The sequence below is a fragment of the Roseicella frigidaeris genome (assembly GCF_003258945.1).
Taxonomy (GTDB): domain Bacteria; phylum Pseudomonadota; class Alphaproteobacteria; order Acetobacterales; family Acetobacteraceae; genus Paracraurococcus; species Paracraurococcus frigidaeris.
This window is the reverse complement of record NZ_QLIX01000004.1, coordinates 110916-222221: the sequence shown is the minus strand read 5'-3', so window position 1 is coordinate 222221 and position 111306 is coordinate 110916. Positions and strand designations below refer to the sequence as shown.

The window sequence follows — 111306 nt, the reverse complement described above, 5'->3', positions numbered from 1 at the left end:
CCTTCGGCAGCGGCCGGTCAGTGGCGAGCGCGAGCGTCCAGGTCAGGGCCTCGACCTCGAGCCGCGGGATGGTGCGGCCGAAGAGTCCGGCATAAGCCGTGTCGAACAGCTCGTGCAGCTCCGCGGCGTCTCCGGCGGCGAAGGCGCGGTTCGGCAAGGGCACCGCGATCTCATGGCCCTGGCCGCGATAGCGCATGAAGGCAGTGCGCGTCTCGATCATCGTTTCGTCCGGCGCGCCCAGGCGGACCACGGCCAGGGCCTCGGCGCGCATGGCGGCGAAGAGGTCGTTCAGCAGCGCATGGTCCAGCGCCTCCAGCCGCATGTGCCGGGTGCGCACCACCTCATAGGCGATCGGCGCCCGCAGGAAGCCATGGGCACTGCCGACACCGGCGCCGACCGGCACCACCACCCGTCGCATGCCGAGCTTGCGCGCCAGCCGCGCCGCGTGCAGCGGCGCCGCGCCGCCGAATGCGATCAGCGTGCGCTCCGCGGTGTCCTTGCCATTCTCCACCGCATGGACCCGCGCGGCGCTCGCCATGGTTTCGTCAACGATCTCGGCGACGCCCGCCGCGGCGATCTGCGGATCGGGATTGATGCGCACGAGCGCCGCCGCGGCCCGGTCCGGGTAGAGCGGGATGCTGCCGCCGGCGAAGCGCGCCGGATCCAGCCGGCCGAGCGCGGTGTCGGCATCGGTCACCGTCGGCGCCTCGCCGCCGCGCCCGTAGCAGGCCGGCCCCGGCACGCTGCCAGCGGAATCCGGCCCGACCTGGATGCGGCCGAGCGCATCCAGCCGGGCGATCGAGCCGCCGCCGGCGCCGATCTCCACGAGCTCGATCACCGGGATGCGCACCGGCAGGCCGCTGCCCTGGATGAAGCGATAGGCGCGCGCCACCTCGAACTGCCGGCTGCGCTGCAGGACCAGGTCGTCCAGCAGTGTCAGCTTCGCCGTCGTGCCGCCCATGTCGAAAGCGACGGCGCGGGCGATGCCGTTCTCCGCCGCCACGCCGAGCGCCAGGATGGCGCCGCCCGCCGGGCCGCTCTCCACCAGCCGCACCGGGAAGCGCCGCGCGGTCTCGACGGTGGTGATGCCGCCCGAGGACATCATCAGCAGCAGCGGCGCGGCGAGGCCCGCCTCGCGCAATCCGGCGTCCAGCCGGCCGAGATACCGGCTCATCACCGGCAACACATAGGCATTGGCGATGGTGGTGCTGGCCCGCTCGTACTCGCGGATCTCGGGCGCCACCTCGCAGGAGAGGCTGATGGCGACGCCAGGCAGCTCCTCGGCGAGGATCGCGCCGGCGCGGCGCTCATGTGTCTCGTTGGTGAAGCTGTGCAGGAAGCAGACGGCAACCGCCTCGATCCCCTCAGCCCGCAGCCGCGCCGTCTGGGTGCGCAGCGCGGCCTCGTCCAGCGGCAGCAGCACCTCGCCATCGGCCGCGACCCGCTCCGGCACGCCGAGGCGCCAATGGCGCGGCACCAGCGGCTCTGGCCGCTCCATCTCCAGATCGTACTGCTCGAAGCGGTGCTCCCAGGCGATCTCGACGGAATCGCGGAAGCCCTCGGTGGTGATCAAAGCCGTCCGGGCGCCCTTGCGCTCGATCAGGGCGTTGGTCGCCAGCGTGGTGCCGTGTACCACCAGGCCGACCGCCTCGGGCGGACAGCCGGCCTGGGCGAGGATGGCCCGCATGCCCTCCAGCACGGCCCTGTCCGGTGCCTCGGGCGTGGTCAGCAGTTTGGCGGAGAGAGTGCGGTCCGGCAGGTCCAGCACCAGGTCGGTGAAGGTGCCGCCGATATCGACGGCGAGGCGCGCCTTGCTCAATCGCTGTCCATCCGGATGTTGCCGGCCCGCACGACGCGGGCCCAGGTTTCGGAATCCTGCCTGAGGAAGGCGAGATAGTCGGCGCGCGGCAGAGGCGCCGGATGCAGCCCGGCCTCCTCGAAGCGCTGCGCCGTGGCGGGCTCGGCCAGCACCTTGCGCACCGCGGCCGCAAGTCGCTCGATCACCGGCTCCGGCGTGCCCGGTGGGGCGGCAAGCCCATACCAGTTCTCTGCCGCATAGCCGGGCACGGCCTCCGCCGCAGCCGGTGTATCGGGGAGCAGCGGCCAGCGTCCGGGCGAGGTCACGGCAAGAGCAAGCGCCTGGCCCGAGCGGATCAGGCCGAGCGTCGCCGGGTCGCCGAAATAGGCATCCACCACGCCCGCCGCGAGGTCGTTGAGCGCCGGGCCGGTCCCGCGATAGGGGATATGGACCATCGACAGCCCCGACATCTGCCGAAACAGCTCGCCGGCGAGGTGCTGGCTGGTGCCGATGCCGCCCGAGGCCCAGCGCAGCTCGTGCCCTCGCGCCCAAGCCATGAAGCCCGGCAGGTCGGGGGCCGGGAAGCCGGTGCGGAGCGCGATGATGAAGGGCATACGCACGAGGCGCGTCACATGCGCGAGCCCGAAGGGATCATAGGGCAGGCGCCGCAGATGCGGCCCGGCGGTGATGGTGCCAGCGCCGGTGAGCGAGAGGGTGAGGCCATCGGCCGGGCTGTTCGCCATGGCCTCGACCCCGATCACCCCACCCGCGCCGCCACGGTTCTCGACCACCACGCCCTGGCCGAGCTCACGCGCCAGCGGATCGGCCAGCAACCGTGCGGTGAGGTCCACCCCGCCGCCTGGTGGAAAGGGCACGATCAGCCGGATGGGACGGCTGGGCGTGGCCGGTTGCGCCTGGCCGAGAGCAGGCGCGAGCAGTATCCCGGCGGATAGCGAACGTCGTGTCAGGCGCATGGGCGAAGGCTAGCCCGGGCCCGCCCTGGGTGGAAATCCACCGAAACGTCGCTACTGCGGCCGGCGGCGCCGTGCAGGTTTGCGTATAGGATAAGGCTTATCCAAATCGGCTGTTGCCTGCAGCAGTGCGCCTGACCCTTCAGGATCTACCTGTCGAGCGTCAGCTCGGCCACGGCCCGCTTCAGCCGGGCACAATGATCTGTTCCGCTGCCAAACGCTTCACCGGCATTCTGACCTCCCTCAGGAGGCCAACCCGGATCCAGTTAGGGGAGCAGATCACTATCGGCACCTGCGGTTTCCGCACCCGCCACGAGCGGCACCTCCACGTCGCAGATCAGGCCGGAGGCCTCCCACACCAGCGAGACCCGGCCGCCCAGTTGGCCTTGCAGGGTCCCTTCCAGGACCCGCGAGCCAAAGCCCCGGCGACCTGGGGCGCCGACGACCGGCGGGCCGCCAGTCTCGACCCAGCGCAGCCTCAGCAACGGGACGCCGTCCGATCTCGATGCGAGATACCAGGACACGGCGAGGCGACCGGCCGCGGCCGACAGCGCCCCATACTTCAGCGCGTTGGTGGCCATCTCATGGATCGCCATGGCCATGGGCTGTGCCGCACCTGGCGGGAGCGCCACGCGCGGCCCGCTCAACTCGGCCCGGTGCTCGCCCAGGAAGGGCGCGAGCTCGCCCGCGAGCAGAGTGCGCAGATCGGTGCCATGCCAGCGATCCTCGGCCAGCAGCGTATGCGCCCGCGCGAGCGCCGCGATCCGCCCCGCCACGGCGCGTTTGAACGCCGCCGGCTCCCGGGCATCGGTCAACTGCACCAGGCCCTGGACCACGGCCAGGACGTTCTTGGCGCGATGGTCGACCTCGCGTGCCAGCAGCGCCTGACGCTCTTCGGCAGCCTTGCGCTGTCGCATGTCGCGGAAGATCGCGGCGACGCCGATGACCCGCCCATCACTTGCGAGCATCCGTGAGGCAGTCACTGTGACGGGGATCCTTTCGCCGGACTTCGTCACCCGCACGGTCTCGTGCTCATGCACGCGCTCCCCGCGCATGGTGCGGTGGAAGACCCCGGTCGGCTCCCCATCAGGCTGGTCCGGCGGCACCAACAATCCGGCCGGTGCGCCGAGTGCCTCGGCCTCCGCATAGCCGAACAGCGCCTCAGCTCCCTTGTTCCAGCTCAGGATTCGCGTGTCGTCGGCGGCGAAGGCGATGATGGCGTCCGTCGTCGAGGCGACGATCGCGGCGAGGCGCGCGTTGGTCTCGTCAGCCCGTCTGCGTTCCGTGACATCCGAGCCCTCGCAGAGGATGCCCGCCACGGTGCCATCACCGTCGCGGATGGGCTGGTAGATGAAGTCGATGAAGCGCTCCTCGGCGGGCACACCGGCGCTGTGCTCGACCAGCACGCGCTGCCCTCGCCCGACATAGGCCTGGCCCGTTTGGTACACTCGGTCGAGCAGCTCGAAGTAGCCCTGACCCTCGATCTCCGGCAGCGCCTCGCGCACCGGCAGGCCGGTGGGATCGCGCCCGCCGATCAGGGCACGGTAGGCCGCGTTCACCAGGTCGAAGACGTGGTCGGGTCCACGGAGAACGCACAGGAAACCAGGCGCCTGGTCGAAGAGCGAGAGGAGGCGCCGCGCCTCGGCCGCCTTCTCCCGTTCCGACCGCATCTGCGCGGTCGTCTCGGTGCAGATCACGAGCACGCCGCCGATGCCGCCTGGCGTGGCCTCGTCGTGGATCGGGCCGTAGGAATAGGTCCAATAGACCTCCTGCAATCCACCATGGCGGATGATCGGAAGGTACTGGTTCTCGTGCCACGTGGCCTCGCCCCCGGCCATCACGCTCTCGATCTGCGGGCCGATGACAGACCAGATCTCGGTCCAGGCGGTGCGGCCCGGCATGCCGAGGATCGCCGGATGCTTCTCGGGCCCGAGCGAGGCGCTGTAGGCGTCGTTGTAGAGACAGAGATGCTCCCCGCCCCAGAAGATGAAGACCGGGTGGCGCGTGGTCAGGGCCGTGCGGACCGTCGTCTTCAAGCCCGCAGACCAGCCCTCCGGTGGGCCGAGCGAGGTCCTCGACCAGTCATGCGCGCGGATCCGGGCACCCATCTCGCCCCCGCCCAGTAGAAAGGCGGGCACGACATCAGCGTCCATTGGCACATTCCCAAGATGACTTCCGATCGATTCCCACTGCCCTTGCCGGCAAGGGTCCCTCCCGCCGTCGTGCGTCCTCCTCCGGCAGGCCGGAGCCGGTGCGGACCGCCCGGCTCGTGCGCCGGTAGCGCCCAGACGCCACACATCCATCGATGATGGCCTCGCGTTCGGGGGTGGCCGAGAGGCGCTTGGCGAGGCTGGCAAGGTGGTCGGCGACCGTCGCGAGTGCGGCGGGCAAGGCCTGGCGGCCGGCGAGGGCGCACCAGTCGAGGAAGGCCTGCCAACCGACCTGGTGGGCGCGCAGCGTCGCCGGAGAGAGCGAGGGCCGGGCACGGGCCTCGGCAGGCTGCGCTACCTGCGCCGGTGAAGGCAGGGCGGGCAGGACGGCGGGGGCATTGGGCACGGTGCGATTCCAGCAGCTTGCCGGCGGGCGGGCAAGGAATAAGGCATGCCCGGCATGCCATGCGGGAAGTGAGGACCGCGTGTTGGATAGCAGGCGCCGGGCACCACCGCCCAGGTGAGGCACAGACCACAATTGAAGGCCATGGGCCGAAGGAGGCGGCTTCGGCCAACGCCGGATATCTACAGCGTGTCGCCCCTGGCAAAGTCCGCGGTCGCCTCGGCCAATTCGGCCATGCAGCCAGTGATGCGATGCAGCCCGTCGCGGCGGAACACCACCCAATACGGCAGCGGCGGCAGCGCAGGCTCCGTCGTCACCTCCTGCAACCGGCCGGCCACCACCTGGGCGGCAAAGCGGGCTCGCGGCAGCAGCGCGGTGCCAAGACCGGCAATCGTCAGGCTGCACAGCGCGGAGAGGCTGTTGCTGGACAGCACGACGTCCGGCGTCGCCCCCTGTTCTGCCAACCAGGCATTGGCTGCCGCCTGCAGGCCGGAGCCCTCGCTTTGTGCCAGCACCACATGGCTGGAGAGGGCCGCGGCGGGGATGGGGCCGGCCTCCGCCGCGGCAACCGGGCGGCGCATCCAGGCCATCTCCACCGCCCCCAGCGGGCGGCTGTCCAACAGCGCTTCCACCGGCCGCTGGCCGGGCAAGATCGCAAGGTCCAGTGCCGCCTCCCGCAGGCCGCGCAGGAAGGTGCCGGCCAACCCGACCTCGGGCCGCAGCCGCAGCCGCGGAAAGGCCTCCCGCACCGCCGAGACCCAGTTCGGCAGGAAGGTCAGTGCCACCAACTCGGTCACACCGATCCGCACCGTGCCGGCGAACAGTGTCGGGTCCAGCACCGCATTGGTCATCCGCGCCCGCAGATCCAGCATCGCCCGGCTCTCCGGCAGCAGCATCTCGCCGGCCAGGGTCAAGGTCACCTGCTTGCGGCTGCGGTCGAACAGCACCACGCCCAGCGCCGCCTCCATCTCCGCGATGCGCTTGGAGATGGCCGGCTGCGTGGTGCCCAGGCGGCGGGCGGCGCCATGGAAGGAGCCGCTCTCGACGACAGCCTGGAAGGCTTCGATTTGGCGAAGGGAGAGCATGAGCGGGGCCTCTGGCTTAGGGCCCTTTTGATATCTTTAGGTTATCAATAATCATAACGATTAATCGCTTTCGCTATTTCGGTGCCCTCCGCATGCTTCGGCCCCGCTGTCTGCAAGGTCGCGCATGTCCAACCTGTCCAACGCCATTCCCGGCTTCCGCCGCCCTCCTTTGGCCCCACTGGCCGATGCGGCGCTGATCGAGGCCTTCCGCGGCCGCGCGGTCGCCAACATCAGCGACAACATGGAGCGGCTTTCCGCCGCGGTGGGCCTGCGGCCGCTGCATCAGGGCGGCATCATGGCCGGCACGGCGCTGACCGTGCGCACCCGCCCCGGCGACAACCTGGCCATCCACCAGGCGCTGGAGCTGATGCAGCCGGGCTATGTGCTGGTGGTGGATGGCGGCGGCGATGTCTCCCGCGCACTGGTTGGCGAGATCATGAAGGCAATCGCGCAGAGCCGCGGCTGCGTCGGCTTCGTCATCGACGGCGTCATCCGCGATGCGGACGCCTTCGCGCGCGACAGCTTTCCCTGCTTCGCCCGCGGCGCCATCCATGCCGGCCCATACAAGTCTGGCCCGGGCGAGATCAACGTGCCGGTCTCCATCGGCGGCATGGTGGTGAATCCGGGCGACATCCTCGTGGGCGATGCCGACGGCGTTGTCGCTTTCCCGGCCGCCGCGGGGGCCGCCCTGCTGGCGGCAACGCTGAAGCAGGAGGAGAAGGAAGCCGCGATCCTGCGCAGCATCGCCGAGGGCACCTATGCCGGCGCCTACGCCAAGGGTGGCGCGTGAGCCCCGCCGCGATGCCGGGGCGGCGCTCCCTGCTGGGTGGCATGGGGCTTGCGCTGGCCTTGCCAGGCGCGGTGCGGGCCGAGCCCGATTGGCCCGCAGCCCGGCCCATCGAGATCATCGTCCCTTACCCGCCGGGCGGCGGCATCGACGTGATGGCCCGCCTGCTGGCCCGTGCCCTGCCGGATCACCTGCCGGGGGCGCGTTTTGTCGTCACCAACCGGATCGGTGCCGGCGGGCAGACGGGCAGCGAGGCAATCTTTGCCGCCAGGCCAGACGGCTACACGCTGGGTGCGATAGCCAGTCTCGCCTTCAGCTCCATTCCGCTGGAGCGCAAGGTGCGTTGGGACATCGAGGCCTTCACCTACCTGGCCAATGTGGTGAACGACCCCGGCGCCCTCTGGGTGCGGGCCGACTCGCCGCTGCGCACGCTCGATGACCTGAAGCGTAGTGCCGCACGAGGTGCCGAGGCGGTCTCCATTGGCAGTGCCGCGGGCGTGGGTTCGGACGACCACCAGCTGATCCTGGCTTTCGAGGAAGCGGCTCAGGTCCGCGTGCTGCACTCGCCCTATAACGGCACGGCGCTGGCCATCCGCGACCTGTTGAGCAGCCAGCTGGATGTCGCGGCCTACAACCTCAGTGAGGGCCTCGCCCTCTTGCGCGAAGGGCGTACGCGCTGTCTTGGCCAGGCGGCGGTGACCCGGTGGTCGGCCATGGCGGAGGTGCCGACCTTCCGCGAGCAAGGCTTCGACGTGGTCGCCGGGTCCGCCCGCGGCTTCGTCGCCCCGCCCGGCCTGCCGGGGGAGATATACGCGAAGCTGGTGGAGGCCTTCGCGGCCATCCTGGCCAGCCCCGGCTTCGTCGCCGAGGCCGAGCGCCTGAACCTGCCGCTGCAGCCCGAAACCGGGGATGCCTTCCGCAGCATGGTGCGGCACGAGGCGAAGGCGTCCGCGCGCTGTTTCAGCGCCGCCCATGGAGCCAGTGACGCCTGGCCCGCAGCACCCCCTGACCCACCATAAGAATCCAGAGGAAACGATGATCACCATGATGCAGCGACGCCGCCTGCTTGCCGCGGCCGCGGGCCTCGCGGCCCTGGCCCGCCCGGGGCTGCTTTCCGCCGCGATCAACTACCCGGCCAGACCCGTTCGCATCATCTCGCCCTTCCCGCCGGGGGGCGCGGTGGATGCGGTTTCCCGCAAGCTGGCGCAGCGGCTGACGCAGCAGCTGGGCGGGCAGGTCTTCGTCGAGAACAAGACCGGCGCGACCGGCACCATCGGCATCGGCGAGGCGGCGCGCGCTCCGGCGGACGGCTACACGCTGTTCGGCATGGACAGCACCTATGCGATGCTGCCCAGCGTCTTCAAGCGGCTGAGCTGGGACCACGCTCGCGCCTTCACGCCGATCACCGACGGCGCCTGGATGCCGGTGGTGCTGGTGGTGCGCGCCGACGCGCCCTTCGCCAGCTTCCAGGCCCTGGTCGAGGCCGCGCGCAAGGAGCCGGAGAAGATCAGCTATGGCAGCGGCGGCATCGGCAGCGTGCTGCATCTCTACGCCGAGGCGCTGCAGCAGGCGACCAACACCAAGCTGTTCCACGTGCCCTACCGTGGCGCCGGCGAGGTGATGACGGCCCTGCTCAGCGGCCAGGTGCAGCTGGCAGTGGCGCCCACCGCGGCGACCGTGGAGCACGTGCGCAGCGGCACGATGCGGGCGTTGGCGCTGGGCGGGCCGGGCCGCTCCTCGGCCATGCCGCAGGTGCCGACCTTCGCCGAGCTCGGTCTGCCGCAATTCTCGCCGGTCTACCGGACCGGGCTGGGCACCCCGGCCGGCACGCCGGAGGAGATTGTCCGCCTGATCCAGTCCGAGGTGGCGAAGTCCATGGTGACCGACGACATGAAGGAATTCCTTGCCGCCCAGGTCGCGGAGCCGGGTGGCTCCACGCCAGAGGAATTCGCCCGCGTGCTGCGGGAGGAAACCGCGCTGTGGTCTACCGTGGCTGAGCGCGCCGGCATCGAGAAGCAGTGACGCCAGGAGCTTCCGTCCACCGCCCACGCGCCGCGAGACGCGCGGGCAGACCGGACCGAGGCCCTCGGGCGCCGGCCCGGCATCCAGGAAAGCGTCCGGCGCCGTGCCTGGTGTTGCCGCGGAGGGACAAATCCCGATCAGGTAGCCTCGCCTGACCGGGTGAAGATGCTCTGAAAACAGGAGCCTAGAGCAGATCCTGTCCGGATGAACTCATCCGGACAGGTGAAGATGCTCGTAAAAACAAATACCTAGAGCATTGCAGGTGAACGGAAGTTCGCAGGACATGCTCTAGGGCGCTTCCCGGGGCTTACTGGCCGCCGACGGTGACGACCTGCTGGGAGGCGGCGGAACCGCGGGCGAGCGCCGCATTGCGGTTGCTGCCGCCGGAGACCCGGTCGAGCGAGCCACGGCCGATGGCCGAGCCGCCCATGGTCAGCACCTGCTGATCGGCCTGGCTGAAGCGGCCGGCGGCGAGGTTGGAGTTGAAGCCGCCGGAGACCTGGCTCTGCGCGCCGCGGCCGAGGGCCTGCCCGCCGAGCGTGGTGGCCGACTGGGTGGCCAGGCTGCCGAAGCCACGGGCGGCGTTGGTGTTCAGCCCGCCGAAGGTGCTCGCCTGCGCGCCGCGGCCGAAGGCGGTGCCGCCGACCGTCGTGGTGTCCTGCAAGGCGGTGCTGTTGCGGCCGCTGGCGAGGTTGCGGTTGAGCCCGCCGAGCGTCTTGACCCGGCCGCCATTGCGCGCCATGCCGCCGATCGTCGTCGCCGCCTGGCCCGCGAAGCTGTTCTTGGCCGCGGCGGTGTTCACGTTGCCGCCGCCACGGGTGATCGAGATACCGCCGGTCTCGAGGCCCTCGGCCGCGGCGGGATGGGGCAGGTTGGCCGCGCCGGCGAGCAGAAGGGCAGCAACCGGGAGGATCATGGCACGCATCGGGGTGGTCCTTCTCGCTGATTGCCCGAGACCTGTGCGGCCCGGCCTGTCGTCCATCAACGAGAGCAACCCTAGGGACCAACGGCCTCGCCGGCTGTGAACCACGCCACAACGATCGAGATTTCCAGCGCCTGCGGGCAGTCAGGGTGGACAAGGGGAAGAGCGACAAGCTGCTTACTGGGGAGACCGGGAGCATGCCGAGGCTTGTCGTCGGCATGCGGTAGCGCGGCGTCGGCGGCTCTGGCAAAAAGCCGCCCAATCGGCGTCCATGGGACTCGGCGTTTCCGGAGGCAATCGGCCCTGGGCTCGCCCCTGGCTGCGCTCGAGAACGAAGGAAACTCCATGACCTGCGCCTCGCGCCGCCTGCTGCTCGGCGGCCTCGCTGCCTCCCTCACCGCCCCAGCCCTGGCCCAGCCGGCCCGGCCCGTCACCATCGTCGTGCCCTTCGCCCCCGGCGGCAGCACCGATGTCCTCGCCCGCCTCATGGCGGAGCGGATGACGGAGCTCCTCGGCCAGAACGTCCTGGTGGAGAACCGCGCCGGCGGCAACACCATCGTCGGGGCCGACTATGTGGCCCATGCCCAGCCGGACGGCGCCACCCTGCTGATAGCCGCCGGCACGACGCTGACCATCAATCCGGTGGTGGTGAAGAACCTGCCCTATCAGGTCGAGGATTTCGCCCCGATCAGCCTGGCCACCACCTATCCCTCCGGGATCCTGGCGCAGAACCGCGGCCCGGCCGACATCCCGGCCTTCGTCGCCGCGGCCAAGGCGAAGCCGGGGCGGATCACCTACGGCACGAACGGCCCGACCACGCTCACCAACGTCGCCATGCTGCTGGTCTGCGACCGCCTCGGCATCCAGATGCAGGATGTCACCTATCGTGGCGACTCTGCCGCGCTGAACGACTTCCTCGCCGGCAACCTCGATACCCTGGTGGTCGCCGGCAGCACCGCGGTGCCGGTGTTCCGCAACGGCCAGGGCCGGCTGTTGGCCTGGACGAGCAAGCAGCGCATGCCGACCACCCCCGAGGTGCCGACCATCGCGGAGTTCGCGCCCGGGACCGAGGCGCTGAGTTGGTTCGGCCTGCTCGCCCCGGCCCGGACCCCGGCCGAACTGGTGCAGAAGCTGAATGCCGCGGCCGTAGGATCCCTGCGTGACCCGCGCATCCAGGAGCGGCTGACCCGCGATGCGCAGTTCATCGTGGGGAGCACGCCGGCCGAGTTCGCCCAGTTCCTGCGCGACCAGGATCGCCAGTGGCGGCCGATCCTCAGCAAGCTCGACGTGCAAAACCAGTAGAGCCGCACCCCCTGGCGAGCGGCTCGCCACCGCTCCCGCAGCAGGGCCTCCTAATCGCGTGCCGGCAGCGGCCCCTGCCGGCCCCACCACCGTGATGACGTGATGGCCATCGAGGCCATGTTGACCGCGTCGGTTGGTGCGGCGATCGTTTCCTCCGACAGCAGCTCGCGGTGCCGCCGGATCACCCGCTCGATGGCGCGCCAGGGGCCGTGGCGCCTCGCTGCGCGACTGTGCTGCCTTCAGGCGGTCGAGCCCATGGCGTCAATGCCGAAATGCCGGACCGGTTGCCTGTGGCGATGTCGTTCAGCGGCCCCCGCGCCTGGGACGGGTGTTGTGCCCGGTGCCCAGGTCAGCGAGAACCTCCGGCGGGAGGGCTTCAGCCCAGCCCCTGCTGTGGCAGGATCAGGAATTTCTCGCCCGTGGCGCGCCGGCAATAGGCCCGCATGGTCTCCGGCTGCAGCGTCTCGGCCAGGGAGATTTCCGCGGTGTAGTGGCTGGCGAAGGTGGTCTTCAGGTCGGCGGCCACGCGAGCGCGCAGCCGAGCTTCCGTCGCCGCACCCAGCTTCTTCAGCGTCGGCATCAGCAGCCAGCCGCCCAACCCCCAGGCAAAGCCGATCGGTCCGCGCTCGAAGGTGGTAGGCCCGGTGTTCAGGCGGCCGTAGAGGTAGACTTGCTTGTGCCTGTCCGAGCCGTAATGGTTGTAGCCGCTGGCGGACTGCCGTGCCGCGGCCTCCATGGCAGCCAGGATCTGCCCAGCCAGCGGCCCACCGCCGACCGCGTCGAAGCCCAGGGTGGCACCGGTCTCCGCCAGGGCTGCGGTCAGCACCGCAGTGAAGTCCGGGGCGCTGCTGTCGACCACGTGGCGGGCCCCTTGGCCCCGCAGCAGCGCCTCTTGCTGCGGGTTGCGCACGATGTTCACCAGGCCAATTCCGTCCGCCCGGCAGATGCGATTCAGCATCTGGCCAAGATTGGAGGCCGCGGCGGTGTGCACCAGGGCGGTATGGCCCTCCTGGCGCATGGTCTCGACGAAGCCCAGCGCCGTCATGGGATTGACGTACCACGAGGCACCGTCGCGCGGTGTTGTCCCCTCGGGCAGCACCAGGCATTCAGTCATCTTTGCGCGGCGGTACTGCGCCCACATCGCCCCACCGAACACCGCGACCTGTTTGCCGAGCAGGTCAACGGCATCGGTGCCGGCACGCACCACAGTGCCTGCCCCTTCATTGCCTACGGGCAGCGAGGCATCCAGTCGCGCGGCGATGGCCGGCAGCGCTGCCGCCGATACCGGCGCGCGCACCACCGGCCGCGCTGCGGTCCCGCTGAACTCGGCCGCATCGAGCGCGGCCGGACCGAGCAGAACGCCGATGTCCGAGGGGTTGATCGGTGTCGCCTCGACCCGGACGATGATCTCGTCGGGTGCCGGCTCGGGCACCGTCGCCTCCCGCAGGGACAGCTCGAGCATGCCGTCCCCGCTGATGCGCGAGCGCAGTTCCAGCCCGTTCAGCCCGTCACCTTCGACCATGTCGTCTACCCCGTGATATTCGGTCGGGATCGCTGGGCGCGATCCCGTTCGCCGGACAACCCCGCCCCTCGATATGCCCTGCATGGCATTCTTCAGGCTGGGGGTCGGTTATCACATCCGATACTTCGATCCGCCGCCTCAATAGGTCCCGGTCTTCACCGGCTGCGGCGCGGGCGCCACCGCCGCCTCGCCCGTCAGCATGGCCCGCATCCCGGTCCCGTTGGTGCGCCACCAATTGTACAGGATCCGCACGTCCCAGCCGATGCAGAAGTGCTTCACTCCCATCTCGAGATACGGCTTCGCGTCCGAGATGTCCGCGAGCTCCACACGCGGGTGCTTGCCCAGCTTCAGCGCCGTCTCGATCGTCTTGCGCTCCGCCTTCACCACATCCGGATGCGACCGCTGCCCTGTCAGTCCCAGGCTCATCGAGTAGTCGGACGAACCGAACTGCACCATGTCTATGCCCGGGATCGACAGGATCGCCTCAAGGTCCTCGACGCATTCGCGCTTCTCGACCATGATGGCAATCACCACTTCATTCAGCGCATCGACATAGGCCGGCGAGCCGCCCTCCAGCACGGTACCGACATCGCGCCGCATACCGACACCGAGCCGACCACCGGTGCCAGGGGTTTCGGCGCGCACCGCGGCGACGCACAACTCGGCGTCGGCTACCGTCCGGATATCGGCGAAGAGCACGCTCTGGAAACCTGATCCAATCGCCCGCATCGCCTGATGCGCATACTGCTTCTGCTCAACCTTGATCATGCCAGCGAGGTTTTTCAGCTCGAACGCACGGCCGAGATTGTCGAGGTCGTGCATGGTGAACGGCGCATACTCGGCGGTGAACTCGACATAGTCGTAGTTCTCGGCGTCGCCAATCAGCTCCACGAGCGTGGGCCAGCTGGACAGGATGTGCGTGCCGATCGTCGGCTCTCCGGCGTTCAGCTTCTGGCGCAGATGGTTCGGGCGCATGGTGTCGTTTCCTCCAGCAAATCGACGCTGGCCACGAGTGTCGCCCGATCAGCGTAGGCGTACAACCTGAGCGGCACCATTGCGGCCGACGTTGAGGGTGCCGCGGTTCATGCTGCTGGCGCCGGACGTGATGAGACGGCCCTGTTGGTGGTCGTTCAAGGCGAAAACATCGCAGGGGGACTGTCGGAATTTCCGTGTGTGGGGCCGTACGATGCTGCTGAAGCAGCCATCGCATGCCACGACGCAAACAGCCTGCGATCCGGGGCGCGCCCTTCAGGCGGCCGTGGGCGCCGCCTCGGGCGTCGCGTTGCGCACCGTGCCGCCCCATTCCTGCACCACCTCGCCGCCGGGCTGGCTGAAGGCATTGCCGCCCGGCGCCTGCACCAGCACGTCCGGGCGCAGCAGGCGGACCAGATCGAGCGGCGTCTCGCCGCCGAAGCGGGCGATCAGGTCGACCCCCGGCAGCTCGGCCAGCACCTCCGCCGCCGGATCGGCATCGCCGAGCGCGACCACCAGCCGGTCGCACCAGCTGCGCGCCCGGGCCACCAGCTCGGCCGCGCCTTCCGCCCCACGGCAGACGAGGAAGCCGACGCGGCAGCCGGCGCGGCGCCAGCGCTCCACCCGCTCCGCCGCCTCCGAGCGCGTCACCAGCTTGCGCGAGGCCAGGCGGCCGGGGGTCAGGACCTCGAGGAGCTCGTCCTCCCGCACCACGGCGATGCCGGTCTTGCCGAGCACGATGCCGGCCGCCAGCGCGCCGAGCCGGGCGATGACCGGCAGCGGCAGCCCTGCGGCGAGGCCGGCCGCGGCCACCGCCACCACCGCATCGCCGGCGCCGGAGGCATCGACCACCTCCGCCACGTCGCTCGGCATGTGCTGCACGGTCTCGCCCTCGGCGGCACCCTCGATCAGCGTCACGCCCTGCTCGCCGCGCAGCACCATGACCGCGCCGAAGCCATGGGCCCGGCGGAGGGCGGCGGCGGCGATGGCGATCTCCGCCTCCGTGCCGGTCGGCAGGCCAGTGGCCTCGGCCAGTTCCTCGGTATCGGGCAGGACGAGGTCGGCCCCGGCATAGCGGGCCGGGTCGCCGCCCTTGGGATTGACCAGCACCCGCCGCCCGGCGGCGCGCGCCGCGGCGATCAGGCGGGAGGGCGTGTCGCCGGTGAGCACGCCCTTGCGGTAGTCGGAGAGCACCATCACCGCGGTCGCGGCCACCGCGTCGCCGGCGATGCGCACCAGCCGGTCGGCCAGGCGCTGGTGGATCGGCGCGATCTGCTCGTGATCGGCGCGGAGGAGCTGCTGGCCGGTGGCGACGAAGCGGGTCTTGGTGGTGGTGGCGCGGCCGCCCTGGACCAGAAGCCAGGGCTCGACGCCCGGCTGGCCGCCGATCAGGCCGGTGAGGTCGCTGCCCGCCTGGTCGTCGCCCACGACGGAGACGAAGGCGACCGCGGCGCCGAGCGCGGTCAGGTTCCGGACCACGTTGCCGGCGCCGCCAGGCAGCGCCACCTCGCGCTCCACCGACAGAACCGGAATGGGTGCCTCGCGGCTCACCCGCTCGACCCGGCCATAGACGTAACGATCGAGCATGGCATCGCCGACCACGAGGGCCGTGCCGCGCTTCAGGTGGCGGACGGCATCGGACAGCACGGCGGGCAACGGACCAGGGGGGCCAGGGCGGGGGGCAGGCGCGGGTCCGTGCATCTCACTGCGGTAGCGCAGTCGCGGGTCAAGGTGCAAGGCACGGGACCTCGATTCGAAGACAGGAAGGCTGGCAGCAGAATGGTTGCGGAGACCTGACCCGTCGCGGGGATTATCCCCCATCCTCAGCCGACCAGGAAGCGCAGCCGCTGCCCCTCCAGCACCAGGCAGGTGAGCATGCCCCCGAAGCAGGCGCCGGTGTCGATGCCGATGCGATGCGAGCGGATCACCGGCGCCGGCGCCGGGGTGTGCCCATGCACGACGATCTGCGGCAGGTCGCCGTCGAAGGAGAGGAAGGGCTCGCGGATCCAGATCAGGTCGAAGGGGTCCTGCCGGTCGAGCGGCACCTCCGGCCGGATGCCGGCATGGACGAAGAGGTAGTCGCCCACCGCCCAGAGCCGCGGGCAGCGGTGCAGCAGCTCGAGATGCGCGAGCGGGATGGCGGCGCGGAATTCCGGGTCCTCGGCCGAGGTGCCGTAGCTGGCGAGCGTCGCCGCCCCGCCATTCTCCAGCCAGTAGGGCAGCGCGTCGGGCGGTGCCCACCGGTCGCAGGCCGCCAGCATCATGGCCTCGTGGTTGCCGAGCAGCGTCACCATCGCGGCGCCCGGCACCGGGGCGGGCGCGAGCAGCTGGTCCAGCACGCCGGCGCTGTCGGCGCCGCGGTCCACATAGTCCCCGAGATGGACGAGCACGACGGCCTCCGCCGGATCGTCGCGGGCATCGCGCGCGATCTCGGCATGCAGGGCCGCCAGGCGGTCGGCGCAGCCATGCACATCGCCGATCGCGTAAATGCGGAGCCCGGGCCGCAGGGCGCCAGGCGCTATCGCGTCCTTAACCATCCGGCGCGACCCTAGAGCAGATCCCGCCTGGGTGGAAACACCCTGGCAAGTGAAGATGTTCGTAAAAACAAGAGGCTAGGGCATTCCGCCGGCGCGCCCGGGCTCGCGGCGGGGGCGCTGGCCGGGTACCGCGCCCCCGCGCAAGGACTGCGCATGACCGTGATCGTCGCCGGCAACGGCCTCGCCCCGCCCGGCCTCCCGCTTTTCGCCCTGCCGGTGCCGCACCCGGCGCCGGGCTGGGGTCTCCTGGCCGCTGCCCTGGCCGTGCTGCCGGCGGCGCGGGGGCGGGCGGCGCTGCTGCTGCCCGACCATCCGCGCCTCGGTGCCGACCCGGCCCGCCGCCGCATGGCCGGCGCGGTGCTGCAGGAGGCCGCCGCGGCGGGCGGCGGCACGCCGTTGCGCGCGCAGGGCGGCACGCTGCTGCTCGGCACCTCGGAGGCAAGCGCGCGCCGGGCAGCGGCCGCGCTCGGCACGCTGCTCGGCCAGGCCACGCCATTGCCGGTCTGGCTGCTGCCGCGGGATGCCGATGCGGTGCTCGGCTGGGCGGCGGCGCAGGCGCCGGCGCGCGACGACCGGCCGGCCTCCGGCCCGCCGCCGCCGGGGCTGCTGCATGCCGCGCTGGATGGCCTGTCCGCCGATGCGGTGCTGCGGGCGGAGGTGCTGCGCGACGCCGCCGGCGCGCGCCGCGGCCAACGCCTGCGCCTCTCCCGCCGCGCCGTCGCCGCGGCGCTCGGCCCGCTGGCCGCGGATCCCGACCTGCTGGCCCAGGCGATGGAGCGGATGGCGGCTCGGCTGCGCCCCGGCCTGGCCGCCTGGGCGCGCGACCTGCCCGGGCTGCGGCTGGTGCCGCTGGCGCGCGATGCGCTGCCGGCGCCGGCGCTGCGGCCCGGCGCCATCGGGGTGCTGCCGCTCGCCGCCGCGGCGGGGCCGGATTTCCCCGGCTTCCGCGCCCGCCTGGCCGAACGCGGCTGGGCGGTGGCCCTGGCCGGGCTGGAGGCGGCGACGCTCGCCCTGGCCGATCCGGCGGCGCTGCCGGCGACGCTGCTGTTGCTGCGCTGGTCGCCGGCCCTGGCGGCCTTGCCCCCGGCCCCCGGCCCGGATCGGCTGGTGCTCGAGACCGGCGGCGATCCCGCGGCGGCGGCCTTCGCGCGGGAGCGGGGCCTGCTCCTGGTCGGCGCCGCATGACGCGGCCGGGGATCGGGTCATGGCACGACCCGGCGCGGCCGCCGCCGGAGGCGCGGAGCGCGGCGGATGCGCTGGCGCTGGCGCAGCTGGTGCGGGAGGCGGTTGCCGCCGAGGTGCCGCGGCAGGCGCTGCATCTGCGCCTCTCCCGCCTCGCCCCGACGCTCCGGCGAGAGCATCACCGCCGCCTGCTGCGGGAGGCGCTGGAGCCGGCCCTGCGGCCGCTGCGCAGTCGGCTCTTCGAGCTGCCCAATGGCGACCTCGTCGCCGTCGCGCCGCCGGGGGGGCGGCATCTGCGCGAGGCCGAGGCGGTGCTGGCCGTCGTGCTCGGCGAGGACATGCTGGCCGAGAGCGGGCTGCATGCGCTGCTCGACCTGCCGCGCGACGCCGCGGCGCTGCTCGCGGCGGTCGAGGCGGCGCTCGGCCCGCCGCCGGCACCGCGGCCGGAGCTGCCGCCGGCGGGCGGCTTCACCCCCGATGACCTCGCCGCGCTCGAGGGGCTTCTGCGCGCCGCCTGCCTCGCTCGCTTCCTCCGCCCGCGGCCGGTCTGCCGCCTGGCCCGCGGCGCCGAGGCGCCCGATCTCGCCTGGAAGGAATGGCGGCTGGCCTGGCCGGAGCTGCGCGCGGCGCTGGCGCCGGAGGCCGACCCGGCGGCCGCCCCCTGGCTGGCCCGGCGCCTGCGGCGGCTGCTGGACCGGCGGCTCCTGGCCGAGCTGACGCGGCCGGGCGAGACGCCGGGACGGGGCCCGCTCGGCCTTTGCCTGGCGGCGGCGACGCTGGGGGCACCGGAATTCCTCCGCCTCGACGCCCGGCTCGATCCCGCCACCCGCGCCGGCACGGTGCTGGCGCTGCCGGCCGAGGATGCGCTGGCCGATGCCGAGGGTTTCGCCTTCGCCCGTGACTTCGCCCGGGTCCGCGGCTATCGCTTGGCGCTCGACCTGCCCGATCCGACCCTGGTGGCGGCACTGCGGCCGGCCCTGGCGCCGGAGGGGGGGGTGGAGCTGCTCCGCCTGCCCTGGTCGCCGGCCTTGCCGGGCCTGGCGCCGGCCCTGCCGCCGGGCCGCGTGGTGTTGACGGGGGCCGACCAGGCGGCGGCGATCGGCTGGGGCTGGGAGGCCGGGGTGACGCTGTTCGAGGGCCAGCTGCTGCAACCCCGGCGCTGAGGACATCTGGCCGAAAGCCCCCCTTGTCGATACTGAGAATCAATTGCAAATCACCCGGGCAGGGCGGCGGTACCGCCCGCTGATGACGAGCCGGGTTTGGTGATCGAAACGATGCAGGATGCCCCAGCGCTCCGCCACGGGTGGCGGCCATCCTGGGCGGTGGGCCGGATCGACTGGCGCCGGATGCGGTCCTGGCACTGGCCGGGCGTGCTGTCGCGCAGCCTCGCCGCGGTGCTCGGCGGCTATGCGGTGGCGGCGCTGGCGGCGACGGCGCTGGCGCTCTGGCTGCCGACGAGCCGCGCCGAGGCGGTGCTGACCGGCACCATGCTGAGCTTCGCCCTCTATGCCGGCGCCGTGCTCTGGGTCTTCGCCGCGGCGAGCGCCCTCCGCGCCTGGGTCGGGCTGCTGCTGCCGGCCGCGCTGCTCGGCGCCCTGGTCTGGCTGGGAGGTGGCGCGGGATGAAGCAGGGCTTCCGCCAGTGCATGGCGTGGCTGCACACCTGGTCCGGCCTGCTGGTCGGCTGGATCCTCTTCGCCGTCTTCCTCACCGGCACGGCGAGCTATTTCCGTGGCGAGATCTCGGACTGGATGCGGCCGGAGCTGCACGCCCCGGCCGCGGGGGGTGAGCCGGCCATCCTCGCCATCGAGACCCTCAAGCGTCTCGCCCCGGACTCGCCCACCTGGTTCGTCTTCCCGCCGGGCGAGCGCAACAGCGAGCTGCGCGTCGTCTGGCGCAACCCGCCCGGCAAGCCCACGCCGCCGGGCAGCCGCGGCTTCGGCAACATGGTGCTCGACCCCGCGACCGGCGAGCCGGTGACGGCGCGCGAGAGCTATGGCGGCGAGTTCTTCTACCGCTTCCATTTCCAGCTCCACATGCCGCCGCTCTGGGGCCGCTGGGTGGTCGGCTTCTGCGCCATGATGATGCTGGTGGCCATCATCAGCGGCGTCATCACGCATCGCCGCATCTTCGCCGACTTCTTCACCTTCCGCCCCGGCAAGGGGGCCGGCCGGTCCTGGCTGGACGCGCACAACGCCCTGGCGGTGCTGGCGCTGCCCTATCACCTGATGATCACCTATACCGGCCTGATCACCCTGATGCTGATGTACATGCCCTGGGGCGTACAGGCGGTCTACAAGGGCGACCGCGGCGGCTTCCAGGCGGAGGTGTTCGGCGTCGCGCCGCCGGTGCGGCGGGCCAACCAGCCGGCGCCGCTGGCCCCCGTCGGGCCGCTGCTCGAGGAGGCGATGCGGCGCTGGGGCGGCCCGCCGGGCCGCATCGAGGTGCAGCAGCCGGGCGACGCCAGCGCCATCATCCGCCTGACGCGGCGCGACAGCGAGCAGATCTCGTCCAACCCGCAGACCCTCACCTTCGACGGCGTGCGCGGCACGCTGCTCGGCGCGAGCGGCGAGCCGGGCGCGGCGGCGGCGACGCGCGGCGTCGCCTACGGCCTGCATCTCGGCCGCTTCGCCTCGCCGCTGGTGCGCGCGCTGTTCGTCCTCTCCGGCCTGGCGGGCACCGCCATGGTGGCGACCGGCCTCGTGCTCTGGGCCGCCAAGCAGCGCCACCGGCATGCCCGTGCCGGCCGCGCCGGCTTCGGCCTGCGGCTGGTGGAGGCGCTGAACCTCGGCACCATCGCCGGGCTGCCGACCGCCATGCTCGGCTATTTCTGGGCCAACCGCCTGCTGCCGCTGCACCTCGCCGACCGCGCCGACTGGGAGGTCTACTGCTTCTTCCTCCTCTGGGGGCTGGCGGCGCTGCAGGCCTTGTTCTGGCCGGGGCTGCGGAGCTGGGCGACGCAGTTCGCCGCCGCGGCGCTGCTCGGCCTGCTGCTGCCGGTGCTGAACCTGCTGACCACCCACCGGCATCTCGGCGTCAGCCTGCCGGCCGGCGACTGGGCGATGGCCGGGACCGACCTGCTCGTCGCCGCGTTCGGCCTGCTGCTCGGCCTGCTGTCCTGGCGGCTGTTCCGCCGCGCCGGTCGGGCGCCGGTGACGCGGCCGGTGCGCGGGGCGGGGCTGGCGCGGGCGGAGGGCGCCTGATGGCCGCGCTCGGCTTCGGCCTCGCCTATGCCGGCTTCCTCGGCCTGTGCCTCGCCATGGACCGCCACCATGCCGAGCTGCTGCGCGGCCGGCCCGCGGCCGGACGGCGGTGGCTGCTGCGCGGCGTCGGCTGGCTGCTGCTCGGCCTGTCGCTGCTGCCCTGCCTCGCCCTCTGGGGCGTCGGCATCGGCATCGTCGCCTGGCTCGGCCTGCTGACCGTCGCGGCCTACAGCCTCGTCCACCTCATCCCCTATGCGCCGCGGCTGGCGCTCTGGCTGGGGCCGCTGCTGCCGCTCGCCGGGCTCGCCCTCAGCCTCGCGCCCACCTGATAACCCCAAAGCCTCCGGGAGACGTTGCCACCATGCCGAAACGCCGCCTTGCTTCCGCCTTGCTTGCCGTGGCCCTCGCCGCCGCGCCCCTCCTCGCCCGGCCGGCCGCCGCGCACCAGCTCTGGCTGGAGCGCGAGGGCGACAGCGCGCGCCTCTATTTCGGCGAGCCGATCGAAAACCAGCGCGAGCGCAGCGGCGGGCTGCTCGACCGCATCCCGAACCCGAAGGTCTTCGCCGCGGATCCGGCCGCCGCGCTGCCGGTGCAGCGGCGGGAGGACCATTTCGCCATCAGCCTGCCGCGCGGCACCGGCGATGTGCGCATGATCGAGGATGGGCTGGCGCCCTTCGGACGGCCCGGCACCGAGAAGGTGAAGCCCGTCATGCTGGCCCGCGAGGGCCGCGCCGAGACGCGCCAGGTGCTGGACCTGGAGCTCGTGCCCGTGGCGGCCGGCGGCAACGCCTTCACCCTGATGCTGCACGGCAAGCCGCTGCCGCGCGCCGAGGTCACGCTGGTGGCGCCGCCGCGCTGGGAGCGGCGGCTGCATACCGATGCGGAGGGCCGCGTGACCTTCGAGACCCCCTGGGCGGGCCGCTACGTCGCCGAGGCGGTGCATGTCGACAACACCCCGGGCGGCAGCGGCGACGGCGCCTATGCCAAGGTCCGTTACGTCTCGACCCTGTCCTTCACCGTGGACAAGGGCATCCCCTGGACCGAGCGCTGATCCCGCGCCGCGGGGGGTGAGGCGGGGCCGCGGCCCCTCCCCAGCCCCCATCCGGCCCGGCGGGAGAGCGATGCGACGGCCGAATGCGGGTTGGCGCCGCCCGCCGCCGCCGGCATACCGGGCGCAATGACCAAGCCAGTCCTCGTCCCCCCGGGGCTCCCCACGGGCGCCGGCGGCGCGCCCGCGATCCTCGCCGAGCACCTGACCAAGCGCTACGCGCCCGCGGCGGCGCCCGCGGTGGAGGACCTCTCCTTCACCATGCCGCGCGGCGCCACCTGGGGCCTGCTCGGCGGCAACGGCGCGGGCAAGACCACCACCATCGCCATGCTGCTCGGCCTGCTGGTGCCGAGCGCCGGCCGCATCGCCTGCCTCGGCCACGACATGGCGCGGGACCGCTTCACGGCGCTGGCGCGGATGAACTTCTCCTCGCCCTACATCGCCTTGCCCTCGCGCCTCTCGGTGGCCGAGAACCTGCGGGTCTACGCGCATCTCTACGACGTGCCGCTGGCCGAGAAGCGCATCGCCGAGCTGGCGGCGCAGCTCCAGCTCACCGAGCTGCTCGACCGGCCGGCGGGGCAGCTCTCGGCCGGGCAGAAGACGCGCGTCGCGCTGGCCAAGGCGCTGGTCAACCGCCCCGAGCTGCTGCTGCTCGACGAGCCGACCGCGAGCCTCGACCCCGATACCGGCGACTGGGTGCGGAGCTGGCTGGAGCGCTACCGGGCCGAGACCGGCTGCTCCATCCTGCTCGCCAGCCACAACATGGGCGAGGTGGAGCGGCTCTGCGCGCATGTGCTGATGCTGAAGCAGGGGCGGGTGGTGGACCAGGGCAGCCCGGCGGCGCTGCTGGAGAAATACGGCCGCGACGACCTGGAGGATGTCTTCCTCGACATCGCCCGCGGCCGCAGCCGCGCGGAGGTGCCGGCATGAGGCCCAGGGCCGGGCAGGCCGGCATGCTCGACGGGTCGCGCGCCGCGCTGCGCCGCATCTGGGGCCTCGTCTACCGCCACCTCGCCCTCTATCGCCGCTCCTGGCCGCGGGTGCTGGAGCTGATGTACTGGCCGATCCTGCAGATGATCGTCTGGGGCTTCGTCACCGCCTATCTCGCCGGCGTGCAGAACGACGTCACCAGCGTCGCCGCCGGCGTGCTGCTCGGCGGCGTGCTGCTCTGGGAGGCGGCGCTGCGCAGCCAGATGGGCTTCTCCATCTCCTTCCTCGAGGAGATCTGGTCGCGCAACCTCGGCCATGTCTTCGTCAGCCCGCTCAGGCCGCGCGAGCTGGTGGCGGGGCTGATGGTGATGAGCGTGATCCGCGTGGTGGTCGGCGTCACCCCGGCGGTGCTGCTGGCCTGGCTGCTCTACGGCTTCGGCCTCTTCGCCATGGGCCCGGTGGTGGTGGTCTTCTTCGCCGCGCTGCTGATCATGGGCTGGGCCGTCGCGCTCGGCGTCACCTCGCTCATCCTCCGCTACGGCGCGGGGGCCGAGGCGCTGGCCTGGTCGGTGCTGTTCGGGCTGACGCCCTTCGCCGCGGTCTTCTACCCGGTCTCGATCCTGCCCGCCTGGCTGCAGCCGGTCGCGCTCGCCCTGCCGGCGGCGCATGTCTTCGAGGGGATGCGCGCGGCGCTGCTGCAGCACGAGATCGCCTGGGGCCATCTGCTGGCCGCCTTCGTGCTGGACGCGCTCTGGCTGGCGGCGATGGGCTGGGTGTTCATGCGGCAATTCCAGGGCGCGCGGGTGCGCGGCGCACTGCTCAACATCGGCGAGTAGCGTCGCCCTCGGCCTGATGGACGAGGTCCGCGGGGCTTCGGGATCAGGCCAGGAGGTGCTCCACCAGCCGCCGGGCATGCGAGGGCAGGGCCGCGCCGCGCCGCGTCACCAGCAGCAGCCGTCGCTCCGCCCAGGGATCGGCCAGCCGCAGCATGGCGATCGCGCCCGTTGCCGCGAAGCGCGCCGCCGTCACCGCCGGCACCACGGCGAGGCCGGCGCCCGCGGCGACCAGGCGGCAGGCGGTCTCCAGCCCGCGCACCCGGAGGCGCAGCCGCCGCCGCACCCCGCTGCGCGCCGCATGTCCCTCCAGGTGCTCGCCGAGGGCGGTATCGCCGGCCAGGCCGATCATGTCGTTGCCGAGCGCCTCGGCGAAGCCGACCTCGCCGCGCCCGGCCAGCGGGTGGCCGGGCGGCGCCGCCAACACCAGCCGGTCCTCCCGGAAGGGCCGCGCGTCGAGGCCGGCGAGATCGGCATGGCCGGCGGCGATGCCGATCTCCGCCAGCCCCTCCGCCACCGCCCGCGCCACCTCCGGGCTCGGCCGCTCGTCGAGATCGATGTCGATGTTCGGGTTGGCGGCGAGGAAGCGGGCCAGCGGCTCGGGCAGGTATTCGGCCGCCGCCGCGGTGTTGGCGAGCAGCCGCACATGCCCCTTCAGCCCGCGCGCGTAGTCGCCGAGCTCGCCGCGCATCCGCTCCACCTGCCCGGCGACCAGCCGCGCATGGTGCAGCAGCGCCTGCCCGGCCGGGGTCGGCACCACGCCGCGGCGGCCACGCTCGAGCAGCGGCAGGCCGGCCTGCGCCTCCATGCCGCGCACCCGGGCGCTGGCCGAGGCGAGGGCGAGGCCGGACCGCGCGGCGCCGGCCGTGATGCTGCCCGCCTCGGCGATGGCGAGGAACAGGCGGAGATCGGTGAGGTCGAAATGCACGGCGCAAGCCTCTGTTCCTGCCGAAGGCAGGCTATGCCACTCCCGCATTGTGGCGCGAGCCCGCCCGGCCGCAGCATCCCGGCCCATGACCGAACCGCTCCCCGCCCTGCTGCTCGTGACCGCCACCTTCCTCCTGGCCGGCCTGGTGAAAGGCGTCATCGGTCTGGGCCTGCCGACCGTTGCGATGGGTCTGCTCGGCCTCGTCATGCCGCCGGCCCAGGCCGCGGCGCTGCTGCTGGTGCCTTCGTTGGTGACGAATCTGTGGCAACTCTTCGCCGGGCCGCGCTTCGGCGCCCTGCTGCGCCGGCTGCGGCTGATGATGCTCGGCATCCTGGCCGGCACCCTGGCCGGGTCCGGGATGATCGCTGGCCCGGGGGATGGCGCGGCGAAGGCCGGGCTCGGGGCCGCCCTGATCCTCTACGGGGTGGTCGGGCTGCTGGCGCCGCGGCTGCGCCTGCCGCCCCGCATCGAGCCCTGGGCCGGGCCGCTGGCCGGTGCCGCGACCGGGCTGGTGACCGGCGCGACGGGCGTCTTCGTCATTCCCGCCGTGCCCTATCTCGGCGCCCTCGGGCTGGAGCGGGACGCGCTGGTGCAGGCGCTCGGCCTCTCCTTCACCGTCTCGACCCTGGCGCTGGCGCTCGGCCTCGCCTGGCATGGCGCGCTGCCGGCGCAGGTGGCCGGGGTCTCGCTGCTCGCCCTGTTGCCGGCGCTGGCCGGCATGGCGCTCGGCGGCTGGCTGCGGGCCCGGGTGCGGCCGGCCACCTTCCGCCTCTGCTTCTTCCTCGGCCTGCTGGGGCTAGGGGCGGAGCTGCTCTGGCGCGGCCTCGGCTGAGCTGGCCGTCCCGGTTGTGCGCCGGCCGGCGGCGGACCACCATTCCGGTGGCCCGGGAGACCACGACCATGCTGCACCCCGCCCCGCCCACCCTCTCGCCGCCGCGGTAGCGCCGCATGGACCTCGCCCTCGCGCATCTCACCGTGCTCGACCTGCCGCCGCCGGCGGTACTGCGGGTCGCGGCCGCGGCGGGCTGCGCCGCCGCCGGGCTGCGGCTGCTGCCGGTGGCGCCCGGGGCCGCCGGCTACCCGTTGCAGGACGACCCGGCGCTGCTGCGCGAAACCCTGGCGGCGATGGCCGAGACCGGTGTCGCGGTGGCCGATCTCGAGATCGTCATGCTGCGGCCGGAGACCGAGATCGCCGGCTTCCTGCCCTTCCTCGCGGCCGGGGCGCGGCTCGGCGCGCGACATGTGCTGGTCGCCGGCTACGACCCGGATCCGGCGCGCCTCGCCGCCAGCTTCGCCGGCTTCTGCGAGGCCTGCGCCGGTTTCGGCCTGACCGCCGATCTGGAGTTCATGCCCTGGACCGCGGTGCCCGACCTCGCCGCCGCCATCCGGGTGGTGCGCGAGGCGGCGCAGCCGAATGCCGGCGTGCTGGTCGATGCGCTGCATTTCGACCGCTCGGGCAGCCGGCTCGAGGACCTCGCCGCGGTGCCGCGCGGCTGGCTGCATTACTGGCAGCTCTGCGATGCGCCGGCCGAGCATCCGGGCACCACCGAGGGGCTGCTGCACACGGCGCGGGAGGAGCGCCTCGTCCCCGGCGAGGGCGGGCTGGCGCTGGCGCCGCTGATCCGTGCCCTGCCGTCGGAACTGCGGGTCAGCCTCGAGATCCCGACGCTGCGGCTCGCCCGCACCCTTGGGCCCGAGGCGCGGGTGCGGCGCGCCGTGGCGGCGGCCCGCCAGACGATCGCGGCGGCGCGGTCGGGCGGCGTGTCGGCCGCGTCCTGAACCGCTGGAGCAGTGTCCGTTCACCTGCGTTCCCGGCAATTGCTTCAGCCTTTTGTTTTCGGAGCATCTTCACCCGTTCGCGTGTTTGAACAGGATCCGCTCCGGGCAACGGCCCGCGGCCGGTGGCCTTGACCCCCGCGCCGGCCTGGCCCAACTGGGAGGCGCGGGGCCACGTCCCCGCTCCCTGTCCAGGGGTCCAGGTCCGGGACGGCCCGGCAGCTCGCTCGCGGGAGGCTGCCGTGGCTTGGCTTGTTCTTGTCGTTGCCGGTCTGTTCGAGGTCGTCTGGGCCTTCACCATGAAGCAATCGGGCGGCTTCACCCGCCTCTGGCCCTCCGTGGTCACGCTCCTCGCCATGGCGGTGAGCTTCGGCCTGCTCGCCTGGTCGATGAAGACGCTGCCCCTCGGCACCGCCTATGTCGTCTGGACCGGCATCGGCGCGGTCGGCGCGTTCCTGGCCGGCATCCTCTTCCTCGGTGAATCGGCCAGCGCCGCCCGGCTGCTGGCGGCCGCGCTGATCCTCGGCGGCCTGGTGCTGATGAAGCTGTCGAGCCCGGCCTGAGCCGCTGCGACGGGGAGCTTGGCGCGCCCCGGCGGCCGGGGGATCATCGCCGGAGGCCGGCCGGGGCCGTCGTGGAGGGGAGCGGATGGACGGACTCAGGGACAAGGTGGCGCTGATCACCGGCGCCAGCCGGGGGCTCGGCGAGGGGGTGGCGCGGGCGCTGGCGGCGCGCGGCGTGGCGGTGATGCTGGCGGCGCGGGACGGCGCCGCGGTGGCGACCGTGGCCGAGACGATCGTGGCGGCGGGCGGCCGCGCCGCCTCGGCCGCCTGCGACGTCTCCGACTATGCCGCGGTGGAGCGGCTGGTCGCGGCGACGCGCGAGCGCTTCGGCGGGGTGCAGATCCTGGTGAACAATGCCGGCGTCATCGAGCCGATCGCCGAGATCGCCAGCTCCGACCCCGCCGCCTGGGCGCGCAACATCGAGATCAACCTGATCGGCGCCTATCACGTGGTGCGGGCGGTGCTGCCGGGGATGCTGGCGGATGGCGGCGGGACGATCCTCGACGTCTCCTCGGGCGCCGCCTACCGGCCGCTCGAGGGCTGGAGCGCCTATTGCTCGGGCAAGGCGGGGCTCGCCATGCTCACCCGCGCCGTCGCGCTGGAGACGGCGGGGCGCGGCCTGCGCGTCTTCGGCTTCTCGCCCGGCACCATCGACACCGAGATGCAGGTGAAGATCCGCGCCTCCGGCATGAATGTCATCAGCCAGATTCCGCGCGCCGAGCTGTCGCCGGTCGCGCATGCGGTGCGCGGGCTGGTCTATCTCTGCACCGCCGCGGCGGATGACCTGCACGGCACCGATGTCTCGATGCGCGAGGAGGAGTTCCGCCGCCGCATCGGCCTCGGCTGAGGGGGGTGACCGGTGATGCCAGGCATCACCGGTTCCCTCCGACGCCGGGCGCTTCGCGCCACCGGGCGCGGCTCCCGTGCTCTTGCCAGCGGGCGCCCGGCGCGGGAAGCTTGGCGGAGCCCGAGGGGAAACGCATGCAGCGCGACACGCTGGAATCGGCGCCGGATGCGGCGGCCGACTGGCCCGACCAGATCTATGGCCTGCTGAAGCAGCACGGCATCCGCCAGGTGGCGCTGGTGCCGGATGCCGGCCATGCCCGGCTGATCCGCCGCTGCCTCGCCGACAACGACATGCAGGTGGTGACGCTGACCACCGAGGAGGAGGGCATCGCCATGCTCTTCGGCGCCTGGCTGGGCGGCGAGAAGGGCGTGCTGCTGATGCAGAGCTCGGGCGTCGGCAATTGCATCAACATGCTCTCGGTGCCGATCGCCCACCGCACGCCCTGCCCGATGATCGTGACCATGCGGGGCGAGTTCGGCGAGTTCAACCCGTTCCAGGTGCCGATGGGCAACGCGACCGGCGCGGTGCTGGAGGCGATGGGCACGCTGGTGAAGCGCGCCGACACGCCGGAGGATGTCGCGCCCACCGTGGATGCGACGCTCCGCCTCGCCTTCAACACCTTCCGCCCGACCGCCACGCTGATCGGCCAGCGTGTCATCGGCGCCAAGACCTTCGGCAAGTAGGGGGCAGCGCATGAGCCTCGATGCGATCGAGCTGGCAAAGAGCGGCCGGCTGGAGCGGCGGTCCGTGGTGCGGGCGCTGCTCGCCGAGCGCGGCGACATGCTGGCGATCGGCGGCCTCGGCGCGCCGGCCTGGGACATCACCGCCGCCGGCGACGGCCCGCTGAACCTGCCGCTTTGGGGCGGCATGGGCGGTGCCGCGATGATGGGCCTCGGCCTGGCGCTGGCGCAGCCCTCGCGCCGGGTGCTGGTCATCACCGGCGACGGCGAGATGCTGATGGGCATCGGCAGCCTCGCCACCATCGCCACCAAGCAGCCGCGCAACCTCTCGGTCGTCGTGCTCGACAACGAGCATTACGGCGAGACCGGCATGCAGGAGACGGCGACGCACCATGGCGTCGACCTCGCCGGCATGGCGCGGGCGGCCGGCATCACCGACAGCCGGCGGGTGGACAGGCCGGACGAGGTGCTGGCGCTGCGCGACGCCATCCGCGGCGGCGCCGGGCCGCTCTTCGCCCAGGTGAAGATCGACGACGCCTCCCTGCCGCTGGTGCTGCCGCCGCGCGAGGCGGCGATCCTGCAGGCGCGGATGCGCGAGGCGATCCTCGGCCCGGCGGCGCATCTGCAATGAACCGTCGGGCGCCCTGCCCCCCGCCCGGCGACACCGCCGACTGAACCGAGGACCCATCGCATGCCCCATGTCGTCTGCCTTCGCTCCGTCCATGAGGAGGCGCTGGCGATGCTCCGGAACGCCCCGGGCGTCACGCTCGAGGTGCTCGATCCGGTGAACGAGCAGACCATCGCCGCCTCCGTGCCCAAGGCCGATGCGGTGATCGTCCGTGCCACGCCGATCAACCGCGACTTCCTGAAACACGCGCCCAACCTGCGCATCGTCGCCCGGCACGGCGTCGGCTACGACGCGGTGGACGTGCCGGCGCTGACCGAGCGCGGCATCCCGCTGACCGTGACGCCGGACGCCAATGCCGTCTCGGTCGCCGAGCATGCGATGATGCTGATGCTGAACATCGCCCGCGGCACGGCGCAGTACGATGCCAAGGTGCGGGCGCTGACCTGGATCACCCCGCCGGTGCCGGCGACCTTCGACCTCGCCGGCCGCACCGTGCTGGTGATGGGCTTCGGCCGCATCGGCGGCCGCGTCGCCCGGCTCTGCGCCGCCTTCGGCATGAACGTCCTGGTGCGCGACCCCTATGTGGCGCAGAACACCATCAAGGGCGCCGGCTTCACCCCGGTGAAGGATCTCCAGGCCGGGCTCGCCGCGGCCGATGTCGTCACCATCCATCTGCCGAGCAATGCCGAGACGCGGGGGCTGGTGAATGGCGGGTTCATCGCCGCCATGAAGCCCGGCGCGGTGCTGATCAACACCGCCCGCGGCACGCTGGTCGAGGAGGCGCCGCTCGCCGCCGCGCTGGCCAGCGGGCATCTGGCAGCCGCCGGGCTCGACGTGTTCTGGGACGAGCCGGCGCGGGCGGAGAACCCGCTGCTGAAGCTGCCGAACGTGGTGCTGACGCCGCATTCCGCGGCGGCCACCGAGCAGTCCTTCCGTCGCATGGGCCTGTCCTGCGCCGAGAGCATCCTCGCCTGCTTCGAGAACCGGCTGGACGAGGATGTGGTGATCAACAAGGAGGTGCTGCGCGGCAACGCGTAGCGTCGGCACCCGAGGGAGACGCGCCATGGCGGAGAACCCGCTCCTCATCCTGGCCGAGCATGCCGCCGCCTGGCGGAGCCGGCCGCTGCCGGAGGCGGTGGCCCGCCATGCCCGCCGCACCCTCGTCGACTGGTTCGCGGCGCTGCTGCCCGGCCTCGGCAAGCCGCCGGCGACGCTGCTCGCCGCGGCGCTGGCCGGTGAGCGGGGGCCGGGGCGCTCCATCTGCTATGTCGACGGCGTGGCCTCGCCGCTGCGCCATGCCGCGCTGCTGAACGCGACGGCGAGCCACACCGTCGAGTTCGACGACATCTTCCGCGATGCCGGCTACCACCCCGGCTGCCCCACCATCGCCCCCGCGCTCGCCGCCGTGCAGCAGCAGGGCGGCACGATGGAGGACCTGCTGCGCGCCATCACCGCCGGCTACGAGGTCTCCTGCCGCATCGGCATGGCGGTGCAGCCGAGCCACTACAAGAACTGGCACACCACCGGCACGGTCGGCACCTTCGGCGCCGCCGTCGCCACCGCCGTCGCGCTCGGCTGCGATGCGGAGCGGATCGCCCATGCCATCGCCACCGCGGCCACCTTCGCCGGCGGGCTGCAGCAGGCCTTCCTGTCGGATTCCATGTCGAAGCCGCTGCATCCCGGCCATGCCGCCGATGCCGGGGCGCTGGCGGCGATCGGCGCCGCGGCGGGCGTCACCGGGGCGCTGGATGCGCTGCACGGGCCGAAGGGCTTCGCCGCCGCCACCAGCGAGGATACCGGCAAGTGGGACCGGGCGCTGGCCGATCTCGGCAGCCGCGTCTGCATCACCGAGATGACCTTCAAGAACCATGGCTGCTGCGGCCATATCTTCGCCGCGCTCGACGCCATGCGGGAGCTGCAGCGCGAGCATGGCTTCGGCGCCGCGGATGTCGCCGCCGTGCATGTCGGCGGCTACGGCCCGACCAAGAGCATCTGCGACCGGCCGGAGGCGGCGACCGAGCAGGAGGCGCGCTTCTCCGTCCAGTACACGATGGGGGCGCTGCTGGTCCTCGGCGGCGTGCGCATCGCCGCCTTCACGCCGGAGAACCTGGCGAACCCGGCCATCCGCGCCATCATGCCGAAGGTGACGGTGGAGCTCGATCCCGAGCTGGCCGATGCCTATCCGGCGAAGCGGGCGGCGAAGCTGCGCGTCACCCTGGCGGACGGGCGGGTGCTGGAGCGCTACCAGCCGACCCGCAAGGGCGATCCCGACGCGCCGCTCTCGGATGCCGAGCTATCGGAGAAGTTCCGCGAGCTCTGCGACCCGGTGATCGGCGCCGATGCGGCCGCGGCGCTGCTCGAGGCGCTCTGGCAGGGCATGGCGGCGCCCGGCGCCCTGCCCGGGCGGCTCCGCCAGGCGGCGGAATAGGGCGCCGGCCCTATTCCACCCCTGCCGCCGCGCTATTTCGGCGCGGTGGCGACGGCCTGGAAATTGGCCAGCGAATCCTCGGCGACGCGGAACCACTGGATCTGCTCGACCCGGAACGCGTCCCAATGCGCGTGGATCTTCCTGAAGCGCGCATTCTGCTCGCCGATCTCGGCATAAAGCTCCTGCGCCGCCTTGTAGAGCGCCGTCATCACCTCGCGCGGATAGGGTTTGAGGACGGTGCCGTTCGCCACCAGCCGGCGCAGCGCCGGCGGGTTCGCCACGTCGTACTTCGCCGCCGTGGCGTTGTAGGCCTCGGCGCAGGCGGTCTCCAGCATCGCCTTGTAGTGGTTCGGCAGGGCGTCCCAGGCCTTCAGGTTGACCATGAAGTCGGTGTTCGGCCCGGCCTCCTGGAAGCCGGGGAAGTAGTAGTATTTCGCCACCCGGCCGAAGCCGAGCTTCTCGTCGTCATAGGGGCCGATATATTCGGCGCCGTCGATGACGCCGCGCTCCAGCGCCGGGTAGATGTCGGTGGGGGCGATCTGCTGCGGCACCACGCCGAGCTTCTGCATCACGCTGCCGCCGAGGCCGGCGATGCGGAATTTCAGCCCCTTCATGTCGTCGAGGCCCTTCAGCTCCCGCTTCGACCAGCCGCCCATCTGGGCGCCGGTGCAGCCGGCCGGGATCTGCCAGATATTCGCCTCGGCGAAGACATCCTTCAGCTGCTCGCGGCCGCCGGCATAGTTCAGCCAGGCGAAATTGCCGCGGCTGTTCATGCCGAAGGGCAGGGTGGAGCCGAAGGCGAAGCTCGGATCCTTGCCGAAGTAGAAGAGCGAGGAGGAGAAGCCGCATTCCACCGAGCCCTGGCCGACGGCGTCCAGGATCTGCAGCGCCGGCACCACCTCCCCGGGGCCGGAGACGGTGATCTCGAAGGCGCCCTCCGACATGTCCCGCACCCGCCGGGCCACGATCTCGGCCGCGCCGTAGAGCGTGTCGAGCGTCCGGGGGAAGCTGTTCGGGCAGCGCCAGCGCAGCCGCGGCTGGGCGGCGGCGAGGCGGGGCGTGGCGAGGGCAACGCCGGCCGTGCCGGCGACGAGGTGGCGTCGGTTCATGAAGCGGATGTTTCTCCCTGTCGCGCCTGGCGGCGCTTTGCCGGAAGCCTGCCGGGAGATGACCGCCACGGCAATAGGCTCGCGATCGGAACGCTCAGGCCCCGCTCCGCTCGCTCGGGCCCCTGGACCATGGTCCGGCGTGTTGTTCGGCCGCGTGATGCACGCCTTCGGTGAGGCCACCTCAGTCGCGCAGCGCCGCCAGCGCGGCGAGCAGGGCCGCCAGCATCGCCCCGCTCGCCGGCACGGCCAGCGCCGCATCGCCCCAGCGGGTCTGCAACGCCCCGCCGAGCAGCGCGCCGCCGACCATCGCGCCCCAGCAGGCCGCCTGCTGCGCCCAGGCGCCGTGCCGGGCGCGGCCGAGCAGGGCCAGCACCAGCCCCTCCATGGCGCGGGAGAGGGCGCCGGTGACGAAGGTGACGCCGCCGACCCCGGGGAGCGCGGTGTTCAGCATCCCCATGGCCGGCACCATCCCCCAGGCGGCGGGCGGCAGCTCCCAGCCTCCCGCGGGGGGCGCCAGCAGCGCCGCGGCGAGCAGCAGGGTGACCGTGCCCAGCACCGCCACGCTGCGCCAGCGCCCGGCGGCGGTCCCGAGCAGGGCCCCGAGCAGCGCGCCGGCGGCGAAGAGCCCGACCACCGTGCCGAGGGCAGCGGCCCGGGCATGGTCGGCCTCGGCCGCGGCGATGCCGAGCATGGTGCTGGTGCCGCTGATGAAGCTGACGAAGAGCTGGTCGAAGCGCAGCCAGCCGATGGCATCGACGCAGCCGGCGAGCGCGACCAGCGGCACGGCCGCCCAGGGGTTGGCCGGCCGGGGGGTGGCGGCCGCGGCGGCAGGAGGGGGGAGGGGCGTGGGCTTTTCGTTCATCGGCAATCGCATTACATCGCCGTTCCTTCCGGGAGATCCGCCATGAACCGCCGCCTTCTCCTCGGCGCCGCGGCCGCCGCTGCACCGGCCGCCCTCGCCGCCCCCGCCCTGGCCCAGGCCAATCCGGAGGTGCGCTGGCGCCTCTCCTCGGCCTTCCCGCGCAACCTCGACGTGCTCTACGGCACCGGGGAGAGGGTCGCCCAGCGGGTGGCGCAGCTCACCGACAACCGCTTCCAGATCCGCTTCTTCGCGGCCGGTGAGATCGTCCCCGGGCTGCAGGTGCTGGATGCGGTGCAGGCCGGGACCATCGAGGCCGGCCACACGCCGGTCTACTACTACACTGGCAAGGACCCGGCCTTCGCCTTCTTCACTGCCCTGCCCTTCGGCCTGAACGCCCGGCAGAACATGGCCTGGCTGACCCAGGGCGGCGGCGGCGAGCTCGCGGCGGAGCTGTTCAAGGACTACAACATCGTCGGCTTCCCGGCCGGCGACACCGGCGCCCAGATGGGCGGCTGGTTCCGCAACGAGATCAAGTCGATCGACGACCTCAAGGGGCTGAAATTCCGGGTCGCCGGCCTTGCCGGCGAGATCTTCCGCCGCATGGGGGCGGTGCCGACGCAGATCGCCGCCGCCGACATCTACCCCTCGCTCGAGCGCGGCACCCTGGATGCGGTCGAGTTCGTCGGGCCGCACGATGACGAGAAGCTCGGCTTCGTGCGGGTGGCCAAGTACTACTACGCCCCGGGCTTCTGGGAGGCGGGGGCGCATCTGCACCTGCTGGTGAACCAGGCGGCCTTCGAGGCGCTGCCGCCGGCCTACAAGGCGGCGCTCGAGGTCTCCTGCGGCGAGGCGAATGCCGACATGCTGGCGCGCTACGACCACCTGAACCCGCAGGCGCTGCGGCGGCTGGTCTCGGCGGGGGCGCAGCTCCGCTTCTGGCCGCGCGACATCATGCAGGCCGCCTGGAAGGAGGCGCACGCCCTCTACGACGAGATGTCGGCGAAGAACGAGCGCTTCAAGAAGGTCTGGACCGCCTACCGGGCCTACCGGGACGAGGAGTACCAGTGGTTCCGGGTGGCCGAGAGCAGCTTCGACAATTTCGCCTTCCCCGAGGCGGCCCGGCGGGGCTGAGAACGCCCCGCAAAACCGCTCCACGGCTTTGCGGGGCCCCCATGGAGTCCCCCTCCCGCCCAGGAGGCGTCACGGCCTGCCGCGGCCAAGCTGCGGCAGGACAACGGGCAGCGACGGTTCCGAGAGGTGCTCCAGGGCGCTTCCCGTGCAGGCCGGTTCATGGGACCGGATCCTGCTGGTGGGGCGCTGCCGCTTCCGTGTTGGACGCGGGCCCCCAACCAGGGATATCTGGGCGCCTTCGCTCTCGGGATTAGCCGTCTTCATGCCCATTGCCGATTTTCTCTCCGCCCTCGCCATGGGGGTGCTGGAGGGGCTGACCGAATTCCTGCCCATTTCCTCGACCGGCCATCTGATCCTGCTCGGGCGCCTCATCGGCTTCGAGGGGCCGCCGGGCAAGGTCTTCGAGATCTCCATCCAGCTCGGCGCCATCTTCGCCGTGATCTGGGTGTTCCGGCAGACGCTGCTCGGCCTCGCCCGCGGCATGTGGCATCCGGGGCCGGAGCGGTTCTACGTCACCAACATCCTGCTTGCCTTCCTGCCGGCGGCGGTGATCGGGGCGACCCTGCACAAGACCATCACCGAGCGGCTGTTCAGCCCCTGGGTGGTCTGCACCACGCTGATCCTGGGCGGCATCGCCATCATCCTGATCGAGCGGCTGCGGCGGGTGCCCAGCATCCGCTCGGTGCCCGAGATCGGGCCGGTGCCGGCGCTGCTGATCGGCTTCGGCCAGGCGCTGGCCATGATCCCGGGCACCTCGCGCTCGGGCGCGACCATCATCACCGCCCTGCTGCTCGGGGTGGAGCGCAAGACGGCGGCCGAGTTCAGCTTCGTCCTCGCCATCCCGACCATGCTGGCGGCCACCGCCTACAGCCTGTTCAAGGTGCGGCACGAGATCGCTTTCACCGGGCTCGGGCAGATCGCGGTCGGCTTCGTCGCCGCCTTCCTGGTGGCGCTGGTGACGGTGCGCTGGGTGCTGGCGGTGATCGGCCGGATCGGCTTCACGCCCTTCGGCTGGTACCGCATCGCGCTGGGCCTCATCGGCTTCGCCGTGCTGCTGGCGGGCTGAGCCGGGCGCCGGTCCGCAGCCATGCAGGGGCCGCAGACGGCACGGGCCGGGCAGCCGCGGGGGTTACCCCGCGAGGCTGGCCGGGTCGCAATTGGCGCCGCAGACCAGCACCCCGACCCGCGCTCCGGCGGGCGGGCGCCAGGCGCCGCAGAGCAGCGCCGCCAGCGCCGTCGCCCCGCCCGGCTCGGCCGGGAGGCGTGCCGCATCCCACAGCCGGCGCTGCGCCGCGCGGATAGCCTCGTCCGGCACCAGCACGGTCCCGGCCACATGCTCCCGCGCCACGGCGAACATCAGCGCGCCCACCTGCTTCGCCCCGAGGCTGTCCGCGGCCAGGCCGCCGACCGGCGCCGGCACCGGCCGGCCGGCCCGCAGCGCGCTGGCGAGGGTGGGGCAGGCCTCCGGCTCGACGCCGATCACCTGCACGCCGCTGCCGGCATACCAGGCGGCCATGCCGCCGATCAGCCCGCCGCCGCCGACCGCGACCAGCAGATGCGTCAGGTCCGGCGCCTGCTCCTGGAACTCCAGCGCCACGGTGCCCTGGCCGGCCAGGACCTCCGGCTGGTCATAGGCATGCACGAGCAGGGCGCCGGTCTCGGCAGCGCGGGCCTCGCTCGCCAGCCGCGCCGCGTCATAGGCCTCGCCGCCCACCACCAGCCGGGCGCCATAGGCTTCGATCCGCGCCCGCTTGGCAGCGCCGGTGATGGCGGGGACGAAGATCTCCGCCGGCACGCCGAGCGCCCGCGCCGCATGGGCGACGGCGGCGCCGTGATTGCCGCCCGAGGCGGCGATCACCCCGGCCGGCGGCAGGGGGTTCGAGAGCATCCGGTTGAAGGCGCCGCGCGGTTTGAAGGAACCGCTTGCCTGCAACCCCTCCAATTTCAGTACAATATCGTTATCGATGCCGAGCTCCGTCCCGGCCAGCTGCAGCAGGGGGGTGCGCCGGACATGCGGAGCGATGCGGAGCGCGGCGGCGCGGATCGCCGCCTGATCAGGATGGGTCGACATGGCACGCCAGGGGTGGCATGCGCGATGCTGCGACGCAACCACGGGTGCCCTTGGAAGGCAACCGGCTTTCTGCCAAGGTCGGTCGCCTGTGTGGTGGCGACCAGGATGCTGCTTCATGCCAGTTCTGTCGCCCGCGGAGGGGACGCCGTGCTGTTGCTGGGTCCTCCGGGCTCCGGGAAGTCCGATCTCGTGCTGCGCCTGATCGATCGCGGCTGGCGGCTGGTGGCCGACGACCAGGTGGCGCTCGCGGCCGCGGCCGGGGAATTGCAGGCCGAGCCGCCGCCCGCGCTCCGCGGCATGCTGGAGGTGCGCGGCCTTGGCCTGTTCCGCGACCTGCCGGTCGCCGCGCCGGCGACGCTCCGCCTGGTGGCGCGGCTGGTGCCGCGGGCGGAGGTGCCGCGCCTGCCGGCGCCGGAGCGCTGGAGCGAGGCGGGCATCGCCCTGCCGCTGATCCGGCTGGACGCCTTCGCCGCCTCGGCCGCGGCGCGGCTCGCCCTGGCGCTCGATGCCGCGCTCGGCCGTGCCCGGCAGCAGGTGGGCGCCTTCGCATGACCGAGGCGCCCGCCGTGCGGCCGGTGGTGCTGGTCACCGGCCTCTCCGGGGCCGGCAAGGCCTCCATCCTCCGGGTGCTGGAGGATCTCGGTTTCGAGACGGTGGACAACCCGCCGCTCAAGGTCCTCGAGGAGCTGGTCGAGGACGGCGACGCGCCGATCGCCGCCGGCATCGACACCCGCACCCGCGGCTTCGTGCCGACCGGGGCGCTGGTCACCCTGGCCCGCCTGCGGCGCAAGCCTGGCATCGCGGTGACGCTGGTCTTCGCCACCGCCGAGGATGCGGTGCTGCTGCGCCGCTTCACCGAGACGCGGCGGCGCCACCCGCTGGCGCCGGGCGGCTCGCTCGGCAACCGGGTGATCGACGGCATCGCCCGGGAATCGGCGCTGCTGGCGCCGCTGCGCGACGCGGCCGACTTGGTGGTGGATACCTCGGACCTGCCGCTGCCGGGCCTGCGGCAGATGATCGAGCGCCGCTTCCGCCCGGAGGGCGCGACCGGCCTCGCCATCCAGGTGATGTCCTTCGCCTTCCCGCGCGGCCTGCCGCGGGAGGCCGACCTGGTCTTCGACATGCGCTTCCTGCGCAACCCGCACTACGTCCCGGCCCTGAAGCCGCAGACCGGGCGCGACCCGGCGGTGGCCGCCTATGTCGAGGAGGACCCGGACTTCCCCGCCTTCTGGGCGCGGCTGACCGGCTTCATCGACCCGCTGCTGCCGCGCTACGTGGCCGAGGGCAAGAAATACCTGACCATCGCAGTCGGGTGCACCGGCGGCCGGCACCGCTCGGTCCTTGTCGCGGAGCGCCTGGCTGACCATCTTCGCTCGGCTGGATGGCGTGCGGATGTAACGCACCGGGAGCTGGCCCAAAGGGAGTTGGCTCAGCGGGAGCTTGCGGGCATGGACCCGGGGGCGCTACCCGCTCATCGCAGTGCCCCGTCCCCCGCATCGCGCGAGGGGGCAGGCGGAGATGCCGTCCCCTCTCCACAGGCCGGGACGGGGGGTCGGGAGGCCCTGACACGCACCCCATGATTGGATTGGTTCTCGTCACCCATGGCCGGCTTGCCGATGAGCTTCGTCTCGCCATGGAACATGTCGTCGGCCCGCAGCGGGCGGTCGCGACCGTCTGCATCGGTCCGGACGACGACATGGAGCGGCGGCGGCAGGATATCCGCGAGAGCATCGCCGCCGTCGACCAGGGCGACGGCGTGGTGGTATTGACGGACATCATGGGTGGCACCCCCTGCAACCTTGCCGTCTCGCTCGCCGACCGCAAGCAGGTCGAGGTCATCGCAGGGGTGAACCTCCCGCTGCTGGTCAAGCTCGCCAAGATCCGCTCATCCGAACCCCTGGCCGAGGCGGTCGACCATGCCGCCGCGGCCGGCCGCAAATACATCGCAGCCGCCGGCGACCTCCCGAACGGGATCGCCCGGGTCAATGGCCGTGCGAACGGAGGAACCAAGCCGTGAGCCACACTGCCACACAGCCGTTCGACATCCACGCCGCCACCTGCGGCTGCGGCGAGGGCGAGATGGTGCTGCGACGGAGCCTCACGATCCGCAACAGCCGCGGCCTGCATGCCCGGGCGGCGGCCAAGCTGGTGACGCTGGCCGAGCGCTTCTCCGCCTGCCTGCACGTCTCCTGCGGCGGGCAACGGGTGCCGGCCTGCTCCATCATGGGGCTGATGATGCTCGGCGCCAGCCAGGGCACCACGATCGAGATCGAGGCCGAGGGCTGGGACGCCAAGGAGGCGCTCGAGGCGGTGGCCGGCCTGGTCGAGGCCGGTTTCCATGAAGAATGACGGCACCGAGCCAGCGGAGGGGCTGAGCGCCAAGGGCCCGGGAGGGCCCGCGGGCAGTGCCCCGGGCGGGTTGGAGCGCGCCGCGGAGACGCCGCGCCGGGCCGGCCGGACCATGCGCGAGCAGGTGGTGCGCGGCATCGCCATCGCCCCCGGCATCGCCATCGGCCCGGTCTACGACACCACCGAGATCCCGGCCGAGGCGCCGCGCCGCGGCATCGCCCCGGCCGAGGTGGAGGCGGAGCGGCAGCGCCTGGCCGATGCCGTCGCGCTCTCGCGCAAGCAGATCGGCAAGCTGAAGACCCGGCTCGGCATCCTGCCCGAGGAGGCGCAGGAGGAGCTGGCGCCGCTGCTCGACGCCTATGTCCTCATGCTCGGCAATTCCCGGCTGCTGCGCGGCGCCCGCAAGCGCATCGAGAGCGGGCTGGTCGCCGCCGAGACCGCGGTGGGGGACGAGGCGGAGGCGATCGCCGCCCTGATCATGGCGGCCAAGGACGACGACCGCGCCGGGCTGAAGCGCCGCGCCGACGAGGTGCGCGAGATCGCCCGCCGGCTCACCCGCAACCTGACCGCGACGCCCTTCCGCAGCCTCAAGGACGTGCCCGAGGGGGCGATCCTGGTGGCCGAGGAGCTGACGCCGGCGGATGCGGCGCTGCTCGACCCCGCCCGCATCGCCGGCGTCGCCACCGAGGAGGGGGGCGCCGACGGCCATACCGCCATCATGCTGCGCGCCCTCGGCATCCCCTCCGTCCTCGGCTGCGTCGGGCTGACCGGCAGCGTGACCCGCGGCGACCGGGCGGTGCTCGACGGCAGCGCCGGCACCATCGTGCTGCGGCCGGGCGAGAAGGCGCTGGAGAAGGGCAAGGAGGCGCTCGCCGCCTTCGCCAAGGAGCGGCAGAAGCTCGCCAAGCTGCGCCGCCTGCCGGCGGTGACGACGGATGGCGAGGCGGTGGAGCTGCAGGCCAACCTGGAGATCCCGGCCGAGCTGCCGCTGATCGCCCAGGCCGGCGCCCAGGGCATCGGGCTGCTGCGCACCGAATTCCTCTTCATGAACCGCGAGGACCTGCCGGACGAGGAGGCGCAGACCCTGGCCTATGCCCAGGTGCTGGAGGCGATGGGCGGCGACCCGGTCACCATCCGTGTGCTCGACTGGGGCGGCGAGAAGGACATGGAGGCGCTGAGCCAGGGCATCGCGCCGACCCATGCCGGGCCCAACCCGGCGCTCGGCCTGCGCGGCCTCCGGCTGCTGCTGAAGCGGCCGGAGCTGCTGGAGGCGCAATTCGCCGCCATCCTCCGCGTCGCCGACCGCGGCAGCACCCGCATCCTGCTGCCGCTGGTCACCAACCCCTCCGAGGTGAAGCAGGCGCGCGAGATCTACGAGCGCGTCGCCCGCCGGCTGCGCCGCAAGGGCGTGCACCTGCCGGAGAAGCTGCCCGAGCTCGGCTGCATGATCGAGACGCCGGGCGCCGCGCTGGCCGCCGATGCCATCGCGCTGGAGGCCGATTTCTTCGCCATCGGCACCAACGACCTCGCCATGTACACCCTGGCCGTCGACCGGGCCGAGGCCGAGGTCTCGCATCTCTACGATCCGCTGCACCCGGCGGTGCTGCGGCTGATGCAATTCGCCACCGAGGCGGCGCTGCGCCTGCGCATGCCGGTCTCGGTCTGCGGCGAGATGGCGGGCAACCCGCGCCTGGTGCCGCTGCTGCTCGGCCTCGGCATCCGGACGCTGTCGATGAATGCCAGCGCCATCCCGCGGGTGAAGCAGATGGTCCGGGCGCTCGATATCGGCGACTGCGCGCGCTTCGCCCGGCGGGTGATGGAGCAGTCGGACCCGCAGCGCATCCATGAGCTCGTCATGAATTTCGGCACCGGCGGGAAGGACTAACCCCGGCGGCTGCCGGGGGAGCGATTCGGGGGCTCAGCTCCGGCGCGTCTTGCGCCGGGGCGGCCGCGCCGCCTTGGTCGCCGCCCGCTTCATGGCCGCCGAGGCCTCGCGGCGGGCCGCCGTCGCCCAGCGATTGGCGGCGCTGAGCCAGAGGCTCATCAACGGGTTCTTCTTCGTCCACGGTCTCGGCATCGCGCGCATCCCCGATGATGCGCTGCAAAACGCCCTATCGGGGGCGCTGTTCCCGGCCGCGGCGCGGCTAGGGCGCCGGCGCCCCGGGGCCGTTTATACCAGGCGCAGGACGGGGCAACCGTCCTGCGCTCCTTATCAGACAAGCCGGAAATTCGCCTCGTGCAGCGCCGCCGCATGCAGCCCGGCGAAGGTCACCGCGCCGCCGGCGAGCGTCAGCACGGCGTTGCCGGTGCCGTCGTCATGCAGCGCCGCCATCACCTCGGCCAGGTTGTCGATGCCGTCGGGATCGGCGGTGACCTCGACCACCGCGCCGCGCGCCGCGCCGAAGCCGATGATGGTGGTGTCGGCATACTGCGTCGTGCCGACGACGAGGCCGGTCGAGAGGTCGTGCAATGTGGCCTGGGCCGCATCCAGATGCACGGCGTTGCCGCTGCCGCGCAGGGTGATGTCGCCGATGCCGGAGAAGGTGACGTCGGCACCGCCGCTGCCGGCGACGATGACGCTGCCCGCCATCGCCCCCGGCGCCACGATATGGTTGCCCACGCCGCCGAGATGGAGGTCGTAGAGGGTGCCGCCGTAGTCGCTCATCTGAAAGGCGATCTCGGCGCCGCCGCTGCCGCCGGAGACCGTGGCGTGCGAGGCGATGCCGTCCACGCGGTTGCCGGCGCCGGCGAGGCGGATCGTCACGTCCGAGCCGATGCCGTAGATGCTGCCCACATGCACCGTGTCGGCGCCGCTGCCGGCGGTGATGTCGTAGGTGCCGTAGCCGGTGGTGATCTCGTTGTGCAGCCCGCTGGTCCGCAGCGTGCCGGTGCCCCAGCCGAGGTCGTAGGTGCCCTCGCCGCTGCCGCCGATCAGGGTAATGTGGCCGTCGAGCGGATAGCGGCCGCCGGTCGCCTGGTTGCTGAAGCTGTTGCCGAGGCCGCTGAAATGCACGGTGGTGGCGACCGCGTAGCCGCCATTGCCGTAGAGGTCGAGGCCGCTGACCACCACGCTGGCGGCGCCGGCGCCGGCGACGATGTCGTTGGTCCCGAGGCCGACCGTGACCTGGTTGCCGCTGCCGCCGAGGCTGACATGGTTGGTGCCGTTGCCGAGCTCGAGCGTGGTGCCGCCGCTCCAGCTGGTGACGGTGAAGTCGGCATCGCCGCCATGGAGAATGTTGCCGGTGCCGTTCAGCTTGATGGTGGTGGCGAGGCCGAAGGCGCCGTCATAGAGGCTGCCGGCGAAGACCTCGGCCTCGCCATAGCGGCCGGCGCTGATCGTGTCGCTGCCGCCATTGCCGTAGAGGGTGTTGCCGGCGCCGGCGGCGATGATGAGATCATCGCCCGCGGTCCCCTGCAGGGTGGCATGGCCAGCCGCGGGTCCGATGATGGTGGTCATGCTGTGCCTCGATACGCTGAAAGCGAGACAATCATAGAGTATTTAAACCAGAAGTTATATTAACTTTGGAACAGAGGCGCCAGGGGAGCGTGGGGCATCGCCCCCCTGCGCGCGCCCTTCAGGCCGGGTCGGCGCCGCTCAGCACCCGGGCCGGGCTTGGCGCCGCCAGGATCGCGTCGGCGATCTTCTCGGCCGTCATCAGCACCGGGAAATTGGTGTTGGCGCAGGGCACCACCGGGAAGATGGAGGCATCCACCACCCGCAACCCCTCGATGCCGCGCACCCGCCCCTCGGTATCGACCACCGCCATCGGGTCGTCCTCCGCCCCCATGCGGCAGGAGCAGGAGGCGTGCCAGACGCCGATGGTGGCCTTGCGGATGAAGGCCTCCAGCGCCTCCTCGTCCTCCATCACCTGGCGGAAGGTGAAGCCCTCGACCACGTAGCGCTCGATCAGCCAGGAGCGCAGCGCCTGCGGCCCGTCGAGCAGCGCGGCGACGGCGCGGGTCAGCCAGCGGTTGCGCTCGTTCACCACGCCGATCGCCCGCACCCGGTCGCTATAGGCGGCGGGGAAGGGGTCGGTGGTGACGGCGGCGAGCGGGCCGCTGAGCTGGATCGCCGCCAGCATGCGGAAGCCGGCCATCAGCCGGTCGAGGTCGCGGCGGTCGGAGAGCAGGTTGAACTCCACCTGCGGCTCGTCCTGCCAACGGGTCGAGGCAAGGCGGACCTGGCCGCTCTCGGAATAGGTCTTGTTCACGAAGGCCAGCAGCGAGCCGATCTGCTGCCCGACGGAATGCCAGGCCGACTTGCTGGCGACGCAGACGAACATGTCGCCCTGCGGCGCCTCCGGGATGCCGGAGGAGTAGCGCAGGCCGAGCAGGATGTGCCGGCGGGACTGCGCATCGTCCAGCCGCGCCGGGCGGCGGATGAAGGAGGAGAGGGCGATGGAGGGGTGGTCCATCAGCCGCTGGCCGACGCCGGGCAGCGCCGCCCGCACCGCGATCCCCATCTCCCGCAGATGCCCGACCGGGCCGATGCCGTTGCGCAGCAGCATGGCGGGCGAGTGGATGGCGCCGGAGGAGAGGATGATCTCCCGGCCGCGGAACTCCCGCTCCTGGCCATCGACGAGGGCGGTGACGCCGACGCAGCGCGTCCCCTCGAAGAGCAGCCCGGTCGCCTGGGTGCGGGTGGAGATGGTGAGGTTGCCGCGCTGGCGCACCTGCTCGCTCAGGTAGCCGAGGGCGGCGGACATGCGCTGCTTGCCGTCGATCGAGACGGTGACGGGGAAGTAGCCGTCCTCGAAGGGGCCGTTCTGGTCGGGCAGGTATTTGAAGCCGGCCTGGCGGAAGGCCTCGGCCGCCGCCCGGCTGTGCTCGCACCAGCGCTCGCGCGGGATGCGGGTGACGGTGATGTGGCCGTCCTGGCCGTGCCACTCATCGGCGATGTCGAGGTCGCGCTCGACCTTGCGGAAATAGGGCAGCACCGCGTCCCAGTGCCAGCCGGCGGCGCCGCGCGCGGCCCATTCGTCGTAATCGGTCGGGGCGCCACGATTGGCCATCTGGCCGTTGATCGAGGAGCCGCCGCCCAGCACCCGCGCCTGTTCGTATTTCCGCAGCGGCGGCGGCGCCGCCTCGGGGTTGTTGTGCGAGACGACCTGGGTGCGGACCTTCAGATCGGTCCAGTGGAAGCGCGGGTCGAAATAGGCGGTGCCGGGATAGGTGTCGGCGATCTCCTTCGGCACCTGCCCGGGCGGCGTGTCCTGGCCGGCCTCGAGCAGCAGCACGCGGTTGGCGCCGCGCGCCGAGAGGCGGTTGGCCAGCACCGAGCCTGCCGAGCCGCCGCCGACGATGATGTGGCTGTAGTCCACGCCCTGTTCCCCCCGACCGTTTCGTATCGGGGAGAGAGGCTAGAACCGATTGCCGCGGGGTGGAACCGGCCGCCGGCGCGCGGCCCCGTCACGGCGCGGCCGCGCCGGCCGATGCGGGGTCCGCCGGGGCGCCCATCGGGGAGGCCGTGGCCACCGGCACGGCCTTCCGCTCCGGCTCCGCCGGCCGCAGCTTGCCGACCACCCCCTCGATCGCGGCATCCAGCGTCTTCAGCACCGTCTCGAGCGCATAGCCGAGGAAGAAGGCCCAGGCCGCGATGGTCAGGCTGACGCTGCCGAGCGTCACCGGCGCGTCGGTGCCGAAGACCAGGGCGAGCAGCCCGCCGAAGACCGCCGCGAGCACGATGCGCCCGATGGCTGCCAGGCCGTCGCGCGCCGTCAGCGTCGCGGTCCGCAGCACCTCGTTCATGCGCCGCAGCACATAGACGCCGCCGCCGATGCCGCCGAGCAGCAGCGGCAGCAGATAGCCCGAGAGGCCCTGCACCGCTTCGTTGGTCCGCAACTCGGTCCGCCGCCAGTCGGCGGCATGGTCGGGCAGCAGCTCGGCCGGCGCCGCCGCGCAGGGATCGCCGCCCCGGCCGAACCAGTGCAGCGGGTTGAGCCGCAGCATGTCGCAATTCCAGGCGGCGAGGCGGGCAAAGACCAGCATCTCGCGCTTCTGCTGCTGCACCAGCTCGCTGCACAGGGTCTGGGCCTGCGGCTTGACCGGCAGCAGCCGGTATTCGACCGCGGTGAGGCCGGCTTTCGGCGGGTCGATCGACCAGCACATCTCGAGGGCGGTGAGCGCCGAACGCCTGGCCACCGCATCCTCCTGGGGGATCAGGGTCTCCTCGCCCTGGTAGAAGCGCCGGAGCTCGAAATCGGTCTGGCGGTCGAGCTTCCAGAGCGCGCCATAGCTGCGGTCGAGATCGGCCCGCACCAGGGCGAGCTGCCCGACGACGCGCCGCCCCTCATCGGCCTTGAGCAGCAGGAAGATCGCGGCCAGGCCCGCCAGCAGCAACCCCAACTGGATGCCGAGCACGCAGTGGCGCAGCCGGCGGGCGCGCTGCGCCTCGGCGGGCGCGATGCCGGCCTCCGCTCCGAAGAGATAGGCCCGGGTCAGGCGGATGGAGGTCGCGGTGGCCGGCGCCGCGGCGCGGCCGAGCAGGTCGACCGAGCGGACCAGCGCGGCGAACCGGGCCGGATCGGCGGCGACCGCCGCGGGCTCGGCGATCATCAGCCCCGGATCCACCTCGTCCATCTCGCGCGGCGAGGCTCCCACCAGGGCGCGGCTTGGCCGCTCGGCGAGGAAGGTGAGGAGCGCGAGGCCGTCCCGCTGCAGCCGGGCGATCTGCGCCAGGGGGGCTGCATCCCCCGGGCCTGGCAGGCTCTGCTCGTCTCTCGGCATGGCGGGATTCCCATCCTGGGCGGGCCCGCGCCGCGGGCCGCACGGCGCGACGGTCCGTTCCAGCGGTCCTTTCCGGCGGTCCTTTCCCTGGCCCGAATCCGCCGGCCCCTCTATGCTCCGCCGCACATGCCGCCGGCCCCCGCTGCCCGCGCGCGCCGCCCGGCAGCCCCCGCACCGGCCCGGGCGCCGCGGTCGGCCCCCGCCGCCTCCCCCCGCCCAGAACCCGCCCGGTCCCCGCGCCGGCGCGGCCGCACGCTGCTGGGCCTGGCGGTCCAGGGGGTGATCTTCGGCCTGCTCGGCCTCTGCCTCGTGCTGCTCTGGTTCTGCTGGGACCTGCCGCGGGTGGATGGCATCCCGGCGGCGAGCCGCCGCCCCTCCGTCACCCTGGTCTCGGCCGATGGCGCCATGCTGGCCACCCAGGGCGACCTTTATGGCGAGACGGTGCGGTTGCGCGACCTGCCGCCCTATCTGCCCGCCGCCCTCATCGCGGTGGAGGACCGGCGCTTCCGCAGCCATTGGGGCCTCGACCCGTTCGGCATGGCGCGCGCCGCCCTGGCCAATTGGCGGGCGGGGGAGGTGGTGCAGGGCGGCTCCACCCTCACCCAGCAGCTCGCCAAGAACCTCTTCCTCTCGACCGAGCGCACCACCCGCCGGAAGGTGCAGGAGGCGCTGCTCGCCCTCTGGCTGGAGCGGCGCTTCAGCAAGAACCAGTTGCTGGAGATCTATCTCAACCGCGTCTATCTCGGTGCCGGCGCCTTCGGCGTGGATGCCGCGGCGCGGCTGTTTTTCGGCGTCCCGGCGAAGCGGGTGACGCTCTGGCAGGCGGCGATGCTGGCCGGGCTGCCCAAGGCGCCCTCGCGGCTGAACCCGCGTGCCTCGCCCGACCTCGCCGTCTCCCGCGCCTCCGAGGTGCTGGAGGCGATGGTGGCGACGGGCGCCATCACCCGCACCCAGATGGAGGGGGAGCTCGGGCGGATGCACCTGCCGCAGCCGGCTTCCCGCCAGGCCGGCTGGTTCGCCGACTGGGCGCTCGAGGACCTGGCCGAGACCTTCCCCGGCAATGCCGACCTGCTGCTGCGGGCGACGCTGAACGCCCGGCTGCAGGCCGGGGTGGAGGCACGGCTGGAGGCGCTGCTCGCCGGGCCAGGCGCGCGGGCGGGCGTCGGCCAGGGGGCGGTGGTGGTGCTGGAGGCGGCGACCGGGGCGGTCCGCGCCATGGCGGGCGGCCGGGATTTCCATGCCAGCCAGTTCAACCGGGCCACCAGCGCCCGCCGCCAGCCCGGCTCCGCCTTCAAGCCCTTCGTCTTCCTGGCCGCGCTGGAGAAGGGCCTGCGGCCGGAGGACGAGGTCTCCGACGCGCCGCTCACCCTCGGCGGCTGGTCGCCGGGCAACGGCGCCTGGCGGCCGCGCGGCGAGATCAGCCTGGAGGAGGCACTGGCGCAATCGGTGAACACCGCCGCGGTGCGGGTGCTGTTCCGCGGCGGCGGCCCGCGGGCGGCGGCCGATGTGGCGCGCCGGCTCGGGCTCGATGGCCGCTTCCCGAAGGATGCCTCCATCGCGCTCGGCACCGGCGAGGTGACGCTGCTGGACCTGACGGCGGCCTATGCCGCCTTCGCCAATGGCGGGATGCGGGTGACGCCCTTCAGCATCGCCGGGGCCAGCGCGACCGGCGCCAGCCTGCCGGTGCCGCGTCCGGCGCCACGGCGGGTGGTGGCGCCCGAGGACGCGGCGGCGATGCGGCGGATGCTGGAGGCGGTGGTGCGGAGCGGCACCGGCCGGGCCGCCGCCTCGGCCCGGGTGGCGGGCGGCAAGACCGGCACCACCCAGGATTTCCGCGATGCCTGGTTCGTCGGCTTCACCGGCGCCGGCCATGTCGTCGGCGTCTGGCTGGGCAATGACGATGGGCGGCCCATGGACAGCGTCACGGGCGGCAGCCTGCCGGCGCGGCTGTTCCGCGAGATCGTCGAGATGGGACTGTAGCCGGATTGCCGCAGTGTGGCGGATTGCATCAGCCGCTCGGCTGCGTGATCGCGGCTGGGGTAGTAATGGATGCCGCGTCAGACAGCGGGATCGGATCGATGCGATCGGACGAGGCGAGGCTGCGGCGCCAGGCGGAGAGGATGGCGGCGATCGGCCGGCTGGCCCGCACGGTGCAGCACGACATCAACAACCTGCTGACCGTCATCCTCGCCAACCTCGAGATGCTGAAGCGCACGGCCGCCGAGGGCGCGCCGCAGCGCCAGCTCAACCGGGTGGAGGAGGCGGCGCGGCGCTTCGACGGCACCAGCCGCGCCATCCTCTCCCTGATCCGCCGCCCCGCCGGCGAGGTGGTGCCGATCCGGCTCAGCGAGACGCTGGAGGCCCTGCAGCCGCTGCTGCACATGATCCTGCCCGCCCCGGGCGCCTTTGCCCTGACCCTGGCGAAGCAGGACCCGCCGGTGCTGATCGAGCGCAGCGCCTTCGAGGAGGCGCTGCTCGCCCTGGCGCAGCAGATCGCCGAGGCGCAGCTCCGCGGCCCGGCCCTGGACCTGCGCGTGGCCGAGGAGGCGGAGGCGGGCATCCTCGACCTGACCTTGCCCGCCGACCTCGCCGAGGCGGCCCGGGCGCAGCTCGCCACCCTGGTGCGCGGCGCCGGGGGGCGGGTCGAGCCCGGCCCGGACGGGGAGGGGCTGCGGCTCCGCCTGCCGCGCCACGACCCGGCCTGACGGCCGCCGCCGCCGCTTGTCGGGGCACCGAGTGCCGCCAAGCCGGGCAGGGGGGCCTGCCGGCAACCCCGGCGGGGCCGCGGATCACGGCAGCTTGCGTCGCAAAATCATGGGCTTCCCGGTAACCGCCAGGGCCGGCCGGCGGGAACGCGGCGATGCGCATTGCGCTTCCCCGTCCTGCTGGCGCAGCATTTGCTGGGCATAACGACAGGGAACGCCGCCCCAAGGCGGCAGGAACGGGAGACGTGGTTTGATGCAGCCCTGTGGGCTTTCGCTTGCGCGCGCCTGTGTGCAGACCCTGGGCGCCGCGGTGCTCGGTCTCGGCCTGACGCTGACCCCATCGGCGCGGGCGCAGCAGACGCCGGCCAATACGCTGGATGCGGTGAAGGCGCGCGGCCAGCTCGTCTGCGGCGTGAACACCGGCCTGGCGGGCTTCGCCCAGCCGGACAGCCAGGGCGTCTGGCGCGGCTTCGATGCCGAGTATTGCCGGGCCATCGCCGCTGCCCTCTTCGGCGATGGCAACAAGGTCCGCTTCGTGCCGACCACGGCGCAGGTGCGCTTCACCGCGCTGCAATCCGGCGAGGTGGACGTTCTCTCGCGCAACACCACCTGGACCCTGTCGCGCGACACCTCGCTCGGCCTCGATTTCGCGGCGACCAATTTCTATGACGGCCAGGGCTTCATGGTGAAGACCAGCCTCGGCCTGAAATCGGCCAAGGAGCTGGAGGGGGCGACGATCTGCGTCCAGCCCGGCACCACCACCGAGCAGAACCTCAGCGACTGGGCGCGGGCGAACAAGGTCCGCTTCACCCCGGTGGTGATCGAGCGGCTGGAGGAGCTGACCAGCGCCTATGTCTCCGGCCGCTGCGATGCCTACACCACCGATGTCTCCGGCCTCGCCGCGGTGCGCAGCGCCCAGCCCAAGCCCGAGGACCACAGCATCCTGCCGGAGGTGATCAGCAAGGAGCCGCTGGCGCTTGGCGTGCGGCAGGGCGATGCCCGCTTCGCCGACATCGTCCGCTGGACGCATTTCCTGCTGCTGTCCGCCGAGGAATTCGGCATCACCCAGGCCAATGTCGACAAGATGGGCAATGATCCGCGGCCGGAGGTGCAGCGCATCCTCGGCAAGAATGGCGGCCTCGGCCCCATGCTCGGCCTGAGCGAGGACTGGGCGGTGAAGGTGATCAAGGCGGTCGGCAATTACGCCGAGCTCTTCGACCGCACCCTGACGCCGATCGGCATCAAGCGCGGGCCGAACGCGCTCTGGAACAATGGCGGGCTGCAATTCTCGCCGCCCTTCCGGTGATCCCGGGCGCCGGCCCCCATCGGTGGCCGGCGCACCCCCATGGCGGCGGGCCGGATCGCGCCCGGCCCCGCCGGCTCTCCGCCTGACAACCCCTGCCGAGGAAGAGGGCGCCCATGTCCCAGTCCACCACCGATCCCCGGGCGTTCCGGGCGCCGCCGAGACGCCCGCTGCGCCTGTCCTGGTCGGATGAGCGGGTCCGCGGCATCGTCTGGCAGGTGCTGGTCGTCGGCCTGCTCGGGGCCGTCGTCTGGTGGCTCTGGTCGAATACGGTGCACAACCTCGAGGTGCGGCGCATCGCCACCGGCTTCGGCTTCCTCCGCCGCGAGGCCGGGCTGCCCATCGCCGAGAGCCTGATCGAGTACAACCCGACCGACACCTATCTGCGGGCGCTCACCGTTGGGCTGCTGAACACGTTGAAGGTGGCGGTGGTCGGCATCGTGCTGGCGACGTTGATCGGCACGCTGGTCGGCATCGCCCGGCTGTCGCGCAACTGGCTGCTGGCCAGGCTCGCCGCGATCTATGTCGAGGTGATCCGCGACCTGCCGCTGCTGCTGCAGCTTCTCTTCTGGTACGCGATCCTGCAGGGCCTGCCCGGGCCGCGCCAGGCGATGCAGCCCGTGGCCGGCATCTTCCTCTCCAACCGCGGCCTGAAGATGCCCTGGGTGGAGTGGCAGGACGCGCATTCCTTCGCCCTTCTCGCCTTCGTCCTCGGCGCGGTGGGCACCTGGCTGTATCGCCGCGCGGCGCTGCAGAAGCAGATGCAGGACGGCCAGCCGCGGCGCCTCTGGCCGGTCGCGCTCGGGGCGATGGTGGCGCTGCCGCTGGCGGTCTGGGCCGCCTTCGGCGCGCCCTGGACCATCGACTGGCCGGAGCTGCGCGGCTTCAACTTCCGGGGCGGCATGACGATCTCGCCCGAGTATTTCGCGCTGCTGCTCGGCCTCACCCTCTACACCGCCGGCTTCATCGCCGAGATCGTGCGCGCCGGCATCCTGGCCGTGCCGCAGGGGCAGTGGGAAGCGGCGCAGGCGCTCGGCCTGCATCCCGGCCAGGTGCTGAACCGCATCGTGCTGCCGCAGGCGCTGCGCGTCATCATCCCGCCGATGACCAGCCAGTACCTCAACATCACCAAGAACAGCTCGCTCGCCGTCGCCATCGGCTACCAGGACATCGTCTCGATCGCCAACACGACGCTGAACCAGACCGGCCAGGCGATCGAGGGCATCGCCATCATCATGCTGGTCTACCTGACGATCAGCCTGAGCATCAGCCTCTTCATGAACTGGTACAATGCGCGCATCGCGCTGGTGGAGCGCTGAGCCATGAGCGACCTGACGCTCGAGACCTCCGTCGCCAAGGTGCCCGAGGCGGCGCCGCGCAGCCCGCCGGCCAGCCAGATCGGCCTCGTCGGCTGGCTGCGGACCAACCTTTTCTCCTCCTGGCTGAACAGCGCGGTGACGCTGCTGGTCGCCTATCTGGTGATCCGCTGGCTCATCGGCTTCGTCGAATGGGGCATCGTCAACGCCGTCTGGTCGGTGCCGAACAATCAGACCCAGGCCTGCCGCGACCTCAAGGGCATCGGCGCCTGCTGGGCGGTGGTGACGGAGAAGCACCGCTTCATCCTCTTCGGCACCTACCCCTATGAGGAGCATTGGCGGCCGGCGCTCTGCATCCTGCTCTTCGTCGGACTCTATGTCGTCTCCGCCATGCGCCGCTTCTGGCGCAAGGAGCTGGCGCTGGTCTGGATCGCGGTGCTGGCGGCGATCGGCGTGCTGATGTGGGGCGGCGTCCTCGGCCTCTCCTACGTGCCGCAGGAGCGCTGGGGCGGCCTCGTCATCACCCTGATCCTGGCGACCTTTGGCCTCGCCTTCGCCTTCCCGCTGGCGATCCTGGTGGCGCTCGGCCGCCGCTCGAGGCTGCCGGCGATCAAGGCGATCTGCGTGCTGTATGTGGAGCTGATCCGCGGCGTGCCACTGATCTCGTTGCTCTTCATGGCCAGCGTGATGTTCCCGCTCTTCCTGCCGGAGGGGATGAACATCGACAAGCTGCTGCGGGCACAGATCGCCATCATCCTCTTCGCCGGCGCCTATCTGGCGGAGGTGGTGCGCGGCGGGCTGCAGGCCCTCTCCAAGGGGCAGTACGAGGCGGCGGACGCGCTCGGCCTCTCCTACTGGAAGAAGACCGGGCTCATCATCCTGCCGCAGGCGCTGCGGCTGGTGATCCCGCCGCTGGTCAACACCTTCATCGGCTTCTTCAAGGACACCTCGCTGGTGCTGATCATCGGCATCTTCGACCTGCTGACCGCCGGCAAGACCGCGATCATCGAGCCGGCCTGGCAGGGCTTCGGCGTCGAGGTCTACCTGACGGTCGGCGCCATCTACTTTGTCTTCTGCTTCGCCATGTCGAAATACAGCCAGCGGCTGGAGGCGGAGTTCAACCGCCACCGGCGGCGCTGAGGAGGATCAGCCGATGAGCGAGACCCTGGAGCACATCGCCTCCGCCGCCCGCGCCGACGCGCCGCCGGCCATCGTCCTCGACAAGGTCAACAAGTGGTTCGGCACCATGCATGTGCTGCGCGACGTTTCGCTGAACGTTGCGACCGGCGAGCGGGTGGTGATCTGCGGCCCCTCGGGCTCGGGCAAGTCCACCACCATCCGCTGCATCAACCGCCTGGAATCGCACCAGGAGGGCCGCATCCTGGTCAACGGCATCGAGCTGACCGACGACGTGAAGGCGCTGGACGACATCCGGCGCGAGGTCGGCATGGTGTTCCAGAGCTTCAACCTCTTCCCGCACCTCACCATCCTCGAGAATTGCACCCTCGCCCCGATCTGGGTCCGCCGGATGCCGAAGAAGGAGGCCGAGGCGCTGGCGATGGACTACCTCACCCGGGTGCGCATCCCGGAACAGGCGAAGAAGTATCCTGGCCAGCTCTCGGGCGGCCAGCAGCAGCGCGTCGCCATCGCCCGCGCCCTCTGCATGAAGCCGAAGATCATGCTCTTCGACGAGCCGACCAGCGCCCTCGACCCGGAGATGATCAAGGAGGTGCTGGACACCATGGTCGGCCTGGCCGAGACCGGCATGACCATGATCTGCGTCACCCACGAGATGGGCTTCGCCCGCAAGGTCGCCGACCGCGTCGTCTTCATGGACCGCGGCGAGGTGGTGGAGATGGGCACCCCGGCGCAGGTCTTCGAGAACCCGCAGACGGAACGGCTGAAGACCTTCCTCAGCCAGATCCTGCGGGGCCACTGAGGCGGGGCCGGCGGGCGGAGCCAACTGCTTGCAAGGGCCGTGGCCGCAGCTTAAGCCTGCCGGCCGACCTCCCCCCGGAGCGCCCGCTTGACCGCCTCTCCCCAACCCGCCCAGAGCAGGGCGGTCACCTTGCCCCTGCTGCTTGGCGTGCTCGGCGTCGTCTACGGCGACATCGGCACCAGCCCGCTCTACGCGCTGCGCGCCGCGTTGCTGCATTTCTCCGCCGACGGGATCGAGCGCTGGGAGATCCTCGGGATCCTCTCCCTCATCATCTGGGCGCTGATCCTGACGGTGACGGTGAAATACGTCCTGCTCATCCTGCGGGCCGACAACAAGGGGGAGGGCGGGATCCTGGCGCTGATGGCGCTCGCCCAGCGCATCGCCGGCAGCGACCGCTCGCGCCGGGCCGTCATGCTGCTCGGCATCACCGGCGCCGCCCTGTTCTTCGGGGACGGCATCATCACCCCCGCCATCTCCGTCCTCTCGGCGATGGAGGGGCTGAAGGTCGCCTCGCCGGTCTTCGAGCCGATGATCATCCCCGGCTCCATCGTCATCCTCATCGCGCTCTTCATCGTGCAGTACCGCGGCACCGGCAGCATGGGCGCGATCTTCGGCCCGGTCATGGCGCTCTGGTTCGGCGTGCTCGGCCTGCTCGGCATCGTCGAGATCCTGCGCGAGCCGGAGGTGCTGAGCGCCATCTCGCCGCATCACGCCATCGCCTTCTGCATCCATTACCGGCTGGCGGCCTTCATCGCCTTCGGCTCGGTCGTGCTGGCGGTGACGGGGGCGGAGGCGCTCTATGCCGATATGGGGCATTTCGGCCGCAGACCGATCCAGCTCGCCTGGAGCTTCTTCGTCCTGCCGGCGCTGGCGCTGAACTACATGGGCCAGGGCGCCCTGCTGCTGAGCGATGCGCGGGCGCTCGACAACCCCTTCTTCCTGCTGGCGCCGGAGATCCTCCGCCTGCCGCTGGTGGTGCTGGCGACGGCGGCGACCATCATCGCCTCCCAGGCCATGATCTCCGGCGCCTTCTCCATCGCCCGGCAGTGCATCCAGCTCGGCTTCCTGCCGCGGCTGACGGTGCGCCATACCTCGGAGACCGAGGAGGGGCAGATCTACCTGCCGCAGATCAATTTCGCCCTGCTGGCCGGCGTGCTGGTCCTGGTGCTGTCCTTCCACACCTCGGACAGCCTGGCCGCCGCCTATGGCATCGCGGTGACCGGCACCTTCGTCTGCACCTCGCTGCTCGCCGTGCTGGTCTTCCGCCGGCAGTTCCACTGGCCGGCGCTCGGCGTCGCCCTGGTCTTCCTGCCGCTGCTGGTGCTCGATTCCGCCTTCTTCTTCTCGAACGTGCTGAAGATCCCGGAGGGCGGCTGGGTGCCGCTGGTGCTCGGCGCCGGCCTCTTCACCCTGATGCACACCTGGAAGCGCGGCCGCGACCTGCTCTTCTCCCGCTTCCGCCAGGACAGCCTGCCGCTGAAGAGCTTCCTCGCCCGCCTGCCGCAGAGCCGCACGCTGCGGGTGCCGGGCATCGCCGTCTTCATGACTGGCCAGGCCGACTACGTGCCCAATGCGCTGCTGCACAACCTCAAGCACAACAAGGTGCTGCACGAGCGCGTGGTCTTCGTCACGGTGCTGAACGAGGACGTGCCGCAGGCCGGCCCCGGCCGGCGCCGCGAGGTGACCGAGCTCGCCCCGGGCATCCATCGCGTCATCCTCCGCTACGGCTTCCAGGAAAGCCCGAACATCCCGCGCGAGCTGGAGGCGTTGAACCAGCACGGCGTGGCCTTCGAGGCGATGCAGGCGAGCTATTTCCTGGGGCGGGAGACGCTGGTCGCCGCGGTGGTGCCGAAGATGTCGCACTGGCGGCAATGGCTGTTCACGCTGATGTCGCGCAACGCCGTCCCGGCGACGGAGTTCTTCCGCATCCCCTCCGACCGCGTGGTCGAGCTTGGCGTGCGGGTGGCCATCTGAACCGGCGGGCATGGCGGGCGTTCGCCCGTCATCAGGAGCCGGGAAAGCGGGGAAGGGATCGGGATGCCCGTGGTGACGCTGGTGGTGGCGGCTGGCCCCGGTTATCCGCAGGGAAGCCCCGACCATCGCTACGAGATGACGGTCGAGCTGACGCCGGGCGGGCATCTGGACGCCAAGGCCTGGGCCGAGGCGCCGCAGCCCTGGCCGGCCCGGCGGCTCTGGCCGGGCGGGTTGTCGCGCGAGGGCGACGTGCATTTCGACCCGGACACCGAGGGTTGGTCGATCCGGCTCTTCCCCGGCCCGGGCGAGGCGGCGGATGCGCCGCTGCATGCCCAGCTCCGCAATGCTGGCCAGCTCCGCCCCGGCGCCTATGTGACCATCGCCGAACCGAACGGCGTGGAATATTCCTACCGCGTCGTCGGCGTGGTCTGAGAGCGGAATGGTTGCGGCCGCCATGACCGGGGGCTAGGACAGCGGGAGAGGACAACGCCGACCGACAACAAGGCGCCCGACGCCCGGAGGTCCCGCCCATGTTCAAGACCGACCGCTGGCACCCCATGGACTCCGCGCCGCGCGACGGCACCGTGCTCTGCCTCGCCGATGGCCGCGAGGCGGTGACGGGCAGTTGGGACGGCGAGGCTTGGGTTCTCTTCCCGGAGGAGGAGCAGCGCGGCCGGTTGGATCCGCGGCATTTCCGGCCGACCTGCTGGATGCGGGTCGAGTTCACGCCGCATCTGCCGCGCACCGCCCCGGGTGGGGTGGTCTAGGCACTTCCGCCAACCTCGCCGCCCGTTTCCTGCCGCCCGCCCCCTGGCGATGCGGCCCTGGTGGTTCGGGGTCGGTCGTGGTCAGGGCGAGAGGGCAGCCTGGCACCGCACAAGAAAACGCCGGCCCCGATCACTCGGCGGCCGGCGTTTAATCTGGTGGAGCCAATCGGAATCGAACCGACGACCTCTTGAATGCCATTCAAGCGCTCTCCCAACTGAGCTATGGCCCCCCGGTTGGGTGCGGGGCGTATAACCCCGCCCCGCGGGCGCCGCAAGAGCCTGTCGGTGCGTTTTCGGCAACCCCTCCGCCGGCCCGCGCGGCCCCTGGCGTTTCCGCTTCGCGCCGTTCTGCATTAGGGTGCGGCCGGCCGCGGGCCGAGAGGAGGATGCGCATGGGCAAGGTGTACCGGGATGCGAAGGAGGCCCTGTCTGGCCTGCTGCGCGACGGCATGATGATCCATTCCGGCGGCTTCGGCCTGTGCGGCATCCCGGCGCTGCTGATCGAGGCGATCCGCGACAGCGGCGTGAAGGACCTGACCATCGTCTCGAACAATGCCGGCATCGACGATGCCGGCCTCGGCCTGCTGCTGAAGACCCGGCAGGTGAAGAAGATGATCAGCAGCTATGTCGGCGAGAACAAGACCTTCGCCGAGCAATTCCTGGCCGGGGAGCTGGAGATCGAGTTCAACCCGCAGGGCACGCTGGCCGAGCGCATCCGGGCCGGCGGCGCCGGCATCCCCGCCTTCTACACCAAGACCGGCGTCGGCACCGAGGTGGCGAAGGGCAAGCCCACCGCCGAGTTCGACGGCGAGACCTATGTGATGGAGCGCGGCATCGTCGCCGATCTGGCGATCGTGCATGCCTGGACGGGCGATACCGAGGGGAACCTCGTCTACCGGAAGACCGCGCGCAACTTCAACCCGATGATGGCGACGGCGGCGAAGGTGACGGTGGCGCAGGTCGAGCACCTGGTGCAACCGGGCGAGATCGATCCCGACCATGTCCACACGCCAGGCGTCTTCGTGCAGCGCATGATCCAGTGCCCGGCGGGGTACGAGAAGCGCATCGAGCAGCGCACCGTGCGCCAGCGTGCCACGGCCGGCGCCGCCGCCGGCGAGGAGGTCTGACCCATGCCCTGGACCCGCGACCAGATGGCCGCCCGTGCCGCCCGCGAGCTGCAGGACGGCTTCTACGTCAATCTCGGCATCGGCATCCCGACGCTGGTGGCGAACCACGTCCCGGCCGGGATCAACGTGCAGCTCCAGTCCGAGAACGGCATGCTCGGCCTCGGCCCCTTCCCCTATGCGGGCGAGGAGGATCCGGACCTGATCAATGCCGGCAAGCAGACCATCACCGAGCTGCCGACCAGCTCCTATTTCAGCAGCGCCGACAGCTTCGCCATGATCCGCGGCGGGCATATCGACCTCTCGATCCTCGGCGCGCTGCAGGTGGCGGCGAATGGCGACCTCGCCAATTGGATGATCCCCGGCAAGATGGTGAAGGGGATGGGCGGCGCCATGGACCTCGTCGCCGGGGTGAAGAAGGTGGTGGTGCTGATGGAGCACACCGCCGGCGGCAAGCCGAAGCTGCTGAAGCAGTGCAGCCTGCCGCTGACCGGGGCGCGGGTGGTGGACATGGTCATCACCGAGCTCGCGGTGTTCGAGCTGGCCCGCAAGGGCGAGACCGAGCTGCGGCTGATCGAGCTGGCGCCCGAGGTGACGCTCGAGGAAGTGCAGGCGAAGACCGAGGCGCCCTTCACCCCCGCCTTCCGGAACTGACCTCGACGCCCCCGATGCCCGGGCGCATCGGGGGCCCGCCTGGCGGCCTCAGATCGGCAGGTCGCCGCTGGCCTTGACCTCCTCCATCACCGTGTAGGTATGGGTCTGCCGGATGCCCGGCAGGCCGAGCAGCGTGCCGCCGAGGAAGGCGCGGAAGGCGGCCATGTCGCGCACCCGCACCTTGATCAGGTAGTCGAAGCCGCCCGCCACCATGTGGCATTCCATGATCTCGGGCGTGTCGCGCACCGCGGCGGCGAAGCGCTCGAAGATGCCGGCGCTGGTATGGTCGAGCGTGACCTCGACGAAGACCAGCAGCGCCCGGTCGAGCTTCGCCGGGTTGAGGCGCACCGTGTAGCCCTCGATGATCCCCTCCTGCGCCAACCGCCGCACCCGCTCATGCGTGGCCGGCGGGCTGAGATGCGCCTGCCGCGCCAGCTCCACATTCGGCATGCGGCCATCCTTCTGCAGCAGTCGCAACAGGCGGCGGTCGAGCTGGTCCATCGGGCCGAATCTTTCATGGGGAATGGGGCGATCACGCTCCACCGATTCCATGCAAAGGTACCAAATACGAACAAAATTCGGCCCTCGGCGTGATAATCCTGCGATTGCCCTCGCCAATGGTGCCCCGGCCATGCCCTGCCCGCCCGTCCCTCCCTTCGCCCGTGTCCTCGACGGGACGCCGGCACCGACGCCGTCGCGCGCCGCCATCACCGCCATGACCCGGGCGCCGGAGCCCGACTGCCTTGCCCGCCTGCTGCCCGAGGCCGCCCTGCCGCCACCCCTCGCCGCCGCCGCCGAGGCGACGGCCCGCCGCCTGGTCGAGGCGCTGCGCCGCAAGGGCGCGCGCGGCATGGTGGAGGGGCTGGTGCAGGAATTCTCCCTCTCGAGCCAGGAGGGGGTGGCGCTGATGTGCCTGGCCGAGGCGCTGCTCCGCATCCCCGACACCGCGACGCGCGACGCGCTGATCCGCGACAAGATCGGCGGCGGTGACTGGCGGGCGCATCTCGGCCACTCGCCCTCGCTCTTCGTCAACGCCGCCACCTGGGGGCTGGTCGTCACCGGCCGGCTCGCCGCCTCGGGGGCCAGCGAGGCCGGGCTTTCGGCGGCGCTGACCCGCCTCATCGCCCGCGGCGGCGAGCCGGTGATCCGCCGCGGCGTCGATCTCGCCATGCGCATGATGGGCGAGCAATTCGTCACCGGCCAGACCATCGACGAGGCGCTCGCCCGCAGCCGCCGGATGGAGGCGCGGGGCTTCCGCCATTCCTACGACATGCTGGGCGAGGCGGCGGCGACCGCCGAGGATGCGGAACGCTACCGCCGCGACTACGAGGCGGCGATCCATGCCATCGGCCGGGCGGCTGGCGGCCGCGGGGCGTATGACGGGCCGGGCATCTCGGTGAAGCTCTCCGCCCTGCATCCGCGCTATGCCCGGAGCCAGCGCGGCCGGGTGATGGGCGAGCTGCTGCCGCGGCTGGCGGCGCTGGCCGGCCTTGCCCGGCGCTACGAGATCGGCCTCAACATCGATGCCGAGGAGGCCGACCGGCTCGAGCTCTCGCTCGACCTGCTGGAGGCGCTCTGCGCCGATCCGGCGCTGGAAGGCTGGAACGGGCTCGGCTTCGTCGTCCAGGCCTACCAGAAGCGCGCGCCCCAGGTGGTCGAGCATCTCATCGACCTGGCCCGGCGCAGCCGCCACCGGCTGATGCTCCGCCTGGTCAAGGGCGCCTATTGGGACAGCGAGATCAAGCGGGCGCAGCAGGAGGGGCTGGCGGACTACCCGGTCTATACCCGCAAGGCGCATACCGATGTCGCCTATCTCGCCTGCGCCCGCCGGCTGCTGGCGGCGCGGGAGGCGGTCTTCCCGCAATTCGCCACCCACAATGCCCAGACGCTGGCTAGCATCCACGCCCTGGCGGGGCCGGACTTCCGCCTCGGCGATTGGGAATTCCAGTGCCTGCACGGCATGGGCGAGCCGCTCTACGAGGAGGTGGTGGGCCCGGCGCGGCTCGGCCGCCCCTGCCGCATCTACGCCCCCGTCGGCACGCATGCGACGCTGCTCGCCTATCTGGTGCGGCGGCTGCTGGAGAACGGCGCCAATTCCTCCTTCGTCCACCGCATCCAGGATGCCGCCGTGCCGGCCGAGGCGCTGGTGACGCCACCCGACCGGATCGTGGCGGCGGAGACGCCGCCGGGCGCGCCGCATCCGCGCATCCCCCTGCCGTCCGACCTGCTCGGGCCGGCGCGGCGCAATTCCGCCGGGCTCGATCTCAACGACGAAGCGGTGCTGGCCGCCCCGGCGCCGGCGCTGCGGGAGAGCGCGGCGCGGGACTGGCAGGCGGCGCCGATGCTGGCGCGCGACCTGCCCGGCGGCGCGGCGCGGGCGCTGCACAACCCCGCCGACCGGGCCGACCGGCTCGGCACGGTGATGGAGGCCACGCCGGCGCAGATCGACCAGGCCCTGGAGGATGCGCTGGCGGCAGCCGGGGACTGGGCCCGGCTGCCGCCCGCCGCGCGCGCCGCCTGCCTCTCGCGCGCCGCCGATCGGATGGAGGCCGGCCGGGTGCCCCTGCTCGGCCTGCTCATGCGCGAGGCCGGCAAGTCGCTCGCCAATGCCGTGGGGGAGGTGCGGGAGGCGGTGGATTTCCTCCGCTACTACGCCGCCCAGGCGACACGCGACCTCGACCCTGGCACGCATCGCCCGCTCGGGCCGGTCGCTTGCATCAGCCCATGGAATTTCCCGCTCGCCATCTTCACCGGCCAGGTCGCCGCCGCGCTCGCCGCCGGCAACACGGTGCTCGCCAAGCCGGCCGAGGAGACGCCGCTGATCGCCGCCCAGGCGGTCGCCCTGCTGCAGGCCGCGGGCATCCCGCGCGCGGCGCTGCAATTGCTGCCCGGCGATGGCGCGGTCGGCGCCGCGCTGGTCGCGGATGCCCGCATCCGCGGCGTGATGTTCACCGGCTCCACCGCCGTGGCCAAGGGCATCCAGCGCGTGCTCGCCGCCCGGCTGAACCCGGATGGCGCGCCGGTGCCGCTCATCGCCGAGACCGGCGGGCAGAATGCCATGATCGTCGATTCCTCGGCGCTGGCCGAGCAGGTGGTGGCGGATGTGCTGGTCTCGGCCTTCGACAGCGCCGGGCAGCGCTGCTCGGCGCTGCGCCTGCTCTGCCTGCAGGAGGACGCGGCGGAGCGCGTGCTCTCCATGCTGCGCGGCGCCATGGCGGAGCTGACGATCGGCAATCCGGACCGGCTGGCGACGGATATCGGGCCGGTCATCACCGCCGAGGCGCGCGACGCCATCCTCGGCCATGTCGCGCGCATGCGGGCGGCGGGGCACCGGGTGCACCAGGCATCGCTGCCGGCGGACTGCGCCCGCGGCAGCTTCGTGCCGCCGACGCTGATCGAGATCGACGACATCGCCGCGCTGGGGCCGGAAGTCTTCGGCCCGGTGCTGCATGTGCTGCGCTTCCGCCGCGAGGGGCTGGAGGCGCTGCTGGAGGCGGTGAACGCCACGGGCTATGGGCTGACCTTCGGCGTGCAGTCGCGGCTGGACGAGACCGTCGCGCGCGTCACGGCGCGGGCCGGGGCGGGAAATCTCTACGTCAACCGCAGCATGATCGGCGCCGTGGTCGGGGTGCAGCCCTTCGGCGGGCATGGGCTCTCCGGCACCGGACCGAAGGCGGGCGGGCCGCTCGTCCTGCGCCGGTTGCTGGCCGCCGCCCCGATGGGGCCGGGGCTGCCGGGGGGATGCGCGCCGGCGGCGGCGGGTCTCTGGGCCTCCTGGCTGGCGGCGCGCGGTCAGGCCGCGGCGGCGGCGCGGGCGGCGGCGATGCAGCAGGCGACGCCGCTCGGCCTTGCCCTCGACCTGCCGCTGGAGGGACCTGGCCTGGTCGGCGAGCGCAACCGCTACACCACCGCGCCGCGTGGCACGGTGCGCTGCGTCGCGGCCGAGCCGGGGGCGCTGCTCGACCTGGTCTCGGCGGCGCTCGCCACCGGCAACCGCGCGGCCCTCGATGCCGGGGTGCTGGCGGCGCTGCCCGGGCTGCCACCCGAGCTGACCGGCTGGATCGCCCTGGCGGAGGGGGCGGAGGATGCCGTGCTCGTCGCCGGGCCGGATGCGCTGGCGCTGCGCTGGGCCGGGGCGCTCGCCGCGCGCGAGGGCGCCATCCTGCCCCTGCTGCGGGCCAGGCCCGATGGCGGCGTCGCCCTCGACATGCTGGTGCGGGAGACGGCGATCAGCACCAACACCGCCGCGGCCGGCGGCAATGCGCAGCTGATGGCGATCGGCTGATCCGGCGCTGCCGCATCAATCCGGCCGCGCCGCCTGGGGCACCCCCCGCTGCCCCTCCAGTCGGTCGCGATGCATCGCCGCCCGCGCCACCAGCATCAGCGTCACCGGCGTCGTCAGGATGACGAAGGCGCCGATGGCGATCTCGTGGATCACCAGCCGCGTCCCCAGGGCCGAGAAGAACAGCATCGAGGCCAGCAGGATGCAGCCCATGCCGTAGGAGGTGCCGAGCGTCGGCGCATGCACCCGGGCATAGAAGCTGTTCAGCCGCAGCAGGCCGAAGGCGCCCACCAGGGTGAGGCCGGCGCCGATCAGCAGCAGCAGGCAGACCGGGACGACGACGATCCAGGGCAGGGCGGCGGCCTCGGGCGTCATTCGATCACTTCCCCCCGCATCAGGAATTTGGCCAGCGCCGCGGTGCCGACGAAGCCGAGCAGGGCGATCACCAGCGCCGCCTCGAAATAGACCGCGGTGCCGGAGCGGATGCCGAAGGTCAGCACCAGCAGCATGCCGCAGACATAGAGCGCGTCCAGCCCCACCACCCGGTCCTGCGCCCGCGGGCCGCGCAGCACGCGCCAGGTGCAGCAGAGCATCGCCGCGCCCAGCATGAGCTGCGTCACCAGCACGGAGATGCCCAGCACCATCAGGGTCATGCGAAGATCTCCAGCAACGGCCGCTCGTAGCGGTCCTTCACCAGTCGGATCCAGACCTCCTCGTCGTCGAGGTCGAGGACATGCAGCAGCAGCCAGCCCGCTTCCGCGTCGTATTCGACCCAGGCCGAGCCCGGGGTGGCGGTGAGGATGGCGGCCAGCACCGCGAGGGCCTGCGGGTCGCGCAGCGCCAGCGGGATATGGATGAAGCCGGCGCTGCTGTTCGCCCGCCTGCCGAGGATGATGCGCGCCACGGTGAGGTTCGACTGGGCGATGTCGAGGAGCACCTGCCCGGCCAGCCGCAGCATGAGGCCGGGGCGCCGCAGCCGCGGCCGGCCCTGGTCGAGCAGGGCGAGCGTCCAGCCGCCGAACAGCGCGACGGCGACCCCGACCAGCGCCGGCCCCGGCGCCAGGGTCTGGTTGAGCAGCAGCCAGAGCAGCAGGATGCCGAGCGAGATCAGCGGGTGCGGCAGCAGCCTCGTCATCGCGCCCGCCCCAGCACCTGGCGCGGATAGTCCTGCGGCGCATGCAGGGTGGCGGCGGTTGCCTGCATGTAGCGCATCACCGGCCCGGCCGCGACGGTCATGCCGACGCAGACGAGCAGCAGCATGAGGATCGGCGCGATCTCGATGGCGCGGACCCGCGGCACGGCGCGGTCCTCGGTGGCCCAGAGGTTGCGGATGCCGGCGCGGGTCATCGCCAGGATGGTGGCGAAGCCGGAGAGGAAGAGGGCGATCAGCAGCGCCCAGCCGCTCCAGGGGATGAGCGCCGGGCCCTTGCCGAGCCCGGCCGGGTTCAGCAGGGCGTTGAGCATGGCGAATTTGGCGATGAAGCCGGAGAGCGGCGGCAGCCCGGCGAGCAGCAGCGCACAGCAGAGGAAGCAGGCGCCGAGCACCGCCATGGTGGCCGGGATGGGAACGCCGATGGCATCGTCCTCCTCATCCTCCTCCTCGCCGTCGCCATAGGCCTCGAGCGTCACGGCGAGGACGTCGGCGCCGATCTCGCGGCCGCGGTCGAGCAGCTCGATCAGCAGGAAGAAGGCGCCGATCGCCAGCGCCGAGCTCACCAGATAGAAGAGCGCGCCGCCGGTGACGCCGACCTGGCCGGCGCCGACGGCCGCGAGCAGCGTGCCGGAGGAGATGTAGACATTGGCGCCCGCCAGACGCGGCAGGTCCTGCGTCGCCAGCACGCTGATGGCGCCGAAGGCGATGGTGGCGACGCCGACCGCCACCAGCCAGGTGCCGCCGAACCCGGCGGAGGCGCCGGTCCCCGTGCCGAAGAGCAGCAGCGCCAGCCGCGCGATGGCATAGAGGCCGACCTTGCTCATCATGGAGAAGATCGCCGCCGCCGGCGGGCTCGCCGCCGCATAGGTCGGGACCAGCCAGAAGCCGAGCGGCCAGGCCGCTGCCTTGACCAGGAAGGCGATGCCGAGGATGGCGGCGCCCGCTTCGAGCAGCGGCCGGTTCGCCGCCGGCATCTGCGGGATGCGGGCGGCGAGGTCGGCCATGTTCAGCGTGCCGGAGACGCCGTAGATCATGCTGACGCCGATCAGGAAGAGCAGCGAGGCGGCAAGGTTGATGGCGATGTAGTGCAGCCCCGCCTTCACCCGCGCGACGCCCGAGCCGTGCAGCGCCAGCCCGTAGGAGGCGGCGAGCAGCACCTCGAAGAAGACGAAGAGGTTGAACAGGTCGCCGGTGAGGAAAGCGCCGTTCAGCCCCATGAGCTGGAATTGCAGCAGGGCGTGGAAATGCGCGCCCATGCGTTGCCAGCGCGGCAGGGCGTAGAGCTGGGCGGCGAGGCCGAGCAGCGCCGTCACCACCAGCAGCAGGGCGGAGAGGCGGTCGAGCATCAGGACGATGCCGAAGCTCGCCGGCCAGCTGCCGAGGCTGTAGACGGCGATGCCCGGCCCGATGCCGGCATGCAGCCGCACCGCGAGGAAGACCGCGATGCCGAGCAGCAGGAGGATGGAGGCGAGGCCGAGCGCCGCCTTCAGCCGCGCCCGCTGCTCGTCCAGCGCCACCATGATGGCGCCGACGAGGAGCGGCAGGGCGACCGGCGCGACCGCGAGATGCTGTTGCCAGCCGCTCATCGCCGCGGCCGCCCATCGACATGGTCGCCGCCGGTGAGGCCGCGCGCGGCCAGCATCACCACCAGGAAGAGCGCGGTGGTGGCGAAGCTGATGACGATGGCGGTCAGCACCAGGGATTGCGGCAGCGGATCGGCGAAGCTCGCCGGGTCGCCCTGGCCGCCGGGGCCGAGGATGGGCGGCGCGCCGATCGGGAAGCGGCCCATGCTGAAGATGAAGAGGTTCACCGCGTAGGAGAGCAGCGACAGGCCGATGATGAGCTGGAAGGTGCGCGGGCGCATGAGCAGCCAGACGCCGGAGCTGGCGAGCAGGCCGATGGCGATGGCCAGGATGAGCTCCATCAGTCCTCTCCTGCGATGGCGGGCTCGCGCCGCGGCTCGACCAGCGGCGGCGGCGGCGCGGCGCGCTGGCTGCGCACCGACTGGTGGGCGAGCACGATGAGGATCAGCACCGTCGCCCCGAAGACCAGGGCGAAGACGCCGAGATCGAAGATGACGGCGCTGGCCAGCGGCAGCTTGCCGAGCGGCCCGAGATCGGCATAGGCGAAGTAGGAGGTGAGGAAGTTCCGCTGGAACAGGATGGCGGCGGCGCCGGTCCCGACCGCGAGCAGCAGGCCGAAGCCCATCCAGCGCAGCGGCAGCACGCGCAGGTGGTCCTCCACCCAGCGGGTGCCGCCGGCCATGTACTGCACCAGGATGCCGATCGCCAGCATCAGCCCGGCGATGAAGCCGCCGCCCGGCTGGTCATGCCCGCGCAGCAGCAGGTAGATCGACACCGCGATGATGACCGGGAAGAGCAGCCGCATGGTCACCGAGGGGACCAGCAGCCAGTCCTTGGCATCGCCCTGCTGCTGGTCCGGCACGCCGATGCTCTCCGGCGCCGGGCGGAAGCGGCGCAGCAGCGCGAAGACGGTCAGCGCGACCACGCCGAGCACGGTGATCTCGCCCATCGTGTCGAAGCCGCGGAAATCCACCAGGATGACGTTGACCACGTTGGTCCCGCCGCCCTCCTTGTAGGCGCGGTTCAGGAACTCGCGGGAGATGCCGTCGGGCGAGACCCGGGTCATCATGGCGTAGGAGATGGCGGTCAGCCCGAGGCCGGCGGCGGCGGCGATGACGAAGTCGCGCAGCCGCCGCAGCCGGGCGACCGGCGCGCCCGAGCCGGCGGTCTCGATGCGCCGCGGCATCCAGCGCAGGCCGAGCAGCAGCAGCACCGTCGTCACGATCTCGACCAGGATCTGCGTCAGGGCGAGGTCCGGGGCGGAGAACCAGATGAAGGTGAGGCAGGTGGCGAGCCCGGTGCAGCCGAGCAGGATCAGCGCGGCCAGCCGGTGGTACTTCGCCTGGTAGGCGGCGGCCAGGGCGCAGCCGCCGCCCACCGCCCAGATGATGGCGACCACCGGATCGGCCGTGGTCATCGCCACGTTGCCCGGCGCCAGGCCGTGCGGCAGCAGCGCCAGGGTGCCGGCGAGGAGCGCGGTGCAGACCAGCAGCATGAGCTGGATCTGCAGCCGGTCGGTCGCCACCCGCCGCTCCAGCGCCCGGGCGAAGCGCCAGGAGAGGAAGACCATCACCTGCTCGAAGGCGCGGCGGCCATCGAGGAAGCCGAGCAGCGGCGTCCCCTCCAGCCCGGCATTCAGGTGGCGGTAGAGCAGGCGGTAGAGCACCACCCCGCCCGCCAGGGCGATGAGGCTCATCGCCAGCGGCAGGTTGAAGCCGTGCCAGACGGCGAGGCTGTAGCGCGGCGTGGCATCGCCGAGCACCGCCCGCACCGCGATGTCGAGCAGCGGGCCGATGGTGGCCGAGGGCAGGATGCCGACCACCATGCAGAGGAAGACCAGCACCTCCACCGGCACCCGCATGAATTGCGGCGGCTCGTGCGGCTTCTTCGGCAGGTCGGCCGTTGGCGGGCCGAAGAAGGCGCCGTGGATGAAGCGGAGCGAGTAGGTGACGGCGAGGATGCTCGCCACCGTCGCGGCCACCGGCAGGATGCCGTGCAGGAGGCTCGGCGCGGTGGCGACGTCGAGCGCCTCGGAGAAGAACATCTCCTTCGAGATGAAGCCGTTCAGCAGCGGCACGCCGGCCATGGCGGCGGCGGCCACCAGGGCGAGGCGGGCGGTGAAGGGCATGGATTCGTTGAGGCCGGAGAGGCGGCGGATGTCGCGCGTGCCGGTCTCGTGGTCGATGATGCCGGCCGCCATGAAGAGCGAGGCCTTGAAGGTCGCGTGGTTCACCGTGTGGAACACCGCGGCGACCATGGCGAGGTCGCTGTTCAGGCTGAGCAGCAGGGTGATCAGGCCGAGATGGCTGATGGTCGAATAGGCCAGCAGCGACTTCATGTCGTGCTGGAAGATGGCGACATAGGCGCCGAGCAGCAGGGTGATCAGCCCGACCGGGCAGAGGATGTCGAACCAGGCATCGGTGCCGGCCAGCACCGGCCAGAGCCGCGTCATGAGGAAGATGCCGGCCTTCACCAGCGTCGCCGAGTGCAGGTAGGCGGAGACCGGCGTCGGCGCCGCCATGGCGTGCGGCAGCCAGAAATGGAAGGGGAATTGCGCGCTCTTCGTCATGGCGCCGAGCAGGATCAGCACCAGCGCCGGCACGTAGAGCGGATGCGCCCGGATGGCGTCGCCCGAGGCCAGCACGGCGTCGAGCTCGTAGCTGCCGACGATGTGGCCGAGCACCAGCACGCCGGCGAAGAGGGCGAGGCCGCCGCCCGCCGTCACGGTCAGCGCCATGCGGGCGCCGTTGCGCGCCGCCGCGACGTTCTGCCAGTAGCCGATCAGCAGGAAGGAGAAGAGGCTGGTCAGCTCCCAGAAGAAGACGAGCTGGATGAGGTTGCCCGAGAGCACCACCCCCATCATCGAGCCCATGAAGGAGAGCAGGAAGGCGAAGAAGCGCGGGATCGGGTCGTCCGGCGACATGTAGTAGCGCGCATAGAGCACGATCAGCACGCCGATGCCGGAGACCATGAGGGCGAAGAGCCCGGCGAGGCCATCCATCCGCAGCGACAGGGAGAGGCCGAGTTCCGGCGCCCAGGCGATCTCGAAGCGCGGCAGCTGCCCGGCCTCGATCGCCGCGAAGCCGAGGCCGACCATCCCGAGCGTCAGCAGCGCCACGCCGCCAGCCAGCCAGGCCAGCAGCCGGGCATTCGAGGGCAGCAGGGTGGCGACCAGGGCGCCTGCATAGGGCAGCAGGAGGGCTGCGAGGAGGTAGATGGCGTCGTCCATCAGGCGCCGGGATCTCCGTCGGCTTCGGTGCAGGGCCCTCCCGGGCGGCTCCGGCAAGGCTGGGTGGGGCGGGCCTCGGCCAGGCTCCGGGCGGCGGTCAGAGGAGCTGGTCGGCGGCCCGCAGACTCCGCAGCGCCTCGGCCGCCGAGCCGGCCTGGCGGAGCTGGCGCGGCAGCTGGTTGTCGCGGAGCGCCCGGCAGATATTGGACAGCGCCGGCAGGAAGCCCTCCGAGGCGGCCTCGGGCCAGAGCACCAGGAAGACCAGGTCCACCGGCTCGCCGTCGCGGGCATCCATCTCGATCGGCCGGGTCAGCCGCGCCAGCACGGCGGCCGGCCGGTCGAGCCAGTCGACGCGCGCATGCGGCATGGCGACGCCGCGGCCGAGCGCCGTCGAGCCCAGCCGCTCGCGGGCCAGGATCGCCTCTAGCACCGTCTCGGCCGGCTGCTGCAGGCGGCCGGCCATCGCCGTTGCCAGCATCTCGAACAGCTCGGTCTTGTTGGCGGGGGAGAGGGAGAGGATGTCGTTCGCCTCGGGGAAAAGGTCTGCCATCGCCATACTGCTGTCTCCACCCGCGCCCTGAGGGTCGACCCGGCCGTCCTTTAACATTACGCGCTGTTCATTCAACCAGTTCCGGCAACCAGTCCCGGTCTCGCCCCGGCCGAAGGCGGCACCGGCGTTCCGCTCCCTGGGACGCCTCCACCCGTCCGGGCGTTCCCGCCCGGACGGCGGCCGCCTCAGCCGAGCACCGGCATGGTGAAGCTCGCGCCGGCGCGGATGCCGGTTGGCCAGCGCAAGGTGCCGGTCTTCAGCCGGGTGTAGAAGCGGACGCCCTCCGGCCCGTGCACATGGTAGTCGCCGAAGAGGGAGCGCTTCCAGCCGCCGAAGGAATGAAAGGCCATGGGGACCGGGATGGGCACGTTCACCCCCACCATGCCGGCCTTGACGCGCGAGAGGAAGCTCTGCGCCACATCGCCGTCGCGGGTGAAGATCGCGGCGCCGTTGCCGAATTCGTGGTCGTTGGCCAGCTTGAGCGCCGCCTCGAAGTCGCCGGCCCGGGCGATGGAGAGGACGGGGCCGAAGATCTCCTCGTCATAGACCTTCATCCCCGGCCGCACCCGGTCCAGCACCGTGCCGCCGAGATAGAAGCCCTCCTCATAGCCCTGCAGGGTCAGGCCGCGGCCATCGACCAGCAGCTCCGCCCCCTCGGCGAGGCCGGCATCGATATAGCCCGCCACCTTGTCGCGATGCGCCCGGGTGACCAGCGGGCCCATCTCCGCCTCGGGGTCGGTGCCGGGGCCGACCTTCAGCGCCCGCACCCGCGGCAGCAGCCGCTCGATCAGCGCCGCGGCGGTCGGCTCGCCCACCGGCACGGCGACCGAGACGGCCATGCAGCGCTCCCCGGCCGAGCCGAAGGCGGCGCCCATCAGCGCGTCCACCGCCTGGTCCATGTCGGCATCCGGCATGACGATCATGTGGTTCTTGGCGCCGCCCAGCGCCTGCACCCGCTTGTTGTTGGCCGAGGCGCGGTGGTGGACATACTCGGCGATCGGCGTCGAGCCGACGAAGCTGATGGCATCCACGCCCGGATGATCCAGCAGCGCATCCACCGCCGCCTTGCCGCCATGCACCACGTTGAAGACGCCGTCCGGAAGCCCCGCTTCGCGCAGCAGCAGCGCCAGCTCGTTGCCGAGGCTCGGGTCGCGCTCGGAGGGCTTGAGGATGAAGGCGTTGCCGCAGGCAATGGCGACGGGGAACATCCACATCGGCACCATGGCCGGGAAGTTGAACGGGGTGATGCCGGCGACGACGCCGAGCGGCTGGCGGATGGCGACGGAATCGACGCCGCGGCCCACCGCCTCGCTGTATTCGCCCTTCAGCAGCTGCGGGATGCCGCAGGCGAACTCCACCACCTCGAGGCCGCGGGTCAGCTCGCCCTTGGCGTCCGAGAGCACCTTGCCGTGCTCGGCGGTGATGATGCCGGCGAGGCGGTCGGCCTCGCGCTCGATGAGGTCGCGCAGCCGGAACATCACGCGGGCGCGCACATGCGGCGGCGTCGCGGCCCAGCCCGGCGCGGCCCGGCGCGCGGCGGCGACGGCGGCCTCCACCTCCGCCGCATCGGCGAGGCCGAGCCGGGCCGTCACCTTGCCGGTCGCGGGGTTGTAGACCTCGGAGACTTGGCCGGTGCGGCTCGGCACCGGCTCGCCCGCGATCATGTGCGGGATGAGGGGCAGGGCATCGGTGCGGGATGCGGTCTGCACGGTCATCGGCGTCTCTCTCCTCATCGGGCCCGCCCCCCCAGGTGGGGATGCTGGGGGATGCTGGACGGGCGGGAGTGTAGAACGCGCGGCCGGGCTTCGGCACCCGGGGGCCGCATGGCCCGCCTGCCGGAGGTCCGCGATGCGGCGGGCGCAACGAGCCCTGCACGAGGCGGTGATGTCTCCCGCGCCGGCCAGGCTTCGCTTGCGGCAGGCGGCGAAAGGGCCGAATTGAGCGACCGCGATTGCTGCGATGCAATATGGCCCTGCCGGGCGCCGGACCGCGACCGGCACGCCCGCGCGGCGGCCCATGCCTTCATGGGAGCAGGCCGATGGATCAGCGCGGACCGTGGATCGCCCCTGGCGAGGCGGGGGCCGAGCTCTGGCGCCAGGGCTTCTCCTACATGGTCGATGCCTGGCAACGCGGCGTCCTGAACCTCGACGTGCTGCGCCAGCGCGGCAACCGCTACCATGCCGAGCGGAACAAGCGGGCGCCCAACGTCCTCGCCTTCGAGTACGAGGTGGTGCTCGACGGGCAGGATCTCGAGCGGCCGGTCAACTACCTGCTGCTGCGGATCCTGCCGCCGCCCGGCCTGGCGATCGATCCGCGGAAGCCGCCCTTCGTCATCGTCGATCCGCGCGCCGGCCAGGGGCCGGGCATCGGCGGCTTCAAGGCCGATAGCGAGATCGGCGTGGCGCTGAGGGCCGGCCATGCCTGTTACCTGGTGAGCTTCCTGCGCCATCCGGTGCCCGGGCAGACGCTCGAGGACGTGCTGATGGCGGAGCTGCGCTTCGTCGAGCATGTCGGCCAGGCGCATCCCGAGGCCAGCAGCAAGCCGGTGGTGATCGGCAATTGCCAGGCCGGCTGGCAGACCATGATGGCGGCGGCGATCCGCCCGGAGCTGTTCGGCCCCATCATCGTCGCCGGCGCGCCGCTCTCCTACTGGGCCGGCACGCATGGCAAGGACCCGATGCGCTACAGCGGCGGCCTGCTGGGCGGGAGCTGGCTGACGGCCCTCACCAGCGATCTCGGCCACGGGCTCTTCGACGGCGCCTGGCTGGTGCAGAATTTCGAGGGGCTCAACCCCGCCAACACGCTCTGGGGCAAGCAGTACGGCCTCTATGCCAAGGTCGATACCGAGGCGCCGCGCTACCTGGCCTTCGAGCACTGGTGGGGCAGCCACGTCCTGCTGAACGCCGCCGAGATCCAGTTCATCGTCGACAACCTCTTCATCGGCAACAAGCTGGCGACTGCCGAGCTGGTGACGCGCGAAGGCACGCGCATCGACCTGCGCAACATCCGCTCGCCGATCGTGGTGTTCTGCTCGAAGGGCGACAACATCACGCCGCCGCCGCAGGCCCTCGGCTGGATCACCGATCTCTATGGCGGCATCGAGGACATCCAGGCCAACGGCCAGACCATCGTCTATGCCGTGCATGAGAGCGTCGGCCATCTCGGCATCTTCGTCTCGGGCAAGGTGGCCCGCAAGGAACACAGCGAGTTCGCCACCAACATCGACTTCATCGAGGTGCTGCCACCCGGCCTCTATGAGGCGGAGATCGAGCATGCCGCGCCGGGCGCCCCGGGCGCCGATCCCGCGACCGGCGACTACATCGCCCGCTTCGCCGCCCGCGACCTCGGCGACATCGACGCCATCGTCGGCGGCGGCGAGGCGGAGGAGCGGCGCTTCGCCACCGTCGCCCAGGTCTCGCGCGCCAATCTCGGCCTCTACCGCAGCCTGGTGCAGCCGATGATCCAGCCCTGGACCAGCGACGCCTCGGCGGAATGGCTGCGGCGGATGCATCCGCTGCGGCTCGGCTACGAGCTTTTCTCCGACCACAACCCGTTGATGGCCCCGGTGGCGGCGCTGGCCGCGGAGCTTCGCAAGCACCGCCACCAGGCGGCGGCCGACAATCCCTTCCTCGCCTGGCAGGGGATGGTCTCGGCGCAGATCGAGGCCGGGCTCGACCGCTACCGCGAGTTGCGCGACCGGACGGCCGAGGCGGTGTTCGACGCCACCTATGGCAACCCGGTCCTGCAGGCGCTCGCCGGGCTGCGCGCCGATGACGCGCCGCCCCGGCCGCATCCGGGCGAGACGCCGGAGCGGCGCGCCGCCATCGCCCGCCATCTCGCCGCCCTGCGCGGCCGCCTCGCGGCGGGCGGGCTGCGGGAGGCGGTGCTGCGCAGCCTGCTCTATGTCGGCCTGTCGCAGCGCGTCGCCGATGAGCGCAGCTTCAAGCTGATGCAGCGGATCCGGGCCGATATCGGCGACGAGATGCCGCTGCTCGGCATGAAGCAGGTGGTGCGCGAGCAATTCTTCCTGCTCCGCCTGGACCAGGAGGCGGCGCTGGCGGCGCTGCCGCACCTGCTCGAGGGCGTGCCGGCTGCGGCGGTCCGCAGCGCCGGCGAGCAGATCCGGCGCATCGCCCTCGCGGCCGGGCCGCTCGACGGCGAGGCGGCGGAGCGGCTGCGGGCGATGGAGGCGATCTTCGCCGCCGCGGCGGCGCCGGGCGAGGCGGCAACCGCGCCGGCGGCGGCGATCACCGGGGACGCGCCCCGCATGGCCGCGCTGCGCCCCACCGACGAGGCGGCCGCCCCGGTGACGACGCCGCGCCGCGGCCGCTGAATTTCCGGCGCGTATGCACATAAAGCGTCCATAAATGCTCTGATAGACTATTTTTCGTGCAATAATTCGGGATTGGACTACTGAAAGCCCAAGAAGGGCGCAGAATTCCGGTTGACGCGGCCAAGCCGGCTCAGCCATGGTGTGGCCGTCCGCCAAGTGACGCGGGAGAGAGCCTGCCGGTCCTCCAGGATCGGGCAGGCCGCCGAAGGAGCAACCCCCCAGGAAACTCTCAGGCACCCAGGACCGCGTTACGAGGACGATCTGGAGAGAGGCGCCATCCTGGCGCCCACCGAAGGGGATATCCCACCGGTCTCAAAAGGCCGGGCGGGTAAGCTCTCAGGTTCCAAGACAGATGGGGGCAGCCGGCGGCGGCCATACCGCCCGTTGCGAACCCGCGTCTTGGAGCGTGCCGTGAGCACCATTGCCGTCATCGGGTCCGGTATCACCGGCGTCACCACCGCCTATGCGCTGCTGCAGCGCGGCCATCGGGTCGTCGTGCTCGATCGCCAGCGCTATGCCGGGATGGAGACCTCCTTCGCCAATGGCGGGCAGCTCTCCGCCTGCAATGCCGAGGTCTGGAACAGCACCGCCACCATCCTCAAGGGGATGAAGTGGATGCTGAAGGCGGATGCCCCGCTGCTGCTGAACCCGCGCCCCGGCCTGCACAAGTATTCCTGGCTCGGCGAGTTCGTCTCCCATATCCGCCACTACCGCGCCAACACCACCGCCACCACCAGGCTGGCGATCGAGGCGCGGAAATACCTCTTCTCCATCGCCGAGCAGGAGGGGATCGACTTCGATGTCGAGCATCGCGGCATCCTGCATGTCTACCGCGACAAGCCGGGCTTCGACGCCGCCGCCCGCGTCAACGCGCTGCTGACCGAGGGCGGGCTGGACCGCCGGGCGGTGACGCCGGCGGAGATGCAGGCCATCGAGCCGGCCCTGCAGGGGCGCTGGCATGGCGGCTTCTTCACCCCGTCGGACGCCACCGGCGACATCCACAAATACACGCGCGGCCTGGCCGAGGCCTGCCTGCGCCGCGGCGCCCGCTTCCTCTTCGAGGCCGATGTCACCGGCATCACCCATGACGCCGCCGGCATCGCCATCGCCTGGAGGCCGGCCGGCGCCGCCCAGGCGGGCAACCCGGTCGCGCTCGCGGCCGAGACGCTGCGCGCCGATGCCGTGGTGGTCTGCGCCGGCGTCGCCAGCCGCCGCTTCGCCGCCATGCTGGGCGACCGCATCAACGTCTATCCGGTGAAGGGCTATTCCATCACCGTGCAGCTCGACGACGCCGCCAGCCAGGCGGCGGCGCCGACGGTCAGCCTGCTCGACGACGCCACCAAGATCGTCACCAGCCGCCTCGGCCGCGACCGCTTCCGGGTGGCCGGCACCGCCGAGTTCAACGGCGAGAACCGCGACATCCGCATGGACCGCATCCGTCCGCTGGTGCGCTGGACGGAGGAGCTCTTCCCCGGCGTCAGCACCGCCCGGGTGGTGCCCTGGGCGGGGCTGCGGCCGATGACGCCGAACCTGATGCCGCGCATCGGCGCCGGCCGCCGCCCCGGCGTCTTCTACAACACCGGCCATGGCCATCTCGGCTGGACGCTCTCCGCCGCCACCGCCCAGATGGTGGCGGAGGCGATCGGCACCGCCCCGGCCGCGGATCTCCGCCGCGCCGCCTGACGGCCGATCCGCCTGGCTCCTCCTCACCGCCGGACGGTGAGGAGGCCCTGGCGGCGCCGGGCGGGCAGCCACATAAGGCAGCCGCGCCCACCGCGTCCCGCGTCTCCCCCGCCTGAGCCTGCCGCCCGCCCCTGCGACCGGCTTTCCGCACCCATCATGCAAGCGGACCGGCACCGCCGGCCGACAGGAGCTCCGCATGTCCGGCTCTTCCCCCGCCATGGCCAGCATGGCGCGGCCCGCGGCCGTCGCCCCGATCGAGCCCGCCCCGATCGGCGCCCGTCGCGCCGCGCCCGCCGCCAGCCGCCGTGGCGTCGCCGCCGCGGTGATCGGCAACGCGCTCGAATTCTACGACTTCACCACCTATGCCTTCTTCGCGGTGATGATCGGCCGCACCTTCTTCCCGGCCGGCGACCCCTGGGTGACCCTGCTGCTCTCGGTCGCCACCTTCGGCGTCGGCTTCATCACCCGCCCGATCGGCGGCATCGTCATCGGCGCCTATGCCGACCGCGCCGGCCGCAAGCCCGCCATGCTGCTGACCATCGGCCTGATGGCGGTGGGGATGCTGCTGCTGGCCCTGACGCCGGGCTTTGCCACCATCGGCTATGCCGCGCCGGCGCTGATCGTGCTCGGCCGGCTGATCCAGGGCTTCGCCCTGGGCGGCGAGGTCGGGCCTTCCACCGCCTATCTGCTGGAATCCGCCCCGCCCGGCCGCCGCGGCCTCTATGCGAGCTGGCAGATCGCCAGCCAGGGCGCCACCACCCTCTGCGCCGGGCTGATCGGCGTCCTGCTCTCGCTGGTGCTGAGCGCCGAGCAGATGCAGGGCTGGGGCTGGCGCATTCCCTTCCTGCTCGGCCTGCTGATCGTCCCGGTCGGCCTCTATATCCGCCGCGCCCTGCCCGAGACGGCGGGCGAGGCCGGGCCTCACGCCGCCGAGGCGAGCGCCGCCGCGGTGCTGCGCCGGCTGGCCGGGTCGCATGGCCAGGCGCTGCTGCTGACGGTGCCGCTGCTGCTCGCCGCCACGGTGTCGAATTTCATCGGCAGCTACATGACCACCTATGCCATCACCACCCTGCACCTGCCGGCCAGCCTCTCCATCGCCGCGACGGTGGTGGTCGGGCTCGGCGTGCTGGTCTTCGCCCCGGTGGGCGGCTGGCTCTCCGACCGCGTCGGGCGGCGCGCGGTGATGATCCTGCCGCGACTGGCCCTGACCCTCATCGCCTATCCGGCCTATCTGCTGATGGTGCAGGCGCCGGGCGCCGCGACGCTGCTCGGCGTCACCGCCCTCACCACCGCGCTGGCCGCGATCAGCGGCGCCGCCAGCCTCGTCGCCATCCCGGAGATGCTGCCCCGCGCCGTGCGCAGCGCCGGGCTGTCCATCTCCTACGCCTTTACCGTGACGGTGTTCGGCGGCACCACCCAGCTCGTGGTGACCTGGCTGATCGGCGTGACCGGCGACCCACTCTCGCCGGCCTATTACATGATCGCCGCGAGCGTCATCAGCCTGCTCGCCATGGTCGCCATGCCGGAGACCGGGCGCGCCGCGCTCGACGCATGATACGAACGGCCGGTGCTGGTGACCCATCAACGGCCCCCATGGGCAGTCCCCTCGGCGCCGGGCGCAACCCTCCGGTTTGCCTGGGCCTTCGCCGCGTCGCGCCGTCAGGCGCGCCTGACGGCGCGACGCGCGGCGCCCATCCGGGCGCTCGGCCTGAATGACGCAGTCATGCCATTGGTATGAGAAGGGAGAGAAAGACCATGAGCACCGCCATCGACGCCACGATCGAGGCCATCACGCCCGACCTGGTGGCGCTCCGCCGCGACCTGCACGCGCATCCCGAGACCGGCTTCGAGGAGCACCGCACCGCCGGCATCGTCGCCCGGCTGCTGCGCGACTGGGGCCTGGCCGTGACCGAGGGCGTCGGCCGCACCGGCGTGGTCGGCACGCTGACCGGCAGCCGCCCGCCAACCTCCAATCTGGGCCCGCGCGCCATCGGGCTGCGCGCCGACATGGATGCGCTCAACATCCTGGAGGCGACCGGCCTGCCCTATGCCTCCACCGTGCCGGGGAAGATGCATGCCTGCGGCCATGACGGGCATACGACGATGCTGCTCGGCGCCGCCCAGGCCCTGGCGCGGCACCGCGACTTCGCCGGCACCGTGCATTTCATCTTCCAGCCCGCCGAGGAGGGGATCGGCGGCGGCCAGGCGATGCTGGCGGACGGGCTGCTGCAGCGCTTCCCGGTCGAGAGCCTCTACGGCATGCATAACTGGCCCGGCATGCCGGTCGGCCGCTTCGGCAGCCGGGAGGGGCCGATGATGGCGGCCGGCGACACCTGGACGGTGACGCTGCGCGGCACCGGCGGGCATGGCGGCGCCGGGGCGCATCTGGCGACCGACGTGACCGTGGCCCAGGCGCAGCTCGTCATGGCGCTGCAGACCATCGTCAGCCGCAACGTCCCGGCGCTGCAATCGGCGGTGGTCAGCGTCGGCCATATCGCCGGCGGCATCTGGGACTCGCCCAACGTCATCCCGGCCGAGCTGGTGGTCCGCGGCACCGCCCGCTGCTTCGACGAGCGCATCCGCGCCCTGCTGGAGCGGCGCATGGGCGAGCTGGCGCAGAGCATCGCCGCCGCGCATGGCTGCACGGCCGAGCTGCGCTACGAGCGGATCTTCGACGTGCTGGTGAACGATCCGGCGCGCACCGCGACGGCGCTCGCGGTCGCCCTGGACCTGGTGGGCGAGGCGGCGGTGGATGCGGCGGTGCAGCCGCTGACCGGCTCGGAGGATTTCTCTTTCATGCTCGGCCAGTGCCCCGGCAATTACATCATGATCGGCAACGGCGTGGCCGAGGACGGCAGTTACCGGCCGGTCCATACGCCGCTTTATGATTTCAACGATGCCGCCCTACCGCTCGGGGTGCGCTACTGGACGGCGCTGGTCCAACGCGAGTTGGGCGGCTGAACCCCGGGGCCGGGGTGCCCGCAGGGCGCCCCGGCGCCTGCCGCTGGAGCATTCGCCGTTCACGCCGGTTCACGGCACATGCTCCAGCCTATTGTTTTCAGAGCATCTTCACCCGATCAGGTGATCCCACCTGATCGGGATCTGCTCTAGGCGGCCGGCCTGCCGAACCGGATCCCGATCAGGCCTTCCCTGATCGGGCGACGAGGCTCAGCGCTGCCGGGCCTTGCGGGCGGCGTAGCGGGCGTCGCGCTTCGCCTTCTGCTCGGCGGCCAGCGCCAGCGCCCGCGTCTTCTTCTCCTCGTCGAGCTGGACGGCGCGCTCGCGCTGCTCGGCCTCGGTGCGGGCGGCCATGGCCTGCGCCTCGGCCTCCTGCCGGGCCCGCTCGCGCGCCGCGGCGGCATCCGCCTCGGCCTTCGCCTTGGCCTCGGCGGCCCGCCGCGCGGCCTCGGCCTCGCGCTCCGCCTTGCGGAGGGCGGCGCGCGCCTCGCGCGCCTCTGCGACCGCCTTCTGCTCGGCGAGCTTGCGCTGCCGCTCCGGGTCGTCGACCGCGGGGCGGGCGCGGAATCGCTCCAGCAGGGCCTGTTTCGCTTTCGCCTGGTTTCCCAGCCGATCCTTGACGTTGTCGAAGCTACGGAAAGTCATCGCGTCTTCCTACGCAAACTTGCGGCCGCCGCCCAGCCTTGTTCCGCAAAAATTATCGATTCTCCAGGCAAGCCGCCATTTGCCACCCCGGCGGGAGCGGCGCATACCGCCGTCATGCCGCCCTCGACCGCCGACGCAACGCCGCTGAGCGCGCCGGGCTCCGCCCGTCGGCTCATCCTCCTGCTCGGCCTGGCCGCCTTCGCCGGAACGCTCAGCGTCAGGGCGACCGATCCCTTCGTGCCGACGATCGCCGCGGAGTTCACCACCTCGACCGATCGCGTGGCCTTGCTCGCCACCGCCTTCGCCATCCCCTTCGCGGCCATCCAGCCCATCCTCGGCCCGATCGGCGACGCCCTCGGCAAGCGGCGGATCGTCCGGCTGGCCCTGCTGCTGCTCTCGGTCTTCGCCCTGCTGGCGCCGCTCGCGCCGGATCTCACCACGCTGACGGTGCTGCGGGCGCTGACCGGCGCGGCGGCCGGCGGGATCATGCCGCTCACCCTCGCCTCGGTTGCCGATGCGGTGCCGATCGAGGAGCGGCAGGTGGCGCTCAGCCGGGTGGTGGTCTTCTCCATCGCCGGGCAGATCGCCGGCGGCGCGCTGGCCGGCGTGCTGGCGCCGGTGCTCGGCTGGCGCGGCGTGCTTGGCCTCTGCGGCGCCGCCGCGCTGCTGACCGCGGCGCTGCTCTTCGTCATCCCCTTCGGCGGCGCGCCCGAGCCGCGGCGCCGCTTCGAGCCGATGCAGGCGATGCGACGCTACCGCGCGCTGCTCGGCATGCCGGCGGCGCGGTTGCTCTTTCTCTCGGTCTTCCTCGAGGGGATGCTGGTCTTCGGCACCTTCCCCTATCTGGCGCCGGTGCTGCAGGCGCGCGGCCTCGGCAGCGGCGAGGGGGCGAGCCTCGAGGCCGGCCTCGCGGTCGCCGCCTTCGGCTGCGGCGGCTTCGTCTATGCCGCCCTCGCCCGCGCCCTGCTGCGGCGGCTGGGCCAGGCACGCATGGTCCGGCTCGGCGGGGTGCTCGCCGGCCTCGCCCTGCTCGGCTTCGGCCTGGCGCCGCGTGCCACGCTCTTCATCGCCGCCGGCCTGGTGCTCGGCACCGGCTTCTACATGATCCACAACAGCATCCAGACGCGCGTCACCGAGGTGGCGCCGGAGGCGCGGGGCTCGGCGGTCGCGCTGCATGCCTGCCATTTCTTCGGCGGCCAGTCGCTGGGGCCGGTGGTGGTGGGGCTGGCGATCGGCGGCCTCGGATCGACGGCGGCCTTCGCCCTGGCCGCCGCCGCCATTCTCGCGCTCAGCCTGCGGCTCGGTCGGCGCTGAGGCGCCGACGGTCTCCCGCGCCGCCGCCGCGCAGCGTCGCGGGAGTCCGGCTCACCCCTGCTTGAGGTGCAGCAGCAGCTTGTCGGTCGCCTGCATCTTGTCGGTGCGGTCGATGGCGGCGAGTTCGGCGGCCAGGCGGTCCATTGCCTGCTCGTAGATCTGCCGCTCGGAGAAGGACTGGTCCGGCTGGCCGGCGTTGCGGTGCAGGTCGCGCACCACCTCGGCGATCGCCACCGGATCGCCGGAATTGATCTTCGCCTCATATTCCTGGGCGCGCCGGGACCACATGGTGCGCTTGATGCGCGCCTTGCCCCGGAGCGTGTCGAGCGCCTCCTTCATCGCGCCATCGGTCGCCAGCTTGCGCAGGCCGGAGGAGGCCGCCTTGTTGACCGGGACGCGCAACGTCATGCGGTTCTCGTCGAAGGTGACGACGATCACCTGAAGGGTGTGACCCGCGGCGGACATCGATTCGATGCCCTGAACGGTCCCGACCCCATGGGTCGGGTAGACGACATGGTCGCCGGTCTTGAATTCCACTGGTTTCGCAGGCTGTCTCGGTGGGGGTGAAAGGGGCCCGCCGGTGCGGCCGGGGCCGCCCGGGGAGGACCCCATGGGGCTGCCCCGCGGCATGGGAGCGGGCAGGGGAGGGGCTGCCTGCGCCTCGGCAAGGCCGGTGGGCGCGGGCTTCGGCGCCGCCGGCGGGGCCGGGGCGGTCGAAGGGGTGGGAGGGACGAGCTGCGCGGTGGTGGCACGCCCGGCCTCCGTTGCGCGACCTCCGGCCATGACGGCCGGGGCCGGTGCGGGGACCGGCTTGGGATGGACGGGTTTCGGCATGGCGGGGGCGGCGGCGGGCGGCGGCGCGGCGGCAGCCGGAGCCTTGGCTGCCGGCTTGGCCGCGGGAGCGGGCTTCGCCGCCGGAGCCTTGGCTGGCGCCGGCCGGGCGGCCGTGGCCGGTGGCTTGGTCGCGGCCGGACGGGCCGGCGGCACCGGCTTGGCGGCGGCCGGCCGCACGGGCGCCGCCTTGCTGGCTGGCTTGCTCGCCGGGGCAGCGCGGCCCACGGATTTCGCGGCGGGCTTCGATACCGGCCGGGCAGCCGGCTTCGGGCTGGGCGGCTTGGCGGGCTTGGCGGCGCTGCGCCGGGCTTCCGCCACCTGCTTCGGCTTGGCGACCGGCTTCGCACTCTTCGCAGCGGGACGTTTCGCGGTACCGCGCGTGCCGGCCTGCTTGCCGCTGGCTTGTGCCTTCATTGCGGACGCACCTCCTGCGGCAGGTCGACTCTCCGGTAGGCCTGGGCCTGCGGCCCGAGGGACAGGGATATCCCGATGATTCCATCGAGAGAGACCCTGTCGGGTTCACTGCCCATGCCGAATTCCGCAAATGGTTCCGCCGGCGGCCGCACGCCGTTCGCGGCCCGCATTGCCAAGAGGTTGAAACTATAGCATTCGGGAACGGGGGTGTCATTATCCCCCCGTCCGGCCGACATGGCCGGCCGTTCCGGGCCGCGCACCCTGCCGCCCGGTAGGCTGGCCGCGTGCTACCCGCCGGCGCCGTCCGTCGGTCCGGGCAGGATGGCGGCATGCGCCAGGTTGGAGAGGATGTCCATCCGCCGGTTGTGGAATTCCTCGGTCTGCCGGCAATTCGAGAAGAAGGCGAAGCTCACCCCGCTGGTCGGATCGGCCCAGCAATAGGAGGAGCCGACGCCGCCATGGCCGAAGACCCGTGGATGGGCGATGGCGCCGAGGCCGCGCACCACCGGGTGCTCGCCGCGCGAATGCGGCCCGAGGCCGCGGCACATCGGCAGGCCCATATATTCGTCGATGCGGTCGCCGGTGAAATTGCGGGTGACGAAGGCGATCAGCCGCGGCGAGAACAGCCGCACCCCGCCCAGCACCCCGCCCTGGGCCAGCATCTGGTAGAAGGCGGCCATGCCGCGCGCCGTGCCGTAGCCGCCGCCGCCCGGGATGCCGGCCAGATGGTGCTGCGCGTGGTTCTCCCCCTCGCGCGGCGGGAAGCGGCCCTCGGCCGGCGGGTCGTAGATATCGGCGGCGCGGCCATGCTCGGCCTCCGGCAGGCCGACGAAGACCTCCTCCGCCAGGCCGAGCGGGGCGAGGAGGCGGTCCCGGATCACCTGGCGGAAATCCTGCCCGGTGACGGCCTCGATCAGCATCGCCGCCACCCAGTGCGCCGAGGCCGGGTGGTAGCGGACCTTGCTGCCCGGGGTCCATTCCAGGGTGAAGCCGCAGACCGCGCGGCGGACCGCCTCGTGGTCGCCCATGATCTCGGGCGGCACCACGGCGGAGGGGAAGCCGCCCTGATGCGTCAGCAATTGCAGGATGGTGATCTCGCCCTTGCCATGCGCGGCGAAGCCCGGAAGGTGCTGCGCCACCGTATCGGTGAAGCGGAGCAGCCCTTCCTCGGCCAGCAGCCAGACGGCGGCGGCGGTGACCACCTTGGTGTTGGAATACATCAGGAACAGGCTGCGGTCGTCGGCCGGGCGGTCCGGCGCCACCCGGGCCCGGCCGAAGCTGCGGAACAGGGCGAGCCTGCCATGCCGGGCGAGCGCGACCTGGGCGCCGGGATGGTGCCCCTCGGCGATGTGCCGCTCGATCAGGGCGCAGAGCCGCTGCAAGGGCCGCGGATCGAGGCCGAGCGCCTCCGGGTTGGATTCCGCCAGCGGCACGCTGCTCATCGGACCCTCCTCCTCCCGCCGGTGCGGCCTTGCCGGCCCGGCTTGTTCCCGTCGGGCGAGGCTACACCGGCAGCGGCGCCGCTGGGAACGCCCGGCCCCGGCCCCAATTGCGAAGGGGCCCTTGCGGGCCCCTTGCGTCCTCGCCCTGGCGGCGCGGCTCAGGCGGCCTTCGCCATCCCGCGCAGCACGTAGTGCAGGATGCCGCCGTTCTTGTAGTACTCGACCTCATCCGCGGTATCGACGCGGCAGAGCACCTGGGTGGTGTGCTTGCTGCCATCGGCGCGGGTGATGACGAGGTCGAGCGTCATCCGCGGCTTCAGGGCCTCGAGGCCGACGATGTCGATCACCTCGTCGCCCTGGATGCCGAGGGACTTGCGGTCCTCGCCATTCATGAAGACCAGCGGCAGCACGCCCATGCCGACCAGGTTCGAGCGGTGGATGCGCTCGAAGCTCTCGGCCACCACCGCCTTCACGCCGAGCAGGAAGGTGCCCTTCGCCGCCCAGTCGCGGGAGGAGCCAGTGCCGTATTCCTTGCCGCCGAAGACGACGAGCGGCGTGCCCTCGCGCTTGTAGCGCATGGCCACGTCGTAGATCGGCGCCACCTCGCCCGAGGGGTAGTGCTTGCTGACGCCGCCCTCGGTGCCCGGCACCATCTCGTTCTTGATGCGGATATTGGCGAAGGTGCCGCGCATCATCACTTCATGGTTGCCGCGGCGGGCGCCGTAGCTGTTGAAATCCGCCTGCCGCACCTGGTGCTCCAGCAGGTACTCGCCGGCCGGGCTGGTCTTGCGGATGTTGCCGGCGGGGGAGATGTGGTCGGTGGTGATGGAATCCGCCAGCACCGCCAGCACCCGGGCGCCGCCGATCGGCTGGATCGGCTTCACCTCAGGCGTGATGCCCTCGAAATAGGGCGGGTTCTGCACGTAGGTGGAGCCGGAATTCCAGCGATAGGTGTCGCTGTCCGCATCCACCCGGATCGCCTGCCACTGGCCCGGGCCCTTGAAGACATCGGCATAGCGCTCGAGGAACATCGCCCGCGTCACCACCGCATGGACGGTGTCGGAGACCTCCTTCTGCGTCGGCCAGATATCCTTCAGGTAGACGTCCTGGCCGTTCGCGCCCTTGCCGATCGGCTCCTTGGCCAGGTCCTTGGTGACCGAGCCGGCCAGCGCATAGGCGACGACCAGCGGCGGCGAGGCCAGGTAGTTGGCCCGCACATTGGCGTGGACGCGGCCCTCGAAGTTCCGGTTGCCCGAGAGCACCGCGGCGGCGACCAGCTTGTTGTTCTCGATCGCGTCCACGATCGGGTCCGGCAGCGGGCCGCTGTTGCCGATGCAGGTGGTGCAGCCATAGCCGGCGATGTTGAAGCCGAGCGCGTCGAGATGCGGCTGCAGGCCGGACTGGGCGAGGTAGTCGGTGACCACCTGGCTGCCGGGGGCGAGCGAGGTCTTCACCCAGGGCTTCACCGTCAGCCCGAGCGCGTTCGCCTTCTTCGCCACCAGCCCGGCGGCGACCAGCACATAGGGGTTCGAGGTGTTGGTGCAGCTGGTGATGGCGGCGATCACCACATCGCCATGGCCGAGGTCGTAATTCGCGCCCTCGACCTGCACCCGCTTGCCGGCCTCGTCGCCCGGCACGCCCATGACGCCGGCGGCGAGGTCCTTGCCGAAGGCGGAGGCGACGTTCGACAGCGCCACCCGGTCCTGCGGCCGCTTCGGCCCGGCGAGCGAGGGCTCCACCGTGCCGAGATCGAGCTCCAGCGTGTCGGTGAAGACCGGCTCGGGCGACGCGCTGTCGCGCCACAGGCCCTGGGCCTTGCAATAGGCCTCGACCAGCTTGATCCGGTGCTCGTCGCGGCCGGAGAGGTTCAGGTACTGGATGGTGGCGGCATCGACCGGGAAGAAGCCGCAGGTGGCGCCGTATTCGGGCGCCATGTTGCCGATGGTCGCGCGGTCGGCGAGCGGCAGGTCGTCGAGGCCCGGGCCGAAGAACTCGACGAACTTCCCGACCACGCCCTTCTTGCGCAGCATCTGGGTCACCGTCAGCACCAGGTCGGTGGCGGTGACGCCCTCGCGCAGCTTGCCGTGCAGCTTGAAGCCGATGACATCGGGGATCAGCATGGCGATGGGCTGGCCGAGCATGGCCGCCTCCGCCTCGATGCCGCCGACGCCCCAGCCCAGCACGCCGAGGCCGTTCACCATGGTGGTGTGGCTGTCGGTGCCGTAGCAGCTATCGGGATAGGCGTAGGTGTCGCCCGCATCGGTCGCCGTCCAGACCACCTGCGCCAGGTATTCCAGGTTCACCTGGTGGCAGATGCCGGTGCCGGGCGGCACGACGCGGAAATTGTTGAAGGCCGACTGGCCCCAGCGGAGGAACTCGTAGCGCTCGCCGTTGCGCTCGAACTCGATATCGACATTCTTCTGCAGCGCATCCGGCGTACCGAAATAGTCGATCATCACCGAGTGATCGATCACCAGGTCGACCGGCACCAGCGGGTTCACCCGGCGCGGATCGCCGCCGAGCTTGATGATGCCGTCGCGCATGGCCGCCAGATCGACCACGCCCGGCACGCCGGTGAAGTCCTGCATCAGGATGCGCGCCGGGCGGAAGGGAACCTCCTTCTCCGACTTGCCGGCGGGCAGCCAGCCGGCGATCGCCTTGGCGTCGTCCACCGTGTAGCTGCGCCCATCCTCGTAGCGCAGGACATTCTCGAGCAGCACCTTCAGGCTGAAGGGCAGGCGGCTGATGTCGCCGATGCTCTTGGCCGCCTCGGGCAGGCTGAAGTAGTGGTAGGTCTTGCCGTCCACCGTGAGGGTGCGGCGGGTCTTCAGGCTGTCCTGCCCGATCATCCGCATGAACCGGAACCTTTCCGCTCGCTGCGCGCCGTTGCGGCGCAGCACGTGCGCGGGTTTAAGCATGCTGGCGCGGCCCGGTCCATCGGCGCCGGATGTCCGAGGGGTCTGGTCAGGAATGCTGGAAGCACAGGAGCTTGCCTGCCTCCGGGGCGAGCGGGCGGTCTTCGCCGGCCTGTCCTTCCGGCTGGCGCCGGGCGAGGCCCTGCTGCTGGTCGGCGCCAATGGCGCGGGCAAGTCGAGCCTGCTGCGGCTGCTGGCCGGGCTGCTGCGCCCGGCCGCCGGGACGGTGCTCTGGGACGGGGCCGATACCTTCGCCGACCGCGCGGCGCATGCCGCCCGGCTGCGCTACCTCTCGCACCAGGATGCGCTGAAGCCGGCCCTCACGGCCCGCGAGAACCTCGCCTTCTTCGCCCAACTCTGGGGCGGGGAGACGGCCACGGCGCTGGCGGCGCTCGACCTGTTGCCGCTCGCCGACCTGCCGGCGCGGGTGCTCTCCTCCGGGCAGAAGCGGCGCCTAGCGCTGGCGCGCTTGGCGCTCGCGCCGCTCCGCCAGCCGGCGCCGCTCTGGCTGCTGGACGAGCCGACGGTGGGGCTGGACGCCGCCTCCGTCACCCGGCTCGGCGGGTTGCTGGCGCGGCACCGGGCGACGGGCGGCATGGTGCTGGCGGCGACGCATCTGCCGCTGCCCCTGCCGGGCGCGCGGGAGCTGCGGCTGTGAGCGGGCCCTGGTTCGCCCTGCTGGGGCGGGAGCTGCGGCTGGCGCTGCGGCATCCGGCGGATACGCTGGCGGCGGTGATGTTCTTCGTCCTGGTCGCCGCGCTGTTCCCCTTCGGCGTCGGCCCGGCGCCGGAGACCCTGGCGCGCCTCGCCCCCGGGGCGCTGCTGGCGGCGGCGCTGCTGGCAGCGCTGCTGCCGCTCGACCGGATGTTCGGCGCCGATGCCGAGGACGGGACGCTGGACCAGCTCCTGCTCTCCGGCCTCGCCCCTGCCGCCCTGGCCCTGGCCAAGGCCGCGGCGCATTGGCTGACCACCGGGCTGCCGCTGCTGCTGGCGACGCCGGTCGCCGCCGCCATGCTGAACCTGCCCGTCGAGGCCTGGCCGGCCGCCATGGCGGCGCTCGGCCTCGCCGCCGGCTTCCTCTCCCTGCTCGGCACCGCCGGGGCGGCGCTGACGCTCGGCGCCCGGCGCGGCGGGGTGCTGCTGCCGCTGCTGGTGCTGCCGCTCGCCATTCCCTGCATCATCTTCGGGGCGGCCGGCATCGAGGCGGCGGCGGCCGGGCTCGCGGCGCGGCCCTATCTCCTGCTGTTGGCGGCGCTGCTCGCCGGCGCCCTGCCGCTAGCGCCGATCGCGGCCGGGGCGGCGCTGCGGACCGAATGATACGGGCGGCCGCTGCTGGTGTCCCAGCAACGGCCCCCATGGGCAGTCTCCTTGGCGCCGGGCGCAACCCTCCGGTTTGCCGGGGCCTTCGCCGCATCGCGCCGTCAGGCGCGCCTGTCGGCGCGACCGGCAGCGCCCGTCCAGGCGCTCGGCCTGAATGACTCATTCATGCCGTTGGCATGAGCCGTCGCTCCCTGATCCACGCATGATGTTCGTGTAACTGAGATCCGTGGGCGCCGAGCGACGGCATCCCGGCACGGCGCCCCAATTCCGTGGAACCAGCCCCGACCCCGGGCGCTCCGACAGAGCCATGCACCGGGCGCGCGGCGGCCCAGGCCTGGGCTCTCGTGGGTTCTATTGAATATACCGGAATCCACAGTTAAATCTCGCCTCACACCAGCGGCGGTCGTGCAGCCGTTGCCCCTCTGCGAGGACATCCCAGCCGATGAGCAGCCCGGCCAAGGCGAAGCCTGCCACCGCGCCCATGGTTTTCACCGCCAACCGGCTCCGGGATGGCCGCGTGGTCTGGCTGGCCGCGGCTGGGCGCTGGGTGGAGCAGGTGGCCGAGGCCGCCGTCTTCCCGCCCGAGGAGGCCGCCGCCGGCCTGGCCCTGGCGCAGCAGGATGAGCGGGCGCAGCGCGTCGTCGGCGTCTACGGCGCCGAGGTGGCGCTCGAGGCCGGCCGGCCGGTGCCGGTGAAGTTCCGCGAACGGCTCCGCGCCCAGGGGCCGAGCGTCGCGGTCGCGGCGGAGCCGCGCGAAGCCCACGCGGCGGAGCCGCGCGAGGACCATGCCAAGGCGGAGCCGCGCGAGAGCCATGCGGCGGAGCCGCCCGCCTATCGCCTTGCCTCCTGAGCGAGGGGAGACCCGCCGATGAATGCCCTCGTCGAACCGATCGCCCTGCCGGACCCGGCCTTTCCGCCGCATGCCCGCACCTACCGCTATGACGAGGTGGACCGGGAGTTCCTGCAGGAGCGCATCGCCGAGTTCAGCGACCAGATCGCGCGCCGGCTCGGCGGCGAGCTGACCGAGGACGAGTTCAAGCCGCTGCGGCTGATGAACGGCCTCTACCTGCAGCTCCACGCCTATATGTACCGGATCGCCATCCCCTACGGCATCCTGAACGCGACGCAGCTCCGCCAGCTGGCGATGATCGCCCGACGCTGGGACCGCGGCTACGGCCACTTCACCACGCGCCAGAACATCCAGTTCAACTGGACCCGGCTGGAGGACGTGCCCGACATCATGCGCGCCCTCGCGGATGTCGACATGCACGCCATCCAGACCAGCGGCAATTGCATCCGCAACACCACCACCGACGAATATGCCGGCGCCGACCCGGAGGAGGCGGCGGACCCGCGGATCTATGCCGAGATCATCCGCCAGTGGTCGACGCTGCACCCCGAATTCACCTGGCTGCCGCGCAAGTTCAAGATCGCCATCACCGGCGCGCCGCAGGACCGCGTGGCGATGCAGGTGCATGATGTCGGGCTGGTGGTGAAGCGCGACGCGGCGGGCGCCATCGGCTTCGAGGTCTGGGCCGGCGGCGGCCTCGGCCGCACCCCGGTGCTGGCGACGAAGCTGCGCGACTGGGTGCCGGAGGAGGCGCTGCTCGCCTATCTGGAGGCCGTGCTGCGCGTCTACAACGCGCTCGGCAACCGCGACAACATCTACAAGGCGCGCATCAAGATCCTGGTGCGCGACCTGGGCGAGGAGTTCCGCGAGCGGGTGGAGCGGGAATTCGCCCGCCTGCCGCAGCCGACCTACCGGCTCGACCCGGAGGTGGTCGCCGACATCGCGGCGCATTTCGCCCCGCCGCCCTTCGCCCGCCTTACCGATGCTCCGCCCGCCTATGCCGCGGCCCTGGCCGGCGATGCCGCCTTCGCCGCCTGGGCGAAGCAGAGCGTGCGGGCGCACCGGCAGCCGGGCTATGCCTCCGTCACCATCTCGCTGAAGCCGATCGGCGGCATCCCGGGCGATGCCTCGGCCGAGCAGATGGAGGCGGTGGCGGCGCTCGCCGAGCGGCATGGCTTCGGCGAGATCCGCGTCAGCCACGTGCAGAACCTCGTCCTGCCGCATGTCCGGCAGGAGGACCTGCCGGCGGTCTGGCAGGGGCTGCGCGAGGCCGGGCTGGCGACGCCGAATATCGGCCTGGTCAGCGACATCATCGCCTGCCCGGGGATGGACTACTGCGCGCTGGCCACCGCCCGCAGCATCCCGGTGGCGCAGATGATCAGCGAGCGCTTCGCCGATCTCGACCGGCAGCACGCCATCGGCGAGTGCTTCATCAACATCTCCGGCTGCATCAACGCCTGCGGCCACCACCATATCGGCCATATCGGCATCCTCGGCGTCGATAAGCGCGGCGCCGAGAGCTACCAGATCACCCTCGGCGGCAGCGCCACCAACGATGCCGCGCTTGGCGAGCTGGTCGGGCCCGGCTTCCCCTACGACAAGGTCACGGATGCGGTGGAGACCATCCTCCGCACCTATCTGGCCGAGCGCGCCGCGGGCGAGCGCTTCGTCGACACCTATCGCCGCATCGGCCTCGGGCCGTTCAAGGAGGCGCTCTATGCCGGTGCTTGATGCGAAGGGCCACCTCGTCGCGGATGCCTGGGTGCGGGTTGCCGACGACGCGCCGCTGCCCGATGCCCCGGCGCTGCTGAGCCTGGCGCGGCTGCGGGCGGAGGCGGCCGCGGGCCGCAACGCCCCGCTCGGCCTGCTGCTCGACCCGGCGACCCAGCCGGAGGAGATCGCCGAGCTGCTGCCGCGCCTCGCCCTCATCGCGGTGCTGCTGCCGAAATCGAAGGATGGCCGCGCCTTCACCCAGGCGCGGGCGCTGCGCGAGCATTTCGGCTTCGCCGGCGAGATCCGCGCCACCGGCCATGTGCTGCCCGACCAGTGGCGGATGCTGCAGCGCTGCGGCGTCAGCACGGTGGAGCTGCCGGAGGGCGCGGATGCCGCGCAATGGCAGCGCTCGCGCGCGGTGGTCGACATCGCCTACCAGCCGGCGCAGGACGGGCCGCTGCCGCCCGGCGGCGGGCTCGGCCTGCGGCGGCGGCTGGCGGCCTGAGATGCCTGGCCATCCCGCGCGGCCGACGCGCCGCGGCCTGCTCGCCCTCGCCGGTGCCGCCGCGCTCGCCCGGCCCGCCCTCGCCATGCCCGCCGCCTGGCCGGCGGAGCGGCCGATCCGCTACATCGTGCCGGTCGCCCCGGGCGGCAGCCAGGACATCGTCGCCCGCCTCTTCGCCCGCCAGCTCGCCGAGGCGCTCGGCCAGGCCTGTCCGGTCGAGAACCTGCCCGGCGCCGGCAGCAACATCGGCTACGAGCAGGCGGCGCGGCAGAAGCCGGACGGCTACACGCTGCTCGCCGGCTCCGACAGCCTCTCGATCAACAAGGCGCTCTTCCCGCGGCTCGGCTTCGACGTCACCGGCTTCGCGCCGGTGGCGCAGGGCGTGCGGGTGCCGCAGATCCTGGTGGTGCGGGCCGACAGCCCGGCGCAGAGCCTCGAGGCGTTCGTGACGCTGGCGCGGCGCGCGCCGGTCGCGGTCGGCACGCCGGGCAATGGCAGCCTGGCGCATCTGCTCGGCGAGCAGATCCAGGCGGCGGCCGAGATCCGCTGGACGCATGTGCCCTATCGCGGCGGCGCGCTGGCGGTGAACGACCTGCTCGGCGGCAGCCTGCAGGGCGTGCTGATCAATATCGGCGCGGTGGCCGACCATGTGCGGGCCGGCCGGCTGCGCGGTCTCTTCGTCTCCTCCGGCGGGCGCACCGGCGCCCTGCCGGAGGTGCCAACCCTGGCCGAGGCCGGCCTCGCCGGCGCCGAGGCGGTGGGCTGGCATGGCATCGTCGCCCCGGCGGGCACCGATCCGGCGATCCTCGCCCGGCTGAACGCCGCCCTCGTCGCCGGCCTGCGCCGCCCGGAACTGGCGGAACGCCTGGCCGGGCTCGGGCTGGAGCCGGTGGAGGAGCCGCCGGAGGCGCTCGGCCGGCTGATCCAGGCCGATGCCGGGCGCTGGGCCGAGGTGATCCGCCGCGCCCGCATCGAGCCGGATTGAGGCGGCCGGGGCAGCATCGGGGGCGAGCCCTGGAGCGCCCATCGCAACCACCGCTGCCCTGCTGCGGCGTCGCGGGGCGTCCCTACTCCCCCGGCTCCCGCTCCACCACCTCGATGCCGAGATCGCTGAGCCGGGCCAGGTGCAGCTCGATCGCCTCCGCCGAGAGGCCGGGCGGCAGCACCGCATTCAGCTCGTCGACCGTGACATAGCCGCGCGCCCGGCCGAGGCGGACCAGCCGGGTGAAGGCCTGGTCCGGCGGCGGCGGCCGGCCGCGCACGGCGATGCCCATATCGGCCAGCGCCGCCAGCACCTCCTTGATGAAGGCCGGCGAGGAGGCCGGCCCCTCCAGCGCCGCGCCGATCTCGGCGCGCGTCACCCAGCCGCGGTCCCGGCCGCTGCCGATCAACCCGGCGATCCGCTCCACCCAGGGCCCGAAGGCGCCACCGGCCATCTGCCACCCGTCTCCGTCGCAGGCGGGCTGATTACCATGGGATCGGCGCGCCGCGATGGTCGAAAAAGCCGCCCGACTGCGCCGGGCCCAGCCCCTCCAGCACCGCCAGCAGACGCTGCGCCGCGAGCGCCGGCGGCTGCACCGCGAGGCCGCTCCGGGCGAAGGGGGCGGAAAGGCCGGTCTCGACCGTGCCGGGATGCAGGGCGACGCAGGCCGCGCCGGGATTGACCCGCCGCAACTCGATGGCGGCGGTGCGCAGCAGCTGGTTCAGCGCCGCCTTCGAGGCGCGGTAGCTCCACCAGCCGCCGAGCTGGTTGTCGCCGATGCTGCCGACCCGCGCCGAGAGCGCGGCGAAGACGGCCGGGCCATCGCGCCGGAGCCGGGGCAGCAGATGCTTCATGGCCAGGGCCGGGCCGATGGCGTTCACCGCGAAGACGCGCGCCATCCAGGCCGGATCGAGCTGCCGCCAGCTTTTCTCCGGGGCGTGCCCGGCCTCGTGCAGCAGGCCGGTGGCGAGGATCACCAGCGCCAGGTCCGGCGCCGTCGCCTCGAGCCGCGCCGCGGCTGTGGCGAGCGTCGCTTCCTCGGTCAGGTCGAGCGGCGGCTCGCCCCGGCGGGAGAGGCCGATCACCTGCCGCCAGCGCCCGCTGGCCTGCAGCGCCTCGACCAGCGCCGCGCCGATGCCGCCGGAGGCGCCGAGCACCAGGGCGGTGCCGCTCAGCGCCATGGGCGCCGATCCCCCTGAGGCCAGCCCATCTGAGGCCAGCCCATCTGAGGCCAGCCCATCTGAGGCCAGCCCGCCAGGGGCCGGACCCCGGGAGGCGGGGGTCCTAGTCCGCGTCCATCGCCGCGCCGATCTCGGCGCGCAGCTCCTCCTCGAGGCTCGGCTCCTCCTCGCGCAGGATCTCCTCGCCGCGGGCCTGGCGCTCGGCCTCCTCGAGGGAGCGGGCGACATTGACCACGACGGTGATGTGCACCTCGGGGTGCAGCTCGACGCGGACATTGGTCAGGCCGAGCGTCTTGATCGGCTGCTCCAGCAGCACCTGCGAACGGGAGACGGTCAGGCCGCCCTCCTTGCACCCGTCGGCGATGTCGCGCGCCGAGACCGAGCCGTAGAGGCTGCCGGACTCGCCGGCCTGGCGGATGATGGTGACCGTCAGGCCGGTGACGCGCTCGGCGATCCGCTCGGCCTCCTCGCGGCGCTTGAGGTTCTGCGCCTCGAGCTGCGCCCGCTGCGCCTCGAAGCGCGTCAGGTTGTCCGCATTGGCGCGGATCGCCTTGCCCTTGGGGAGCAGGAAATTGCGGGCATAGCCCGGGCGGACCTTCACCAGCTCGCCCATCTGGCCGAGCTTCTCGACCCGTTGCATGAGGATCAGTTCGATCATGGCTTGCGCCTTTCGTCAGCTTTGGCGCGGCGCCTGGCGCCGCTGGATTTGGTCATAGAGGCCCAGCGCCACCAGGCCTGGACCGATCACCTGCAGGAACAGCACCAGCAGCAGGTAGAAGGCGACCAGCATCGGCCGCCGCCCCTGCCGGCCGCGCAGCCTGCGATGCACGCCGGCCAGCCCCTGCAGGAAGAGCGGCACGAGCAGCAGCAGCAGCGCCGAGAGCGCCACCAGGTCGCCCTCCTCCGGCGCCGCCAGGAACAGGCCGAAGGCCGCCCCCGGCAGCAGCGGGTACCAGTTCGGCAGCCGCACCGCCGCCCAGTCGGGCTTCGGCCCGGGCAGGAGGTTGCGGCGGGCGAGGAAGGCGGTGGCGGCGCCGGCATTGGCCAGCAGGGAGACCGCGCCCCAGAAGCCGATGGCGCCGGCCTTCACCCGCACCAGCTCCGCCACCAGCGCCTCCTGCGCCGGCAGGCCGAACCGGGCGAGGGAGAGGGTCAGCGTCTCCCGCAGCGCCGCCTCCAGCCCGCCGTCATCGGCGAGCAGGACCGCCGCGCCGAACAGCACCGCCAGCGGCCAGAGGCCGAGCAGCGCCAGCGGCAGGGAGAGGCCGAACCGGCCGCCCTGTCCTCCGCCCGGTCCTGCAATCCCCGGCCCTGACCGGAAGGCGGCGGCCACCAGCAGCGGCGCCGGCACCCCGAAGAGCACCAGGTAGATCAGGGCGGCGAAGCCCCCGGCCGAGACGGCGACCAGCAGCAGCGCCAGCAGCCCGGCCGCCACCGCGCTCGCCGGGCCGAAGCCGAGCCCGGCGGCGAAGAGCGGGAAGGAGGCGAGCCAGAAGACGCCGGTGCCGAGCGGCAGGCCGCGCATCGCCCAGAGGGCGCAGAGGGCCGAGATGCAGCCGGCCGCCCCCGCGGCCAGCAGGCCGGGATGGCTGGACAGGGTCTGCCCTTGCCCCTGGCCCTGCGGCCCGGTCGCCGTCACGGCACCCATCGCTCCCTCGGTTCCGGCAAGCCGCGCCCCGCCCCTGGCCTAGTCGTTGATGACGTAGGGCAGCAGGGCGAGGAAGCGGGCGCGCTTGATGGCATTGGCCAGCTCGCGCTGCTTCTTCGCCGAGACGGCGGTGATGCGGCTCGGCACGATCTTGCCGCGCTCGGAGAGGAAGCGGCTCAGCAGGCGCACGTCCTTGTAGTCGATCTTCGGCGCGTTCGGGCCGGAGAAGGGGCAGGACTTGCGGCGGCGGTAGAAGGGCCGGCGGGCGCCGACGGCCGGGCGGCGGGCGGCGGGCGTCAGGTCGGGCGTGGTCTCGGACATGCTGGCTTACTCCTCGCCACCGGCATTGGGATCGACTTCCTCGCGCGGCCGGGCGCGGAATTCCTCGCGCTCGTCGCCGCGGTCGCGGCGACCGCTGCTGAAGCGGCCCGGCGGCCGCGGGCCGCGGAAGCCGCGCTCGCGCTCCCGGTCCTCGCCGCGGCGGGCCAGGATGGCCGAGGGCGCCTCGTCGATCGCCTCGACGCGCAGCGTCAGCACGCGCAGCACGTCCTCGTTCAGGCCGAGCTGGCGCTCGACCTCCTGCATCGCCGCCGGCGAGGCGTCGATGCCGAGGAGCATGTAGTGCCCCTTGCGGTTCTTCTTGATGCGGTAGGCGAGGCCGCGCAGGCCCCAGTATTCACGCTTCTTGATCTCGCCGCCCTGCTCGCCGAGGGTCGCGGTGATCTGGTCGGCGATGGCGTCGACCTGCTGCTGCGTGACGTCGTTGCGTGCGATGAACACGCTTTCATAAAGTGGCATGGGATCTCCCTCTGGCTGTCTCAGCCCGAGGCCACCGGCAGGATGCCAGGGCGCAAACGGGCATAGCCGCGCGCGATGCCTCCGCGGGCGGCAGGGAAGCGGCGCGTAAAGCACGCCGGGGGCCCTCGGGGCAAGCGCCGAGTCGCGCCGGCCGCCCCTGGGCGCCCGGAGGTGGCAGGCCGTTGCCGTTTCATCTAGAAGGCGGCGCGCCCGGGCCGCTGCCGCTGGCCGGCCTTCCTCGGAGACCTCGGCTTCTTGTTCCGATACGCCCTCCCCGTGCTGCTCCTCGGCCTCGCCGCCTGCGGGGAGCGCTACTCGCCCGACACCTACGCCACCCGCGCCGTGCAGCAGGCGAACAAGGTGGAGCAGGGCGTGGTGGTCGGCCTGCGCAAGGTGCAGATCAGCGCCGAGGGCTCGACCGGCGCGGCGGCCGGCGCGGCCGCGGGCGGGGTGATCGGCGCCCAGGCCCCGGGGGGCGGCATCGGCGCCGCGCTCGGCGGGGTCGGCGGCGCGCTGGTCGGCGGGCTGGTGGGCCGGGCGAGCGAATCCGCCGCGGTCGATTCCGAGGCCTTCGAATATGTGGTGCGCACGGAGAAGGAGGAGCTCCTCTCCGTCACCCAGATCGACAAGGTGCCGCTCGTCATCGGCCAGAAGGTGCTGGTGATCACCGGCAACCAGGCCCGCGTGGTGCCGGACTACACCGTCGCCACCCTGCCGGGGCCGCGGCGCGAGGGGGCGAAGCCGGCGCCGGCCGCCGCCGGCGAGACGAAGCCGGCCCCGGCCGCCCCGGCCGAGGCGCCCGCCGATGCCGCCATCGGGGTGCTGAAGCAGATGGTGCCGGCGCTGCCCGGCCCGCCCGTGGTGGTGCCCGCCCCGGCCGCGCCGGTCGCCGCGGCGCTGGCCGGCGAGGCCGAGAAGCCGGCCCAGTAGCGCCACCCCCCCCCTTGCCCCGCCGCGGCAGGCGTGACGCCCCTATGGCCTGAGGCGAATACGGCATGAATGGCCCATTCCTGCCGAGCGCCCGGATGGGCGCCGCGCGTCGCGCCGTCAGGCGCGCCTGACGGCGCGACGGCGCGAAGCCAAGGTTCGCGGGGCAAACCGCCCGGTGCCTGAGGGGGCCGTCGATGGGTCACCAGCAACGGCCGGTGGTATTACCCCAGCGTTTCCAACAGCTCGCACAGCACCGCCCCGCGCGGCGCCAGGTCCTGCCAGCGGATATGCTCCTCCGGCGCATGCGCCCCCGCCCCGGTGCAGCCGAGCCCGTCCAGCGTCGGGATGCCGAGGGCGGCGGTGAAATTGCCGTCCGAGCCGCCGCCGCGCTGCTGCTTCGGCAGGTCGTAGCCCTGCCGCGCGGCGATCGCCCGGGCGGTCTCGTAGAGGGCGAGGTTGGCCGGCCCCTCCTCCAGCGGCGGCCGGTTCAGCCCGCCCTCCAGCGTGATGCAGAGGCCGTCCGCCTCGCCGGCCAGGGCCCGGATCTCGGCCACCACCCGCTCCGCCTCCGCGAGGCTCGGGGCGCGGAAATCGATCCGGCAGCCGGCCTCGGGCGGGATGACGTTCGGCCGGGTGCCGCCCCAGACCGGCGCCACGTTGGTGGTGACGCCGCGCCCGAGATCGGTCAGGGCATGCACCTTCAGGATGGCCTGGGCCAGCGCCACCACGGCGCTCCGCCCCTCCGACCAGTTGCCGCCGGCATGGGCGCTGCGCCCGGCGATGGTCATGGTGAAGCCGCCCGTGCCCTTGCGGCCGGTGACGCAGGCGCCCTGCGGCCCGCCCGCCGGCTCCGGGATCAGCACCGCGCAGGCGCCCCGCGCCGCCGCCTCGATCGGGGCGCGGCTGGTCGGGCTGCCCACCTCCTCGTCCGGGGTCAGCAGCAGGGTGATCGGCCGACGCGTCCGGGTGCCCTGGCGCAGAATCTCCCGCACCGCGTGGAAGGCGAGGAAGCTGCCGGCCTTCATGTCGTAGATGCCAGGGCCATGGGCGCGCGCGCCCTCGACCCGGAAGGGCATGGGCCCGGCCAGCGTCCCATGGTCCCAGACCGTGTCGAGATGCCCGGCCACCACCACCGGCGCCCCCTCGCCCGGGGTGCGGGCGATCAGCGTGTCGCCATAGCCGTCCCGGCCGGGCAGCCGCTCCAGCGCCGCGCCGACGGCGCCGAGCTCGGCCTCGGCGCGGCTGAGCAGGGCGTTCACCGCCGCCGCATCGGTGCTCGGCGTCTCCATCTCCACCCAGCCCCGCAGCTCGGCGAGCAGGCGGTCGGAGGAGCCGATCTCGGTCACGGGCATGCGGGGGGTCCTTCCCTCGGGCCCCGCATGGTCCCCCGTGCCGGCCGGTCTGAAAAGCGTGGCCGTGCCCTTCCGGCCCGGCGCTTCCGCCCCGGCGCGATCCGCTGTAGCTGGGGGCGCAAGCCAGTCCCAGGAGCGTCGATGTCCGACGGCATGTTCTTCGAGGATCTCTCGGTCGGCCAGACGGCCAGCTTCGGCAAGACCATCACCGAGGCCGATATCGTCCTCTTCGCCGCCGTGACCGGCGACACCAACCCGATGCACCTCAACGCCGATTACGCGAAGGACACGATCTTCGGCGAGCGCATCGCCCATGGCATGCTGGCGGCCGGGCTGATCACCAAGGTGCTGGGGACGCAGCTTCCCGGCCCGGGGACCATCTACATGGCGCAGAGCCTGCAATTCCGGGCCCCCGTCCGGATCGGCGAGACGGTGACGGCCACCGTCGAGGTGCTGGCGCTGCACCCGGAGAAGCACCGGGCGACGCTGCGCACCGTCTGCGCCGTGCGGGGCAAGCCGGTGCTGGAGGGCGAGGCCTATGTCTCCGTCCCCAGCCGCACCGCCCGCCCCCAGGCCGCCATCGCCGCCGGGACGCGGGCGGCGGAATGACCGACCCGCGCCTCCCGACGGTCGTCGCGGATTGGCACGACGTGCCGGAGGGGCTGCGCGGCGCCAGCATCGCGCTCGGCAACATGGACGGGGTGCATCGCGGGCACCTCGCCGTGCTGCATGCGGCGCACCAGGCGCGGCCCGGCGCGCCGCTCGCCGCGCTCACCTTCGAGCCGCATCCGCGCGAGCATTTCCGCCCCGACGACCCGCCCTTCCGGCTGACCCTGCTGCCGGCCAAGGCGGCGGCGCTGGGGGCGGCCGGCGCGGCGGTGGTCTATGCGCTGCGCTTCGACGAGGCGCTGGCCGCCATGCCGGCCGAGGCCTTCTTCCAGCAGGTGCTGCGCCAGGGCCTGGGCGCCGTGCACCTCGCCTGCGGCCAGGACTTCGCCTTCGGGCATCGCCGCGGCGGGGATGCGGAGCGGCTCTCCGAACTGGCCGAGGCGGCCGGGATCGGCCTGACCATCGTGCCGCCGCTGACCGATGCCCAGGGCCCCATCTCCTCCACCCGCATCCGCCGGGCGCTGCAGGACGGCTATCCCGAGCGGGCGACCGGCATGCTCGGCCGCCCCTGGGAGATCCGCGGCACGGTGGTGCATGGCGACAAGCTCGGCCGGGTGCTGGGCTGGCCGACCGCCAATCTGTGGCTGGGGCGGCACCTGGAGCCGGCGCGCGGCGTCTATGCCGTGACGGTGGCGCTGCCGGACGGCACGGAGGCCAAGGGCGTCGCCAATATCGGCCGCCGGCCGACCCTCGGCGGCGACCCGGAAACGCGGCTCGAGACCTATGTCTTCGACTGGTCGGGCGATCTCTACGGCCAGGAGATCGGCGTGCGGCTGCTGCATTTCCTGCGGCCGGATGCCAAATTCGCCGATCTCGAGACGCTGAAGGCGGCGATCGCCGAGGATGCCGCGGCGGCGCGGGCGGCCCTGGGCTGAGGCGGCGGCGGCCGGCTGCCTCGCCCGGCCGCGACGTCACGCCGGGCGTGTATCCAGTTGCGGTGAGCGGCAGCGGCGGCGCCCAACCCGTGCTTGACCCGGCCCGGGTCCGCTCCGCATAACCGCGCCATGCACGCTTCGGCGCCATATCGTCTCATCGGCCGAATTCCTGGCCCGGTCCTCGCCTGAGGCCCTCCGGCACCGCCGGAGCCGCCGCCAGGCCGGGGCCGGGACCCATCGCGCGCATCCACCGCTCCGCCGGCGCCAGGGCGCCCGCGGCCAGGACCGAGACCCATGAACGACAGCCCCGCCGACACCGCCCTCCGCGACTATCGCGGCACCGTCTTCCTGCCCGACACCTCCTTCCCCATGCGCGGCGACCTGCCGAAGCGGGAGCCGCAATGGCTCGCCCGCTGGGAGCGGCTGAAGCTGTGGGAGCGGCTGCGGGCGCAGTCGAAGGGCCGCGAGAGCTTCGTCCTCCATGACGGCCCGCCCTATGCGAACGGGCCGCTGCATATCGGCCACGCGCTGAACAAGATCCTGAAGGACGTCATCAACCGCGCCGCCCAGATGGCGGGGAAGGACGCGGACTACGTCCCGGGCTGGGACTGCCACGGCCTGCCGATCGAGTGGAAGATCGAGGAGGAGTACCGCGACCCCAAGGGCAAGTACCAGGGCGGCCGCAAGAAGGACGACGTGCCGGTGCTGGAGTTCCGCGCCGAGTGCCGCGCCTATGCCACGCATTGGCTGGACGTGCAGCGGGAGGAGTTCAAGCGCCTCGGCGTCTTCGGCGACTGGGCCGGGCGCTACGCGACGATGGACCTCACCAGCGAGGCCGCGATCGTCCGCGAGATCGGCAAGTTCCTGATGAACGGCTCGCTCTATCGCGGCCTGCGCCCGGTGATGTGGAGCCCGGTCGAGAAGACGGCGCTGGCCGAGGCCGAGATCGAGTATCACGACCATGTCTCGCCGACCCTCTGGGCGCGCTTCCGGCTGCGGCAGGCGCCGGCGGCGGACCTCGCCGGCGCCTCGGTGGTGATCTGGACGACGACGCCCTGGACCATCCCCGGCAACCGCGCCGTCGCCTATGGCGAGGAGATCGACTACGCGCTGCTGCATGTCGATGCGGTGGGCGAGGGCAGCCATCTGGTCCCCGGCGAGACCCTGCTGGTGGCGCTGCCGCTGCTGCCGCAATTCGAGAAGGACGCGAAGCTCGGCGCGCACACCATCCGGCGCGTACTGAAGGGCGCGGAGCTCGCCGGCGCCGTCGCGGCGCATCCGCTGGCCGGCTGGAATGCCGGCTACGACTTCCCGGTGCCGCTGCTGCCGGGCGATTTCGTCACCACCGAGGCCGGCACCGGCTTCGTGCATATCGCGCCGGGCCATGGCGAGGACGACTTCAACCTCGGCCGCGCCCATGGCCTGCCGGTGCCCGAGACGGTGAACGACGACGGCAGCTTCACCGTGCAGGCGCCGGGCTTCACCGGTCTGCATGTCTTCAAGGCGCATGACGCCGTCTATGCCGCCTGCGAGGCGGCCGGCACGCTGGTCGCCAAGTCGAAGCTGACCCACAGCTACCCGCATAGCTGGCGCAGCAAGAAGCCGGTGATCTTCCGGGCGACGCCGCAATGGTTCATCGCCATGGACGATGCCAACCGCATCCGCGAGAAGGCGCTGGCGGCGATCGACGCCACCTACTTCGTGCCCGACCAGGGGCGCAACCGCATCGGCAGCATGGTGGCGGCGCGGCCGGACTGGTGCATCAGCCGCCAGCGCGCCTGGGGCGTGCCGATCGCGGTCTTCGTCGACAAGGCGACGGGCGAGCCGCTGCGCGACCCGGTGGTGATGGAGCGCATCATCGCCGCCTTCGCCGAGGAGGGCGCGGATGCCTGGTACAAGCCGGGCGCCGCGGCGCGCTTCCTCGGAGAAGGACGCGACCCGGCGGATTACGAGCAGGTGATGGACATCGTCGATGTCTGGTTCGAGAGCGGCAGCACCCATGCCTTCGTGCTGCCCGACCACGGCCTGCCCTTCCCGGCCGACCTGTACCTGGAGGGCTCCGACCAGCATCGCGGCTGGTTCCATTCCTCGCTGCTCGAGAGCATCGGCACCAACGGCGTCGCGCCCTTCAAGGCGGTGCTGACGCATGGCTTCGTGCTCGACGAGCAGGGCCGCAAGATGTCGAAGTCGCTCGGCAACGTCACCGCGCCGCAGCAGGTGATGCAGCAATACGGCGCCGACATCCTGCGGCTCTGGGTGATGAACGCCGACACCGCCGAGGATCTGCGCATCGGGCCGGAGATCCTGAAGCAGCAGGCCGAGCTGTATCGCCGCATCCGCAACTCGCTGCGCTGGCTGCTCGGCAACCTCGCCGGCTTCGCGGAGGACGAGACCGTCCCCTATGCCGAACTGCCGGAGCTGGAGCGCTGGGTGCTGCACCGGCTGACCGAGCTGGATGCGCGGGTGCGGCAGGCGGCCGAGGATTACAATTGGGCCGGGGTCTATCCCGAGATCCATAATTTCTGCGCCACCGACCTCTCCGCCTTCTACTTCGACATCCGCAAGGACGCGCTCTACTGCGACGGGCCCGACAGCCATCGCCGCCGCAGCGCCCGCACCGTGCTCGACGTGCTGCATCGCTGCCTCTGCGCCTGGCTGGCTCCGGTGCTGGTCTTCACTGCCGAGGAGGCCTGGCTGGCGCGCTTCCCGGACGAGGATGGCAGCATCCACCTCACCGATTTCCCGTTGGTGCCGGAGGGCTGGAAGGATGCGGCGCTGGCCGCGCGCTGGGCGGAGATCCGCCGCTTCCGCCGCAGCGTCACCGGCGACATCGAGGAGAAGCGGCGCGCCGGCACCATCGGCTCCTCGCTGCAGGCGAAGGCGCTGCTGCGCTTCGCGCCGGAGGAGCCGGCGAATGTGCTCACCGCCGAGGAATGGGCGGAGGTGCTGATCGTCTCGCAGGTCGCGCTCGCCGGGGCGGCGGAGACGGGCGAGACGGTGGAGGTGGCGCCCGGCGCCAAATGCGACCGCTGCTGGCGCGTGCTGCCCGAGGTCGGCGCCTCGGAGCGGCACCCGACCCTCTGCCGCCGCTGCGAGGCGGTCGTCGAAGCCCAGGGCGCCTGAGGGGGTGCCCGAGGCCTTGAGCGCGACCGCCCTCGCCGCGGCGCCCCGCCCCGGCCTGTTCCGCCCCGGCCTGCTGATGGCGGCGCTGCTGCTGCTGGCGGATCAGGCGAGCAAGTGGTGGGTGCTGGAACGGCTCGACCTGCCGACGCTGCGCAACCTGGCGCTGCTGCAGGCGGGGCCCTTCGGGCTCGACCTCACCATGGTCTGGAACCGCGGCGTCACCTTCGGCCTGCTCTCGGGCGAGGGGCCGCTGAACCACCTGCTGCTGGCGGTGCTCGCCGTCGCCATCGCCGGCTTCCTGCTGCGCTGGCTGTGGCGGGCCGAGACGCTGCCGGTGGCGCTCGCCCTCGGCGCCGTCATCGGCGGCGCGGTCGGCAATGTCATCGACCGGCTGCGCTTCGGCGCGGTGGTCGATTTCCTCCGCGCCCATGCCTGGGGCTGGGACTGGTACGTCTTCAACATCGCCGATGCCGGCATCGTCTGCGGCGTGATCGTGCTGCTCGCCGATGCGCTGCTGCGCCGGCCGGCACGGGGCTAGGACGCTTCCCCTGAACACCGGTTCCGGGGAAGCGCCCTAGACTATTGTTTTTACGAGCATCTTCACCTGTCCGGATGAGGTCATCCGGACAGGATCTGCTCTAGGCTATTGTTTTCAGAGCATCTTCACCCGATCAGGTGAGTCCACCTGATCGGGATCTGCTCTGGAACAGCCCCCGCGCCGACGCCGCCGCTCAGCCCGGCGGCGTCACCAGGTGCGAGACGTTCTTCGTCACCGTGTAGCAGGCCAGCCCCTCGCTGCCGCCCTCGCGCCCATAGCCGCTGTCCTTGACGCCGCCGAAGGGCGTCTCGGCGATCGAGGCGGTGAGGTGGTTGATCGAGAGGTTGCCGCATTCCATCTCGTCCGAGAGCCGCTCGACATGCGGCGCGGACTGGGTGAAGGCATAGGCGGCCAGCCCGAAGGGCAGGGAATTCGCCTTGCCGATCGCCTCGCCGATGTCGCGGGTGCGGCTGATCAGAGCCAGCGGGCCGAAGGGCTCCTCGCGCATCGCCAGCGCGTCGTCCGGCACATCGGCCAGCACGGTCAGCGGGAAGAGGCAGCCGCGGTTGCCGGCGCGGCTGCCGCCGGCCAGCAGCCGGGCGCCGCGGCCGAGCGCATCCGCCACCAGCCGCTCCATCGCCTCCACCCGCCGGTGGTTGGCGAGCGGCCCCATCTGGGTGTCCGGCTCCAGCCCGTTGCCGATGCGCACCGCCGCCGCCCGCTCGCCGAAGGCGCTGGCGAAGCGGTCATGGATCGCGTCGTCGACGAAGAAGCGCGTCGGCGAGACGCAGACCTGCCCGGCATTGCGCGACTTGCCGATGGCCGAGGTGGCCGCGGCCGAGTCCGGATCGGCATCGCCGCAGACGATCACCGGCGCATGCCCGCCGAGCTCCATGATCGCCGGCTTCATATGCGCCCCCGCCATGGCGGCGAGGCGCTTGCCCACCGGCACCGAGCCGGTGAAGGTCACCAGCCGCACGCCCGGCTGCGGGATGAGGTGGTCCGAGATCTCCCCCGGCACGCCGAAGAGCAGGCTGAGCGCGCCATCCGGCACCCCGGCATCGAGGAAGGCCTGCACCAGGTGGAAGGCGCCGGCCGGCGTCTCCTCCGACGCCTTGAGGATGATGGCGCAGCCCGCCGCCAGCGCGCCTGCCACCTTGCGGGTCGGCGAGCTGATCGGGAAATTCCACGGCGCGAAGCCGGCGACGATGCCGATCGGCTCGCGCACCACGATGTGGCGCAGGCCGGGCTCGGCCGGGATCACCCTTCCATAGGCGCGCCGCCCTTCCTCCGCATCCCATTCGATGATGTCGCAGGCGCGCAACACCTCCACCCGCGCCTGGCCAACCGGCTTGCCCTGCTCCAGCGTGATCGCATGCGCGATGGCGTCGGCCCGCTCGCGCAGCAGCCGCGCCGCCTGCTGCATGATCTGGGCGCGCTTGGCCGGCGCGGTGCGGCGCCAGGCGCGGTGGCCCTCGGCGGCGCGGGCGAGGGCATCGTCCATATCCTCGCGCGTCGCATGCGGCAGCTCGCCCAGCACGCTGTCATCGAAGGGGTTGAACACCGGCTGTCCCGGGCGGCGGCGCCACTCGCCGCTGATGCAGAGCCGCAATTCCGGATAGGCCGCCATGGATCCTCCTGCCGCGGCCGGGCCGCGTCGTTATATTGATTCAAATATAGCCATCCCGCGTCGCGGCGGCCGAGTCAACCGGCCGTACCCCCTGGCGTTGGCCCCCTTGCATCGCCGGGGCTTGGCCGGAAGACTTCGGGACGGTTCATGGGGCCCCGTCCAGCTGGGGCCGCTTCACCGGACCCGCAACCACAGACAGGGAAACGCCAATATGGGCAGCACCGCCGCAGCGGCGACGGCCGAGACCGCGCCCTTCCAGCCCATGCTCATCGATGGCGCCTGGGTGCCGGCCAAGGGTGGCGAGACCATCTTGGTCGAGAACCCGGCCAATCGCCGGCCCATCGCCGCCGTGCCGCGCGCCGGCGCGGCGGATGTCGAGGCGGCGGTGGCGGCAGCGCAGGCTGCCTTTCCTGCCTGGTCGCGGGTGCCGCCGCGCGAGCGCGGCCGCGCCCTGCTGCGCATCGCCGACCGGCTGGAGGCCGAGGCGGAGGCGATCGCCCGCCAGGTGGCGACCGAGACCGGCAATGCGCTCCGCACCCAGGCGCGGCCGGAGGCGCGCAACCTCGCCGAGATCTTCCGCTATTTCGGCGGCCTCGCCAGCGAGCTGAAGGGCGAGACCATCCCGCTCGGCGAGCAGGTGCTGAGCTACACGCGGCGGGAGCCGCTCGGCGTGGTCGGCGCCATCATCCCCTGGAACGCGCCGGTGCTGCTGGCCGCGCTGAAGATCGCCCCGGCGCTCTGCGCCGGCAACACCATGGTGATGAAAGCGGCCGAGGACGCGCCGCTCGGCGTGCTGATGCTCGCCGCGCTCTGCCAGGAGCATCTGCCGCCCGGCGTGCTCAACCTCCTGACCGGCACCGGCGCGGAATGCGGCGAGCCGCTGGCCCGCCACCCGGCGGTGCGCAAGCTCTCCTTCACCGGCTCGACCGCGGTCGGCAAGCTCATCATGGGTTGGGCCGCCGAGCGCATCGTGCCGGTCTCGCTCGAGCTCGGCGGCAAGTCGCCCTGCATCCTCTATCCGGATGCCGACGAGGACTGGGTGGTGGACGGCGTCATCGCCGCCATGCGCTTCACCCGCCAGAGCCAGTCCTGCACCGCCGGCTCCCGCCTCTTCCTGCACCGGCGCATCTTCGACAGCTTCCTCGAGCGGCTGGTGGCGAAGGTGCGCACGCTGACGCTCGGCGACCCGCTGGACGAGGCGAGCGACATCGGCACCATCATCAACCGCAAGCAGTTCGACCGCGTCTGCGGCTATGTGAAGGAGGGGATGCAGCGGCAGGATGCGCGGCTGCTGACCGGCGGCCTGCCGCCGAGCGAGGGGCCGCTGAGCGAGGGCTATTTCGCGGTGCCGACCATCTTCGCCGACGCGACGAATGACTGGCGCCTGGCGCGGGAGGAGATCTTCGGCCCGGTGCTGGTGGCGATCCCCTGGGAGGACGAGGAGGCGATGCTGCGCATGGCCAATGACAGCCATTACGGCCTCGCCGGCTATGTCTTCACCCGCGACATCGGCGCCGCGCTGCGCACCGCGCACCGGATCGAGGCGGGCTGGGTGCAGGTGAACCAGGCCGGCGGCCAGGTGCCGGGCCATTCCTATGGCGGCTACAAGCAGAGCGGCATCGGCCGGGAATTCTCGCTGGAGGGCATGCTGGACAGCTTCACCCAGCGCAAGAATGTCAGCGTGAACCTGGCCCTGCCGCCGCCGCGCTGAGGCTGGCGGCCCCGATCCCGGTTGGGGTCGGGGCTTGCCCGGCACGCGCCGTGGGCCGGCCCGGCCGCGGGATCAGCGGCCGCCGCCGGGACCACCACCCGGGCCGCCACCTGGGCCACCGGGACCCGGCCCGAACCCACCCCCGGGTCCTCCACCGCCCGGTCCGCCCGCGGTTCCGCCCCCTGGGCCTCCCCCCAGACCTCCCCCTGGGCCTCCCCAGGGTCCGAAGCCGCCTGGCCCGGGGCTGCCGGGCGGGACGCCGCCCGGCCCCATCCCGCCGAAGCCGCCCCAACCCGGCGGCCCGCCCATCGCGCCGCGATGCGGCATCGGCGCCCGCTCGCCGCCACGCGGAACGAGGCCGCCCGGCCCCGCCGGCGGCGCGCCCGGACCGGGGCCGGGACCGGCGGCGCGCAGGGTGGAGACCTGCAACCCGCCATCGCCGCGCCGCTCCAGCTCGACCACCGCGCGGCCGCCGGGGAAGCGGCCGAACCCGCCCGGCGCCGCCGCCCGCAGGTCGGGGCCGAGCCGCAGCAGGCCGCCGTCGGCGGCGACGAAGCCCTCCAGCACGAAGGCGCGGACGCGCTGGCCGAAATAGGCGCCGGGGTCGGTGGCGAGCAGGTCGGGCACCAGCCGCTCGGCTCGCAGGACGCCGCCCTGGTAGCGGCCGATGGCGGTCACGCTGCCGCCGGGCGCCAGCGCCGCCACCGGCGCGCCGTGCAGCTCCAGCCCGCCGATCCGCGCCGTTCCCGCCTCGCGCTGCAGCACGCCATGGACCAGCGCCTCGCCCGGCGGCGCCGAATCCAGCCGGGTGGACTGGATCGCGCCATCGGGCCGGCGCAGGCCGCTCACCCGCACCCAGTCGCCCCGGCGCGGCCAGTCCTCGCGCCGCGTCGCCTGGGCCTGCGTCGTCTGGGCCTGCGCCGCCTGACCTTGCGCCACCTGGCTCCGGGCCGGCGCCAGCACCCGCTGGCCGGCCACCTGCAAGGCGCCATCCGCGCCGATCGCCTCGACCGGCCCGGTCACCTCGTAGCGCACATCGACGCGGAGGGCCCGCAGGGCGCCGCCGCGGCCGGTCGCCTCCACCACCGCGACCTGGCCGGCCCGCAGGGCGGCCTGGCTGGCGCGTGCCGCCTCCACCGTCACCGGCACGGTCTCGTCCAGCGCCACCTCCTGGCCGGCGAGGCAGATGCTGGCGAAGCCGGTGATGACGCCGACGATACCGGTGCCGCCGATCCCACGCTCGGCGAGGCGCGCCGCCTCCGCCGTGGCGCCGGTGCCGCCGATGCCCCGCTCGGCGAGGGCCGGGCCACGGCCCTGGCTGCCGATGCCGGTGCCGCCGAGCCCGCGCTCGGCGAGGCGCGCCGTCTCCGCCGTGGCGCCGGTGCCGCCGAGGCCCCGTTCGGCGAGCGGCGGCCCGCCATCCGGGCCGACCCGGCATTGCGGCGCCGCCGGGGCGGGGCCGGCCGCCTCCTGCTGCGGGGCGCAGCCGGCCAGCGCCGCCAGCAGCGCCCAGGCCGGCCAGGACGGGGACCGCAGCCTCACCGCGCCTCGTCCGGCGGCTCGTCCTCGACGTAGAGATAGACGCCGAGATTGACCCGGCGCGTGGGGCGGGGCCCGGCGGCGGGCGCCTCCTCCCCGACCATCCCCAGGGCCTGGCGGTTCACCTCGACCAGCACCCGCTCCGCCGCCTCGCGGGCCACCGCCTCCAGCGCCGCCGCCACCGCCGGGTCGAGCCGGTCGTAATGCACGCTGCGATCGATGAAGGGCGGCCTGGCCGCGGCGGCGACATTGGCGGTCGCGGCGGCCAGATGGTCGCCCAGGTTGCGCGCGAAGTAGAAGAGCTGCGCCTCCTGGCCCGGCCGCGGCAGGAAGGCCGTGGCATCGAGGGTGACCCGGTCATCCGCGCCGAGGCTGACCAGGCCGAGGCTCAGCCACTCATCGAGCACGGCGCGCGGCCGCATGTCGCTCGTCACCGCCTCGACCAGCGCCTCGAAGGAGGGTTCCCCCGGCACGCGCAGGCGCGCCAGGGCGCGCGGCGCGCCGTCGGGGCCGGCGAAGGCGGGGTCGCCCAGCCAGCGGGCGATGATCTGGCTGCCCAGGGTGACCACCGCCGGCGCCTCCTCCGGGCCGGTGGCGCCGCGGTGGCGCCGCACCTCCTTGCGATGGATGCCGGTGATCAGGCTGACGCGGCTGTCGGTGCGCGGGGGGCTGCCGGGCAACTCGGCCCGGGCGACGTCGAGATAGAGGCCGCGAAGCAATTCGGCCAGCACGGGAAAGGTCACGCCGCACTGGATCAGGAAACGGACGAGGGGCCGCAGCATGCGTCGGAGGGGACCGACGAGCGCCTCGGCCGTCGGGCGTTCGGGAGAAGAGGTCAATCCAGGGCTTCCGGCCGGCTCCTTGCCCCATAGCATCGCTCCTGCCGCGAGAGAATTGACGCAGCCGTGGGAAGGCGCAGGGGAAAGGGCCTGCGGGGGCGGGCTGGCCGCTGCGGTCGGCGCTTGACGTGGGAATATTTCCCATGCAGTGATGCCGACCCTAACGAACCGCCTGTCTTCGCAGGCCCGGATCCCGGACATGGACCCTGCCGCCCGCACTGTCGGGCCGGTGCCACCGCACCGCGCCGCGCCCCGTTTCCCTGCCGCCGGCGCGCGCGGCGCATGATGCCGCGCATGCATCCGCGGCGGCCGACGCGGCACGCACAGGCCCGGCGGCCGCACCGCCGCCGGCCGCTCGCCCTGCCGTCACAGCCGGCCGTGGCGCCGCGGCCGGAGGGCTGGGCGCATTGGGTCCGGCGCTGCCGCGATTGGCTGACGCGGCATTGGCAGCGCCTGCGGGCGGAGATCCGCGACGTTCCTTTCGGCGAGCCCTGGTAGGGCCCGGCGGCCCGGCCCTCACCCCAGGCGGTGGGGGCAGCGGCGGGAGCAGCGGCGCCGGCAGGGTGCCGGCGCCGCGCGTCTCACGCGAAGAGCGCGTCGTGGGCGGGGTCGCCGCCCATCGGATGGTCATGCGCGAAGGCGGGCGGGGTGGGCGCGGTGGTCTCCGGCGCCGTCTCGCTGGTCGTGCCCGTGCCCGTCGTCGACCCGGCATCGCCCGTGCCGGCATCCCCGGTCGTGGTGGTGGCGTCCGTGTCGCCGGCCGGCGGCGGGAGGTCGTGAGGCCCAGGCCCATGGCCGAAGACGAAGGCCTCGCCGGCCAGGCCGCTCGGCGGCGGATGGTCGCCGGGCGCGTGCGGGGCGTGCCCGCCGGGCGCCGGCGGCATGGCCGGGGGTGTCGTCGTGGAGGCGGTGGAGGTCGTGCTTGCGGCCTCGGTGGTGGCCGTCGTGGTCGAATCCGCCATGGAAAGAGACTCCGTGTGAAGGACGAGGCAACAGGGGTGGACATGGCACCGCACGGAGACCGACAGCAGGACAAATCCAAGTATTCGTCCTGTAATCCCCTGTGCCCGTCAGTGAAGCAAGAAACGCCTTTGCGGCGTGTCGGATATATTACCGCAGATTTATTGTGATCTGCGTGGTCCCGGCATGTCCCGGGGATGGGACGATGCGCCCGATAGTCCAGATGATCGTGGTTTTTCGGGTGCGGTGCATGGGTGTATAGTATGTGGGATTAAATCCCACATCAACAGATAAGTTTCTCTAAGCGCTGTTTTGCGCGCCTCGATTGGTCGTGCCGACGAGGCGTCACGCAGCCGGAGCTGGGGGAGGGGCCCGCCGGAGCAGCGACGGCGGCGAGGGGGGCGGTGGCGTCCCGCGGCAAATTCCAGGAGCGCCGCGGATCAGGGGCGCCAGGGCAGATCCCGAAGTCCTGCGGACTTCGAGATCGGAACATCAGACCACGATCCGCTCGCTCCGCTTCGCGGAGCATGGTCTAGCGCCTTGTTCGGTCGCGTGATTCACGCCTTCGGCGCGTCCACCTCAGGCGATCACGCTCTGGCCGCCAGCGGCAGCGCCAGCATCGCCACGGTGCGGTCGCCGCGCCGGTCCAGTGTCACGCGGCCCGCCTCCCGGGCGGCGATGACCCGGGCGAGCGACAGCCCCTCGCCCGCCACCATGGGCTCCGCCCAGCCCCAGCCATCGTCGAGGACCAGCAGCCGCAGCTCGTCGCCATCCTGCTCCAGCCGCAGCTCGACCTCGCCGGAGAGGCGGGAGTAGAGGCCGTGCTTGATGGCGTTGCCGACGAACTCGTGCGCCACCCGCAGCACCGCCTCCTGCAGCGGCTCCGGACACTGGCCGGCCAGGCGCAGGCGAAGCCGGATATCCTGTCCGGGCGCGCCGAGCAGCGCCGTCACCGATTCGGCGAGCGTCCCGAGCCGCTCGGCGAAGGGCGCCGGCGCCCGTGTCAGGCCGAAGAGCGCATCCGAGATCGTGGCCGTGAGCTGGATGCGACGGTGCAGGTCGGCCGCGACCGCGCGGCTCGCCTCGGTCTGCCGCAGCGCCGGGTGCGCGTCGATCATGAAGAGGATGCGCTGCAGCGCGTTCTTCGTCTGGTGCCGCAACTGGCGGAATTCCGCCGCCGTCAGCCGGGGGAGGAGGCTGTCGGCGACGGGGCCGGGAGCGGGGGAAGGGGCGAGGCTGAGCAAGGGCTGGGTCATCCTCACGAGGAGTGGCGCGGGGCGGGGGAGCGGGCGGCCGATGGACAGGAGATATGTGGGGAAATTTCCCACGTCAAGCTGATTGTGGGTCTATGTCCCACATCGTAAAGGCTCTACATCTAGCTCTCCCGCAGGATCGCCCCCGATCACCGCAACGCCCCCCGACCGTGCCGCCGTGGCGCCCCCGGACCTGCTGCTCGCCCCCCTCGGCCGGCTGCTGCGGCCCCTGGTGCGCCTGCTGATTCGCCGCGGCATCACCTTCCCGGTGCTCGCCGGCCTGCTGCGCGGCCTCTATGTGGAGGTGGCCCGGCGTGACCTGCTGACCGAGCCGCGCGCCCGCACCGACAGCCGGATCAGCCTGCTGACCGGCATCCACCGCAAGGAGCTGCGCCGCCAGCGCGCCCCGGAGCCCCCCGCGCCGCCGGCGGTGGTCACGCTCGATACGCAGATCATGGCGCGCTGGCTCGGCTCGCCCGCCACCACCGATGCGGCCGGGCGGCCCCTGCCCCTGCCGCGCAGCGGCGCCGCCCCCTCCTTCGAGAGCCTGGTCACCGCCGTCACCCGGGACGTGCGGCCGCGGGCCGTGCTGGACGACTGGCTCGGCCAGGGGCGCGTCACCCTGGACGCGGCCGGCCGGGTCTGCCTGCTGGCCACCGCCTTCCTGCCGCCGCCCGGCAGCGCGGCGCAGCTCTACTACTTCGCCCGCAACCTGCACGACCACATGGCCGCGGCGGCCGGCAACCTGCTGGCCGGGGAGGCGCCGCCCTTCCTCGAGCGCAGCCTGCATTACGACCGCCTCGGCCCCGCCGCCGCCGCCCGGCTGGAGGCGGAGGGCCGCAAGGCGGCGCAGCGCATGCTGCTCGACCTCAACCGCCTCGCCCTCAGCCTCGCGGAGGCCGAGGAGGGGCAGGCGCTGCCGGCGGGGACGCCGACCCGGCGGGTCAATCTCGGGGTCTATCTCTATGTCGAGGAGGAGGACCCCGGTGCCGGCGGCTGAGGCAGCCCGCCGCGGCGCCGCGCTCCTCCGCCTCGGCCTGGCCCTGGCGTCGCTCGCGGGCTGCACGCCGCCGGCATCGGCGCCGCCGCCCCATGCCGCGGCGGCCCCGGCGGGCGCCGGCGCGGTCTGCCGCGTCGGCCCGGATGGCGGCCCACCGCCCGACACCGTGCCACCCCGCCTCGCCGAGCGCGGCATCGGCGGCACCGGCATCGGCACGGCGGTGGCGGAGGGGGACCGGGGCATCGGTGGCACCGGCGCGCCCGCGATCCGCCAGGCCGAGCGCGGGATCGGCGGCACCGGCATCGTCGCGGTGATCACGGGCTTCGCCAGCCTCTGCCTCGGCGGCCAGGAGGTGGCGTTGGCGGCCGACCTGCCGGTGCAGATCGACGGCGCGGCTGCCGGGCCGGGCGACCTCCGGGCCGGGCAGGTGGCGCTCGTCGAGGCGGCGGGGCCGGAGCGGGCGCTGCGGGCGCTCGGCATCCGCATCCGGCACGAGGTCTCCGGCCCGGTCGAGGCGATCGGCCCCGATGGGCTGCTGCGGGTGGCCGGGCAGCGGGTCGCCGTCACGCCCTCGACCCTCGGCCTGACCGCGCCGCGGCCCGGGCAATGGGTGGCGGTGAGCGGCTTGCCGCGGCCGGACGGGGTGGTGCAGGCGACGCGGCTCGATCCGCGCCGGCCGGGGCTGGTCACGGTGCATGGCCCGTTGGCGCGCACGGAGAAGGGCTGGCGCGTTGGCGTCCTGCCGGTGCAGCCGGCGGCGTCCGGTGCGGCGCCGGGCCCGGCACCGGGGCTGGCGGTGATCACCGGCCGCTACGCCGGCGGCGCGCTGCGGGAGGCCCGCATCGCCCCCGATCCGCTGGGGACCGACCCGGCGGCGCTGTTTCCGCCGGGCACGGGGCGGATCCTGTTCGAGGGCATTGCCAGCCTGGATGGCGGCCGGCTGCGCCTCGGGCCGGGCCTGGCGCTGGCCGCCCCGGCCGGACCATGGGCCGGGCGGGCGATCCTCGCC

102 protein-coding genes, 1 tRNA gene and 2 riboswitches (2 of these 105 running past the window's edge) are annotated in these 111306 nt (G+C 72.5%); of the genes, 60 read left to right on the top strand and 43 right to left on the bottom strand.

The window, feature by feature from the left end; genetic code table 11:
- The 4 genes from DOO78_RS08305 to DOO78_RS08290 all read right to left on the bottom strand — a co-directional run.
- Positions 1–1819 carry the 5' portion of a hydantoinase/oxoprolinase family protein gene (locus DOO78_RS08305; protein WP_111469274.1) on the bottom strand. The gene continues 239 nt to the left of window position 1, outside the view, so 1819 of the gene's 2058 nt are visible here — the first part of the coding sequence; it begins with the start codon at positions 1817–1819; its stop codon lies beyond the left edge, outside the window.
- Entirely contained in the window at positions 1816–2673 is an 858-nt protein-coding gene (locus DOO78_RS08300) for a Bug family tripartite tricarboxylate transporter substrate binding protein (RefSeq protein ID WP_165838790.1), read from the bottom strand. Before DOO78_RS08300 ends, DOO78_RS08305 begins: the two co-directional genes overlap by 4 nt.
- Before the next feature lie 362 nt (positions 2674–3035).
- Entirely contained in the window at positions 3036–4922 is a 1887-nt protein-coding gene (locus tag DOO78_RS08295) for a PAS domain-containing protein (protein ID WP_165838789.1), read from the bottom strand.
- 582 nt (positions 4923–5504) lie between these two features.
- A complete protein-coding gene (locus tag DOO78_RS08290; protein WP_111469271.1) occupies positions 5505–6407 on the bottom strand; it encodes a LysR family transcriptional regulator in 903 nt (300 codons plus the stop codon).
- Between the two features lie 124 nt (positions 6408–6531).
- Between DOO78_RS08290 and DOO78_RS08285 the strand changes: the two genes are divergently transcribed.
- Genes DOO78_RS08285 through DOO78_RS08275 form a run of 3 tightly spaced genes read left to right on the top strand, consistent with a single transcriptional unit; the run spans position 6532 to position 9216 of the window.
- Positions 6532–7197, top strand: coding sequence for an RraA family protein (locus DOO78_RS08285; RefSeq protein WP_111469270.1), 666 nt, complete (start codon positions 6532–6534; stop codon positions 7195–7197).
- Positions 7198–7238: 41 nt separating this feature from the next.
- Positions 7239–8213, top strand: coding sequence for a Bug family tripartite tricarboxylate transporter substrate binding protein (locus DOO78_RS08280; protein ID WP_165838788.1), 975 nt, complete (start codon positions 7239–7241; stop codon positions 8211–8213).
- 28 nt (positions 8214–8241) lie between these two features.
- The gene (locus DOO78_RS08275; protein WP_165838787.1) at positions 8242–9216 is read left to right on the top strand and encodes a Bug family tripartite tricarboxylate transporter substrate binding protein; all 975 of its coding nucleotides are present in this window, start codon (positions 8242–8244) and stop codon (positions 9214–9216) included.
- A gap of 307 nt (positions 9217–9523) precedes the next feature.
- On the opposite strand, the gene DOO78_RS08270 is transcribed toward DOO78_RS08275, so the two are convergent.
- The gene (locus DOO78_RS08270; protein ID WP_128080022.1) at positions 9524–10141 is read right to left on the bottom strand and encodes a hypothetical protein; all 618 of its coding nucleotides are present in this window, start codon (positions 10139–10141) and stop codon (positions 9524–9526) included.
- Positions 10142–10483: 342 nt separating this feature from the next.
- Here DOO78_RS08270 and DOO78_RS08265 point away from each other — a divergent pair, with 342 nt between their 5' ends.
- Entirely contained in the window at positions 10484–11440 is a 957-nt protein-coding gene (locus DOO78_RS08265; protein WP_111469266.1) for a Bug family tripartite tricarboxylate transporter substrate binding protein, read from the top strand.
- 376 nt (positions 11441–11816) lie between these two features.
- Here DOO78_RS08265 and DOO78_RS08260 read toward each other — a convergent pair whose 3' ends face one another.
- From DOO78_RS08260 to DOO78_RS08245, 4 genes are all read right to left on the bottom strand, one after another.
- Entirely contained in the window at positions 11817–12962 is a 1146-nt protein-coding gene (locus DOO78_RS08260; RefSeq protein ID WP_111469265.1) for a zinc-binding dehydrogenase, read from the bottom strand.
- A gap of 138 nt (positions 12963–13100) precedes the next feature.
- A complete protein-coding gene (locus DOO78_RS08255) occupies positions 13101–13937 on the bottom strand; it encodes an HpcH/HpaI aldolase family protein (protein WP_111469264.1) in 837 nt (278 codons plus the stop codon).
- A gap of 273 nt (positions 13938–14210) precedes the next feature.
- Positions 14211–15581, bottom strand: a complete 1371-nt coding sequence (locus DOO78_RS08250) for a bifunctional heptose 7-phosphate kinase/heptose 1-phosphate adenyltransferase (protein ID WP_243634456.1) — start codon at positions 15579–15581, stop codon at positions 14211–14213.
- A 176-nt stretch (positions 15582–15757) separates the two neighbouring features.
- On the bottom strand, positions 15758–16375 hold the full coding sequence (locus tag DOO78_RS08245) for a metallophosphoesterase family protein (protein WP_408887569.1): 618 nt from the start codon (positions 16373–16375) through the stop codon (positions 15758–15760).
- On the opposite strand from DOO78_RS08245, the gene DOO78_RS28105 reads away from it, so the two are divergent.
- The 9 genes from DOO78_RS28105 (at position 16313) to DOO78_RS08205 (ending at position 23669) form a co-directional block, all read left to right on the top strand.
- Positions 16313–16486, top strand: a complete 174-nt coding sequence (locus DOO78_RS28105) for a hypothetical protein (RefSeq protein ID WP_243634472.1) — start codon at positions 16313–16315, stop codon at positions 16484–16486. The genes DOO78_RS08245 and DOO78_RS28105 overlap by 63 nt on opposite strands.
- A gap of 138 nt (positions 16487–16624) precedes the next feature.
- The gene (locus DOO78_RS08240) at positions 16625–17656 is read left to right on the top strand and encodes a hypothetical protein (RefSeq protein WP_111469261.1); all 1032 of its coding nucleotides are present in this window, start codon (positions 16625–16627) and stop codon (positions 17654–17656) included.
- Positions 17653–18816 (top strand): hypothetical protein, encoded by a 1164-nt coding sequence (locus tag DOO78_RS08235; RefSeq protein WP_111469260.1) that lies wholly within the window; start codon positions 17653–17655, stop codon positions 18814–18816. Before DOO78_RS08240 ends, DOO78_RS08235 begins: the two co-directional genes overlap by 4 nt.
- A gap of 183 nt (positions 18817–18999) precedes the next feature.
- The gene (locus tag DOO78_RS08230; protein ID WP_111469394.1) at positions 19000–19278 is read left to right on the top strand and encodes a DUF3649 domain-containing protein; all 279 of its coding nucleotides are present in this window, start codon (positions 19000–19002) and stop codon (positions 19276–19278) included.
- Positions 19275–20855: a PepSY-associated TM helix domain-containing protein gene (locus DOO78_RS08225; protein ID WP_207802832.1), complete on the top strand. Its 1581-nt coding sequence runs from the start codon at positions 19275–19277 to the stop codon at positions 20853–20855. Before DOO78_RS08230 ends, DOO78_RS08225 begins: the two co-directional genes overlap by 4 nt.
- Complete coding sequence (locus tag DOO78_RS08220) at positions 20855–21184, top strand: DUF3325 domain-containing protein (protein ID WP_111469259.1); 330 nt, start codon at positions 20855–20857, stop codon at positions 21182–21184. The genes DOO78_RS08225 and DOO78_RS08220 overlap by 1 nt, the downstream gene beginning before the upstream one ends.
- A 32-nt stretch (positions 21185–21216) precedes the next feature.
- Entirely contained in the window at positions 21217–21906 is a 690-nt protein-coding gene (locus DOO78_RS08215) for a DUF4198 domain-containing protein (RefSeq protein ID WP_111469258.1), read from the top strand.
- A gap of 126 nt (positions 21907–22032) precedes the next feature.
- A complete protein-coding gene (locus tag DOO78_RS08210) occupies positions 22033–22833 on the top strand; it encodes an ABC transporter ATP-binding protein (RefSeq protein ID WP_111469257.1) in 801 nt (266 codons plus the stop codon).
- Positions 22830–23669 carry an ABC transporter permease gene (locus DOO78_RS08205; RefSeq protein WP_243634455.1) on the top strand — a complete coding sequence of 280 codons (840 nt, stop codon included), beginning with the start codon at positions 22830–22832 and terminating at the stop codon, positions 23667–23669. The genes DOO78_RS08210 and DOO78_RS08205 overlap by 4 nt, the downstream gene beginning before the upstream one ends.
- 43 nt (positions 23670–23712) lie before the next feature.
- On the opposite strand, the gene DOO78_RS08200 is transcribed toward DOO78_RS08205, so the two are convergent.
- Positions 23713–24594 carry a LysR family transcriptional regulator gene (locus DOO78_RS08200; RefSeq protein ID WP_111469256.1) on the bottom strand — a complete coding sequence of 294 codons (882 nt, stop codon included), beginning with the start codon at positions 24592–24594 and terminating at the stop codon, positions 23713–23715.
- Positions 24595–24679: 85 nt separating this feature from the next.
- On the opposite strand from DOO78_RS08200, the gene DOO78_RS08195 reads away from it, so the two are divergent.
- The 8 genes from DOO78_RS08195 to DOO78_RS08160 all read left to right on the top strand — a co-directional run bounded on the left by DOO78_RS08195 (position 24680) and on the right by DOO78_RS08160 (position 31516).
- Positions 24680–25426, top strand: coding sequence for a sulfite exporter TauE/SafE family protein (locus tag DOO78_RS08195; protein WP_111469255.1), 747 nt, complete (start codon positions 24680–24682; stop codon positions 25424–25426).
- Between the two features lie 116 nt (positions 25427–25542).
- Positions 25543–26373, top strand: coding sequence for a sugar phosphate isomerase/epimerase family protein (locus DOO78_RS08190; protein WP_111469254.1), 831 nt, complete (start codon positions 25543–25545; stop codon positions 26371–26373).
- A gap of 239 nt (positions 26374–26612) precedes the next feature.
- Positions 26613–26933 (top strand): quaternary ammonium compound efflux SMR transporter SugE, encoded by a 321-nt coding sequence (sugE, locus tag DOO78_RS08185; RefSeq protein ID WP_111469253.1) that lies wholly within the window; start codon positions 26613–26615, stop codon positions 26931–26933.
- 85 nt (positions 26934–27018) lie between these two features.
- A complete protein-coding gene (locus DOO78_RS08180; protein ID WP_111469252.1) occupies positions 27019–27780 on the top strand; it encodes an SDR family NAD(P)-dependent oxidoreductase in 762 nt (253 codons plus the stop codon).
- A 134-nt stretch (positions 27781–27914) separates the two neighbouring features.
- A complete protein-coding gene (locus tag DOO78_RS08175) occupies positions 27915–28463 on the top strand; it encodes a thiamine pyrophosphate-binding protein (RefSeq protein ID WP_111469251.1) in 549 nt (182 codons plus the stop codon).
- A gap of 10 nt (positions 28464–28473) precedes the next feature.
- Positions 28474–29091 (top strand): thiamine pyrophosphate-dependent enzyme, encoded by a 618-nt coding sequence (locus DOO78_RS08170; RefSeq protein ID WP_243634454.1) that lies wholly within the window; start codon positions 28474–28476, stop codon positions 29089–29091.
- A 60-nt stretch (positions 29092–29151) separates the two neighbouring features.
- Positions 29152–30126, top strand: a complete 975-nt coding sequence (locus DOO78_RS08165) for a hydroxyacid dehydrogenase (protein WP_111469250.1) — start codon at positions 29152–29154, stop codon at positions 30124–30126.
- Between the two features lie 25 nt (positions 30127–30151).
- Positions 30152–31516, top strand: a complete 1365-nt coding sequence (locus DOO78_RS08160; protein ID WP_111469249.1) for an MmgE/PrpD family protein — start codon at positions 30152–30154, stop codon at positions 31514–31516.
- Positions 31517–31548: 32 nt separating this feature from the next.
- Here the strand turns inward: DOO78_RS08160 and DOO78_RS08155 are convergent, their stop codons facing one another.
- Both DOO78_RS08155 and DOO78_RS08150 read right to left on the bottom strand, forming a co-directional pair.
- The gene (locus tag DOO78_RS08155; RefSeq protein WP_111469248.1) at positions 31549–32625 is read right to left on the bottom strand and encodes a TRAP transporter substrate-binding protein; all 1077 of its coding nucleotides are present in this window, start codon (positions 32623–32625) and stop codon (positions 31549–31551) included.
- Between the two features lie 181 nt (positions 32626–32806).
- Positions 32807–33487 carry a DUF1275 family protein gene (locus DOO78_RS08150; RefSeq protein ID WP_165838786.1) on the bottom strand — a complete coding sequence of 227 codons (681 nt, stop codon included), beginning with the start codon at positions 33485–33487 and terminating at the stop codon, positions 32807–32809.
- A 42-nt stretch (positions 33488–33529) separates the two neighbouring features.
- Here DOO78_RS08150 and DOO78_RS08145 point away from each other — a divergent pair, with 42 nt between their 5' ends.
- Positions 33530–34618, top strand: a complete 1089-nt coding sequence (locus DOO78_RS08145; protein ID WP_111469246.1) for a TRAP transporter substrate-binding protein — start codon at positions 33530–33532, stop codon at positions 34616–34618.
- Positions 34619–34880: 262 nt separating this feature from the next.
- Entirely contained in the window at positions 34881–35684 is an 804-nt protein-coding gene (locus tag DOO78_RS08140) for an undecaprenyl-diphosphate phosphatase (RefSeq protein WP_111469245.1), read from the top strand.
- A 63-nt stretch (positions 35685–35747) separates the two neighbouring features.
- Here DOO78_RS08140 and DOO78_RS08135 read toward each other — a convergent pair whose 3' ends face one another.
- On the bottom strand, positions 35748–36689 hold the full coding sequence (locus tag DOO78_RS08135; protein ID WP_111469244.1) for a threonine/serine dehydratase: 942 nt from the start codon (positions 36687–36689) through the stop codon (positions 35748–35750).
- A 105-nt stretch (positions 36690–36794) separates the two neighbouring features.
- Here DOO78_RS08135 and DOO78_RS08130 point away from each other — a divergent pair, with 105 nt between their 5' ends.
- From DOO78_RS08130 to ptsP, 5 genes are all read left to right on the top strand, one after another.
- A complete protein-coding gene (locus DOO78_RS08130) occupies positions 36795–37241 on the top strand; it encodes an HPr kinase/phosphorylase (protein ID WP_111469243.1) in 447 nt (148 codons plus the stop codon).
- A complete protein-coding gene (gene rapZ / locus DOO78_RS08125) occupies positions 37238–38269 on the top strand; it encodes an RNase adapter RapZ (protein ID WP_111469242.1) in 1032 nt (343 codons plus the stop codon). The genes DOO78_RS08130 and rapZ overlap by 4 nt, the downstream gene beginning before the upstream one ends.
- Positions 38266–38706 carry a PTS sugar transporter subunit IIA gene (locus DOO78_RS08120; protein WP_111469241.1) on the top strand — a complete coding sequence of 147 codons (441 nt, stop codon included), beginning with the start codon at positions 38266–38268 and terminating at the stop codon, positions 38704–38706. Before rapZ ends, DOO78_RS08120 begins: the two co-directional genes overlap by 4 nt.
- Positions 38707–38768: 62 nt before the next feature.
- Entirely contained in the window at positions 38769–39038 is a 270-nt protein-coding gene (locus DOO78_RS08115) for an HPr family phosphocarrier protein (RefSeq protein ID WP_111469390.1), read from the top strand.
- Between the two features lie 112 nt (positions 39039–39150).
- Positions 39151–40923, top strand: coding sequence for a phosphoenolpyruvate--protein phosphotransferase (gene ptsP / locus DOO78_RS08110; protein ID WP_408887568.1), 1773 nt, complete (start codon positions 39151–39153; stop codon positions 40921–40923).
- Between the two features lie 33 nt (positions 40924–40956).
- Here the strand turns inward: ptsP and DOO78_RS28390 are convergent, their stop codons facing one another.
- The 4 genes from DOO78_RS28390 to DOO78_RS08095 all read right to left on the bottom strand — a co-directional run bounded on the left by DOO78_RS28390 (position 40957) and on the right by DOO78_RS08095 (position 45764).
- A complete protein-coding gene (locus DOO78_RS28390; protein WP_279387776.1) occupies positions 40957–41082 on the bottom strand; it encodes a hypothetical protein in 126 nt (41 codons plus the stop codon).
- A 168-nt stretch (positions 41083–41250) separates the two neighbouring features.
- Positions 41251–42495 carry a hypothetical protein gene (locus DOO78_RS08105; protein ID WP_111469239.1) on the bottom strand — a complete coding sequence of 415 codons (1245 nt, stop codon included), beginning with the start codon at positions 42493–42495 and terminating at the stop codon, positions 41251–41253.
- Between the two features lie 118 nt (positions 42496–42613).
- Positions 42614–44359, bottom strand: coding sequence for a GMC family oxidoreductase (locus DOO78_RS08100; RefSeq protein WP_111469238.1), 1746 nt, complete (start codon positions 44357–44359; stop codon positions 42614–42616).
- An 88-nt stretch (positions 44360–44447) separates the two neighbouring features.
- Complete coding sequence (locus DOO78_RS08095) at positions 44448–45764, bottom strand: hypothetical protein (RefSeq protein WP_111469237.1); 1317 nt, start codon at positions 45762–45764, stop codon at positions 44448–44450.
- A gap of 279 nt (positions 45765–46043) precedes the next feature.
- Here DOO78_RS08095 and DOO78_RS08090 point away from each other — a divergent pair, with 279 nt between their 5' ends.
- From DOO78_RS08090 to DOO78_RS08050, 9 genes are all read left to right on the top strand, one after another.
- The gene (locus DOO78_RS08090) at positions 46044–47744 is read left to right on the top strand and encodes a transglycosylase domain-containing protein (RefSeq protein WP_243634452.1); all 1701 of its coding nucleotides are present in this window, start codon (positions 46044–46046) and stop codon (positions 47742–47744) included.
- Between the two features lie 98 nt (positions 47745–47842).
- Positions 47843–48469, top strand: a complete 627-nt coding sequence (locus DOO78_RS08085) for a histidine kinase dimerization/phospho-acceptor domain-containing protein (protein WP_165838785.1) — start codon at positions 47843–47845, stop codon at positions 48467–48469.
- A gap of 253 nt (positions 48470–48722) precedes the next feature.
- Positions 48723–49775, top strand: a complete 1053-nt coding sequence (locus DOO78_RS08080; RefSeq protein ID WP_111469234.1) for an amino acid ABC transporter substrate-binding protein — start codon at positions 48723–48725, stop codon at positions 49773–49775.
- Positions 49776–49888: 113 nt separating this feature from the next.
- Entirely contained in the window at positions 49889–51091 is a 1203-nt protein-coding gene (locus tag DOO78_RS08075; RefSeq protein WP_111469233.1) for an amino acid ABC transporter permease, read from the top strand.
- 3 nt (positions 51092–51094) lie between these two features.
- Entirely contained in the window at positions 51095–52228 is a 1134-nt protein-coding gene (locus DOO78_RS08070) for an amino acid ABC transporter permease (RefSeq protein ID WP_111469232.1), read from the top strand.
- Positions 52229–52241: 13 nt separating this feature from the next.
- On the top strand, positions 52242–53027 hold the full coding sequence (locus DOO78_RS08065; RefSeq protein WP_111469231.1) for an amino acid ABC transporter ATP-binding protein: 786 nt from the start codon (positions 52242–52244) through the stop codon (positions 53025–53027).
- 87 nt (positions 53028–53114) lie between these two features.
- Positions 53115–55001 (top strand): potassium transporter Kup, encoded by a 1887-nt coding sequence (locus DOO78_RS08060; protein WP_408887567.1) that lies wholly within the window; start codon positions 53115–53117, stop codon positions 54999–55001.
- Between the two features lie 63 nt (positions 55002–55064).
- Positions 55065–55433 carry a hypothetical protein gene (locus tag DOO78_RS08055; RefSeq protein ID WP_111469229.1) on the top strand — a complete coding sequence of 123 codons (369 nt, stop codon included), beginning with the start codon at positions 55065–55067 and terminating at the stop codon, positions 55431–55433.
- Positions 55434–55531: 98 nt separating this feature from the next.
- Positions 55532–55768 (top strand): hypothetical protein, encoded by a 237-nt coding sequence (locus DOO78_RS08050; protein WP_111469228.1) that lies wholly within the window; start codon positions 55532–55534, stop codon positions 55766–55768.
- Between the two features lie 154 nt (positions 55769–55922).
- Here DOO78_RS08050 and DOO78_RS08045 read toward each other — a convergent pair.
- Positions 55923–55998 (bottom strand) — tRNA-Ala (locus DOO78_RS08045).
- Positions 55999–56160: 162 nt separating this feature from the next.
- On the opposite strand from DOO78_RS08045, the gene DOO78_RS08040 reads away from it, so the two are divergent.
- Both DOO78_RS08040 and DOO78_RS08035 read left to right on the top strand, forming a co-directional pair.
- Positions 56161–56895, top strand: coding sequence for a CoA transferase subunit A (locus DOO78_RS08040; protein ID WP_111469227.1), 735 nt, complete (start codon positions 56161–56163; stop codon positions 56893–56895).
- Between the two features lie 3 nt (positions 56896–56898).
- The gene (locus tag DOO78_RS08035) at positions 56899–57546 is read left to right on the top strand and encodes a CoA transferase subunit B (protein WP_111469226.1); all 648 of its coding nucleotides are present in this window, start codon (positions 56899–56901) and stop codon (positions 57544–57546) included.
- A 48-nt stretch (positions 57547–57594) separates the two neighbouring features.
- Here DOO78_RS08035 and DOO78_RS08030 read toward each other — a convergent pair whose 3' ends face one another.
- Positions 57595–58047, bottom strand: a complete 453-nt coding sequence (locus DOO78_RS08030; RefSeq protein WP_111469225.1) for an Lrp/AsnC ligand binding domain-containing protein — start codon at positions 58045–58047, stop codon at positions 57595–57597.
- 130 nt (positions 58048–58177) lie between these two features.
- Between DOO78_RS08030 and putA the strand changes: the two genes are divergently transcribed.
- Positions 58178–61831, top strand: coding sequence for a trifunctional transcriptional regulator/proline dehydrogenase/L-glutamate gamma-semialdehyde dehydrogenase (putA, locus tag DOO78_RS08025; RefSeq protein WP_207802831.1), 3654 nt, complete (start codon positions 58178–58180; stop codon positions 61829–61831).
- 15 nt (positions 61832–61846) lie between these two features.
- Here the strand turns inward: putA and mnhG are convergent, their stop codons facing one another.
- The 8 genes from mnhG to DOO78_RS07985 all read right to left on the bottom strand — a co-directional run bounded on the left by mnhG (position 61847) and on the right by DOO78_RS07985 (position 70025).
- A complete protein-coding gene (mnhG, locus tag DOO78_RS08020; RefSeq protein WP_111469223.1) occupies positions 61847–62203 on the bottom strand; it encodes a monovalent cation/H(+) antiporter subunit G in 357 nt (118 codons plus the stop codon).
- Positions 62200–62481, bottom strand: coding sequence for a K+/H+ antiporter subunit F (locus DOO78_RS08015; protein ID WP_111469222.1), 282 nt, complete (start codon positions 62479–62481; stop codon positions 62200–62202). Before DOO78_RS08015 ends, mnhG begins: the two co-directional genes overlap by 4 nt.
- Entirely contained in the window at positions 62478–62963 is a 486-nt protein-coding gene (locus DOO78_RS08010; protein WP_111469221.1) for a Na+/H+ antiporter subunit E, read from the bottom strand. The genes DOO78_RS08015 and DOO78_RS08010 overlap by 4 nt, the downstream gene beginning before the upstream one ends.
- A complete protein-coding gene (locus DOO78_RS08005; RefSeq protein WP_111469220.1) occupies positions 62960–64567 on the bottom strand; it encodes a monovalent cation/H+ antiporter subunit D in 1608 nt (535 codons plus the stop codon). Before DOO78_RS08005 ends, DOO78_RS08010 begins: the two co-directional genes overlap by 4 nt.
- Positions 64564–64905, bottom strand: a complete 342-nt coding sequence (locus tag DOO78_RS08000; protein WP_111469219.1) for a Na+/H+ antiporter subunit C — start codon at positions 64903–64905, stop codon at positions 64564–64566. The genes DOO78_RS08005 and DOO78_RS08000 overlap by 4 nt, the downstream gene beginning before the upstream one ends.
- The gene (locus tag DOO78_RS07995; RefSeq protein WP_111469218.1) at positions 64905–67793 is read right to left on the bottom strand and encodes a monovalent cation/H+ antiporter subunit A; all 2889 of its coding nucleotides are present in this window, start codon (positions 67791–67793) and stop codon (positions 64905–64907) included. Before DOO78_RS07995 ends, DOO78_RS08000 begins: the two co-directional genes overlap by 1 nt.
- A 97-nt stretch (positions 67794–67890) precedes the next feature.
- The gene (locus DOO78_RS07990) at positions 67891–68343 is read right to left on the bottom strand and encodes a PTS sugar transporter subunit IIA (protein WP_165838784.1); all 453 of its coding nucleotides are present in this window, start codon (positions 68341–68343) and stop codon (positions 67891–67893) included.
- A 185-nt stretch (positions 68344–68528) separates the two neighbouring features.
- Positions 68529–70025, bottom strand: coding sequence for a CoA-acylating methylmalonate-semialdehyde dehydrogenase (locus DOO78_RS07985; protein WP_456309226.1), 1497 nt, complete (start codon positions 70023–70025; stop codon positions 68529–68531).
- A 356-nt stretch (positions 70026–70381) separates the two neighbouring features.
- Between DOO78_RS07985 and DOO78_RS07980 the strand changes: the two genes are divergently transcribed.
- From DOO78_RS07980 to DOO78_RS07965, 4 genes are all read left to right on the top strand, one after another.
- A complete protein-coding gene (locus tag DOO78_RS07980) occupies positions 70382–72676 on the top strand; it encodes a DUF3141 domain-containing protein (protein WP_111469216.1) in 2295 nt (764 codons plus the stop codon).
- Positions 72677–72828: 152 nt separating this feature from the next.
- Positions 72829–72932: riboswitch (glycine riboswitch) on the top strand.
- Positions 72933–72935: 3 nt separating this feature from the next.
- Positions 72936–73030: riboswitch (glycine riboswitch) on the top strand.
- A 57-nt stretch (positions 73031–73087) separates the two neighbouring features.
- Positions 73088–74359 carry a D-amino acid dehydrogenase gene (locus tag DOO78_RS07975; protein WP_111469215.1) on the top strand — a complete coding sequence of 424 codons (1272 nt, stop codon included), beginning with the start codon at positions 73088–73090 and terminating at the stop codon, positions 74357–74359.
- Between the two features lie 196 nt (positions 74360–74555).
- On the top strand, positions 74556–75914 hold the full coding sequence (locus tag DOO78_RS07970) for an MFS transporter (protein WP_207802829.1): 1359 nt from the start codon (positions 74556–74558) through the stop codon (positions 75912–75914).
- Positions 75915–76114: 200 nt separating this feature from the next.
- The gene (locus DOO78_RS07965; RefSeq protein ID WP_111469213.1) at positions 76115–77320 is read left to right on the top strand and encodes a M20 aminoacylase family protein; all 1206 of its coding nucleotides are present in this window, start codon (positions 76115–76117) and stop codon (positions 77318–77320) included.
- A gap of 207 nt (positions 77321–77527) precedes the next feature.
- Here the strand turns inward: DOO78_RS07965 and DOO78_RS07960 are convergent, their stop codons facing one another.
- Positions 77528–77962 (bottom strand): DUF6481 family protein, encoded by a 435-nt coding sequence (locus DOO78_RS07960; protein WP_165838783.1) that lies wholly within the window; start codon positions 77960–77962, stop codon positions 77528–77530.
- A 114-nt stretch (positions 77963–78076) separates the two neighbouring features.
- Between DOO78_RS07960 and DOO78_RS07955 the strand changes: the two genes are divergently transcribed.
- Complete coding sequence (locus DOO78_RS07955) at positions 78077–79276, top strand: MFS transporter (RefSeq protein WP_111469212.1); 1200 nt, start codon at positions 78077–78079, stop codon at positions 79274–79276.
- A gap of 51 nt (positions 79277–79327) precedes the next feature.
- Here the strand turns inward: DOO78_RS07955 and DOO78_RS28100 are convergent, their stop codons facing one another.
- From DOO78_RS28100 to acnA, 3 genes are all read right to left on the bottom strand, one after another.
- A complete protein-coding gene (locus DOO78_RS28100; RefSeq protein ID WP_243634451.1) occupies positions 79328–80524 on the bottom strand; it encodes a CarD family transcriptional regulator in 1197 nt (398 codons plus the stop codon).
- Positions 80525–80811: 287 nt separating this feature from the next.
- Positions 80812–81966: a serine hydrolase domain-containing protein gene (locus DOO78_RS07945; protein ID WP_111469211.1), complete on the bottom strand. Its 1155-nt coding sequence runs from the start codon at positions 81964–81966 to the stop codon at positions 80812–80814.
- 158 nt (positions 81967–82124) lie between these two features.
- Positions 82125–84821: an aconitate hydratase AcnA gene (gene acnA, locus DOO78_RS07940; RefSeq protein WP_111469210.1), complete on the bottom strand. Its 2697-nt coding sequence runs from the start codon at positions 84819–84821 to the stop codon at positions 82125–82127.
- Between the two features lie 115 nt (positions 84822–84936).
- Between acnA and ccmA the strand changes: the two genes are divergently transcribed.
- The 6 genes from ccmA to DOO78_RS07915 all read left to right on the top strand — a co-directional run bounded on the left by ccmA (position 84937) and on the right by DOO78_RS07915 (position 90254).
- Entirely contained in the window at positions 84937–85539 is a 603-nt protein-coding gene (ccmA, locus tag DOO78_RS07935) for a heme ABC exporter ATP-binding protein CcmA (protein WP_111469209.1), read from the top strand.
- Positions 85536–86198, top strand: a complete 663-nt coding sequence (gene ccmB / locus DOO78_RS07930; protein ID WP_111469208.1) for a heme exporter protein CcmB — start codon at positions 85536–85538, stop codon at positions 86196–86198. Before ccmA ends, ccmB begins: the two co-directional genes overlap by 4 nt.
- Positions 86199–86643: 445 nt before the next feature.
- Positions 86644–87051, top strand: coding sequence for a DUF2849 domain-containing protein (locus tag DOO78_RS27855; RefSeq protein WP_243634450.1), 408 nt, complete (start codon positions 86644–86646; stop codon positions 87049–87051).
- An 18-nt stretch (positions 87052–87069) separates the two neighbouring features.
- The gene (locus DOO78_RS07925) at positions 87070–88782 is read left to right on the top strand and encodes a nitrite/sulfite reductase (RefSeq protein WP_207802828.1); all 1713 of its coding nucleotides are present in this window, start codon (positions 87070–87072) and stop codon (positions 88780–88782) included.
- Complete coding sequence (locus DOO78_RS07920) at positions 88769–89269, top strand: DUF934 domain-containing protein (RefSeq protein WP_111469207.1); 501 nt, start codon at positions 88769–88771, stop codon at positions 89267–89269. Before DOO78_RS07925 ends, DOO78_RS07920 begins: the two co-directional genes overlap by 14 nt.
- A 1-nt stretch (position 89270) precedes the next feature.
- Entirely contained in the window at positions 89271–90254 is a 984-nt protein-coding gene (locus DOO78_RS07915) for a Bug family tripartite tricarboxylate transporter substrate binding protein (RefSeq protein ID WP_165838782.1), read from the top strand.
- A gap of 82 nt (positions 90255–90336) precedes the next feature.
- Here the strand turns inward: DOO78_RS07915 and DOO78_RS07910 are convergent, their stop codons facing one another.
- From DOO78_RS07910 to rpsF, 6 genes are all read right to left on the bottom strand, one after another.
- Positions 90337–90705, bottom strand: coding sequence for an RNA polymerase sigma factor region1.1 domain-containing protein (locus DOO78_RS07910; protein WP_111469205.1), 369 nt, complete (start codon positions 90703–90705; stop codon positions 90337–90339).
- Positions 90706–90736: 31 nt separating this feature from the next.
- Positions 90737–91432, bottom strand: a complete 696-nt coding sequence (locus DOO78_RS07905; RefSeq protein ID WP_111469204.1) for an SDR family NAD(P)-dependent oxidoreductase — start codon at positions 91430–91432, stop codon at positions 90737–90739.
- A 103-nt stretch (positions 91433–91535) separates the two neighbouring features.
- Positions 91536–92090, bottom strand: coding sequence for a 50S ribosomal protein L9 (gene rplI, locus DOO78_RS07900; RefSeq protein WP_111469203.1), 555 nt, complete (start codon positions 92088–92090; stop codon positions 91536–91538).
- Between the two features lie 15 nt (positions 92091–92105).
- A complete protein-coding gene (locus tag DOO78_RS07895) occupies positions 92106–93080 on the bottom strand; it encodes a DUF2232 domain-containing protein (RefSeq protein ID WP_111469202.1) in 975 nt (324 codons plus the stop codon).
- Positions 93081–93119: 39 nt separating this feature from the next.
- The gene (gene rpsR, locus DOO78_RS07890) at positions 93120–93401 is read right to left on the bottom strand and encodes a 30S ribosomal protein S18 (RefSeq protein WP_111469201.1); all 282 of its coding nucleotides are present in this window, start codon (positions 93399–93401) and stop codon (positions 93120–93122) included.
- A 6-nt stretch (positions 93402–93407) separates the two neighbouring features.
- A complete protein-coding gene (gene rpsF / locus DOO78_RS07885; RefSeq protein ID WP_111469200.1) occupies positions 93408–93878 on the bottom strand; it encodes a 30S ribosomal protein S6 in 471 nt (156 codons plus the stop codon).
- A 255-nt stretch (positions 93879–94133) separates the two neighbouring features.
- Between rpsF and DOO78_RS07880 the strand changes: the two genes are divergently transcribed.
- On the top strand, positions 94134–94808 hold the full coding sequence (locus DOO78_RS07880; RefSeq protein WP_111469199.1) for a hypothetical protein: 675 nt from the start codon (positions 94134–94136) through the stop codon (positions 94806–94808).
- Between the two features lie 221 nt (positions 94809–95029).
- Here the strand turns inward: DOO78_RS07880 and DOO78_RS07875 are convergent, their stop codons facing one another.
- Positions 95030–96160 (bottom strand): M20 family metallopeptidase, encoded by a 1131-nt coding sequence (locus DOO78_RS07875; RefSeq protein WP_111469198.1) that lies wholly within the window; start codon positions 96158–96160, stop codon positions 95030–95032.
- A gap of 141 nt (positions 96161–96301) precedes the next feature.
- Here DOO78_RS07875 and DOO78_RS07870 point away from each other — a divergent pair, with 141 nt between their 5' ends.
- From DOO78_RS07870 to lspA, 4 genes are all read left to right on the top strand, one after another.
- On the top strand, positions 96302–96769 hold the full coding sequence (locus tag DOO78_RS07870; protein ID WP_111469197.1) for a MaoC family dehydratase: 468 nt from the start codon (positions 96302–96304) through the stop codon (positions 96767–96769).
- Positions 96766–97704 (top strand): bifunctional riboflavin kinase/FAD synthetase, encoded by a 939-nt coding sequence (locus DOO78_RS07865; protein WP_111469196.1) that lies wholly within the window; start codon positions 96766–96768, stop codon positions 97702–97704. The genes DOO78_RS07870 and DOO78_RS07865 overlap by 4 nt, the downstream gene beginning before the upstream one ends.
- A gap of 294 nt (positions 97705–97998) precedes the next feature.
- Positions 97999–100827: an isoleucine--tRNA ligase gene (ileS, locus tag DOO78_RS07860; protein ID WP_111469195.1), complete on the top strand. Its 2829-nt coding sequence runs from the start codon at positions 97999–98001 to the stop codon at positions 100825–100827.
- Between the two features lie 76 nt (positions 100828–100903).
- Positions 100904–101365, top strand: a complete 462-nt coding sequence (lspA, locus tag DOO78_RS07855) for a signal peptidase II (protein WP_111469386.1) — start codon at positions 100904–100906, stop codon at positions 101363–101365.
- A 193-nt stretch (positions 101366–101558) separates the two neighbouring features.
- Here lspA and DOO78_RS07850 read toward each other — a convergent pair whose 3' ends face one another.
- A complete protein-coding gene (locus tag DOO78_RS07850) occupies positions 101559–102995 on the bottom strand; it encodes an NAD-dependent succinate-semialdehyde dehydrogenase (RefSeq protein WP_111469194.1) in 1437 nt (478 codons plus the stop codon).
- A gap of 211 nt (positions 102996–103206) precedes the next feature.
- On the opposite strand from DOO78_RS07850, the gene DOO78_RS07845 reads away from it, so the two are divergent.
- The gene (locus DOO78_RS07845) at positions 103207–104706 is read left to right on the top strand and encodes an aldehyde dehydrogenase family protein (protein ID WP_111469193.1); all 1500 of its coding nucleotides are present in this window, start codon (positions 103207–103209) and stop codon (positions 104704–104706) included.
- A gap of 72 nt (positions 104707–104778) precedes the next feature.
- Here the strand turns inward: DOO78_RS07845 and DOO78_RS28385 are convergent, their stop codons facing one another.
- Positions 104779–106248: a DUF5666 domain-containing protein gene (locus DOO78_RS28385; protein ID WP_111469192.1), complete on the bottom strand. Its 1470-nt coding sequence runs from the start codon at positions 106246–106248 to the stop codon at positions 104779–104781.
- Complete coding sequence (locus DOO78_RS07835; protein WP_408887565.1) at positions 106245–107120, bottom strand: DUF6502 family protein; 876 nt, start codon at positions 107118–107120, stop codon at positions 106245–106247. Before DOO78_RS07835 ends, DOO78_RS28385 begins: the two co-directional genes overlap by 4 nt.
- 258 nt (positions 107121–107378) lie before the next feature.
- On the opposite strand from DOO78_RS07835, the gene DOO78_RS07830 reads away from it, so the two are divergent.
- Positions 107379–107582, top strand: a complete 204-nt coding sequence (locus tag DOO78_RS07830) for a hypothetical protein (protein WP_111469190.1) — start codon at positions 107379–107381, stop codon at positions 107580–107582.
- An 83-nt stretch (positions 107583–107665) separates the two neighbouring features.
- On the opposite strand, the gene DOO78_RS07825 is transcribed toward DOO78_RS07830, so the two are convergent.
- The gene (locus tag DOO78_RS07825) at positions 107666–108046 is read right to left on the bottom strand and encodes a hypothetical protein (RefSeq protein ID WP_111469189.1); all 381 of its coding nucleotides are present in this window, start codon (positions 108044–108046) and stop codon (positions 107666–107668) included.
- 585 nt (positions 108047–108631) lie between these two features.
- Positions 108632–109300, bottom strand: a complete 669-nt coding sequence (locus DOO78_RS07820) for an ATP-binding protein (protein ID WP_128080020.1) — start codon at positions 109298–109300, stop codon at positions 108632–108634.
- A 175-nt stretch (positions 109301–109475) separates the two neighbouring features.
- Here DOO78_RS07820 and DOO78_RS07815 point away from each other — a divergent pair, with 175 nt between their 5' ends.
- Together DOO78_RS07815 and DOO78_RS28380 are read left to right on the top strand one after the other, a co-directional pair.
- The gene (locus tag DOO78_RS07815) at positions 109476–110297 is read left to right on the top strand and encodes a DUF6502 family protein (RefSeq protein WP_243634449.1); all 822 of its coding nucleotides are present in this window, start codon (positions 109476–109478) and stop codon (positions 110295–110297) included.
- Positions 110284–111306 carry the 5' portion of a DUF5666 domain-containing protein gene (locus DOO78_RS28380; protein ID WP_111469187.1) on the top strand. The gene runs 321 nt beyond the window's last position, so only the first 1023 of its 1344 coding nucleotides appear in the window; it begins with the start codon at positions 110284–110286; the stop codon falls past the right edge of the window. The genes DOO78_RS07815 and DOO78_RS28380 overlap by 14 nt, the downstream gene beginning before the upstream one ends.

Coding starts and splice junctions, on each gene's coding strand:
- DOO78_RS07980 (WP_111469216.1), top strand. CDS start 70,382: ATGGATCAGCGCGGACCGTGGATCGCCCCTGGCGAGGCGGGGGCCGAG.
- DOO78_RS08015 (WP_111469222.1), bottom strand. CDS start 62,481: ATGACCCTGATGGTGCTGGGCATCTCCGTGCTGGTGACGCAGCTCATG.
- DOO78_RS07830 (WP_111469190.1), top strand. CDS start 107,379: ATGCATCCGCGGCGGCCGACGCGGCACGCACAGGCCCGGCGGCCGCAC.
- DOO78_RS08055 (WP_111469229.1), top strand. CDS start 55,065: ATGCCCGTGGTGACGCTGGTGGTGGCGGCTGGCCCCGGTTATCCGCAG.
- DOO78_RS07915 (WP_165838782.1), top strand. CDS start 89,271: ATGCCTGGCCATCCCGCGCGGCCGACGCGCCGCGGCCTGCTCGCCCTC.
- DOO78_RS08255 (WP_111469264.1), bottom strand. CDS start 13,937: ATGCGCCCGAACCATCTGCGCCAGAAGCTGAACGCCGGAGAGCCGACG.
- DOO78_RS08145 (WP_111469246.1), top strand. CDS start 33,530: ATGAACCGCCGCCTTCTCCTCGGCGCCGCGGCCGCCGCTGCACCGGCC.
- DOO78_RS07905 (WP_111469204.1), bottom strand. CDS start 91,432: ATGGCGCTGAGCGGCACCGCCCTGGTGCTCGGCGCCTCCGGCGGCATC.
- DOO78_RS08195 (WP_111469255.1), top strand. CDS start 24,680: ATGACCGAACCGCTCCCCGCCCTGCTGCTCGTGACCGCCACCTTCCTC.
- DOO78_RS08150 (WP_165838786.1), bottom strand. CDS start 33,487: ATGAACGAAAAGCCCACGCCCCTCCCCCCTCCTGCCGCCGCGGCCGCC.
- DOO78_RS07825 (WP_111469189.1), bottom strand. CDS start 108,046: ATGGCGGATTCGACCACGACGGCCACCACCGAGGCCGCAAGCACGACC.
- DOO78_RS08290 (WP_111469271.1), bottom strand. CDS start 6,407: ATGCTCTCCCTTCGCCAAATCGAAGCCTTCCAGGCTGTCGTCGAGAGC.
- DOO78_RS08065 (WP_111469231.1), top strand. CDS start 52,242: ATGAGCGAGACCCTGGAGCACATCGCCTCCGCCGCCCGCGCCGACGCG.
- DOO78_RS28390 (WP_279387776.1), bottom strand. CDS start 41,082: ATGAGCCTCTGGCTCAGCGCCGCCAATCGCTGGGCGACGGCGGCCCGC.
- putA (WP_207802831.1), top strand. CDS start 58,178: ATGCCCTGCCCGCCCGTCCCTCCCTTCGCCCGTGTCCTCGACGGGACG.
- rpsR (WP_111469201.1), bottom strand. CDS start 93,401: ATGTCCGAGACCACGCCCGACCTGACGCCCGCCGCCCGCCGCCCGGCC.
- DOO78_RS08225 (WP_207802832.1), top strand. CDS start 19,275: ATGAAGCAGGGCTTCCGCCAGTGCATGGCGTGGCTGCACACCTGGTCC.
- DOO78_RS08220 (WP_111469259.1), top strand. CDS start 20,855: ATGGCCGCGCTCGGCTTCGGCCTCGCCTATGCCGGCTTCCTCGGCCTG.
- DOO78_RS08105 (WP_111469239.1), bottom strand. CDS start 42,495: ATGACCACCATCATCGGACCCGCGGCTGGCCATGCCACCCTGCAGGGG.
- DOO78_RS08280 (WP_165838788.1), top strand. CDS start 7,239: ATGGGGCTTGCGCTGGCCTTGCCAGGCGCGGTGCGGGCCGAGCCCGAT.
- DOO78_RS08275 (WP_165838787.1), top strand. CDS start 8,242: ATGCAGCGACGCCGCCTGCTTGCCGCGGCCGCGGGCCTCGCGGCCCTG.
- lspA (WP_111469386.1), top strand. CDS start 100,904: ATGGCGGCGCTGCTGCTGCTGGCGGATCAGGCGAGCAAGTGGTGGGTG.
- DOO78_RS08080 (WP_111469234.1), top strand. CDS start 48,723: ATGCAGCCCTGTGGGCTTTCGCTTGCGCGCGCCTGTGTGCAGACCCTG.
- DOO78_RS08240 (WP_111469261.1), top strand. CDS start 16,625: ATGACCGTGATCGTCGCCGGCAACGGCCTCGCCCCGCCCGGCCTCCCG.
- DOO78_RS08095 (WP_111469237.1), bottom strand. CDS start 45,764: ATGCCGAGAGACGAGCAGAGCCTGCCAGGCCCGGGGGATGCAGCCCCC.
- DOO78_RS07925 (WP_207802828.1), top strand. CDS start 87,070: ATGAATGCCCTCGTCGAACCGATCGCCCTGCCGGACCCGGCCTTTCCG.
- DOO78_RS08050 (WP_111469228.1), top strand. CDS start 55,532: ATGTTCAAGACCGACCGCTGGCACCCCATGGACTCCGCGCCGCGCGAC.
- DOO78_RS28100 (WP_243634451.1), bottom strand. CDS start 80,524: ATGAAGGCACAAGCCAGCGGCAAGCAGGCCGGCACGCGCGGTACCGCG.
- DOO78_RS08210 (WP_111469257.1), top strand. CDS start 22,033: ATGACCAAGCCAGTCCTCGTCCCCCCGGGGCTCCCCACGGGCGCCGGC.
- DOO78_RS08215 (WP_111469258.1), top strand. CDS start 21,217: ATGCCGAAACGCCGCCTTGCTTCCGCCTTGCTTGCCGTGGCCCTCGCC.
- acnA (WP_111469210.1), bottom strand. CDS start 84,821: ATGCGGATGATCGGGCAGGACAGCCTGAAGACCCGCCGCACCCTCACG.
- DOO78_RS08075 (WP_111469233.1), top strand. CDS start 49,889: ATGTCCCAGTCCACCACCGATCCCCGGGCGTTCCGGGCGCCGCCGAGA.
- mnhG (WP_111469223.1), bottom strand. CDS start 62,203: ATGACGCCCGAGGCCGCCGCCCTGCCCTGGATCGTCGTCGTCCCGGTC.
- DOO78_RS08040 (WP_111469227.1), top strand. CDS start 56,161: ATGGGCAAGGTGTACCGGGATGCGAAGGAGGCCCTGTCTGGCCTGCTG.
- DOO78_RS07875 (WP_111469198.1), bottom strand. CDS start 96,160: ATGCCCGTGACCGAGATCGGCTCCTCCGACCGCCTGCTCGCCGAGCTG.
- DOO78_RS08160 (WP_111469249.1), top strand. CDS start 30,152: ATGGCGGAGAACCCGCTCCTCATCCTGGCCGAGCATGCCGCCGCCTGG.
- DOO78_RS08120 (WP_111469241.1), top strand. CDS start 38,266: ATGATTGGATTGGTTCTCGTCACCCATGGCCGGCTTGCCGATGAGCTT.
- DOO78_RS27855 (WP_243634450.1), top strand. CDS start 86,644: ATGAGCAGCCCGGCCAAGGCGAAGCCTGCCACCGCGCCCATGGTTTTC.
- DOO78_RS08010 (WP_111469221.1), bottom strand. CDS start 62,963: ATGACGAGGCTGCTGCCGCACCCGCTGATCTCGCTCGGCATCCTGCTG.
- DOO78_RS08070 (WP_111469232.1), top strand. CDS start 51,095: ATGAGCGACCTGACGCTCGAGACCTCCGTCGCCAAGGTGCCCGAGGCG.
- DOO78_RS28105 (WP_243634472.1), top strand. CDS start 16,313: ATGGACGAGCACGACGGCCTCCGCCGGATCGTCGCGGGCATCGCGCGC.
- DOO78_RS07965 (WP_111469213.1), top strand. CDS start 76,115: ATGAGCACCGCCATCGACGCCACGATCGAGGCCATCACGCCCGACCTG.
- DOO78_RS08190 (WP_111469254.1), top strand. CDS start 25,543: ATGGACCTCGCCCTCGCGCATCTCACCGTGCTCGACCTGCCGCCGCCG.
- DOO78_RS08205 (WP_243634455.1), top strand. CDS start 22,830: ATGAGGCCCAGGGCCGGGCAGGCCGGCATGCTCGACGGGTCGCGCGCC.
- DOO78_RS08115 (WP_111469390.1), top strand. CDS start 38,769: ATGGTGCTGCGACGGAGCCTCACGATCCGCAACAGCCGCGGCCTGCAT.
- DOO78_RS07845 (WP_111469193.1), top strand. CDS start 103,207: ATGGGCAGCACCGCCGCAGCGGCGACGGCCGAGACCGCGCCCTTCCAG.
- DOO78_RS08085 (WP_165838785.1), top strand. CDS start 47,843: ATGCGATCGGACGAGGCGAGGCTGCGGCGCCAGGCGGAGAGGATGGCG.
- DOO78_RS08270 (WP_128080022.1), bottom strand. CDS start 10,141: ATGCGTGCCATGATCCTCCCGGTTGCTGCCCTTCTGCTCGCCGGCGCG.
- DOO78_RS08130 (WP_111469243.1), top strand. CDS start 36,795: ATGCTGCTTCATGCCAGTTCTGTCGCCCGCGGAGGGGACGCCGTGCTG.
- DOO78_RS08180 (WP_111469252.1), top strand. CDS start 27,019: ATGGACGGACTCAGGGACAAGGTGGCGCTGATCACCGGCGCCAGCCGG.
- DOO78_RS07835 (WP_408887565.1), bottom strand. CDS start 107,120: ATGCTATGGGGCAAGGAGCCGGCCGGAAGCCCTGGATTGACCTCTTCT.
- DOO78_RS08170 (WP_243634454.1), top strand. CDS start 28,474: ATGAGCCTCGATGCGATCGAGCTGGCAAAGAGCGGCCGGCTGGAGCGG.
- rapZ (WP_111469242.1), top strand. CDS start 37,238: ATGACCGAGGCGCCCGCCGTGCGGCCGGTGGTGCTGGTCACCGGCCTC.
- DOO78_RS08155 (WP_111469248.1), bottom strand. CDS start 32,625: ATGAACCGACGCCACCTCGTCGCCGGCACGGCCGGCGTTGCCCTCGCC.
- DOO78_RS07995 (WP_111469218.1), bottom strand. CDS start 67,793: ATGGACGACGCCATCTACCTCCTCGCAGCCCTCCTGCTGCCCTATGCA.
- DOO78_RS07850 (WP_111469194.1), bottom strand. CDS start 102,995: ATGGCGGCCTATCCGGAATTGCGGCTCTGCATCAGCGGCGAGTGGCGC.
- DOO78_RS07955 (WP_111469212.1), top strand. CDS start 78,077: ATGCCGCCCTCGACCGCCGACGCAACGCCGCTGAGCGCGCCGGGCTCC.
- DOO78_RS08265 (WP_111469266.1), top strand. CDS start 10,484: ATGACCTGCGCCTCGCGCCGCCTGCTGCTCGGCGGCCTCGCTGCCTCC.
- DOO78_RS08000 (WP_111469219.1), bottom strand. CDS start 64,905: ATGGAGCTCATCCTGGCCATCGCCATCGGCCTGCTCGCCAGCTCCGGC.
- DOO78_RS08030 (WP_111469225.1), bottom strand. CDS start 58,047: ATGGACCAGCTCGACCGCCGCCTGTTGCGACTGCTGCAGAAGGATGGC.
- DOO78_RS07960 (WP_165838783.1), bottom strand. CDS start 77,962: ATGACTTTCCGTAGCTTCGACAACGTCAAGGATCGGCTGGGAAACCAG.
- DOO78_RS07990 (WP_165838784.1), bottom strand. CDS start 68,343: ATGGCAGACCTTTTCCCCGAGGCGAACGACATCCTCTCCCTCTCCCCC.
- ileS (WP_111469195.1), top strand. CDS start 97,999: ATGAACGACAGCCCCGCCGACACCGCCCTCCGCGACTATCGCGGCACC.
- DOO78_RS08035 (WP_111469226.1), top strand. CDS start 56,899: ATGCCCTGGACCCGCGACCAGATGGCCGCCCGTGCCGCCCGCGAGCTG.
- DOO78_RS07865 (WP_111469196.1), top strand. CDS start 96,766: ATGACCGACCCGCGCCTCCCGACGGTCGTCGCGGATTGGCACGACGTG.
- DOO78_RS08295 (WP_165838789.1), bottom strand. CDS start 4,922: ATGGACGCTGATGTCGTGCCCGCCTTTCTACTGGGCGGGGGCGAGATG.
- DOO78_RS08135 (WP_111469244.1), bottom strand. CDS start 36,689: ATGTCGACCCATCCTGATCAGGCGGCGATCCGCGCCGCCGCGCTCCGC.
- DOO78_RS08235 (WP_111469260.1), top strand. CDS start 17,653: ATGACGCGGCCGGGGATCGGGTCATGGCACGACCCGGCGCGGCCGCCG.
- DOO78_RS07920 (WP_111469207.1), top strand. CDS start 88,769: ATGCCGGTGCTTGATGCGAAGGGCCACCTCGTCGCGGATGCCTGGGTG.
- DOO78_RS08165 (WP_111469250.1), top strand. CDS start 29,152: ATGCCCCATGTCGTCTGCCTTCGCTCCGTCCATGAGGAGGCGCTGGCG.
- ccmA (WP_111469209.1), top strand. CDS start 84,937: ATGCTGGAAGCACAGGAGCTTGCCTGCCTCCGGGGCGAGCGGGCGGTC.
- DOO78_RS08005 (WP_111469220.1), bottom strand. CDS start 64,567: ATGAGCGGCTGGCAACAGCATCTCGCGGTCGCGCCGGTCGCCCTGCCG.
- DOO78_RS07970 (WP_207802829.1), top strand. CDS start 74,556: ATGTCCGGCTCTTCCCCCGCCATGGCCAGCATGGCGCGGCCCGCGGCC.
- DOO78_RS08175 (WP_111469251.1), top strand. CDS start 27,915: ATGCAGCGCGACACGCTGGAATCGGCGCCGGATGCGGCGGCCGACTGG.
- DOO78_RS08260 (WP_111469265.1), bottom strand. CDS start 12,962: ATGGTCGAAGGTGACGGGCTGAACGGGCTGGAACTGCGCTCGCGCATC.
- DOO78_RS07910 (WP_111469205.1), bottom strand. CDS start 90,705: ATGGCCGGTGGCGCCTTCGGGCCCTGGGTGGAGCGGATCGCCGGGTTG.
- DOO78_RS07870 (WP_111469197.1), top strand. CDS start 96,302: ATGTCCGACGGCATGTTCTTCGAGGATCTCTCGGTCGGCCAGACGGCC.
- DOO78_RS07820 (WP_128080020.1), bottom strand. CDS start 109,300: ATGACCCAGCCCTTGCTCAGCCTCGCCCCTTCCCCCGCTCCCGGCCCC.
- DOO78_RS07945 (WP_111469211.1), bottom strand. CDS start 81,966: ATGAGCAGCGTGCCGCTGGCGGAATCCAACCCGGAGGCGCTCGGCCTC.
- DOO78_RS08140 (WP_111469245.1), top strand. CDS start 34,881: ATGCCCATTGCCGATTTTCTCTCCGCCCTCGCCATGGGGGTGCTGGAG.
- DOO78_RS08230 (WP_111469394.1), top strand. CDS start 19,000: ATGCGGTCCTGGCACTGGCCGGGCGTGCTGTCGCGCAGCCTCGCCGCG.
- rplI (WP_111469203.1), bottom strand. CDS start 92,090: ATGATCGAACTGATCCTCATGCAACGGGTCGAGAAGCTCGGCCAGATG.
- ptsP (WP_408887568.1), top strand. CDS start 39,151: ATGCGCGAGCAGGTGGTGCGCGGCATCGCCATCGCCCCCGGCATCGCC.
- DOO78_RS08285 (WP_111469270.1), top strand. CDS start 6,532: ATGTCCAACCTGTCCAACGCCATTCCCGGCTTCCGCCGCCCTCCTTTG.
- rpsF (WP_111469200.1), bottom strand. CDS start 93,878: ATGCCACTTTATGAAAGCGTGTTCATCGCACGCAACGACGTCACGCAG.
- DOO78_RS07895 (WP_111469202.1), bottom strand. CDS start 93,080: ATGGGTGCCGTGACGGCGACCGGGCCGCAGGGCCAGGGGCAAGGGCAG.